Origin of the sequence: Pelotomaculum terephthalicicum JT (assembly GCF_022410535.1) — a bacterium.
Lineage (GTDB): Bacteria > Bacillota > Desulfotomaculia > Desulfotomaculales > Pelotomaculaceae > Pelotomaculum_D > Pelotomaculum_D terephthalicicum.
Genome location: NZ_JAKNBL010000003.1, coordinates 1 through 115343, shown reverse-complemented (window position 1 = coordinate 115343; position 115343 = coordinate 1). Strand labels below are relative to the sequence as shown.

Below are 115343 nucleotides of genomic sequence, written 5' to 3'. Positions count from 1 at the left end.
TTATTTCCTTAATGGACATGGGCGTCTGGCCCCATGAGATGGCGCCTGTAGCCGGCTGGCTCGCATTTTCCGGCGGTACCTTCGGCGTGTACACCAGCGCCGCGGTTATCCTGAATACGTCTTTCGGCCGGTCCGTCCTGCCGATGGGCGCGCCATTCATTAAACCGCAGCCTGCTTCAGGCCCTGCTTTAGGTTCTAAATCCGCCTAGACCACGTCGTATACAATATATTAAAATCATTAACCGGTAGAGGTGAGTACGCATGTAAAAGAAAATAAAGAGTGCTTATAGTGTTGGTGAGTATTTTTTAAATTATTATTGCAATATTAATTCTCTTTCAAAGGTAGAGTAAAAGTTGAAACCGGTTTAAGTGAGTTAAAAATAACTTAATATTATTATTGAACAAACCCCTCAGATATTGATTTCTTGGGTGTGTTAGCTCAGTTTAATTCATTAATGAATCAAACTGACATATTTCCAAGAATATTGAGGGGTTTTTACTTTTCTTTGCAGCTATATATTTGTATTTGCCTGGAGGCATGTATTTTGCATTGTTATATTATAAAAAATTAAAAACAATTATAGAAAGGAGGACTAGTTAAAAAAGTCACTAGCACTGTAAATAGCATGGTATTGATGGTCGAAATTGTTCCGAAATTGTTCATTAGCAGGGGGTTGATACTATTTGTTGCGGCTTGTCGAGAAATATTAATAAAAAATATTAATAAAGGAGGAAAACAGTTGAATATTGTTGATTTTATAACAAGAAACGCTGAATTTTACCCCCACCGCAGAGCCATTATTTGCGGGGACGACGGGCGCGAATTTACCTGGTCGGAGTATAGCCAACTGATTAACCGGCTTGGCAACGGCTTAATTAATCTGGGAGTTCAGAAGGGCGACAGAGTAGGCATCTATCTGCCAAACGGTCCCGAATGGCTGATCGCCTTTTTCGGTGCGATGAAGATCGGGGCTGTAGCCTTGCCTTTTAATATTCTGTATAAAACCGGTGAGATATCCTATATCTTGAGTAATTCCCGGGCCAAGGTGGTTATCGGCGCTTCGCCGGAAGTCAAACAAAACATTCTTAACATCCTGAACGAAATCCCGTTGGTGGAGAGGATCATTACCTTGGGGGAACCGTTGGAAGGGACAATTGATTTTCAATCCTTCATTTCGGAGAATTCAGATGTTCTGGCTACCGTGGACTGCGCAGAAGATGATACCGCCACGATGCTGTACACTTCCGGCACCACCGGGCGGCCCAAGGGAGTCATGCTCACCCACAAGAACTTCGTGACCAAGGCCGCGGTAAACGGCGTAGCCGAACAAATCAGTGAGCAGGATATATTTATGACGGCGACTCCATACTGCCACATTTTTATTACCGTGACCCTGTTGGGGCCGCTGTATGTCGGGGCCAGCGTGCTCAGCATGTCGCGCTTCAACCCGGATAAGGCGCTCGAGTTGCTCTCCCGCTACAGAGTTACTCACTTTGCCGGTGTGCCGACCATGTATATTTTCATGATGAATTCCTACTCGCCGGAAAAGCACGACTTAAGCGCGTGGCGTTTTAAACAAACAGCGGGCTACTCGATGCCTCCGGAACTGTTTAATAAAATTGAAGGTGCTTTTGGACCGGGCCTATGTGAATATTACGGGTCTACGGAAACCGGTGCGACGGTGACTTACAACAGGTTCGGGCATAGCAAAATCGGCTCAATCGGGCCGGCGGCGCCTGGGTATTCCATGAAGGTTGTGGATGAAAACTTCAACGAGTTGCCGGCAAATGAAGTTGGTGAACTCCTAGTAAAGGGAAACGGAATTTTCAAGGGCTACTGGGAAATGCCTGAAGCCACCAATGAGGCTTTTAAAGACGGCTATTTTTGCACCGGCGATCTCGGCTACAAAGATGAGGACGGCTATTTCTATATTGTCGACCGCAAGAAAGACTTGATTTTATGCGGCGGCTACAATGTGTATCCCCGCGAGGTGGAAGATATTCTTTACCAGAATCCCAAAATTTTAGAATGCGCTATTCTCGGCAAGGAGGACCCGGACAGGGGTGAAGTGCCGGTGGCGTATATCGTTTTGAGACAAGGGGAGCAATTGACTGAAGAAGAGGTAATAGACTTCTGCAAACAGCGGATGGCTTCCTATAAAGTGCCGCGGTTTGTTAATTTTATCGATGAAATCCCTAAGAGTTCCACCGGTAAAATTCTAAAACGCATGTTAAAGGCTGACTAAACCATATGTTCTCAGCTTCTGATGATCAGAAGTTAAATAATATATTTAGGAAGGGATGATCGGCATGGAGGTTAAAAAGGTAGGTGTATTGGGAGCGGGCGCCATGGGCGGAGGCATTGCCTTGGTGGCCGCACAGGCCGGGTATGATGTCGTATTAAGTGATATTGATTTAGCTTTTGTCGATAAGGCGCTTGGGTGGATGGGCAACTTCTTGAGCAAAAGTGTGGAGAAAGGCAAAATAACCGCTGAACAGAAAGACGCGGTGCTGGGCAGGATTGCCCGGACGACCGGTGTCGATGAATTTGGCGATGTTGACATGGTTATTGAGGCTATAATCGAAGACCTGCAGGTTAAAAAAGATAGTTTTTCCCAGCTTGACCAGGTCTGCAAGCCGGAAGCCTTGTTAACGACCAACACCTCATCAATGTCCATAACGCAAATCGCGTCTTCCACCAAGCGGCCGGAGCAGGTTGCGGGTCTGCATTTCTTTAACCCCGCGCCGATAATGAAATTAGTCGAAATAATCAGGGGTTATTCCACCAGTGATGATACTGTCAAGATTCTTACTGACGTAACGGTTAAATTCGGTAAAAAACCGATTGTGGTGAAAAAAGATTCACCGGGTTTTGTGGTTAACCGGGTCATGATGGCTCAATTCATTGAAGCAATCAAGCTGGTTGAAGAAGGAGTGGCGACACCGGAAGATATCGATATCGCGGTCAAGGCGGGTTTGAACTATCCCATGGGTCCTTTTGAATTACAGGATTTTACCGGGGTTGATATCGGTTATCACGTCGCCAATTACTTCACCGATGAGTTTAAAGACAGGCGCTGGAATCCTCCCCTGCCTCTCAAGGAACTGATTCGCGCCGGCCGGCTGGGCCGCAAGACAGGCGCGGGATGGTACAACTATTAAATCAAAAGATAAATAAGGAGCTAATGGTTATGTATGAGACTATCGCTCTGCAAATTGAGGAAGGAACAGCCACCATATCTTTAAACAGGCCGCCGGTCAACGCTTTGAGCACCCGGCTCTTTCAGGAACTCGCGCAAGCCGCGGCTGAGCTTGACGCGGACCCTGCCGTCCGGGTGGTAGTTATCACCGGGTCCGGAGACAAAGCGTTCGCGGCCGGCGTCGACATAAGTGAAATGAAGGACCTGACTCCGGTTGGCGCTTATCAATTCTGCAAGACGGCCAGAAAAGCTTTCGGCTCGATTGAAAATATGAGCAAGCCGACCATAGCCGCTGTGAACGGACTGGCGCTTGGCGGCGGCTGCGAGCTGGCCCTGACCTGCGATTTCCGGCTGGCGGCGGAGACAGCCAAATTTGCCCTGCCGGAGATTAATCTGGGGATTATTCCCGGCGGCGGCGCCACGCAGCGGTTGCCCCGCCTGCTTGGAGTCGCCCGGGCGAAGGAACTGCTCTTCCTGGGAGAAATGATCGACGCCAATCAGGCCGGTCAATACGGCTTGGTCAGCAAAGTGGTCCCGGCGGCCGAACTGGCGCGGGAGGCGAAAACCCTGGCCGGGAAGCTGGCGGTGAAGTCTGCGCACGCGCTGGGTGTAATAAAGAATTCCGTAAATTCAGGGCTGAATATGAGCTTGTCCGAAGCACTGGATTTTGAGACGAAAAATTTCATCCTGGCATTTGCCAGCGATGACCGCCGGGAAGGAATCGGTGCCTTCATGGAAAAGCGCAAGCCTGTTTTTACGGGCAAGTAGTGATAACAATAAATAATACAAGGTCAAGACTGGAGGAGACTGTATGAGAAACGTTTGTGTAGTGGCCGGCGGACAGTCAGTGTGGGGAATGCGCCAGGCCAGCGAGCGGGATATGTTCCAGGAGGCCGGTAAAGCCGCTTTTGCGGAAAATCCGGCAATTACCAATAAGGATGTTGACGGGTTGATTGTTGGTTCGGCCTATACTGAGCGCTGTTCCTTCCAAACCCACCTGGCTCCGGTAGTGGCTGAGAGTCTTGGGATCAAACCTGTTAATATTTGTTGCCGGGTGGAACTGCTGTGCGCCACCGGCAGCAGCGGCATTATTCTTGCCGATGCGATGATCAGGAGCGGGAAGGCCGACGTGGTGATGGTCATCGGCGGTGAAAAGCTGTTCACCCCCCAGCGGTGGGAAGTCAACTACAGCGAACTTGCTTCCGTGGACCATGACTGGGACGGCACGCAGGGGCTGGGCCTGCCGCCGCCGGTATTTTCCGCGGTAGCTCAAGAGCATATGAAGCTGTACGGCACCACTGAAGAGCAACTGGCCATGGTATCGGTGAAGAACCGCCGCAACGGCCTGAATAATAAGAAGGGTCAATACCAGGAGGCGATCACCCTGGAGCAGGCTATGAACGCCAGGGCCATCGTACGTCCCATGAAGCTTTTCGATTGCTGTCCGGTCACCGACGGGGCCGCGGCAATTATCCTGGCGGCGGAAGAAAAAGCCAAATATTTAACCGACAAGCCGCTTGTATACATCAGAGGCACCGGGCAGGCCACCCTGCACAACATGTCCGCCAATATGGCCAACTGGTCGACCTGGGAGTCCTTGAAAATCGCGGCCAAACAAGCTTATGCCAAAGCCGGCGTCACGGCCAAAGACGTTAATGTCGCGCAAACCCACGACTGCTTTACCATCTCGGAAATTATCGAAACTGAAGACCTCGGTTTTTGTGAAAAAGGCGAGGGCGGTCCCTTCGTCCAGGCAGGCCAATCCGACTTCGGCGGGCAAGTGCCGATCAACACGGACGGCGGCTTGCTGTCCTGCGGGCACCCCTTTGGCGCGACGGGCATTCGCCAGGGGATTGAAATCATGCACCAGCTGAGAGGCGACGCGGTGCGCCAGGTGGAAGGAGCCCGGATTGGCCTTACGCATAACCTGAGCGGTTTCATCGCCGCGCACACGGTATTAATTTACGGGAGGGATCTGGCGTAATGAGTATAGTTGAAGGAAAATATTCTGTGACAATGGACATGTGGCCGCTGCAAAGCAAGGAAATGACCCGGATTTACCCGTTTTACGACAATCTCAAAGAAGGGCGGTTCACTACCACCAGCTGCCGTGATTGCGGCACCCGGGCATTCCCGCCCAGGGTGGTCTGCCCCGAATGCTTGTCTGAAAACCTGGAGTGGGTCGATCTGCCGCTCAAAGGCCGGGTTCTGATAGTGACGGAAGAAGAGGTGGGAGTGCCGGTAGGGTTTGAAACCCCTTTGATTCACGCCATGATTAAACTGGACGATCAACTGACGGTTTTCGCGCGGGTGATGAACTGCAAAATGGGTGAACTGAAGGAGGGCGACGAAGTAAAACTGGTTGTCTACCCGGTAGATCCGCTGCCGGTTGACGGTAAGAAAGGTGCGATTAACCTTCAGGAAAGAGTTTTTTATGCTTTTGAAAAAGCCTGAAAAATTTTTATCAGTTTTTTGCGGGTGAAAACAATAACAGGCTGAAGGGGTGAGGACTTGAACTTTGAACTTGATAAGGAACTGTTGTTTTTAAAAGAAATGGTGCGGGATCTGGTGCAGGAAAAAGTGGCTCCCCGGGCTGCGGAAATTGACGAGCAGGATGAGTTTCCCTGGGATATCAAGGAAGCCCTGGCGGAACACGAGATACTGGCCATGCCTTTCCCGGAGGAGTATGGCGGGACAGGCGGCAAAGTGCTTCCCATGGCTATCGCGATAGAGGAAATAGCCAAAGTCAGTGCCAGCGTGGCCATGATCCCGAGTGGCCAGTGCCTTGGTTCGGTAGCTATTATCCTTGCCGGGACGGAAGAACAAAAACAACGGTTCCTGCCCGGCTTGGCCAGCGGAGAAAAGATGTGCGCCTACGGTCTTACCGAGCCAAATGCCGGTTCCGACGTGGGAGGCATGCAGAGTACCGCTGTGCTGGATGGAGATGAATATATAATCAACGGCACCAAACGTTTCATTACTTTTGGCAATATTGCCGATATTCTTACGGTTTTTGCCAAAGTAGTAGATAAGAACACCGGAGAAAAAAAATTGTCTTGTTTCGCGGTGGAAAAGGGAGAAGGCCTGGTTGTCCGCAATTTAGAGCATAAATTGGGTGTCAAAGGCACGCCGACGGCGGAGTTATTCTTTGACAACATGCGGGTTCCCAAGGAAAATCTGCTGGGTGCCGAGGGGGACGGGTTTAAAATTGCCATGCAGGTGCTTGATAAAACAAGGTCGGAAGTAGCGGCCCAGGCCATTGGCATAGCTCAGGGCGCCCTTGACTACGCGGTGCAGTACGCGCGTGACCGCGTGCAGTTCGGCAGCCCCATCGGCAAGTTCCAGGCCATCCAGATGAAGCTTGCCGATATGGAGATGAAAACACAAGCAGCGCGCTACCTGACTTATGTGGCGGCAGACAAGTACGACCGCAAGGCCCATGACCGGGGTAAATATTCAGCCATGGCCAAGGCTTTCGCCTCCGACGCGGCGATGTACGTTACCACGGAAGCCATCCAGATACTGGGCGGCTACGGTTACAGCAAGGAGTACCCGGTGGAGAGGATGTTCCGGGATGCCAAGATTCAGCAGATTTACGAAGGAACAAACGAGATCCAGCGCATAGTGATCGCCCGGAGCCTGTTGGGCCGCGGTTTTTAATAGCGGGGAGGGATAAAAGGTGCAAATCATGGTCTGTTTGAAACAAATACTCGATCCGGAACTGCCGCCGCGGGATTTCCGGCTGGAGAAAGGAGAAATGACCCCCGCCGCTGAAGGCGTGCCCCTGGTGATGAGTTCGTTTGACCAGAACGCGCTGGAAGTAGGGCTGCAATTGCGGGAAAAAATGGCCGGGGCGACTGTGACCGCGGTAACAGTTGGTCCGGAGGGCGCCGAGGATGTCCTGCGCAAGGCCCTGGCCGTGAAAGCGGACCGGGCTGTCCGGGTGCCGCTGGAGCAAGACAGTAAGCTCTCCGGCGGTATTGTAGCCGGCCTGCTTGCGGGCGCGGCCAGGGAGCTGGGCGCGGACCTGGTGCTCTGCGGACGGCAGGCCGGCGACTGGGACGGCGGCCAGGTAGGGTTGATCCTGGCGGAAGAACTGGGCTGGCCGGGCGCCAATCTGGTGACAGGCATTGAGCCCGGGTCCGGCGGGCTGGTTCTAAAGTGTGAACTCGACGAAGGATATGAAGTGCTTGAAGGAAACGCGCCTCTTGTGGCGGTTGTTACCAACCACGAGACAAACGTTCTTCGCATAGCCAAGGTAAAGGACACCATGGCGGCCATGCGTAAAAAAGTTGAGCAGATTAACGTGGCACCGCAAGGCGGCCGCTTAGAGTTGGCGAGTCTGGAGATTCCGGTCAAAGAGGTTAACTGTGAGATCATACCAGGCGAAGACGGCGTGGAAAAAGCAGACAATTTATTCAAGCGGCTGTTGGAGCTAAAAGTTTTGTAGGACTTTTGCACGTACATGACTAGCGGTAAGATTGGGGGAAGAAAAATGTCCTTAGTGCTGACCTGTTTATTCGATCAAGGAAGCCTGTCCCGGGACAGCCTGGAGGCTCTCGGCGCCGGTAAAAGCATCGCTGCAGAACTGGGAGCGGTGCTGGCAGCCGCGGTAATCGGCGCGGAAACCGGCGCGATAGGCGCGGCAGCCGGGGAATACGGGGCAAGCAAAATATATGCGGTGCAAGACGCCGCTCTGGCACAGTATTACTGCGAAGGATACCTGGCCGCGCTGGAAGCGGTGTGCCGGGAGTGCGAACCGGCAGTGGTCCTGTTCGTAACCAACGCGCCAGGACGCGAAATGGCGCCCAGGCTGGCCAAGCGGTTGGGCAGGACGGCTCTTGTCGACTGTCTGAGCTTTAACGCGGATAAAGAAACCGGCTCCATTGTCTTTACCAAGCCGGTGTTCGGCGGCAAGGCGATGGCGCAGGTGGCGATGAGTGACGCCCCGGCTGTGGTCGCCCTGCGCCGGCGCAGTTTTGAACCCGCCCGGCCGGAGCAAGCGGCAGCGGAAACAATCCAGGTCAAGCCGCCCGCCATTCCTCCCAACCCTTTTAAATTAATTGAGCGGGTGGAGGAGCAAACGGCAGGCGTCCGCCTGGAGGATGCCAGGGTGGTGGTATCCGGGGGGCAGGGGCTCGGCGGGCCGGAAAACTTCGCCCTGCTGGAAGAACTGGCCGGCCTGCTCGGAGGCGCTGTCGGCGCCAGCCGGGTAGCGGTAGACAGCGGCTGGGTCAGCAGTTCCAAACAAGTGGGGCAAACCGGCAAGATCGTCGCGCCGGACATTTACCTGGCGGTGGGTATCTCAGGGGCCTGCCAGCACCTGGCCGGGTGCTCCGGCTCCAAGGTCATCGTGGCTGTTAATACCGATCCCGAGGCGCCGATTTTTGGGGCGGCCAGGCTTGGGGTGGTCGGCGACTACAAAGAAGTTCTGCCGCCGCTGATCGAAAAAGTAAAAGAAATGGCTTAGGTTGACGGAATATGCATAACGGCCTCTTGCACGGGGCCGTTTGCATAATATTGGAGAGAGGGAGGAGTCGATATGGGACTGCCCGGCATAATTGTTTTTATTATTATTTTAGCTGGAGCTATCGGGCTTTTCGCCATGGCTATACGGCAACGCTATCTAATCCTGCGTTTGGGCCAGCCCGAAAACCGGTTCGACCAAATTGGTGAGCGGGTGAAATCATTATTTGTTTACGTGCTCGGCCAGAAAAAAGTATTGGATGAAGCATATCCCGGGCTGCTGCACGTGCTCATCTTCTGGGGTTTCTTAGTTCTCGCCCTGGGTGAACTGCAGTTTTTCGGAGAAGGATTGTATCCTGGATTCGTTTTGCCTTTATTGGGTCATTACCCGGCTTTTTACCTGATTCAGGATTTATTCGCGGTTTTAGTGCTGGCCGGTGTTCTTATGGCGGCCTGGCGCCGCTATGTGGTCAAACCGGACCGGCTTGAGCGCAACCTTGACGCGGCCATTATTTTATCGCTGATCACCGGGGTGGTCCTGACCCTTTTTATCGCAAACGGGTTAAGGGCGGCCGCTCACCCGGCGGCTTCGGCAGCGGCGCCGGTAACGGCGGTTGTCTCGTACTTCCTGGGCAAACAAGGCTGGAGCCTGGCTACTTTAAACTTACTGTATTATATTTTTTGGTGGGCGCATGTTTTAATCATTCTTGCTTTTTTGGTCTTTATTCCTTACTCCAAACACATGCATTTAATCGCCTGTCCCTTCAATACATTTTTCCGCTCCCTCAATCCCATGGGAAAAATGCTTCAGCCGCTTGATTTCGAGGATGAGCAGGCGACTCTGGGGGTAAGAAAAATTACAGATTTCAGCTGGAAGCACCTGTTGGACCTGCTGACCTGCACCCAGTGCGGCCGCTGCCAGGACAACTGCCCCGCTTATCTGAGCAATGCACCCCTTTCATCAAAGCGGTTTATTAATAATATGAAAGAACACTTGCTGGAGTGCGGGAAAGAAAGCAGCCCCGGCATAGCTCACGCTTACGCGGAACAGAACGAGTCAGGCGGGGAGACCGGGCGCCTGGTGGAAAGCAGCCTGATCGGCAGTGCTGTGGCGGAAGAAGAATTGTGGTCGTGTAAAACCTGCGGCGCGTGCCAGTATATTTGCCCGGTGATGATCGAACACGTGCCTAAAAATATCAACCTGCGCCGCTATCTGGCGATGGAAGAGGCTTCCTATCCCAGCGGCGTGGACAACGCCATCCGCTGTCTGGAGGACAGGGGCCACCCTTATAAAGGCACAATGGCCTCGCGCTCAAGCTGGTTTCGCGGTTCTTGGGCCGAAGACCTGGTCAAGGAAAACAACAAAGAGATCCTTTTCTGGGTTGGCTGTACGGCGGCCCTCGACGACCGCAGCATGAAGATAGCCCAGGCGTTTGCCGCACTGCTCAAACGCTCCGGGGTGCGGTTCGGGATATTAGGAGAAAAAGAAAATTGCTGCGGGGATCCGGCCCGGCGCCTGGGGAACGAATTTCTGTATGACGGCCTGGTCCGGGATAATATAAACCTATTTAAAAAGCATAAGGTTAAAACCATCGTAACAACATGCCCGCACTGCTACAATGCCTTTAAAAACGAGTACCCGCAGACAGATAGTGCATTCAGCAAGAATTATGAAATATATCATCACACTGAATATCTGGCTAAATTGTTAGAAGAAAAGAAGCTCGTCATAGCAAGCGCTTTCACGGAGACGGTAACTTATCATGATCCCTGCTACCTGGGCCGGTACAACGATATTTTTGATATTCCGCGGAAAATTCTGCAAAATATTAGCGGTTTAAAACTAATTGAGATGCAGAGGAACAGGGGCAGAAGTTTTTGCTGCGGCGGCGGTGGCGGCGGCGCCTGGATGGAAGAGGAAGGCACCAGGGTAAACCATATGAGGGCGGAGCAGGTTTTTGCAGCCGGCGCGGAGGTGTTATGCACGGCCTGTCCTTTCTGCATGACCATGATGAATGACGGGATCAAGGTGAAGCAGGCGGGTCAGGACAAGGCGGTTAGGATTTATGATCTGGCGGAAATATTGGAAACCGTGACTCAAAAAATTTCATAGTAAAGAAAAAGCGGTGAAAATCTACGGAAGAACTTATAAAGCATTTTCGCTTGTGAATATAGCAAAAAAATTTGGGATAAGCGTGAATAGCTTTACAGGGAGTAATAAACAGATAACTCTCTAAAAGTTAACATCCTCCCTTAATTTAGAGGGCGATTGTAAAATCACCCTCTTTTTTTCATCAAGCTTGGAAATTATGCTGAGCAAAACGCCGAGTTTGACCGAACCCGGGGCGATTAGACTCGTAGAATTATTTTGAATGATTTGAAGGAAATAAATATTCAAACTAGAATAAATAATTGGACTTTAAAATAGCGCGCGTATACTTTGATAAATGTTCCAAGGTACTCTTATCAAAGGGAGGACGGCATTTTATGAATATTTCAGATTTGATAACAATAAACGCCAACCGGTATCCTAACCGTAATGCCGTGATTTGTGGGGATGACGGGCGCGAATTGACCTGGCGGGAATTTAACCGGATGGTCAGCCGGTTAGGTAACAGCTTAAAAAAAATGGGAGTTGAAAAAGGGGATCGGGTGGGTATTTACCTGCCCAATTGTCCCGAATGGCTGATAACCTTTTTTGGAGTAATGAGAATTGGGGCAATAGCGCTGCCGTTCAATATCCTTTATAAGAGCGGCGAAATCTCCTATATTTTGAACGATGCCCGGGTTAAACTGGTTGTCGGGGCCGCGCGGGAGGTTAAGCAAAATATATTAAACATTCTTGAGACCATTCCTTCAGTGGAAAAGATCGTGACCCTGGGGGAAACAGTGGCAGGAGCAGTCGACTTTTATGCTAATATTTCGGAAAATTCCGACATATTAACGGGCGAGGATTGCCATGATGATGACGTGGCAGCCATGCTTTACACCTCTGGAACCACCGGACAGCCCAAGGGAGTTATGCTTTCCCATAAAAACTTCATGACTAAAGCGGCTTTAAACAGCGCCGCGCTGCTGTTGAATGAGCAAGATGTATTTATGACAGCCGCGCCTTACTGTCATATCTTTATTACGGTTACCTTGCTGGGGCCGTTTTACACCGGAGCCGCTGTGCTAAGCATGTCACGCTTTAATCCGGACAAGGCTCTTGAGCTACTCTCCCGCTACCGGGTCACCCACTTTGCCGGTGTTCCGACCATGTATATTTTTATGCTGAATTCCTATTCCCCGAAAAAATATGATCTTACCGCATGGCGTTATAAACAAACGGCGGGATACTCCATGCCGCCGGAGCTTTTTAATAAAATTGAGCAAACATTCGGCCCTGGGTTATGTGAGTTCTATGGTTCTACGGAAACCTGCGCCACGGTGACTTATAACAGACTCGGGCACAGTAAAATCGGCTCAATCGGGCCGGCCGCGCCGGGATATTCGCTAAAAATCGCAGACGAACAAGGCAACGAACTGCCGGTGGGCGAAGTGGGGGAAATCCTGGTAAAGGGGCCGGGAGTCTTCAGAGGTTACTGGGAGAGGCCCGGCGCCACAAAGGATGCTTTCAAGGACGGTTATTTCTGTACCGGCGACCTTGGCTGCCGCGACGAAGAAGGCTATTACTATATTGTCGACCGCAAGAAGGATCTGATCTTGAATGGAGGTTATAATGTTTACCCCAGGGAAGTGGAAAAGATCCTTTACCAGAATGACAAAATTCTGGAATGCGCTGTAATAGGCGAAAAAGACCCGGACAGGGGCGAAGTGCCCGTGGCCTTCGTTGTATTGAAGAAAGACGGGCAGCTAAGTGAAGCGGATCTAATTGACTTTTGCAAGAAAAATATGGCTTCCTATAAGGTGCCGAGATATATCAAGTTTATCGATGAAATGCCGAAAAACTCTACCGGCAAAATTATGAAGCGGTTGTTGAAAGAGGCCTGAGAACTTCTGACTTTGTCTTGTCAGACTCTCTCCAACAACCCCTTTTCCCTGTCTTCCGCGGTCTTTTCCTTGACCTTGTAATGGATTTTCTTCCCTGTCGCCGTGTACGGCAGCTCTTCCACAAACCGGTAGTACCTGGGCTTCTTAAATTGCGCCAGCATAAGATGGTTGCGGCAGTACTGGTCCAGTTCCTTGGCAGTGAGTGAAGGGTCATTCTTGACAACATAAGCCGCGACTGCTTCACCGCGCGTCCTGTCGGGCACACCGACGACAACAGATTCCTTCACCTTGGGGTGTCCGTTGAGTACTTCTTCCACCTGCACCGGGTGAATGTTTTCTCCCGCGCAGATGATCATGTCGTCTTTTCTTCCCACCACAGTGATGTAATTGTCCTCGTTCCAGGTTCCCAGGTCGCCGATGTATATCCATCCCTTGTAAAAAACCCTTTCTTCCTCGGCCGGACTGTTAAAGTAGCTGTAAGAGCACTTAGCGTGCGACTTGATGATTATTTCACCGACTTCTTTACCGTCTTTCGCCGCGTAGTCGTCCGGTTCAGCCCTCCGGTCCGGATAGACCTTGACCACCGCTGCCTCGTCGTCGGTGCAGGAGCGTCCTGCGGAACCCGCCATCTGCGGCAGGTCAAACGGCCGCAGGAAGGTATTCCAGAAGGCTTCCGTGGTTCCATAGCCGTTGTAGATATTCGGAGTAAGTACTTTTTGGAATTTAATGCAGGCTTCCCTTTCCAGGGGGGCGCCCATGGTGACAATTCCTTTAATTGTATGCAAGTTCTTTGCCTCTTTGGCCTGTAGGTCATGCAGCAATTTCAACATCGGCGGGGCGCCGATTAGGAAGGTAATGCCGTAGTTTTCCACATGTCCCAGGCATGCTCTGGGGTTGAATTGTCTCAGCACCACCACTTCACCTCCCACGTAAAGCGTGGGGCAGGGGCCGCCGGAATGCAGACCGCCGCGGTGAAACCAGGGGCTCATATTCATGGTCTTGTCCGCCGGGTTAAGCGGGAAGTGCATGATCACGTCGTGAGCCGTGAATATTTCGTTAAGGTTGTTTAAGGGCACACCCTTGGGCATGCCCGTGGTGCCTGAAGTGTACAGACGGGTGGTTTCATCGTATATGCTGGTGGGTTGTTTAATGCCGGGGTCGCCTTCCGGCCGGTTTTTGACGTATTCACCGTATGTAAGGGAACCGGCAAAAGGTTTTTCGTTGCCGCGGAATTCCACCATCACCACCCGGCGCGGTTTGTGTTCGGCCATGTGCAGGGCTTTCTCAGCCATGTCCCTGATTTCTTCGTCGAAAACATAAACGGCTGGCTTGCTTTCATCAAGAATATAAGCGGTTTCGCCCGGGGAAAGACGGAAATTGATCGGGCAGTTGACGGCGCCTATTTTCTGCGGCGCCAGGTAGCAAAAAATAAATTCAGCTGAATTTAAAAGTTGGTAGACAATCACTTCACCCTTTTTCAGTCCGTCGTCAAGAAAAGCATGGGCCAGCCTGTTGCATTCCCTGTCGAGCTGCGAGTAAGTCCAGCTTTTTTTTCTGATCGGACAGGTGAGAGCATTCTTCTGGGGAAAGCGGTCCACATTTCGCAGAAAACCGTTGAGATAGGTGAAGTTGTTTTCGAAAAGATCCTTGAAAGTATTGGTGTGATAAGTGATACTGGACATAGATCCCCTCTCCATTGCGCTTTTATTTAATATTATATTTTGGTAAAATATTAAAGTAAATGAAAAATAGGATTATTTTTATTAAAGAATTGAAATTTAGTTCATGAGGGGATTCTCATTTTTTAGAAAGTTGTCTTGTTGCTTGGGAAAAATTACGGGAGGGACCCTTTTTGCGTGATAGAATAGTTATTACCGGCATGGGGGCGGTAACTCCCCTGGGGATAGGAACGGAAGCCTACTGGAAGGGATTGATCAAGGGCGAGTGCGGCATAGAAAGAATCACTCTTTTAGACCATGCGCCGGTACAGTGTCAGATCGGGGCGGAGGTTAAGAACTTTGTCCCAAACGCGTTTATGCCTGCTAAGCTTGTCCGGGAGAGTGACCGTTTTATCCAGTTTGCCCTGGCGGCTGTTCAAATGGCGGTTGAAGACAGCGGGATCGATCTTGACGGAGAGGATCCTTTTCGGGTCGGGGTGGTGTTCGGGACGGCAATAGGCGGGATTATCACCGTTACCGGAGAACAGACCAGGCTTCTAAACGGTTCACGCATTGGCCCGCACTTTGTGCCTAAGTTTCTAACCAACATGGCTTCCGGTCAGGTGGCGATACGCTACGGGATTAAAGGTCCCAATCTTACTGTAACCACTGCCTGCGCCTCGGGAGCGGACGCGGTGGGGGCTGCCATGCACATGCTGAAAAGGGGTGAAGCCGATGTGGTGATTGCCGGCGGGGCTGAGTCGTTGTTCTGTTTGCTGATGCTTGCCGGGCTTTGCTCGGCAAGGGCGCTGTCCTGCCGCAATGATGAGCCTGGGAAGGCTTCCCGCCCATTTGACAGGCAACGTGACGGCTTTGTCATGGGTGAAGGGGCGGGGGCCCTGATCGTTGAGACCCTTGAGCATGCGGCGCGGCGGGAAGCACATGTGCTGGCCGAGTTGGCAGGCTATGGCCGTTGCGGGGATGGCTACCATGCTGTCGTTCCGGCGCCCGATGCCGCCGGAGAGATCCACTGCATGCGCAAGGCCCTGGAAGACGCCGGTATTTCGGCTGATGAGGTGGACTATATTAACGCGCACGGCACGTCAACGGTCTTGGGTGACCAGGTGGAGACAAAGGCCATTAAAGAGGTTTTCGGTCCCAGGGCCTACAAGATACCGGTCAGCTCCACCAAAGGAGCCACCGGACACTTGATGGGCGCCGGCGGAATAACCGAACTCATCGCAAGTGTGAAAGCCGTCCGGGAAGATTTGCTCCCGCCGACAATCAATTATGTATATCCCGACCCGGCCTGCGACCTGGATTACGTGCCCAATGCCGCCCGGCGGGCGACAGTGCGGGTGGCGATGTCCAATTCATTCGGCTTCGGAGGACAGAACGCCAGCCTGCTGGTAAAGAAATATGAATAGCAGGGTCGGATGATCCTGGTATTCTTGGATGCGGAGGTAATCGATTGGTGTATTTGAGCTGGGTGTTGGCCTTTATCACCGGCGCGGCCGTTGGCAGCTTCCTTAACGTTTGCATCTGCCGGATGCCGGTGGGAAAGTCGGTTATCCGACCACCCTCGCACTGTCCGGATTGCCGGTATCGTTTGAGGATTTTCGATCTCATTCCTATTTTAAGTTACCTCTTTTTAAAAGGAAAATGCCGCTACTGTGGCCGCCGGATAGCCTGGCAGGATCCGGTGGTGGAATTAGTCACCGGTCTCCTTTTTGTCCTGGCTTTGGCTAAGTACGGGATTACCTTTGGTGTTCTGCGGCCGGTTGTGTTGTTTGCCGTAATTGTGCCGGCGACTGTTTTTGACTTGCGGTACAAAATCATACCTGACGAGTTGAATCTGGCAGGCCTTGTTCTTGGCGTTCCCCTGATGTTTGAATCAAAGGAAGCGCTATTTTCCTGCGTTATTGGATTTTTAGCGGGCGGCGCACTGCTTTTTGTCATCGCGTTGGTCTCGCGCGGCGGCATGGGCGGCGGCGACATCAAGCTTGCTGCCGTGTTGGGCCTGCTGCTCGGCTGGAAACAATTGCTGATTGCGCTGTTTTTGGCCTTTGCGGCGGGGAGCGTTGCCGGTATGACTATGCTTATGCTAAAACTGGCCCGGCTGAAGGAGCCCATTCCTTTTGGGCCTTATCTGGCTTTAGGGTCAGCGTTTGCGATTTTAGCCGGGGATAAGGTAATAAAATGGTATTTGGGGTTCTGCCGATGGTGACCACTGATGAAATACTTGCGCTTGCTTTTAGAATAGGTGCTTCAGACGTCCATATCACGGTCAACAGCCCTCCGGCTTTTCGTCTGCACGGAAAGCTGCTGCCTTTTGACGCGCCGGAGTGGCATGGCGGACTTGGCGCGGATTTTTCAGCAATCCGCAAGCTGACACCGGAAGATACTGACTTGTTAGTCCGGCAGATCATGACTGAAGGTCAGTATCATAAATTCCAGGAAACCGGGGAGTATGACTTTTCTTACGCCATAACGGGCGTTTGCAGGTTCCGGGTTAACGCGTTCAAGCAACAGGGTAGCGCCGGTTTGGCCGTGCGCCTGATCAATTCCGAGGTTCTATCTTTTCAGGAACTTGGCCTGCCGGAAGTGCTGGCTTCCTTATGCCGCAAGCCGAGGGGGCTGGTGCTGGTAACGGGTCCTACCGGCAGCGGCAAATCCACCACCTTGGCCTCCATGATTAATCAAATCAACGAGGAAAGCAGGCGCCACATCATCACCCTTGAAGATCCGATCGAGTTTGTGCACCGGCATAAGAAAAGCCTGATCAACCAGCGCGAGGTGGGCAGAGACACCAGATCATTCGCCAGCGCCCTGCGGGCGGCCATGCGCGAGGACCCGGACGTCATCCTGGTAGGTGAAATGCGCGACCCTGAGACGATCGGGATTGCCATGACGGCGGCCGAAACCGGCCACTTGGTTTTGGGCACACTGCATACTGCCAGCGCGGCCCAGACTATCGACAGAATTATTGATGTTTTCCCGCCCCACCGGCAGCAGCAAATCAAGGTGCAATTGGGCAATACCATCCAGGGTGTTGTCGCCCAGACGCTTATTCCCAGGATTGACAAGCCCGGCCGGGTTGCGGCGATTGAGATTATGGTCGCCACGCCGGCCATTCGCAATCTCATCCGTGAAGGCAAGACCTATCAAATCGTCAGCCAAATGCAGACAGGCGCCAAGTATGGAATGCAGTCTTTGGACATGGCCTTGCGCAGTATATTCATGAAAAAGATGATCAGCAGAGAGGAAGCTTTAAACCACGCCGCCGACCCGGAAACATTATCAAAGATATTATAGTAATCTACTTAGCGTAAAGCTAAACGAATTCACTAAGAACGAGTGAGTTGTATTTATGGCTAAAATAGAAATTAAAGAAAACATAGATATGTTCAGGTGTCCTATATGCGGAAAGAGAATGGAGACTGATGCTTTAAAAAGTATAGTTTGTTTAAATAAGCATTGTTTTGATTTATCTAAAAAGGGTTATGTTAACTTTTTGCTAAGTCCGGTCAAGACTGATTATGACAAAAAGATGTTTGCGTCAAGAAGAATTATATTTGACAGTGGTTTTTTCGACCCAATGATGGAACAGGTAAGTGAACTCATTATTGAGAAAGCTCATAATAAATATGTTGATAAGATTAAAATACTGGATGCCGGGTGCGGGGAAGGTTCTCATTTAGCGCAGCTGATCAGTAATTTGTGTGGTGGAACAGGTGCTAATATTCAGGGAGTCGGTATCGATATTTCCAAAGAGGGGATACAAATCGCTGCGAGGAAGTATCCTGAGAGTATTTGGTGTGTCGCTAATTTGGCCAAAACTCCTTTTACTGACAAACAATTCAATATGATTCTGAACATTTTATCTCCTTCCAATTACGCGGAGTTTAACAGGATTATTAAAGAAGACGGAATACTCGTCAAGATTGTGCCGGGGGATAATTATCTGAAAGAACTAAGAAGCGCTTTTTATAAACAAACTGATAAAGAGACATATTCGAACGAGAGGGTGGTCAAACTCTTTAGTGATAAATTTGAGATACTGGCTGTGCGGCAAATACTATATACTATGACGGTTAAAGAGAATATAGAGCACCTTGTTAAAATGACTCCTTTATCGTGGGGGGCGGCAGATGAAAAGATTCAAAAGGTTCTTGACTATGGATTAAACAACATAACCGTGGATTTAAGCGTTATTCTTGGTAAGAAGAAAAGCTGAAGGCCGAACAAACTACATAATAGTTTTATGAAGCTTTTTTGTAAAGAACAATTGTACTATAATGATATGATAGATACTGCAAACAGGACAGAGGAGATAATTATGAAGTCGCTGGTTCTGGCCGAAAAACCCAGCGTGGCTAAAGAAATTGCCAGGGTGTTGAAATGCACCGGTAAGAATAAAGGATATCTGGAGGGACCGCGGCATGTGGTGACTTGGGCGCTGGGCCACCTGGTTACCCTTGCCGAACCGGAGGATTATGACAGCAAGTATAAGCAATGGAACCTGGACGACCTGCCGATGTTCCCCGCCAGGATGAAATTAAAAGTAATCAGGCAAACTTCCCACCAGTATCAGGTAGTCAGGAATTTAATGAAGCGAGGAGACATCGGTGAGCTGGTGATTGCCACCGACGCCGGGCGGGAAGGCGAACTGGTGGCGCGGTGGATCATGGTTCTGGCCAACTGGAAGAAGCCGTTCAGGCGCTTGTGGATTTCTTCCCAGACAGACGATGCCATCAAGGAAGGTTTCGCCAATTTAAAAGCCGGGGCGGCTTACAATAATTTATTTGACGCGGCTGTTTGCCGGGCGCAGGCCGACTGGCTGATCGGGTTGAACGTGACCCGGGCTTTGACGTGCAAGTTCAATGCCCAGTTGACCGCCGGCCGGGTGCAGACTCCCACCCTGGCCATGATTGTGAACCGTGAAAACGAAATAAAACAATTCGTTCCGGTGGACTACTGGACTGTACGGGCGGACTTCGGCGACTATTTTGGCGACTGGCGGGACTCTTCCGGGAAAAACAGGATTTTCAACCAGGCAAGGGCGGAAGAAATTGTCAATAAAATTAAAGGCCAGGCGGGCGTGATCAAAGAAGTCCGCACAGAGAGCAAAAGTGAGCCGCCCCCCCTGGCTTACGACCTGACGGAACTGCAAAGGGACGCCAATAAACGGTATGGGTTTTCAGCGCAAAAAACCCTCTCCGTGCTGCAGGATTTATATGAGCGGCACAAGCTGGTCACCTATCCGCGGACAGATTCCCGCTATATCACCACGGATATAGTGCCAACCTTGCCGGCCCGGCTAAAAAGCATCGCCGCCGGCCCTTATGCCGCGCTGGTCAAGCCGCTGCTGCAAAAAGCGTTGCAGCCGACGAAACGCTTTGTTGACAACAGTAAAGTCGGCGACCACCATGCCATTATTCCCACCGGCCAGTCATTGCAGCTTGCGGCCCTGTCGGCGGAGGAAAAAAACCTTTACGATCTAATTGCCAGGCGGTTCATCGCTGTTTTATACCCGCCTTACCGCTACGGCCAGACCACGCTGACCACGGCGGTAAACGGCGAGCATTTTTACTCCAGCGGCAGGGTGGTCAAGGAGCCGGGCTGGCGGGCCGTGACCGCCAAGGCGGCGGAGAAGGATGAGTCAAGTGACGATGCTCTGCCGGAGCAGACGCTGGCCTTGCATAAAAAAGGTGAGCAAAAGCAGGTTAAAACCTGTAAAATAAATAAATCAAAGACAAAACCGCCCGCCCGTTATACTGAAGCTACCCTGCTCACGGCCATGGAAAACCCCGGCAAGTTTATCGAGGATGAGGAATTGCGTGAATCCATGAAAGGAAGCGGGTTGGGAACGCCGGCCACGCGGGCTGAGATTATCGAAAAGCTGCTTTACAATAATTACATTGAGCGGCAGGGTAAAGAATTGGTTCCCACTTCCAAAGGATTGCAGTTAATCAACCTGGTTTCCCCGGCTTTAAAAACACCGGAATTAACAGCCCAGTGGGAGCAGAGACTGGCTAATATCGCCAGGGGCAAGGACAGCAAAGAAGACTTTATGGCCGGCATCAGGCAAAATGCCCTGGAGTTGGTAAAAAGCGTCATTGAGGATACTTCTGTTTATAAAGCCGATAATGTTTCCAAAAACAAATGTCCTCTCTGCGGCAAGTATATGCTGCTGGTGAACGGCAAAAGAGGAAAGATGCTGGTTTGTCCGGACAGGGCTTGCGGACACAGACAACCGGAAAAACAAGACGACTTTGGCGTATTTAAAAGTTCTAAAAGCGCCAGCCGGGTCAATCAAAAATTAATTGCCCGGTACAGCGATCAGGGTTCTATCACGCAAAATATCGGAGAAATGTTGAAGGCGGCTTTAAAGGAAAAAAGTAATAACAATGATTAATCCTATACATAATAATGAGGAAAATACAAAAAATATACCCTCAAAGCGTTTTGCCCCAAGGGTTGCAGAATTTTTATCATTTGTTAAGGTGTAAAACTAACGAGTGTAAAACTAACGAGTGCTTAAACGTGATTTGCGGCAGTTTTGTTTGGGAAATAATGCTTGACAACAATTAGTGGAATGTATATCATTGAAAAAAGTATTAATGTATAATCGGCAGGAATGACGAACTTTTTCACCTTATTCATGACCCTTGTTCATGACAGCAATATGCGGCAAGAAAAGACAATATTAATTTGAGCAGCTATGGAGTAGTGAAATCTCCTGGGGAACTCTTTAGAGGATAAAAAACACGGGGCCAATTTGCCGAAAGACGTGTTTTTGTTTTTATGTTATGTGAAATATTATACAAGCAGCAGGCAATTGGTAATCAGGAGCTACTATTCCTTATGATGATGATAAGCTTCTACAAACATTCAAATTTGAATTGTCGCAGTGGTTTTTCTCGAATAAGGAATTTTTTAAATAACCACAAAACCATAAAAAGATCATGGAGTTTAAAAGGAGGGGGAACAAATGGAATCAGCAGTTACTAAGTGCCGATGTGATTTGCAGGCTGAACTGGAAGAAGTGATTGCCCGGCACGAAGGGAAAAAGGACGATTTAATCGAGGTGTTGTACTGGGTTCAGGAGAATTACGGCTATGTGCCAAAGGATGTGCAGCTAATAATTGCTGACAGAATGAAAGTACCTTTGAGCACTATTTATGGAGTTGTTACGTTTTACCATCTATTTTCATTGAAGCCAAAAGGCGAATATGAGATTTCCCTCTGTAAGGGTACCGCCTGTTATGTGCGGGGATCGTCGCAAGTATTGGAGCGGTTTGAAAAAGAATTGGGAATCAAGCCGCATGATACTACCGACGACAATATGTTTTCCCTTGAGGTGGTCAGGTGCCTGGGAGCCTGCGGGCTGGCGCCGGTTATGACAATTAATAAAGAGCCGCGGGTCAGGGTGAAGCCTGATCTTGTCCCGGGAATTATTGATGAGTGTAGAAATAAGTAAGTACCCATCACGCCCGGCGGCCAATAACGATTAATTTAGCTTTTCCTGAAAGCGTAAACGTAAACCATAGGAAAGAGGAGTGAAGCTAAGCAATAAAATGCGTGAACTTTCTCATCATCTTTTAGATCTCATTGAAAATTCACTGGCTGCGGGTGCGTCCACCATCAAGATTACCGTGATTGAAGATACTTCCGGAGACATTTTGGGTTTTGAGGTTGGCGATAACGGCGGAGGATTGAATGAAGAAGAAATTGAACAAATTTATGATCCGTTTGTAACAAGCCGCCGCTTGAGGAGGGTTGGCCTCGGCATACCTTTACTTCAACAGGCAGCGCGTGCTTGTGAAGGCGACCTGATTATCCGATCGGAGAAAGGAAAAGGGACAACCGTAAAGACAACCTTTCGGCGTTCGCATATTGACCGGATGCCCTTGGGGGATGTAGCTTCCACATTAGTGGCTGCAGTGGCCGCCAAACCGGATGTGAATTTACTGTACAATCACCTGGTAGACGGACGTGAATTTATTTTTGATACCAGCTGGTTGATTAGTAAATTTAGAGAATTGCCCCTGAATGATGTTAAGGTTTTAAGCTGGATGAAGGGATTTTGCCGGGAAGGTATTAAAAAATTATACCGGGGTGATTGATGATGAAACAAATCAAGTCAGTTGACGAACTGATGAAGCTCAAAGAAGCCGCGCTGGAGAAGATCAAGGAGCGGCAGGCAAGCGGTAAAACAACAATAGTGGTCGGGATGGGGACCTGCGGAATAACCGCCGGGGCGCGGGAAGTAATGATGGCAATTATAGATGAAATAGATAAAAGAAATATTTCAGATGTAATAGTCACCCAGGCAGGCTGCGCCGGGATGTGCCAGCATGAGCCCATAGTGGAAGTAAACAAGCCGGGCATACCCCAGATTGTATACGGTCATCTAGACGAAGAAAAAGCCCGGCGGCTCGTGCTTGAACATGTTATTAACGGCCACGTGATTGAGGAATGGGCGCTGGTGCAGCGAGATTAATTGAAATAGTGAGAGGAGGGTATGATTATGCATTATTACCGGGCACACGTGTTGGTTTGTGCGGGGTCAGGCTGTGTTTTGTCAGGATGCCAAACCGTTAAAGAAGCACTTTTAGAAGGGATTAAAAAGCAACAGCTTGAAAATGAAATTCAAGTTATTGAAACCGGATGCATGGGTCTTTGCGACCTGGGACCGCGCTTAATAATCTATCCCGAAGGAGTAGTATACTGCCGGGTTACCGCTGAAGACGCCGAAGAAATCGTGAGCGAGCACTTATTGAAAGGGCGAATAGTAGAGCGGCTTGTCTACCGGGATCCGGAAACCAAGAAACCGATTCCTTTAATGAAGGATTTCCCTTTCTTATCCAAGCAAACCAAAATAGCCTTGCGCAACGCCGGCTTTATTAATCCAGAAGATATTGAAGAATATATTGCCAGTGAAGGATATTCCGCGCTGGCCAAGGCATTATCCACCATGTCCCCCGAAGAAGTAATCGCCGAACTAAAAAAATCCGGCCTGCGCGGTCGTGGCGGCGCGGGGTTCCCGACCGGCTTAAAGTGGGAGTTCACCGCCAAAGCCAACGCGGCACAAAAATATGTGGTATGTAACGGAGACGAAGGAGACCCGGGCGCCTTTATGGACAGGTCAGTCCTGGAAGGAGACCCGCACAGTATTATCGAGGCTATGACCATTGCCGGCTATGCGGTAGGTGCCAGCAAAGGCTACGTCTATGTTAGAGCAGAATACCCCCTGGCTGTGGAAAGGCTGAGACAAGCCATCAGCCAGGCCCACGAGTACGGTTTGTTGGGAGAAAGTATTTTAGGAACAGGATTTGCTTTTGACCTTAACGTCAGGGTCGGCGCCGGCGCCTTTGTTTGCGGAGAAGAGACAGCCTTGCTGGCCTCTATTGAAGGACGCCGCGGCGAACCCCGACCGAGACCTCCCTTCCCGGCCAACGAAGGACTGTGGGGCAAGCCCACATTGCTTAATAACGTGGAAACCTACGCCAGCATCCCGCCAATTATCCTTAAAGGCGGAGACTGGTACGCTTCCAGGGGAACAGAGAAAAGCAAAGGCACCAAAGTATTCGCCCTTACCGGGAAAGTTAACAATACCGGCCTGATCGAAGTTCCGATGGGCATACCTTTAGGAGAAATCGTTTACGACATCGGTGGCGGCATCATAGGCGGCAAGAAGTTTAAAGCGGCCCAAACAGGCGGTCCTTCAGGCGGCTGCATCCCGGCAGACCACCTTAACGTCGGTGTGGATTATGAGTCGCTGGCGGAACTGGGCGCGATTGTAGGGTCCGGCGGGCTGATTGTCATGGACGAAGATACCTGTATGGTTGACCTGGCCAAGTTCTTCACCGAGTTCTGCCAGGAAGAGTCTTGCGGCAAATGCGCCCCCTGCCGCATCGGCACCAAACGGATGTTAGAAATACTGGAACGGATCACCCACGGAGAAGGACAAGAGGGAGATATAGAAGCACTCGAAGAATTATGCTACTACATTAAAGATACGGCACTGTGCGGTTTGGGACAAACCGCGCCCAATCCCGTGCTGAGCACGATACGCTATTTCAGGCATGAATACGAGGCGCATATCAAAGATAAATATTGCGCCGCCTCAGTCTGTGCGTCCCTATTCAATTCACCCTGTCAAAACACCTGTCCGGCCGGAGTGGATGTGCCGATCTATCTCGATCATATCCGGAACGGACATTTCTACGAAGCCTATATGGAAGTGAGGCGGGAAAACCCCTTCCCGGCAGTTTGCGGCCGCGTGTGCCACCACCCGTGTGAAGGCAAGTGCAACCGCGCGAAGCTGGATGAGCCCCTGGCTGTAAGGGCATTGAAGCGTTATGCGGCCGACTGGGTGTATGAACAGAATAAGGGATTCCCGGTTGAGCCTCCCGGAGTGGCGACCGGCAAGCAAGTGGCGATAATCGGCGGCGGGCCGGCCGGCCTGACAGCGGCCTACTACCTGGCTAAAGCCGGCCACAAAGTGACCGTATTCGAATCGCTGCCGTTTGCCGGCGGCATGCTCAAAGTAGGAATCCCCGATTACCGCCTGCCGGCCGACGTCCTGGCGGCTGAAATAAAAGCCATAGAAGGAATGGGTGTGACGATTAAGACCAACACCCGTTTTGGCAAAGACGTTACCTTCGCCGATTTAGAGAAGCAAGGCTTCAGCGCGGTGTTTATCGCCGTCGGTGCCCACGCGGATCAGAAACTGGGCATTCCGGGCGAAGAACTCAAAGGAGTTATCTCAGGCATCAACTACCTGCGAGACGTTAAACTCGGACAGGCCGCCGACGTAAAAGGCAAGACCGTGCTGGTGGTAGGCGGCGGCAACGTGGCCATAGACAGCGCCCGCTCGGCCGTAAGGAACGGAGCGAAAGAAGTGCACGTTGTTTACCGGCACCGCAAAGAAGACATGCCCGCGTTTGCAGACGAGATCATCGAAGCGGAGCACGAAAGCGTGAATTTTACCCTCATGACCGCCCCCGTGAGCGTGCAGGGAGCAGGTGGCATGGTAACCGGGCTGGAATGCCAGGAATCAGTGCCCGGCGACTTCGATAAAAGCGGCCGCAGGCGGCCGGTGCCGGTTGAAGGCTCCAACTTTGTCATTCCGGCAGACGTGGTAATTGCGGCGATTGGACAGAATGTCCAGCTTGACGGCATCACCGACGCCGGCGTGCAGACGGCCCGCGGGCTGGTTGCGGTGGATCCCGCCAGCATGGCCACGAATATACCATATATATTCGCCGGCGGAGACTGCGCTTCCGGGCCGGACACGGCCATCGGGGCGATTGCCCAAGGCAAGAAAGCGGCAGCGGCTATTGATAAATACCTCGGGGGTACCGGCGCAGTTGTCGAACCGCGTGCTCTCACCCGGAAAATTTCCGGCGAGATTATTGAAGAGAAGATGGCGAGGGAAGTAGCAACATGCCTGCCGGTGGCCGAACGCCGGTCCTTTGCCGAAGTGGAAAATGGTTTCACCAGAGAGCAGGCCATAGCCGAGGCTACCCGTTGCCTGCGCTGCGATGTGAAGTAGAAGGAGGGGTGAGATAAATGCCAATGGTTACTTTGACAATTGACGGAAAAGAAGTGCAGGTGGAACAGGGCACAACTGTTCTCGAAGCGGCCAAGAAAGTTAATATAAATATTCCTACCTTGTGCTATTTAAAGGACATTAACGTTATCGGGGCCTGCCGCGTCTGTGTGGTTGAAGTCAAGGGCGCCCGCACGCTGCAGGCAGCGTGTGTAACCCCGGCGGCAGAAAACATGGTTGTGCTGACCAATACCCCGGCGGTGCGCGCTTCACGCCGGATGACCCTGGAACTGATCCTGTCCAACCACCCGTTTGAATGCCCGACCTGTGTGCGCAACCAGAATTGCGAGTTGCAGACCCTGGCGGAAGCGTTCGGAATCCGGGAAGTTCGTTATACTGGCGCGAATCCCGAACATAGAGAAGACAATTCCAGCGTGTCACTGGTGCGCGACCCCGATAAATGCATCCTGTGCCGGCGTTGCGTCTCGGTATGTGAAAAGGTGCAGACGGTAAGCGCGATCGCCCCGCAGGGGCGCGGTTTTGATACCGTTATCGCACCCGGGGTGGACATGGGTTTAGCTGGATCTAATTGTGTTAACTGCGGCCAGTGCGTGCTGGTTTGCCCGACAGGAGCTTTATACGAGCGGGATCAAACAGAGGAAGTCTGGGCCGCCCTGGCCGATCCCCAAAAGCATGTCGTGGTCCAGACCGCCCCGGCGGTGCGTGTCGCTATCGGTGAAATATTCGGCATGGAGCCGGGCAGCGTAGCGACCGGACAAATGGTTGCCGCGATCAGGAAGCTCGGCTTTGATAAAGTTTTCGACACCGACTTTACCGCCGACCTGACCATTATGGAAGAAGGCAGCGAGTTGCTCGAAAGAGTCAAGACCGGTGGCACCTTGCCGCTGATCACTTCGTGCAGTCCTGGCTGGGTCAAGTTCATTGAGCACTTCTACCCGACGCTGCTGCCGCATGTGTCCACATGCAAGTCGCCGCAGCAGATGTTCGGCGCCCTGGCCAAAACCTTCTACGCCGAAAAAGCAGGCGTGGACCCGGCCGATATCTTTTCGGTGTCGATCATGCCCTGCACCGCCAAGAAATTCGAGGCGCAGCGCCCCGAAATGAATGCGAGCGGCTATCAGGACGTGGATGTTGTGCTGACCACAAGAGAACTCGGCCGCATGTTTAAGCAGGCCGGCATAAATTTCAACGAACTGCCCGAAGAAAATTACGATGACCCGCTGGGCATCTCCACCGGCGCGGCGGTAATTTTCGGCGCGACCGGCGGCGTGATGGAAGCCGCCCTGCGCACCGTCTATGAAATAGTCACCGGGAATACCCTGGCGTCGGTAGATTTTATAGACGTGCGCGGTATGGAAGGAGTCAAGGAAGCTACCGTCAAAGTCGGCGATCTCGACGTAAAAGTAGCCGTCGCGCACGGGCTTGGCAACGCCAGGAAGCTTTTGGACGCCCTGCAGGCCGGCGAAGCAAACTATCATTTCATCGAGATCATGTGCTGCCCGGGCGGCTGCATCGGCGGCGGCGGCCAGCCCATCCCGACCAACTATGAAATCAGGCAAAAGCGGATTGACGGCATATATACCGCCGACGAAGCAATGGTCTTGCGTAAATCCCACGAGAACCCCGCGATCCAGCAGCTGTACAAGGAATATTTAGAGAAGCCGCTGGGGCATAAATCCCACGAATTGCTGCACACAAAATACACTCCGCGCGGGGAGTATAATCAGTTATAAAGCATTTCAATTGATGTCCAGCAAGAGCCTCCCACCGGGGGCTCTTCGCTTGCTCAAAAACTGTTATTGTTTTCTTGTTTTAACGAAGATGTGCGGTTATAATTTTAAATGAGGCAAAGATCTGCTGTTTCTCGGTGGCAAGCCGTTTGGGTTCTGGTCGGGGCGCCAATAAGCTTAAATATATAAAAAACTTTTTTATAGGGTATTGTGTTGCTTTAAAGATAAAATATATTAAAATAAGTATTGTAAGGACTTGTCCAGAAAAAGAATTGTTTAAATCTTTTTATTTATCTCTTTATTTCCAAGTATCAAGTCCAGGGCAATATATATCAAATTCATGTTAAATTTCCAGCGAGTTTATAAGGGTGAGGGTTATTCTGTAGGTTTGTAGCTGGAAATTCACAAATATAAACCTAAAAAAAACACAAATAGAAACCTAAAAAAAATTAGATGGGGGGAAGAAGATGAAGAGTTTTCATGGAGGAGTGCATCCTGATGACAGCAAAAAGTATACCGCTGCCAAGCCGATTGAAACGGCGCCTCTTCCGGCAAAGGTGATTATACCTTTGAGGCAGCACATTGGAGCACCGGTTTCACCGATTGTAAAAAAAGGTGACACGGTAAAAAAAGGCCAATTGATCGCACAATCCGACGCTTTTGTATCCGGTAACGTACATGCTTCCATTTCTGGCAAGGTTGTGGAGATCGCGGATTATCCGCATTCAGTGTTCGGAAGCTGTATGTCCATAGTCATAGAAAATGATGGTCTGGATGAATGGGTTGAAGGAATTCCGGTGCAAAGGCAATGGGAAAAACTCGATGCAAAAGAGCTGTCGGGGATTATCCGGGAGGCCGGAATAGTGGGAATGGGCGGAGCTACTTTCCCCACTCATGTAAAATTGGCGCCGCCGCCGGATAAGAAAATCGACACTTTTATCTTAAACGCGGCTGAATGTGAACCGTTTCTGACGGCTGATTACAGGGCAATGCTCGAGTACACGGAGAGAATAGTAACCGGTGTAAAAATTACCATGAAGGTGCTTGGCGTGAGCACCGGCTATGTTGGCGTTGAAGACAATAAGCCTGACGCGGTAAAAGCTTTGCAGAACGCTTTTAACGGCACCCAGGTTAAAGTTATGGCTCTTCCCACAAAATATCCGCAGGGTGCCGAAAAGATGCTCATCAAAGTGTTGACCGGACGCGAGGTTCCTTCAGGCGGGCTGCCGATGGATGTCGGCACTGTGGTGCAGAATGTCGGCACCGTGGTCGCGATCAGTGACGCGGCGACTAAAGGGATACCTTTGATTGAAAGAGTGGTTACCGTCAGTGGGAGCGCTGTTAAAGAACCCAAGAACCTGCTGATGAGAGTAGGTAGTACATTCGCCGACGCGCTGAGTTGCTGCGGAGGCCTCAGCGGCGAACTAGTTAAAATAATTAATGGCGGGCCCATGATGGGCTTTGCTCAATCTACCATGGATGTTCCGGTGATTAAAGGAACTTCCGGCATCTTGTTCCTGAGTAAAAAGGATGTCAATTACGATAAGGAATCCGCATGTATCCACTGCGGCCGCTGTGTGGAAGCATGCCCGATGGGATTGAATCCAAGCATGCTTAGTGTTCTGGGTGAGCGCCAGTTGTACGTGGAAGCAAAAGAAGAGTATGATTTGCTGGACTGCATGGAATGCGGCAGTTGTGTTTATGTATGCCCGGCCAAACGTAAAATAGTTCAGTACATCAGGTATGCCAAAGCGCAAAATGCAATCCAGGCACAAAAAGAACAAGCAAAGGTGGCTGTATAGAATGGCAGTTAACGAAGAAAGTTTAAAAATGAACCTTCTCACTGTTTCGCCGTCGCCACACATAACCTCAAGTGAATCCATCCCAAAAATAATGTGGTCGGTGAACGCGGCATTGGTGCCGGCAGTAATTTTCGCCGCCTGGTACTTCGGTATGCCCGCCATAATCACCATGCTGGTGGGAGTCGTATCGGCGGTCGCAACTGAATATTTAGTACAAATAATTAGAAAAAAAGAAGTGACAATAAAGGACGGCAGCGCAGTTTTAACCGGACTTTTACTAGCTATGTGTCTTCCTCCCAATCTTCCATGGTATATGACCGCATTCGGGTCGTTTTTGGCTATTGCCGTTGCCAAACAATCCTTGGGCGGCCTTGGGTACAACATATTCAACCCGGCGCACATCGGCCGCGCCGCGTTAATGGTGTCATGGCCTGTGGCCATGACCACATGGACAAAAATGACCACACCAGTTGATGTGGTTTCCAGCGCCACCCCGCTGAATATTTTAAAACAGCAGGGATACGCCAAATTAATTGAAACGTTCGGCGATGCCCCCAATATGTACAAAGCGATGTTTTTAGGCATGCGCAACGGCAGTATCGGTGAAACTTCCGCAGTTTTGCTTATACTTGGAGGCCTTTTCCTGATCTATAAAGGTTATATAAAATGGGAAGTCCCTGTGGTGATGATCGGTACGGTAGGAATCTTAACCTGGGTATTCGGGCCGTCCGGATTATTTACGGGAGACGCGGTATTCCACATGTTGGCCGGTGGACTGATTATAGGTGCCTTCTTTATGGCAACCGACATGGTTACCATTCCCATCACCCGCAAGGGACAAATTATTTTTGCCTTAGGCGCCGGTCTGCTAACCGTCCTTATTCGTTTAAAAGGCGGATATCCCGAAGGCGTATGTTATTCCATTCTTTTAATGAACTGCGTTACGCCTTTGATTGACCGCTTTGTTACGCCGAAAAAATTTGGAGCAAGGAGGTAATTAAATGTCCGGGCACAGTGATGAAAATAGCAACAGCATCTTTAAAATCGCGTTTAACCTGGCCATGACCTGTTTAGTTTCAGGGTTAATAATTGCCGGTGTTTACTATACAACAGCCGACGCGGCGGCACAAAAGGCTGTAGATATGAAAAACGCCGCGATGCAAGCCCTGGTCCAGGACGCGGATAAATTTAATCCGGTAGAAGGCCATGAGGGCTGGTATAAAGCGGAAAAAGGCGGAAAAACCATAGCGTATGTAGTGCCGTCAGAAAGCAAAGGTTTTGGAGGACCTATACAGTTTCTCGTGGCTGTAACAAGCGAGGGGAAAGTGCTTAATTATGACATCATCAAACACAACGAAACTCCTGGCCTTGGAGACAAGGGGGGGAAGGATCCTTTTAAGAGCCAGCTTATCGGAAAGAAGATTGAAAATCTGCAGGTTGTGAAAGATCCTTCCGACAAAGAGAACGTGCAGGCTATGACTGGCGCTACAATCTCTTCGAGAGCCGTAACTAACGGTGTTAAAAAAGCGGTCGAAGAAGTTGTAGAGTTTACAGGGGGGAAATAATTATGAAAGAATTATGGAGTATATTTAATAAAGGATTAATATTGGAGAACCCAATTTTTGTCCTGGCGCTAAGCCTTTGCCCCGCGCTGGCAGTTACCAGTTCTGTAATTGTTTCTCTAACCATGGGCTTGACCGTCATGTTTGTGATTACTGCCAACAATACAGTCGTTTCCATAGTCAGAAATCTTGTTAACCCCAAAGTGCGTGTTCCCGTATATATTGTCTCTATCGCCACTATAGTTACTGTGGCTCAGTTGGTATTGCAGGCATATTTGCCGGATCTTTATAAAGCCTTGGGTATTTATTTGGCGCTTGTTGTGGTTTTTGCCATAATTCTGGCGAGGGCGGAGGTTTTTGCCTCCAAGAACGGTGTTATCCGTTCGTTTTTTGACGGTCTGGGAATGGGGACCGGTTTCCTCATTGCCATGTTGATAATCGGAGCTATCCGTGAAATCATTGGAAGCGGCACATTCTTAGGCATTCAGGTCATGCCCGCTTCATACAACGCTCCGCTAATGCTAGTCCTGCCCGCAGGCGCTTTTATCCTAATTGGTTATCTGGTTGCGGGATGTAAAATGTTGGTCCAGCATATTGAAAAATCCAAGGCTTAGGGAGGGGGAGCATTGTGGAATATTTAACACTTTTTATTAGTGCAGTAATTGTGAACAACTTTGTTTTGACAAGATTTTTAGGCCTGTGCATATTCTTTGGCGTTTCCAAAAACGTAAACGCGTCTGTAGGCATGGGCATGGCGGTTACGGCGGTTATGACTCTTAGTTCGATAATGGCCTGGCTGGTTTACACTTATGTTTTAGTGCCGTTTAAATTAACATTTCTGACAACTGTTGTTTTTGTTCTGCTAATCGCCTCCTTTGTGCAGTTATTAGAGATGATTATTAAGAAGCATGCGCCGGCTCTATACAATATGTGGGGGGTTTACCTTCTGTTAATCGCTACTAACTGTGTGGTGCTTAGTGTGCCCCTTTTAAATGTTGAGTCCAGTTTCTCATTGGCTAAAAGTATTGTTCACGCTATTGGATCCGGAGCAGGTTTCGGCGTAGCCCTTGTCCTGATGGCAAGTTTGAGGGAAAAGCTGAGACTGGCCGATGTGCCGAAGCCGCTGGAAGGTTTAGGGGTGGCTTTTATTCTGGCGGGTATGCTGGCGCTGTCCTTCCTTGGTTTTTCAGGCATGATATCTCTATAACATCTGGAAAGGAGATGTGAGTTAATGCAAATTGCTCTAATGGTTTTGGTAGTCATGCTGCTTACGGGAGTGGTTTTTGGTTTGATTCTCGCATTTGCGAATAAAAAGTTTGCAATTGAAGTAAACCCATTGATACACTTGGTTGAGGATGCACTGCCAAAGGGCCAGTGCGGCGCCTGCGGTTATGCCGGATGTATGGCCTATGCGGAAGCTGTGGTATTGAATGCAGATGTGCCTCCGAACCTGTGTGTTCCCGGTAAAGCTCCTGTGGCAAAAATTGTGGGTGAGTTGACCGGCAAAGCTGCTGCGGAAATAGAACCCAGAATCGCTCATGTCAGGTGCTCCGGTTCCCCCGGAATAGCTGTCATAAAGTACCAGTATGGAGGAATTGAAGATTGCGCGGCGGCGAATTTGCTGCAAGGCGGTCAGAAAAACTGCCAATACGGCTGTCTCGGGTTTGGGACATGCGTAAAGAACTGTCCTTTCGGTGCGATGACAATGCTGCCCAGCGGCCTTCCCTATGTTGATCCGGAAAAGTGCACTGGTTGCGGCAAGTGTGAATCTGTCTGCCCCAAGGGTGTTATTCAAATGCTGTTAATCGGCGCGAAAGTCAGTGTTAATTGCAACTCAAAAGATAAAGGGGCCGTCGCCAAGAAAAACTGCTCGGCTGCCTGCCTGGGCTGCGGCCTGTGTAAGAAGAACTGTGAGCATGACGCAATCAAAATACAGAACAGCCTTGCAGTAGTTGACCACAAGATATGTATTGAAAAGTGCGATAATCCGACATGCATTGCTAAATGTCCCACAAAAGCGATTGAAGCTGTTGTAAAGGGTTCTGCTGCGGAAAAAGTTGCGGTATAATTAAGATATCAACTTAATTATACGAGATTATCCAAATGTTTTTTGGACAACTATATTATTGTTGGTGTAGTTTGCGCTACTTAGAGCATACAAACTTTAAAAGTGCGGACTACACCATCTTGTATTGTGCGGCATATTAAAAAGCTGCTCCGGACAAAATAACACAGCTTATGCAGTTTTTGCTTCGGCCAAGAGAAAGGCTTCCACGTGACGGCAGAAACCGGGGTTTTGGGGAAAGAAGCTCAATTTTTGTGAGGTGTAAAAATAATTGAAGCGTTGGAGTCTGGTTATAAGCTTACTATTTATTCTTTTCGCTTGTTCTGGCTGTAAGCTGAATTCTGCGCAATTGCAGGAGTTTAGTGATGAAAAATTCGTTATGGATACTTTGGTCCAGGTAACTGTATACAGTGATGATAAGCAGAGCGGAAAGGAAGCTTTGGATAAAGCGTTTGCCGAATTTAAAAGGATTAATGATTTAACTGACAGGTTTCCCAAAGAAGGGAAAAATACTTCTGCGTCCAGCGATGTGATCAGGATCAACGAAAATGCCGGGATCAAGCCCGTTCAGGTTGGCAGCGATACCCTCAACATTGTTCAGCGCTCACTTTATTATGCACAGTTGTCCGGCGGTTCATTTGATATTACAGTTGGACCAATTATGGACCTGTGGGGTTTTGGAAAAGACGAACAGCACGTTCCCTCCGACGAGCAGATTAAGAAGGCGCTGAGCTTGGTAGACTACAGGAAAGTCATAGTTGATGCAGATAATGGAACGGTATATTTGCAAAAACCAGGCATGAGTTTGGATTTTGGCGGTGTCGCCAAGGGCTATGCCACGGAAGAAGCTGCCAAGATTCTCAGGGAATTAGGCATAAAACATGCTATAATCAATGCCGGGGGAAATGTATATGCTTTGGGCGCCAGGCCGGACGGCTCACCGTGGCGTGTTGGTGTCCGGGATCCGCGCGACGGGGAAAAACTTATCGCCGTATTGTCGGTAAAAGACACATCGGTAGTAACATCAGGTGATTACGAGAGGTATTTCGAACAGGGAGGTGTCCGTTACTCCCACCTTATCGATCCATCCACCGGGAAACAGGCCAGAGATTTAATACAAACCACAGTAGTGGCAGAATCATCCACCGACGCCGATATTTTGAATAAACCGTTATTTGTGCTGGGTCAGCAGCGCGGGATGAGTTTTGCCAAAGGTATTCAAGGCGTTGGGGCCATCTTTGTCAACGCGGATAAGCAAGTGACATTCACCGATAATTTAGCGAATCAATTGGAATTCACCGGCGGTGGCGATTATCAGATTATCAATCAGAAATAAAATTGGAAATTGCGCTGGTTCATTAAAATATAGCAGTGAAAAATGATGCTTGGTGAGGTTCATGAAAAACCTTAATTATTACATTATGGCAGGACTCCTGGCGCTGGTGCTGATTAGTTTTGGAGTGTCGCATCTGGTGCGGCGCCAGATGACGGAGGGGGAACTGAGACTGGAGATATACGCAGACGGCCAGTTATACCAGACAATAAATTTGTCTGAGGCGATCACTGAGGAAATTAAAATAGTTAACGCGGACGGGCATTATAACGTGGTTGAAATTGAAAACGGAAGAGCCAGGATTAAAGAGGCCGACTGTCCCAATCAAATATGTGTTAGAGCGGGATGGATCAGCCAGCCCGGCCAGATAGCCGTATGTGTGCCGAATAAGTTTAATATTGCCGTTAAAGGAAAATCTAATAAGGTGGACGCCATTTCCTACTGAGTGTCAAATGAAGTGAGGGTTTAATATATATAATACAAGGCGTATTACGTATATTTCTGTTTTTATCGCCATGGCCACCGTTTTAAACATTATCGAAAGAGCAATTGTTATTCCCGGCGCAACTCCCGGCATTAAACTGGGCTTGGCCAATATCATGACTTTATTGTCTATAATGATGTTGGGAAGCAAGGACGCTATAATAATTGTCGCTGTCAGATGTTTCCTGGGGGCTTTGGTGGGAGGCAATCCGGTAAGTTTTTTGTTCAGCATCACCGGGGGCATGCTAAGTATTTTGGTTATGGTGCTCATGTGGAAATACTTAAATAAACACGTCAGTATTGTCATCATAAGTATGGTTGGCGCCGTGTTTCATAATATAGGCCAATTGTTTGTAGCCGGTTTGGTGGTTCATAATTTTTCTGTTTACGTTATTTTACCTGTACTCATGATATCTGCTATAATAACTGGTTACTTTGTTGGTATCGTGACAAAGCAGTTATACAAGTCCTTGGGTAATAGGATGATTTGAGCGTTGGTAATACTGAGGAGTCAGGAGTCAATCGTTTACCGCCCATATATTCTCCTGAATGCTGATTACTGCCCCTGAGAACCTGAAAATAAGCCATAAAATATTGCCTTAAATTTATTCTGACTACTGACTCCTGGATTCTGAATACTTAGAGACGGGATGGCGAGGCAAGTGAAAAAGGAAGCGGAAGGTATTATTATCACTATGGATGGCAAAATAGCGAAGGTGCGGGCGAGCAGGCACAGTGATTGTGACAGTTGCGGGGCATGTCCCGGGGACAAGGCCACGGTCATGGATGCCTACAACCGCGTTGATGCCAAGGTGGGGCAGAGGGTTATTATTCAGATATCTGAAGCGCATATGTTAAAAGCGGCCTTTGTTGTTTACATGCTGCCTCTGTTGACAACTTTTATGGGTTTCTTAATAGGTATGTGGATCTCGCATAAGTATGGATTCCCGGTGTTGTTGTGGGAGGTTGGCGCAAGTATCGCTGCTTTCGTTCTGACACTTTTATATATAAAATACTTTGACAGGTCTATGACGAAAATAAAAGTGATGCCGGTTATTACGGATGTTTTATCTGAAAAGTGACCTTTCCTGGGCTTTAAAATTTCCATTTTGCTTGATAATTTTCGAAATGACTTGAGAACGGCTTTTTACGCCCATTTTACGGTAGATATTGCGGAGGTGAGCTTTTACCGTGTTCACGGCCAGGCGGGTTTTTTCTGATATTTCTTTATTTGACAACCCCTGACTTAAATGCTTGAGGATTTCATGTTCCCTCAGAGTAAAATTCCTTTTGTCATCTTTTGTTAGTGGGTGTGGCAGGTTAAAAGAATTTTGGGCTATCCGGGCGTAGTCCTTAATTAGTTGATTGATTAATACCGGGTCGATTACCGTTTTGCCGCGATAAACCTGGTTAATGCTTTCCGCAAGCTTTTCTTGTGAAGCTTGCTTTAACATATATCCGGTCGCCCCGGCTTGCAGGGAAAGCCTGACCGACTCCGCGTTTTCGAATATGGTAAGCATAATTATTTTTATTCCGGGTACAAGGGAGGTAATTTCACGAGTGGCTTCAATGCCATTCATTTTTTGCATTTTTATGTCCATGAGAATAACATCGGGAATATGGCGTGTAACGAATTCCAACGCTTCTTCAGCGTTCGAGCAGCAGCCGATAATATCGATATCCTGTCTTGGCCCCAGCATCGCGACCAGACCTTCACGGATCATTTGGTGATCATCAACAATCAGTAGTTTGATATTGGACACTGTAACACCCCCCTTGGTTGGAAAGCGGCATCGCAACCTGAATTGTCCTGTTGTATCCCAGCCGTGCTGGGATGCTATTGAAAAGTTCCCGTTGTGGAATCTCCAATGCGGCTCTTTTGTGCTCATTCCCCTGGGCGCAAATCAACTTTCCCCAAAGCTGCTTTAAAAGCTTTTCTTTTTCGGCCAAGGTGTTCATAAGCCTGGTATTCTTGAAATTGCTTTAGCGATTGCGGAAAAAATCGCCCCCTCTTTTTCATCAAATTGCTTATCAATGCCTATTTATCTTCAGAAAATCAGTATTGTCAAGGTCCAGCATTTCTTCCCGAGTTGGAGTTCTAATAAGACTTACGGCCAATTTCTTTGTGCCGTTTGTCCAGTTTACAGCGCTCTTCGTGCTCTCCAGATATGCAAATCTGGCTGGATTAGCCAGCCTGGCCCTGAACAACCCCTGAATAGTGTCTGCCAGGCAACCAGACCCTTTAACCGATACTATAAGCTCCGGGGAGTTAAGCTTGCCAAACTCATCTTCAGCTACCATTGCCATGCGCAGGGCAAGCTGCAAATCCCGGCATTCCTCCTGGTGGTGATTATAGGCTTGCTTGAAAAGTATCCGGTAGCGTATTTTTTTATCTTGCGGCATTATGTATGGAGCGCGGGGAGAAAAAATAATATCGTGCTCAAAATAGGGCTTGATGTCTACGACAGGTGAGCCATCAACGGCATCCAGGCCGCGTACATGCAAAATATTTTTCTCTACTTTTATCAACTCTACTAAAGAGAGCCCGATAGGATTCGGGCGTCCCGCCGCCCTCAGTCCGAACACACCGTACTCCGGGGCATTGGCATTCACTCTGCCCGGAACGGTCCTCAAGAGATCGCGCCGCGCTTTGTGGAACCAGGATAAAATCCACAGGTGCGAGTGCGCTTCGATTCTCAATAATCCTTGCACATATGCGGGTAAAATCTCAATAGTGGCAGTATGGCTTTGCATAGGGATTGTCTCCGGATTATTATATGAAGAATGAACAATACCCACAGGAGTAATTTGTAATGCATCCATATTATTAGCCCCCTCCCTTTTTCTATTTATGCTTTTTTCACGCGGCAGAAACTGGCAGTAAAAATTTATAAGTATTGAAAAACCCTTCCGTGTGGTGGAAAGGGTTGAATAATAAGCGGTAAAAAAACGTCTTCTTGAGAAGACGTTTTTTTTGCTAACAGACGTAACTGTCGCTGCTTATTGTCTCCTTTCCGTCAGGGAGGCATGGCCGTTTCCCGCCATACCTAGCGGCCGCTTGCCATGAGAGATATCCTTTAGGCAAAAAGGCTCGGAGTACTTTCAATTCCTAGTATTTCTTTGAAACAATTATAATCGCAGAATTAATTGCATGTCAACCAGCATTTCAGTACTGCCGAGTTTCCGTAAATTGGTGGTCCCCCCTTCTAATTGCACGAACTGGATATCCCTGCGTTCCGCAAGGCGTTTGAAGCCGCCGGCATTCCTACCTGTTCCTCGAGTTCGACGTTACTGTTCCCCTGGGGCCCTTCCGCATCCGGGTAGACGCGTTCCTGGAAATGCTGAGGCAGGAAGATCTGTTCTAGATCTTAATTAATCGCAGACGGTTATTATTTAAGAAATTTTTGTTAAATGGAGGTATGAGCATGTCAAAAGGTCAATTGTACCCGAGTGAGCCCCTGAAGACCTGGGGTCTTGCCAAACAAGCAAGGGAAGATTCGTCAATAATCAGTTTAATCATATCCATTGCCTATTTCCCCACCTTGTAAGTTTATCCGCCTACCAGGAGTGTTTAATGGCCCCTTTGCCGCATGCCGCGACACAGGGCATCGCGTCCCGCTTGCCGTCGGTCGGCAGGCACGGGGTGCAGGTATACTTGATTTTTTTCCGGTGTTCCTTTACCATTTCAATTACTTCATCCTCGTAATCGTCTTCTATGTACAGCGAAAACCGACTCCGGGCAAGCCGTCACGCAAGGCTTGTCAGCGCATTCCGCGCACATATCTGTATTGATGCTTACGGGATGTCTTGGCAGATTATCGTTATGGTGCAGGTGTCAATTAAATGGACGGGTGTCGATTATATGGACACCCGTCCATTATATGAACGTATGTTGGATTGGATGCCGCGCTTAATATGGCTGGTGGTTTTTTTTTAATTACCCTATTCGTTATTTCAGTAAGCATGTTTCCCCGGCAGTTATTACTCTATTTTATATGTGATTTATGGTAAATGGCCGATTTTAGCCGAATTTAACGGTTGAAATTTTTAGTGGCTTATCTGTGAATGTATTTATATCGCTGCGGGTTTCAATGTTGGCACATTAATTGCATATCTTAGATATTATACAATATTTTTGTATCGCGTTGGCTTTGGCGGTGAACTCCCACTTTAAGCCGGTCGGGAATCACCGCCTCTGCAGCCCCGCAGGACTGATTTTTTAGTTATTTAAAAATCCCCAGACTGATTCCCAGAACCCATAGCGACTATGCAGGCTATTCCATTATCAATATCCAACGATACTATCTATTGCAATATTTTGTAATTAGCTTTCTGCTCTGAATATATTGCATAAATTTATTTGTTATGTGAATTAATATTTATTTATTTTTTTGGCTTATTTCCACCTTATTATATGGAAAGAATCTAGGGGTTATGTATTTAAATTGCTTGACAAATTAATGAATGTTCATTTATTATTATAATAATTTAAAATCAAAGGAGTGGAGGTAGCATTGAAAGCAGTATTGTGGCAAACAAATATGACCTGATAATCAACGAGGGCTGTTAAAGATTTGATAAGAATAAAAATCGAATAGCCGAGAGCGAGGAGTGAAACAAATGGAAGCAGCAGTCACCAAGTGCCGGTGTGATCTAGATGCTGAGCTGGGAAGAGTGATTGCCCGGCATGAAGGGAAAAAGGACGATTTAATCGAGATATTGTACTGGGTGCAAAAGAATTACGGTTATGTGCCAAAAGATGTGCAGCTAATCATTGCCGACAAAATGGATGTACCCTTGAGCGCTATTAATGGAGTTATTACGTTTTACCATTTTTTTTCATCAAAGCCAAAAGGCAAGTATGAGATATCCCTCTGTAATGGCACCGCCTGTCATTTGCGGGGAGCGCCCCAAGTATTGGCGCGGTTTGAAAAAGAACTGGGGATTAAGCCGCATGATACCACCGGCGACAATATGTTTTCCCTTGGTTTAATCAGGTGTTTAGGAGCTTGTGCCGTGGCTCCGAATATTACAATCAATTCAGAGCCGCGTGCCCGGATGGAGCCGGATCTTGTCCCGGAAATCATTAATGAGCTCAAAGAAAAAGAGTAAAGATGAAAGACGGTGATTGATGATGAAACGGGTTAAGTCAGTTGATGAACTGATAAAGTTCAAAGAAGCCGCGCTGGTTAAAATCAAAGAGCGGCAGATAGGCGACAAAACAACAATTGTGGTAAATATGGGAACATGTGGTATAGCTGCCGGGGCGCGGGATGTGATGATGGCAATTATTGATGAAATAGAAAAAAGAAATATTTCCGATGTAATTATTACTCAGGCAGGCTGCGCAGGGATGTGCGAGCATGAGCCCATGCTTGAAGTAATCAAGCCATGTTCGCCCCAGGTTATTTACACTCGTTTAAACAAAGAAAAAGCCCGGCGGATCGTCATTGATCATGTTATTAACGGCAGAGTTGTTGAGGAATACGCACTGATGCAGCAAGCTTAATTGAAATTAGTGAGAGGAGGATTCCAATATGCATTATTACCGGGCACATGTTTTGGTTTGTGCGGGGTCAGTATGTGTTACCTCAGGCTGCCGCGCCGTTAAAGAAGCTATATTAGAAGGCATCACAAGACACCAGCTCGAAGAAGAAATAAAAGTTGTCGAAACCGGCTGCATGGGGTTTTGTGAACTAGGTCCGCTTGTCGTGGTATATCCCGAAGGAGTGATGTATTGCCGGGTTAAGGTTGAAGACGCGGCAGTGATCGTGAACGAGCACCTGCTTAAAGGGCGGATCGTAAAGCATTTGCTTTACCAGGATCCCAATACCAGGAAAACTGTTACATTAATGAAGGATCTCCCTTTCTTGTCCAAACAGACCAAGGTTGCCATGCGTAATGCCGGACTTATTAATCCCGAAGATATTGAGGAATATATTGCCGGTGAAGGTTATCTGGCGTTGGCCAAGGTTTTGTCAAGCATGTCACCGGAGGAAGTAATCATTGAGATGAAAAAATCCGGCTTGCGTGGCCGGGGAGGCGCTGGTTTCTTAACCGGCTTAAAGTGGGAATTTACCGCTAAAGCCCGGGGAACGCAAAAATATGTGGTATGCAACGGAGACGAAGGAGTCCCGGGAGTTTTTATGGACCGGTCAATCTTAGAAGGTGACCCGCACTCCGTTATTGAGGCGATGGCCATCGCCGGCTATGCGGTCGGAGCTGATCAGGGCTATATCTACGTCCGGGCCGAGTACCCTCTGGCGGTGGAAAAACTGCGGCATGCCATTAATCAGGCATGTGAGTTCGGGTTATTGGGAGAGAATATTTTAGGTACAGGTTTTAATTTTGAGGTAAATATCCGGGTCGGCGCCGGCGCCTTTGTTTGCGGGGAAGAAACCGCCCTGCTGGCTTCCATCGAGGGCCGCCGCGGCGAACCCAGGCCGCGGCCTCCCTTCCCGGCCAATGAAGGGCTGTGGGGTAAACCGACATTAATAAACAACGTAGAAACATTATCCAGCGTTCCCCCTATTATCTTAAAAGGCGGCGCATGGTATGCTTCTATGGGCACAGAAAAGAGCAAAGGCACAAAAGTATTCGCCCTGACCGGGAAAGTGAACAACACCGGCCTGATCGAAGTGCCGATGGGAATACCTTTGAAAGAGATCATTTTTGATATCGGTGGCGGAATACTTAACAACAAAAAATTAAAAGCAGTGCTGGCAGGTGGCCCCGTAGGCGGCTTTATTCCCGCTGAGCACCTTAATGTCAGTATGGATTACGAATCGCTGGCCGCATTAGGGACCCTTATTGGCTCCGGCAGCCTGACTGTAATAGATGAAGACACTTGTGTGGTTGACCTCGTCAAGTTCTTTGTCGAATTTTGCCATGAGGAATCTTGCGGCAAGTGTACCCCTTGCCGCATCGGGACCAAGAGGATGTTGGAAATACTCGAGCGGATTACCCGCGGCGAGGGAAAAGACGGAGATATTGAAGCACTTGAAGTGCTGTGCGACTATATTAAGAACACCGCGCTGTGCGGATTGGGACAATCTGCCCCCAATCCCGTGCTGAGTATGCTGCGCTACTTTAGGCCAGAACTCGAAGCACATGTCAGGGATAAGCACTGTCCGGCTTCAGTATGCGCGTTTCTTTTTGATTCACCCTGTCAAAACACAGCAGAAGGAGGGGTGAGATAAATGCCAATGGTTACTTTGACAATTGACGGAAAAGAAGTGCAGGTGGAACAGGGCACAACTGTTCTCGAAGCGGCCAAGAAAGTAAATATAAATATACCGACCCTATGCTATTTAAAAGATATCAATGTCGTCGGGGCCTGCCGGATCTGTGTGGTTGAAGTCAAGGGCGCCCGCACGCTGCAGGCAGCTTGTGTGACCCCGGCGGCAGAAAACATGGTTGTGCTGACCAATACCCCGGCGGTGCGCGCTTCACGCCGGATGACGCTGGAACTGATTCTTTCCAACCACCCGTTTGAGTGTCCGACCTGTGTGCGCAACAAGAATTGCGAGTTGCAGTCCCTGGCGGAAGCGTTCGGAATCCGGGAAGTCCGTTATTCGGGGGCTAATCCCGTGCACGTAATGGATGACTCCAGCGTATCTATAATTCGCGACCCCGATAAATGCATCCTGTGCCGCCGTTGCGCCTCGGTATGTGAAAAGGTGCAGACGGTAAGCGCAATCGGCCCGCAGGGGCGCGGTTTTGACACCGTTATCGCGCCGGGCGTGGACATGGTTTTAGCCGAATCCAATTGCGTAAACTGCGGCCAGTGCGTGCTGGTTTGCCCGACCGGCGCTATATACGAACGGGATCAGACTGAAGAAGTCTGGGCCGCCCTGGCCGATCCCCAAAAGCATGTCGTGGTCCAGACCGCCCCGTCGGTGCGTGTGGCTATCGGTGAAATGTTCGGTATGGAGCCCGGCAGCGTGGCGACCGGACAAATGGTTGCCGCGATCAGGAAACTCGGTTTCGATAAAGTTTTCGACACCGACTTTGCCGCCGACCTGACCATTATGGAAGAGGGCAGCGAGTTGCTTGAAAGGATTAATAACGGTGGCATCCTGCCGCAAATTACTTCCTGTAGCCCCGGCTGGGTCAAGTTCATTGAGCACTTCTACCCGACGCTGCTGCCGCATGTGTCCACATGCAAGTCGCCGCAGCAGATGTTCGGCGCCCTGGCCAAAACCTTCTATGCCGAAAAAGCAGGAGTGGACCCGGCCGATATCTTTTCGGTGTCGATCATGCCCTGCACCGCCAAGAAGTTCGAGGCGCAGCGCCCCGAAATGAATGCGAGCGGCTACCAGGACGTGGATGTTGCGCTGACTACCAGAGAGCTTGGCCGTATGCTCAAGCAGGCGGGCATAGATTTCAACGAGCTGCCCGAAGAAAATTACGATGACCCGCTGGGCGTTTCGACAGGCGCGGCGGTAATCTTCGGCGCGACCGGCGGCGTGATGGAAGCCGCCCTGCGCACCGTCTATGAAATAGTCACCGGCAATACCCTGGCGTCGGTAGATTTTGTAGACGTGCGCGGTATGGAAGGAGTCAAGGAAGCTACCGTCAAAGTCGGCGATCTCGACGTAAAAGTAGCCGTCGCGCACGGGCTTGGCAACGCCAGGAAGCTTTTGGACGCCCTGCAGGCCGGCGAAGCGAACTATCATTTCATCGAGATCATGTGCTGCCCGGGCGGCTGCATCGGCGGCGGCGGCCAGCCCATCCCGACCAACTATGAAATCAGGCAAAAGCGGATTGACGGCATATATACCGCCGACGAAGCAATGGTCTTGCGTAAATCCCACGAGAACCCCGCGATCCAGCAGCTGTACAAGGAATATTTAGAGAAGCCGCTGGGGCATAAATCCCACCAATTGCTGCACACTAAATACACTTCGCGCGGGCAGTCTAATCAGTTATAAAGCATTTCAATTGATGTCCAACATGAAGAGCCTCCCACCCGGGAGCTCTTCGCTTTGGCCTTCTCTATCCGCCAAAATCCGACAAAAGTCCTATTTACATGAGTATAAAAGTCATATATAACTTAACTTAACTGATAAGAGCAAATATGGCGAAAGCTATATACGCAAAACTACGGGTCTAAGGTGTTGGATTTGCACTAAGATCGCCGGGTTGCCGGGAAAGTTAATAATAATTATGACGAACACCCCGGCCGGGGTGTTATTTTTGCGTTAGCCGGGTAGAGGTTATTGTTGAGGAGAAGATATCTTGCTATTTGGCATGTGTCTTGCACATTATAGCTTAATAAATCAAAAGCGGGAGGTAGTCTATTGGGTAAGCGGATTCTGATTGTGGATGATGCGGCATTTATGAGGATGATGATAAAGAATATAGTGTCTAAAAACGGCTATGAAGTTGTGGCCGAGGCCGGCAACGGCCAGGAAGCGGTGGAATTATACAAGCAGCATAAGCCGGATCTGGTAACTATGGATATCACCATGCCTGATATGAACGGGATTGAAGGTGTCAAGGCTATTTGCAGTGTTGACCCTGGCGCTAATATTATTATGTGCAGCGCCATGAGTCAGCAGCATTTGGTGCTGGAGGCCGTTCAGGCGGGGGCAAAAAATTATATTGTTAAGCCATTTAAGCCGGAACAACTACTGCAAACTATCGAAGAAGTCTTGGCCAGGTCCGGTTCGTAACGTGTTTAGGAGGCTGATTTTTTGCGATGGAAGTATGTGGAAGCGAAAACCGGGGACAGGGTGTTGCCGGGACGGGTGCTGATCGCGCCGGGTGACCGCCATATGCGGGTGCGCCGCTCCGGCGGCGTTTATCTGGCCGGGTGAGAACGTCTGCGGACACTGCCCCTCGGTGGAGGTGTTCTTCCAATCGGTGGCGAAATACGTCGGCGCGAACGCCGTCGGGGTCATGCTGACCGGCATGGGCAGCGACGGCGCCGACGGCATGGCGGCTATGCGCCGGGCCGGCGCCAGGACTATCGCGCAGGATGTAAGCCACTTCAGTTGTTTTCGGCATGCCCAAGGTGGCTTACGAGCGGGGCGGGGTGGAATTTTTACTGCCTTTAGACAAGATATCGAACATAATCTCCTCTTTACTGGCTGGGTGAACCCGATGAAATGGTTGGCGACCTTAAGCTTATACCTCTAAATTATATACTTCCGCAGCAGCGGTTTTTGAAACTAACCCATCGATAACATCCTGCCGCACCGCGTCGGGATTTCTCCTTGAAGGCTGCCCGAAGCCGCCGCCGCCCGCTGTTTCCAGGATGATGGTTGTCCCGCCGGGCACTTCCCTGGTGATCTTGCCCGGCATTTCCTCGCGTTCTCCGCCCGGTATTTCGATGAAGCAACGGGAAGGCTTGCCGGGCAGCCCATTTTGCAAACCCCAGGGTTTAATGGTATTTCTCTCGGTGCTTAAGGACACGGTGGCCTTTTCCAGAACGGTGATCTCGCGCGCCAGGCCGGTCCCGCCCCTGAACTCGCCCGGCCCTCCCGTGTCGGGGACTAAAGCGTATCTGTTCACCCGCAGGGGGTAATTCATTTCGATCACTTCAACTGGTGTGTTCATGGTATTGGTCATATTGACATGCACCCCGTCCATTCCATCCTGGTTAATTTTAGCCCCCTGGCCGCCGCCGTATGTTTCCACGTATGAATAGTAACGCCCCCCGGCATACCTGCCGCCAATGGTAAAGTTGCTCATGCTGCCCGTGCCGGCGGCGGTTACCCTGTGGGGAACCGCCTGCGCCAGGGCGCCCAGCACCACGTCGGTGATCCTTTGGGCGGTGTTGATGTTCGCGTGCGCGACAGGCGCCGGGAAACAGGGGGCGACCAGCGTGCCGGCCGGGGTGATCACCTCCACTACCCTGGCTACGCCCTCACTGGCGGGCAGTTCGGGGTCGGCCACGGCTTTGACGGCGAAAAAAACACAGGCCAGGGCAACGCCCCTGGTGGCGTTGACGGGGCCTTTCACCTGCGGGCTGGTGCCGGTGAAGTCAACCTGAATGCCGCCGCCGTCGATGCGCACAGAGGCGGTGATTTTGATCAGGTCGCTGCTGATACCGTCCCCCTCCAGGTAGTCAGCGAATTGATAAGTGCCGTCGGGAATATCTTTTAACGCCGCCCGGAGTCTCCGCTCCGTGTAATTAATAATTTCTTCCATGTATTCTTTCAGGGTTTCCGATCCGGTTTTTTGTTCCAGTTCCAGCAGCCTTTTGCATCCGACCTGGTTGGCGGAAAGCTGGGCCTGTATGTCGGCGTAAAACTCATCGGCGGTCCTGACGTTGTGAGCCAGCACTTTTAATATGTCGGCGTTGATTTGCCCCCTGCTGCTTATTTTCACGGGGGGTATTCTGATGCCTTCCTGGAAAATCTCCGTGGCTGAAGTGGACATGCTGCCGGGCACCGATCCCCCCATGTCCACATGGTGAGCCAGGTTGGCGACGATGGCCAGCAGGCGGTTCCCGGCAAAAACGGGGGAGATGACGCACACGTCCGGCAGGTGTGAGCCGCTGACGTAGGGATCATTGATCATTACTGCGTCGCCCGGGGCCAGATTTTCCGGCGGAAAAATTTCCAGCACTTTTTTTACTACAGTGGGCATCAGGCCCAGGTGTAAAGGGATGTGTTCGGCTTGGGCGACCAGATCCCCGGCCGGGGTGTATATTGCCGTGGAACAATCCCGGCGGTCTTTGATATTGGGAGAGAGAGCCGTGCGGGTGAGGGTGACTCCCATTTCTTCCGCCACTGACTGCAGGGCGTTTCGAAGCACTTCCAGGGCAACAGGGTTAGTCTTCATATTGCCGCACCTTCGTTTCAATGAGAATGTTGCCCCAGCGGTCACAGTAAACCCGGTCGCCGGGCCAGAGCAAAGTGGTGGTGTCGGCCTGGGTAATCACGGCCGGGCCCGCGGCACGCCAGCCGGGGCCAATCTGCTGCCTGGCGTATACCGGCACCTGGTGGTATGCTCCGGAGAGGTAAACCTGTCTTGTCCCCAAAGCGGTTGCTTCTTGGGCTCCGGTATGCAGCTGGGGTGATATCTTCGGCAGGGCGCCGGCGGTGGTGAGTCGCAAAGTAACGATTTCCACCGGCGCCTTTTCCCTGCAGTAGCCGTAGTTTTGCTGGTGCAGGCGGTGAAAACGCCTGATAATGATTTGGATATCCGCTTCTATCAATGAGTTGCCCGGGATGGAGAGAGTTAATTCATATGATTGTCCCTGGTAGCGAATGTCCAGAAACCTGCTGAAGCTCATTTCCGGTTCCGCGAATCCTTCCCGGGCCAGATCCTCTCGTCCCTGTTCGTTCAGCCGGGCAAATTCGCCGTTGATCTCCGCGCAGACGGCAGGCGTTAGATTGACAATATGGGTTAAAGAATAGTCGTGCCGCACATCGGCCGACAGCATTCCCCACGCGGAGGCGACGCCGGGGTGGGGGGGTACCATGATGCGGGGAATACCCAGATCCCGCGCCAGTTCCACAGCCTGCAGAGGGCACGCGCCGCCGAACGGCGCCAGAACGAAATCCCGCGGGTCGTATCCTTTTTGCACCGACACCAGCCGCATGGCCCGGACCATGTTGGCGTTAACCACCCTGATGATCCCTTCTGAAGCTTCTTCAAGCGTCAGTCCGAGAGGACCGCCGATTTTTTCTCCGACAGCCCGGGCGGCTAGTTCCGGTTTTAACGTTTTTACACCGGTCAGATCGGCCGGGTCCAGCCTTCCTAAAAGCAAATTGGCGTCTGTTACCGTGGGCTCTTCGCCGCCCAGACCGTAGCAGGCGGGTCCGGGAACCGAGCCGGCGCTTTGCGGACCTACCCGCAAAGCGCCACCGGAATCAACCCAGGCGATGCTGCCCCCGCCGGCTCCGATGGTATGAATGTCCAGCATGGGCAGCCGCAGCGGGTAACCGCCGACAGAGCCTTCCGTGGTGAAACGCGATTTGCCGTTGTGAATCAGGCATATATCCATACTGGTGCCGCCCATGTCGGCGGTGATCAGATTTTTGTTGGCGGTCAGGCCGGCCAGGTAAACGCCTGCCAGCACACCGCCCGCCGGGCCGCTCAGCGCGATGCGGGCGCTTTGCTCCCGCGCCTGGGGAGCGGTGAGCACACCTCCGTTTGACTGCATAATAAATAACTCGCTTTTGACACCGGTGGTGGTTAAATCTTTTTCCAGCAGGCGGATATACTTGTCCGTCAAAGGCTTGACCAGCGCGTTGATCACTGTAGTGCTGGTTCTTTCGTATTCTCTGAATTCAGGCAATATTTCAGAGGATATGGTGACGGACAGGTGCGGCAAATGTTGTTTTAAGGCGTTCTTAAGCGTGATTTCATGGACCGGGTTGATATATGAATGCAGCAGGCAAATCGCCACCGACTCCACACCGGACTCTTCAACTTGCACGATTACGGACTGGATTTCTTTTTCCGCAAGAGCGGCCTGCACAGTGCCGTCGGCCAATACCCGCTCGTTTACTTCCAGCACCAGATGGCGGGGCAGCAGGGGCGGCGGCTTGATAGCCCAGAAGTTGTATAAATGGGGGCGGTTTTGCCTTCCGATATAAATGATATCTCTAAAACCCCTGGTGGTAATGAGGGCCAGACGCGCCCCTTTTCGCTCCAGGATGGCGTTGGTGGCTACTGTTGTGCCGTGCAGGATAAAGTCAATCTGGCCGGGGTCAATCCCTGCTTTTTGCACGATGTTTTTTATCCCCGCCAGCACGGCCCGGGAGGGATCTGCGGGAGTTGACGGTTCTTTGGCGATATGGAACTCGCCGTTTTCCCCCATCAGGCAAAAATCCGTAAAAGTGCCTCCGGTGTCGATGGCCAGCTTGTATCTAGTCATATGGGACCTCCTGGCAATTAAGGTGCGGTTTATATTTATGAAATATTATAAAACATATTGGCACAAATAGGCAAAATATAATTAATTTCGCTGAGAAATAATATGTAGAAAAATAACAGTCGCGGGAAGGATAATATGCTGCTCGGAATTATACGTACAATAATTCTATTTACTGTGGTGGTTATTGGCTTGAGGTTGATGGGAAAGAGGCAGATCGGCCAGCTCCAGCCATATGAACTTGTGATTGTGATTATGCTTTCAGCCTTGGCGGCAATTCCGATGGAAAATACCGGAGTACCGCTGACCAGCGGCCTGTTCCCGATTTTTACTTTGTTGGTGGCCCAGGTTGCCCTGTCTTATGTCGCTTTAAAAAGCGAGCGTGCCAGGGGGATAATCTGCGGCACTCCCAGTGTGCTGATAGAAAACGGAAAGATTGTTGAGAAAGAACTATACCGGCTTCGTTACAACATCAATGATTTGCTGGAGCAGCTCAGAGCCAAAGACACGCCTAATGTCGCCGATGTGGAGTTTGCCATTTTGGAAACAAGCGGCAAATTAAGTGTTATTCCAAAATCACAGAAAAGGCCCGTCGTACCGGCGGATATGAATTTGCCGACGAACTATGAAGGCATGCCGGTTACATTAGTAATTGACGGCTACGTGTTTCAAAAAAATCTGGCTAAAATAAACCTTGATAAAAACTGGTTGGAAGCAGAGTTGAAAAAATTCGGCGTGAACAACCTTAAGGAAGTTCTTTTCGCCAGTCTCGACACCGAGGGAAAGCTCTTTTATCAGGTAAAGTCAAAAGTGAGCCAATAATTTTTAACAGGAGTTTTAATTATGAGACTGTTGTCGGCTTTATTAATCATCTTCACAGCTGTAATCGCCTTGGGATTCTGGACGAATCACCGGCTGCAGGCGTCCGCCGACGAATTGATGCGGAATATTGAACAAATAGAACAAAGGCTTGAAAGCAATCAATGGGATGAGGCTTACGCGCGAACTGATGAATTGGAAGAAACCTGGGAAAACAAAGCAAAATGGTGGCCTACTGTGCTGGACCACCAGGAAATTGACAATATTGAATTCTCCATGGCGAGGATCAAGGAGTATATAGCGAGGAGAGATACCGCGCTTTCCTGGGGGCAGTTGGCGGAGTTGAAGTTAATGATTAACCACATTCCGGAGAAGGAAGCCATAAGACTGAAAAATATATTATGATTATACTGCGTTTTCTTTTGCTTGCTCGGACTGTGTTGTAAAAAAAGCGTCCAACTTATCTGGTGATTAAACGTGAACGTCAAGACCACCGCTTGGCAGGTAATTGTTTTTGTCTTTTGACAATTCAACAACGATATCCCCATGCAATATTTGATCTATGTTGTACCTGATGATGATTTCGCCGCTAATATTGTTTTCCGCCAGCGTATCTATTTTCATAAAAGGACATAATCTCACATATTTGGATTTGTCGGTAGATATATCTTCCTCAAGGGTATGTATTATTCTGTTGTCGTTAATAAAACTAAATTTCACTGATATATTTTTAAATACATCTTCCAAGTCCATCACCAAATAAATATAATCATCGTTATATGTAAATTTGCGCACAGTGTTCAGAGGTGTATGCCTGCCATGGATGATTTTTGAGCATGTTGTATACCTATAAATTCGCACCGACAAATACCATCTACTCCGCTTGTGGCGGGCTAGCTGAAGTCGGGCTTAACTTATCATTCGACAATGATTTTTGCGCAATTGCCGCGTCTCCATATGCTCTCCACAGCAACCCGCCTTCAATTCCGTTAATTTTATCCCCGTTACTTTTCTCCAGCATTGTATCTAATGGACTATATGGATCAGTTCCATCCGCATCAGGAGTAATTAACATTTGTGCTTCTGTTTCGGTGTACATTTTCATTGTTGAAAATATATTTCTCAATCTTTGCAATTCCACTTCGGGGTTAGCGGTTTCTTCCTGCTTCGTTGTTTCTTTGGATTCGCCGGCACCCTCTTGCTTTAATGCTTCTCCGGTTTCAGTAATATCTTCTAGTTGTGATGTTTCTCCGGTTTTACCGGTTTCCTCCGGCTGTGGTCTTAGATTAGATACACGACCTAGAGGGGTAGGCACTATTACTATCTTTAGCCATTCACCATGAAATTTTTCTTGGTCGGCCGTAGCCGCGACACTGTACCATACTAACCCAACACCGGGTCCGTAGGGTGCTCTTGATTCTTGAGCAGCCACTGATGTAGTAAATCCATGCCATTCCTTATCTCCACTATCCACTTTTGGTAGCCCGACGGTCTTACTGCTTGCACCAAGGCGCCAGTTGCCCCATCCCTCTTCTGATGCTTCATTCACTTTTGATAACGCGCCAAACGGCCCAAATTCTGAAGATGAGCTAACTCCAAGTTTTTGTAATTCACTGGCGCTGCCGTCCTCATAAGTCCATACCACTCCGACAATATCTATCCCGTTTGTTCCATATGAAGACAATTCCGGGTTATCCCATACGCCAAGTCCGACGTTATCTTTAGTCCGAATAGCGTTGGTCAAAGTTTCCAAAAGCGAGGCATCTTTTATATAATTTTTTAAAAAATCAGTAGCGTTTTTTATCATGGCGTCTCTTGCCAGTTCCTGACTCGCGTAACTTTCAACTTTCAACTCGGATCAACTCCCTGGAAATTAAAATTTTATGTGAATAGTCCCATTTATATGGTTGCTGGTCGAATTTAGTAACTATTTTGTTTATGCCCTCGAATGGAATTATTCTACACAGAAGTAATAATTCCTTTAAACTGACAAAATAATTCTGGATTATTTTTCATTGTTGATGACATTTATTTAACAATATAACCGTTTTATAGTGAGATTGAGCGCTACTTTTGGTACCGGCCAGGGGCTTGCAGAGAAATTTGCAAGCCCCTTTTTGACCAACCTACGATAATATTTACCAACCTGCCGCGAATTAAGAACTAATTCTGGAATCGTTCAGTCTAATCGTTTTTGTAAGGCTTTGACCATTCACGTTGACCGTTACGCTAATATCCACCGTGTGAGTTGCGTGCGGGTATGTGGTAAATTTTAATAAAGTGTCCGGAAAAGCCGACGTACTGGTATTGTATAAAGGAGTATCTACATTACCATTACTAGTAAATACAGCACTTGAACCATAGGTATAGTTAGACTTGTAAACATACCCGCCGCTGGGTGCGATCGATACATACCAGGGAGTATATTGACTACTAACAACGCTTAGACCAAGTTGATAAATAACATTGCCGTCGGAAGTGCCAAGACTTTTCATATATGGATAAATATTTATGCCGGAGACATCATTTATTACTTGATAGGAAGGGCTAAAGTATCCTGACATAGGGGTCATATCTCCATTATCATTCGGTGGGCTGCTATTGAAAGCAAACGCTTTTTCCGTTGCCGCGCCACTAAAAAGGCAAAGCAAAAGGGCCAGTCCGATAACATAACAATAAATCGACTTTTTCATTCTTTTACTTACCCCTTTCATTAATTATTAATCATTTGTTAGCTAGGTACACATCCTTGAGTCTTGATTTTCGGAGGCACACGGATCTTTTCTTGTTTTTTTGCAACCACTCAAATTCACCTCCCTTCCAGGTTCGATTAATTTCGAGAAAACTTAAAGCCTTCTCTAATCGGAATTTCTTTTGTAATAACAGCAACGGAAGAACCCTGACTTTTCAGTGCTGTCCTAAATATGGAGACTGTCATAATATTTCCTTGTTTGCCAAAATATTCTTGGATTTCTATTAATTATTATAGCACTCAAGCCATGAGAACAATATCGAACTATGTTAATCAATAAAAATTTTTTTAATCTGTATCAATTTTTGTCGTTATATAAAAATAACTAAAACCGCTTCTCATGATAGCAGGGTGTTATTGAGGCACCAATGTTTAGAAAGATAATCGCCAATCAAGATTGCTTGCATCTAGGCTATAAAGTCCATGTATACCAAAAATACTGCTTTAGAAGCAGTGAAATTAGTATCAATAGTTTTGGAAATGTAACTGCGGTAGTTATGTGGCTGGAATATTGGAAAAGTTTAAAAAGATGCAGCAAAGCCGCAAGATTTATACTTTATATGCAAATTTTTAAAGATAATTGGGAAATATGGCTAAATAAATAATTTATTTAATGTTTATATATTGATAATGGTCAATATTAGGAAAGGTGGTTATATTTTTTACCCCAGTGCTTTCTTTACACCAAAACTAATATTTGATATACTATTTATATAGGGTATAAGAATGATTCGTAATAACATGAGATTTAGTTTCATTGTTGCAATGCAATGAATCAATTTAGGGTTGTACATATCAGTTCCTTGTGCTGTTGCCATCATTATTCTAATTTAATAATCGGTTAGTTGTTTTCCTCCTTATCTATTTGTATATTCAGAAGAAATTTTCCCGAGGGGGTATTGTTTTATGAAAAATGACAACTTGGAAAAGATCGAAGGAAAAATAATTGATGGATTGTGTGCCATAGCTGAAAAAAATAACTTTATTGAACCTGAGTTATTCAGTAAATATAACGTAAAAAGAGGGCTGCGTGATTTAAACGGGAAGGGCGTGCTTGTGGGTCTGACAGAGATCGGCGAGGTTCACGCCTATATAATTGATGAAAATGAAACTATTCCTGTCGCGGGCAGATTAATATACAGGGGTATAGATATTAATAATATCGTAAAAGGTTTCCTTGAAGACGGCCGCTATGGTTTTGAAGAAACTTGTTTTTTGCTGCTCTTTGGAGATCTCCCCAATAAGGAAACATTGATGGATTTTGAGCGGCTTCTCTCCGAGTATAGAAAGCTGCCCGAGGATTTTGTCCGCGATATGATTTTGAAAGCGCCGAGCAGGGACATGATGAATGTGCTGGCAAGGGGCGTGCTGGCTCTATATAGTTTTGACGACAACGCGGATGACACTTCCATTAAAAATGTCTTAAGACAATGCGTCAGGCTAATCGCTTGTTTCCCGTCACTCGCGGTTTATGGCTATCAGGCATACTCTCATTACCACGGAAACAACAGCCTGTATATACACAGTCCGCGGCCGGATTTCAGCACCGCGGAAAATATCCTGCACATGTTAAGACCGGACAGCAGTTTCACAAAGCTTGAAGCGGCGCTGCTTGATCTTGCTTTAGTTCTTCATGCCGAGCACGGCGGGGGCAACAATTCATCCTTTGTGACGCATGTAGTGACATCGTCCGGGTCAGACACGTACTCTGTAATAGCCGCGGCGCTCGGGTCGCTGAAAGGGCCGAGACATGGGGGAGCCAACATCAAGGTTATTCAGATGTTTGAGGATATGAAGCAAACAGTGAGGGATTTGCATGATGACGAAGAGATTGAAAGCTATCTTGCCAAATTAATCAATAAAGAAGCTTTTGACCGTTCAGGGCTGATTTACGGTATCGGACATGCCGTTTACTCAATATCTGATCCACGGACCGTCATTTTTAAGGAACATATCGCCCGGCTTGCGATGGAGAAGGGCCTGGAAGATGAATATAACCTCTACTTAAAGGTTGAGCAGCTGGCGCCTGAAGTTATCGCAAAGTACCGTAAAATGTATAAAGGTGTAAGCGCGAATGTTGATTTTTATTCGGGATTTGTTTACCGAATGCTGGACATCCCCCCGGAGATGTTCACACCGATCTTCGCTATTTCCAGAATAGCCGGTTGGAGCGCGCACCGTATCGAAGAAATCGTCAACGACGGCAAGATCATCAGGCCGGCATACAAGAGCGTTTCCCAAAAACGCAACTATACGGCCATGGCTGAAAGATAAAGTAATAAAATAAGAGCAGAAGTTCTGCTTGCTATAAAATTCTAGTGAATGTTTTTAATAACGGGAGACTCCTGCTCCTCTGCTCTGTCTGCCGGCCAGTCAGGTATAGTTTGGTGAATTTCCCGGGCAAGTTGTTGTTCTTCGTGAGAAAAGCCGGCATAATCCAGATCTAAAAACCAGGCTAAATCCTTGTCCACGCAGACCATGTCCTCCCGGGAGAATTGAGCCAGATCGGTTTTGCCCAGAGCGTAAGCCGCCAGCTTCATTTCTTCCACGCAGGACTTCAAAAATTTTGCCAGATGTTCCGCGGCTTTATCGACGCGTAAATCTTCTTTGAACTTTCCCAGGTACAGAGGCACCTGCGGGGCAGGTTCAAAGGGCAGGGCTTTGTTCATCTGAGTCTGCAGCATGGCAATCAGCGCTATCGAACCGATGTATACGGCGTTTGCGCCAAGCGCCATGGCTTTTAAGAAGTGCCCGGGATTGACCAGCCCGCCGGCGGCGATCACGCTGGTATAATCTTTCGCGCCTAATTTATCGAGATGTTTTACCGTTCTGGACAAGGCGTGTAAAGTGGGCAAGCCCACGTCATCCTGCAGGATTGTCGGTCCGCCGTGGGTCCCTGCCTCTGAACCGTCTATAACGATATAATCCACTCCGGCTTCCACCGCAATGTCCAGCTCTTTTTCCAGGTGATGGGTTGCCGCGAATTTAAGACCCACGGGCACACCGTAATCATGGCGCAGGTTGTCCACCAGTTTGATAAAGTCCTGCACGTTGTTTACATCTTTTAGGCGTGAATGGATTACCGCGTCTTCTCCGGGCTCTAGATTTTGGGCCTTGCGGAGGTCTTTGCCGATTTGAGTGGATTCTGTGCTCATCGGCGCGGCGGCCTGCGCCCCTTGCCCAAGCTGAATCTCAATAGCGTCAAGTTGGGACAGCTGTTCCGGTGTATTCATCCAGCCACCGCGATTGTACTGGCCAATGAAATAACGGGCTTCTTTTCTTTCTTCCTCGACCAATGGGGCCTCACCGGAATTTGTGGCTGTTCCCGCCATTGACGACCCCCGGGCCAGTGCCACTTTTGCTTTTAAGCAGAGCGCGCCGCCGTAGGACATGCCGCTGACGAGAATTGGAATTTCCAGACGCAGCGGTTTTTTAGCTTTGGGACCGATAGTCACACTCGTATGAATTCCCACACCGTCTTGAGTCGGCATTTTGAAAAGGTGGACGGGATTAAACAGAAGTTTTTCCCAGGGAGAGAGAACCACCGGGCTTCCCAAAGGGCGCTCAATGGGCTTCCCGGACTCTGCTCTCATGCTCGCCTCAACAATGTTTCTGAAACCTATTTTATTTGCGATCGGAAACATGGAATAAATATTTTCCGTATACGGGTCCTGAAGCATCCGGCTCATCATGCTGTCGGAGACGGCGTTGGTAATTTTACGTGTCAGCCATGCAAACAAAAAAGATCACCTGCCCTTTGGGTATTTTGCGTAATGGCTTCGTTTTTCCGGCAGACGTTTTTAGCGCGTCGGACTTATTATCGTCTGACGGGGTATCATTAAGAGGTCTGCTACGCTCTCAGCTCCGGTTGTTTCACCAGTTTTTGCTCCCAGTTAATAATAGCGTTTTCAATAGCCTGCTGACCGGCTACCGGGGTCTTATACCAGCCCCGCTGGTGCATGCTGTGAAATATTTTCGTATGCAGGTTTTCTTCCTCCTGGTGAAAATCATGCAGCGCTTCTCTTAAGTGACTGTTTGCGGACTCACGCTCAGCCGTCATGTAAGTGTCAATAAGCTGCTTCTGCATGAACAAAGCGTCTGTGATCATGTCCCTGTCGTCAAGAGTCACCAGCAAATCATCTCCTTTTCTTGTGCGCGGCATCATATTAGTGAGCCCCCTGTCGCTGTTTTACCGTTTAAGCTGCGTAGCTGCCCAAGAAGCCCATCCAGGTGTCCCTGGTGAACTCTGCTGCTTTCTTGAAAAATTTTCTTTAAATCCGCGTCTTGGCAGTTGTCCGCGAAAAATTCACTCTTTTTCACCGCCAGTTCTTCCGCTCTCAATAATTCCTCAAGCTGTAGCAATTCCATCTGGGTTAGCTGCTCCATTTTTTCCCCTCCTGACTTTTTTTTATTTTTCCCCGGTTTCTTTTCTATATCCTGAATTTTTCATTAATACTGAGAAAAAATATATATAATGAAACGAAAGGGCTGTCAGGATGCATATTAATGGCAATGTTGCTGATTTGATCTTAGCCCAACTGGCTGAATGGGGTGTGGAAAGAATCTATGGCGTGCTTGGAGATGCGATATTCCCCTTGCTGGACGCAGTGACCCGCCAGGATAGAATTAAATTTATCGCCGTTACCCGGGAGGTTCATGCCGCCTTCATGGCTGCTTATGAAGCCAGATTAACCGGCAGGCTGGCCGTATGCGCCGCCGGCGCGGGGCCGGGTGCAGTGAGCCTTTTAAACGGCCTGGCGGATGCCTTCATGGATGGAAGTCCTGTTTTAGCCATTACCGGTCAAGTGGAATTAAAAAAAATCGGCGCCGGGGCAAAACAATATTTTGATCAGCAGGCTTTGTTTAATATCTTTGCAGCACAAACCAACATCGCCGTTAAACCGGGGTCAGTGTTAAGTATGCTTGTCGCAGCCACGCGAACCGCTAAATTAAATAATTCAGCCGCGCATATATCAGTTCCCAAAGATGTGTTTGCCGGAGCTGCATCTATTGAAACCGTGCCCGTTAGTTTCGTGGAAATAAATACAACACCGTTTGTTTCAGGCAGCCTGGATAACCTCTTAAAGGTTGTCCAGGGGGCTCAAAGGCCGCTTATTATCGCGGGACGAACGGCAAAAACAGTTAAAGATTACGTAGTGAAACTGGTTGATCAGCTAGGCGCGGGATTAATAGTCGCCAGGGAGGCCAACGGCAAAATTGCCGGCAGGCATGAGCTGAATTTAGGAGGAATAGGAAAAGCCTACCTTCCCCCGGTTCTTCACGAGGCAGACTGTATCATCATTATTGGAGCCGCTTCTTATGAGCGGGAATTCATTCCTCAAGACACAAAAGTTATCCAAATAAATGATCGTTTCGAAAATATTTATCAAAATACCGTTGAGAGTATTAGCGGGGATACCGGTTTGATTTTGGAGAATTTGCTTCAAAGACTGGAGGGGCATAGCTTTAACCGGGATTGGCTGGAGGAAATTAAGGGGTTGGTACAAAGCAGAAGGCAGGAGTTGGCAGCAGAATCAGTGAACAACACCAGGCCAATCAGCCCCTTAAAACTGATGACGGTTCTTAATGATATAATGCCTGGCGAGGCAATTATTGCCCTTGACATAGGTGAATTTACTCATTGGTTCAATTTGGGCTTTCAGGGGGGACAACAAGAGATTTTGCTTTCCGGCCGGTGGCGCAGTATCGGCTGCGGCCTGCCCGCCGCCATCGGGGCAAAATTCGCCCGCCCGGAAGAGCCGGTGATAGCAATAGCCGGGGACGGCGGTTTTATTACTTCCATGAGTGAGCTTCTAACTTGTGTGCGCTACAGTTTGGATATTTGCGTTATAATTGTTAAAAATCATGTTTACAGCATAGAGAAGAATAAAATGCTCGCCGAAGGGTTAATTCCTTTTGGACACGAATTAACAGTGCCTGATTTTGTTCAATACGCAAAGTCATGCGGTGCTGCAGGCTATCGTATTGAAGACCCGGCGGATATCCAAAACACAATGAGAACCGCATTAAATTTGGGAAAACCAGCCCTGGTGGAAGTAATTTGCGCGGAAAATTAAAATCTTTACACAAATTTATAACTAATTAATCCGTTATAAAGATTAAAGTTTTATATAAGCAAACGGGGGATAAAATAATTAGATGAGTTCTATTAAGCGCAAGCCTGATAACAATACCAGCGGTCTCAAATTCACGTTTCGTTCCTTCCGCTATCGAAATTACCGCCTTTTCTTCGGCGGGCAGGGAATCTCGCTGGTGGGCACCTGGATTCAGAATATCGCCATGAGCTGGCTGGTATACGACCTGACCAATTCCGCATTTTTACTCGGCATTGTAGGGTTTGCCGGACAAATCCCGACCTTCTTTCTGACGCCGTTCGCCGGCGTGCTGGCGGACCGGCTGAACCGCCGGCGGATTCTGTTGGTGACACAAACACTTTCCATGACCCAGGCTTTTATTTTAGCTATTCTGGTCCTGACAGGTAATGTGACCGTATGGCACATTATTCCTTTAAGCTTTTTTCTTGGCCTGATCAATTCTTTTGATATGCCGACCAGACAGTCATTTGTCGTGGATATCGTCGACAAGAAAGAGGATCTGGGAAACGCTATCGCCCTGAATTCCTCAATGTTCAACGGCGCCCGGCTGGTTGGCCCGTCCATAGCGGGAATATTGATAGCCACTGTGGGGGAGGGAATTTGTTTTTTGCTAAACGGGCTCAGCTACATAGCCGTGATAATCGCTTTATTAGCGATGAGCATCGAACAAAAAGAAAAAGTCGGCGGCAGAGAGCTTTTATTGAATGAACTGAAGGAGGGATTCGCTTATGCCTTTGGCTATAAACCGATCAGGTACATTATTTTTATCATTGGCCTGGTCAGTTTGGTTGGTATGCCATACACTGTGTTAATGCCCGTTTTTGCAAAAGAAATACTGAACGGAGGTGCGCACACCCTCGGTTTTTTGATGGGGGCGTCCGGAACAGGTGCTTTGATCGGGGCTGTTTACCTGGCTTCGCGAAAAGAGTTGCATGGTTTGGGCAGGAATATGACGATCGCTGTTGGTGTTTTTGGAGTCGGCTTAGTCCTTTTTTCCCTTTCCAAATCTTTTTGGCCGTCCATGTTTTTAATGCTGATTACCGGTTTCGGCATGATCACGCAAATGGCTTCCTGCAACACTATGCTGCAAATTATTGTGGACGACGAAAAACGCGGCCGGGTAATGAGTTTTTATACAATGGCTTTCATGGGCATGGCCCCCGTCGGCAGCTTGCTGGCCGGTAGTCTGGCCCATATTATCGGAACTCCTGAGACAGTGCTGGCAAGCGGAATATTCTGTATCATCGGGTCAATTGCCTTTGCCGGCAAGCTGCCGCTTTACAAGGGGTTAACCGGAACCGTCAATAAGGGAAAAGTTTGAGCAGCCTGCTTATTGCTGGCTGCAGACGAACAAAAAGCATTGATTCTCAGACCCGGTAGTGATAAAATAAATTGGAAAATAGATTTGCCTGAGGGTACGGGGTTTTCCGTACCTAAGGGTTACAAATTCAGCTCTGCGAAAAAGGGAAGTTCCTGCTCTCAAGGAGAAAGTACATTTGCTTTAAGTAAGCAGCCCTTTTTTCGCATGGTCGCGGGAAAAGGGCTTTATATTTTTGAGGGGATTGCAGGGCAGCACATGAGCCGGCGTTTATATGTCTTAAGGCAGTCAAAGGCGAATCTGTTCTTAGAGAACACAGGAGGATGGTGATGGTTTTGGAAGAGCGCATCGGGGTTATCGGAATAGTGGTGGAGGACCGCGAGAATGCCGCCCGGAAGATCAACAGCATTTTAAGCGAGCACGCCGAAATAATTGTCGGGCGAATGGGAGTGCCTTACCGGGAGCGGAATCTTTCCGTGATTTCCCTGATTATTGACGGCACGACTGACGAAATTGGCGCCATGACCGGAAAACTGGGCGGTATTATGGGGGTTCAGGTGAAATCGGCATTGGTTAAGAAAAAACCAGCGGAAAAATAAATGGAGGTTGCCATGCCATACCGTATCGAAAAAGACCTGCTGGGGGAAATGAAAGTGCCGCGGGACGCTTACTACGGTATCCATGCCGTAAGGTCGGCGGGCAACTTTCCGGTTTCCGGCATGAAAGCGCACCCGGTTTTGATCCGGGCAATGGCTCAGGTTAAGCAGGCTGCGGCCCAGGCCAATATCGGCGCCGGGCTTTTGGACCGGGAAATTGGAGAGGCCGTGGCAGCCGCCGCGGCCGAAGTGGCCGCCGGCGGTCTGATTGACCAGTTTATCGTAGACCCGTTTCAGGGCGGCGCCGGCACTTCTGTCAACATGAATGTAAACGAGGTAATCGCCAACCGGGCCATAGAAATAATCGGAGGCAGCAAGGGAGATTACCATCTGGTGCACCCGCTGAAGCACGTGAACCTTTCTCAGTCCACCAACGATGTTTTTTCCACCGCCCTGCGGGTAGCGGCAATCGGCATGGTGCTGGAGTTGAGCGATTCTCTCGCCGGCCTGCAAACAGCCCTCCAGGAGAAGGAGGCGGAGTTTGCCGGCATCCTCAAGCTGGGACGCACGGAAATGCAGGACGCGGTGCCTGTGACGCTGGGCCAGGAATTCGGCGCTTACGCCGAGGCAGTCGCCAGGGATCGCTGGCGGCTGTATAAAGTGGAGGAGCGGCTGCGCCAGGTCAACCTGGGGGGAACGGCGGTGGGTACCGGCCTGAACGCTGATTTGAACTATATATTTAAGGTCGTTGAGGAATTGAGGATGCTCACGGGATACGGGCTGGCCAGGTCGGAGAATACCGTTGACCTGACCCAGAACGCCGATGTTTTTGTTGAGGTCTCCGGCCTCCTGAAAGCGTGCGCGGTCAATCTGGCTAAAATCGCCGGGGACCTCAGACTGCTTTCTTCCGGCCCGCTGGGCGGTCTGGCCGAGATCAACCTGCCGGAAATGCAGGCGGGTTCCTCCATTATGCCGGGCAAGGTCAATCCGGTAATGACGGAAATGGTGACCCAGATCTCCTGCCAGGTAATGGGAAACGACCAGGTGATTGCTTATGCCGCGTCCGCCGGCCAACTGGAATTAAACGCTTTTCTGCCTCTCATCGCGCATAACCTGTTGCAGTCCCTGGAAATATTGAACAATGCGGTGAACATTTTTAATGCGAAGTGCATCAAGGGAATTAAGGCTGACGAGGCCAGGTGCCGGCGCTGGCTGGAGGAAAGCCACGCCTTTATCACCGCCCTGACGCCGCACCTGGGATATGATTCGGCCGCGCTTATGGTGCGGGAAGCCACGCTAAAGAAGAAACGGCTGAGAGAAGTAGTCCTTGATTCCGGCCTGTTAACCGAAAAAGACCTGGAAGAAATCCTTGCCCCTGGTGAATTGACCAGGCCGGGTGTGGCCGGATCCAGGCGTTTGAAAAAGGAGGGTTGAACTGCATGACTGCGGGAGGACTGAATGAGACGCCGCGCGGCGAGAGGCTGCACATCGCCATTTTCGGCAGGCGCAACGCAGGTAAATCAAGTCTGATCAACGCCCTGACCAACCAGACGATCGCCATTGTGTCAGATGTGCCCGGCACCACTACCGATCCGGTCTATAAGTCAATGGAAATTTTGCCTGTCGGGCCGGTGGTGCTTATTGACACGGCCGGCATAGACGATTTGGGGGAACTTGGTGAGTTAAGGGTAAAAAAGACGATAGATGTGCTTGATAAAGCGGATTTAATGCTGCTGGTTGTTGATCCGGAACAGGACGCGGGCGGTTATGAGTCAAGTCTTGTCGGCAAAGCCAGGGAACAGGGCGTGCCTGTAATCGGGGTATTGAACAAGGTCGACCTTAATCCTGAGCTAACGCCGGAGGAATTAAGCGAAAAGCTGGGTATCCGGATGGTGACGGTTAGTTCGGTGACCCGGCAGGGCATTGAAGATTTGAAAAAAGAAATAATCAAGTCGGCGCCCAAGGAATGGGCTTCCCCGACGATTATCGGCGATTTGATCAACCCTGGCGACACCGTGGTTTTAGTGGTGCCGATTGACCTGGCGGCTCCCAAGGGCAGGCTGATTCTCCCCCAGGTGCAGACCATCCGGGACATCCTCGACAACGATGCCTGCGCCGTTGTAGTGAAAGAGCGGGAATTAAAGCAGGCGCTCCAGGACCTGAACCGTAAGCCCAAGCTGGTGGTCACCGATTCGCAGGCCTTTTTGAAGGCGGACGCCGACACCCCCGGGGACATCATGCTGACCTCTTTTTCCATTCTTTTTGCCCGCCATAAAGGCAACCTGGAGGCCCTGGTGGCGGGAGTGCGGGCGGTGGAACGGTTGAAGCCGGGAGACCGGGTCCTGATCGCGGAAGCCTGCACGCACCACCGTGTGGCCGACGATATCGGCACGGTGAAGATTCCCCGCTGGCTGCGCCAGCGGGTGGGCGGCGAACTTCATTTTGACTGGGCCAGCGGGATCGAAATGCCGGAGGATTTAAACCAGTATCAACTAATTGTCCACTGCGGCGCGTGTATGATAAACCGCAGGCAGATGCTGCATAGAATGGCGGAAGCTGCCGGGGCCGGGGTGCCCATGGTAAATTACGGTGTTTTAATCGCCTACCTGCACGGCATTTTAAAACGGGCGCTTACTCCTTTCCCTGCCGCCGGCCGGCTGTTGGAAGGGTAGCAACGGGGCCGTACATGAGCCCGTGCTGACTTTCCGCAAGTCGCCGCGTGCGAATTTGTTCTACCGTGCGGGGGTTATCAATGTGTCACTGGAGTGGAGCGGATGAGAACGGAATTTTGTGAAGCGCTGAAAAAAGCCGGTGATTTAAAGGAGCTGTCAAAGGAAGAGCTGGTTGTTTTGATTGATGCTGATGAGGAAGAAAGCGCCGCTCTTTTTAGCCTTGCCGATCAGGTTCGCAAACAGTTCATGGGTGATGAGGTGCACATCCGGGGTATTATTGAATTCTCCAACTACTGTGCGAATAATTGTCTTTATTGCGGCTTGCGGCGGAACAACCGGCAACTGGCCAGGTACAGGATGACCATGAATGAGATTCTGGATAACGCCCGCCAGGCCGCCGGGTTGGGCTGCCGGACCATTGTGCTCCAGTCCGGCGAAGACAGCTATTATACGGCGGATATCCTTGCTGAAACGGTGTATTTATTGAAAAAGGAGATGGACGTGGCGGTTACGCTCTCCATCGGCGACCGGCCGCGGGAAGACTACGAAAAAATGCGCGAGGCGGGCGCCGACCGCTACCTGCTCAAGCACGAAACTTGCGACGCGGAACTGTTTGCCGGCCTGCGGCCGGGCACCAGCCTGGCGGAGCGGGTGGAGAGGCTAAAGTGGCTTGGCGAGCTGGGATTTCAGGTCGGCTCCGGGAACATGGTCGGACTGCCCGGGCAGACTGTGGAAACTTTAGCCGGAGACATCCTTTTGATGCGCGAAACCGGGGTGGAAATGGCCGGTATCGGGCCGTTTGTCCCAAACAGTCAAACTCCCCTGGGAGAATGCCCTGGCGGGAAACTGGCGCTGACCTTAAAAACACTGGCCGCCGCCCGGCTCGCGCTGCCCCGTGTACACATGCCCGCCACCACGGCCGCCGGTACAATTGACCCGAGCGGCAGGGATAAGGCGCTGCGGTGCGGGGCGAACGTGATTATGCCGAATATGACGCCGGCCGCCTACAAGGCAGACTACCAGATATACCCGGGCAAGCCCGGGTTGTCCGACACCCCGGAGGAAAGCTACGCCAAGGCGGTGAAAATAGTGGAAAAAGCCGGCCGCCGCGTCGGCAGGGGTTATGGCCACTCGGACAACGCGTACCTAGCGGGTAACTTTAAATTGCCTGCAAAAAATTAAGGAGTGATTAATTTGGCGATTGCAAATGCTGATTTTATTGATGACGCGCTTATTGTCGGATTGTTGAGTGAAGCTAAAACCGTTTCCCGGGAGGCGGCGGAGCGGATTATCAAAAAGGCGGAAGCCGCTAAAGGTCTGTCGCCTGAGGAAGTGGCCGTGTTGCTGCAGGTGGAGGACCCTGGCTTACTGGCGCAGATATATCATACCGCGAGCAAAATAAAAGAAAAGATTTACGGGCGGCGCCTGGTCTTTTTCGCGCCTCTTTATATCAGCAATTACTGTGTCAACAACTGTGTTTACTGCGGTTATCACCGGGACAACAAATTCCGGCGCCACAAGCTTTCCCGGCAGGAAATTATTCAAGAAGTTCGGGTGTTGGAGGACATGGGCCATAAGCGCCTGGCGGTGGAATGCGGTGAGGACCCGGTGAATTGCCCGATAGATTATGTGCTGGAATCTATCGAAACTATTTATTCAGTTAAAGAAAAAAGAGGCAGCATCAGGCGGGTTAATGTGAATATTGCCGCCACCACCGTTGAAAACTATAAACTTCTCAAAAAAGCTAAAATCGGCACTTATATACTTTTTCAGGAAACTTACCACAGGCCCACCTACACCGTGGCGCACCCTTCCGGCCCCAAGTCCGATTACGACTGGCACACCTGCGCGATGGACCGGGCCATGGAAGGCGGCATCGATGATGTCGGGTTGGGAGTATTATTCGGCCTGTACGATTGTAAGTATGAAGTAATGGCTATCCTGCTGCATGCTTTGCACCTGGAGGAGGTCTTCGGCGTCGGCCCGCATACAATTTCAGTGCCCCGCCTGAGGCCGGCGGCGGGTGTGGACCTGAACGCATTCCCATACCTGGTGTCGGACGCCGACTTTAAAAAAGTGGTCGCCATCATCCGGCTGGCGGTGCCGTATACGGGAATGCTCATTTCCACCAGGGAACGCCCGGAATTTCGGGATGAGCTTCTCTCAGTGGGCATATCCCAGCTCAGCGCCGGTTCCAGCACCGGGGTCGGCGGGTATTACAAGGATAAAGTAGGTGGTGAAGGGGACGAAGCTCCCCAATTCAAGCTGGAAGACTTGCGCAGCCTGGATGAAGTTGTCCGTAGTGTTTGCCGTTCCGGTTATATTCCAAGCTTCTGTACGGCTTGCTACCGGAGCGGGCGGACCGGTGACCGCTTTATGCCCCTGGCGAAAAGCGGAGAAATTCAAAACGTCTGTCAGCCCAACGCCATTTTGACCTTTAAAGAATTCTTGCTGGACTACGCTTCGCCTGAAACCAGACAGGTTGGCGAGGATACCATAGCCAGACAGCTTGGGCTTGTCGGCAGGCAAGCGGTAGCGCGGGAGGTGGGACGCAGATTGGAGCAAATCAGTGACGGGGCCAGGGACCTGTACTTTTAAGAAAAAAAAGTAGTCAGTAGTCAGTATGAAATGATATTCCCTTTGAAGATGTCGGCCAAAACTGTTTATCGTCCCCAAATATTCTGGCTACTGACTGCTGACTACTGACTACTGAACAGCAGTCAAAAAAAACAGGCTTTGCCGTTAGGCTAGGCCTGAGGTAGCCGCTTAATTTTTACCTGGTCTTATGATTCCATTTGTTTAGCCAGGAAGCCGGCGGCGGTTTCAGCAAGTTTAGTTTCCAGATTGCCCATTTGTATGTTCGGCTCCTTGGTAGCGAGAATAACTGCGCCGACTGCGTCACCTGATGCTATTATGGGCGCAATAATCGCCGAATTGTAATTGATATCTTCATCGGAAGTTAAGTAACAAGGTTCATTGAATACAGCCATTTTTCTTTCTGCCATTACGTTTTCCACTGCATTGCCAATCTGTTTGTTCATAAGCTGCTTTTTCGGGGCGCCCGCTACTGCGATGATCGAGTCTTTGTCTGCGATGCAAGAGATATGGCCCAGAGTTTCATTAAGGGAATCAGCATATTCTGTGGCAAACTCACCTAATTCACCAATGGGCGAGTACTTCTTTAAGATTACCTCACCTTCCCTGTCGGTGAAAATCTCGAGGGGATCTCCTTCTCTAATCCGCATCGTCCGCCTGATTTCCTTTGGAATTACTACCCTGCCCAGATCATCGATTCGGCGTACGATTCCAGTTGCCTTCATCTTCTTTCACCCCCTTTTTTAGATTTATTATACGCAGGAGGAAGATTAATTAATCAAGGTAGGAAAAAAAATCTTTATTCAAAATATCAATCCGTGCGGCTGGAATGATGAGTTTAGTAAGATAAATAGTTTAAATAACCATGGGTGCATATAGTATGCAAATTATGGCAGGAAATGCTTTGTAAGAAATTTTTTCCTCATGCGAGAGGATATTTTTTTATATTGTAGAAGTTTATAACATTATGTCGAATTAATGGCTAAGAGGCTAAATAGACAAGGAATTCAATCCTAATGGTGGTGTTTCTCGCGAGGAGGTGTCTAATAGTTCCAACGGGGTGATTTATAAAGATAAAGATATAAAAAAGGGGAGGAATTGAGTAAGTATGACCATTCGTCTTAAACTGGTTCTATTGGTTTCATTCGTATTGGTGCTGCTGGTAACAATTATTGGCGTGTATTCTGTTGAATCAATGAACAAACGCCTGATTGAGTCCGCCCAGTTAAAATTAAAGTCTGATCTGAATATGGGCAGCGCCTTACTCGATCAGCGGTATCCCGGACCTTGGTCGATCAGGGATGGGCAGATCTATAAAGGCGAGACGAAAATGAATGAGAATTACGAAATTGTTGATCTGATCGGCAGCTATACCAGTGATACCGTGACCATCTTTCAGGGTGATCAAAGAGTGGCCACAAATGTAAAAACGCCTGAGGGAGAGCGGGCGATCGGCACCCGCGTTGCCGAAGAAGTAGCCCAGGCAGTGCTGAAGGATGGTAATACTTATATAGGCAAAGCACAGGTGGTAGGAACATGGAACCAAACCGCCTATGAGCCGCTCAAAGACGAGCAGGGAAAAATAATCGGCATTTTTTACGTTGGTGTGCCAAACAGTCTTTACGACCAAACGGTCGAAAAGTTTGCCTTCAGCATTCTTTTTGCGGGGATAGCCGGACTATTATTCAGTATGGCGATTTGTTATTTCACGCTGCAACACATTTTTGCCAAGCCTCTTGCCCGGTTTATTGAGTTTACCGAAAAAATCTCTGAAGGTGACCTTACCAAAGAGATCGATTACAAATCTAATGATGAACTTGGCAAGATGGCGCAATCGTTTGGCTATATGGTCAACAGTCTAAAAGAACTAATCAGGCACACTGTCACGGGCAGCGGAGTAATAGCCAATTCAACGGAGCAGTTGGTTGCCCAAGCGGAGGAGACATCCGCCGGCGCCAGCGAAACGGCGGCTTCAATCAGCCAAATGGTAACAACGGTGGAACAGGTGTCGGACAACACCCGTTCGGTAACTGAAGCGTCCGAAAAAGCGAACAATTACGCGAAAAGCGGCAAAGATAAAATAGATTTTGCTATTTCCCAGATGAGTACGATTAGCGAATTCACGGCGCTTACCGCCGATACAATCAAGGATTTAGCCAAGAACACTGAAAAAATCACCCAGATTGCCGAGCTAATCACCCAAATTTCCGGCCAGACAAACCTTCTGGCTTTAAACGCGGCCATCGAGGCGGCGCGCGCGGGGGAGCACGGCCAGGGTTTTTCGGTTGTGGCCGAAGAGGTGAGAAAGCTGGCCGAACAGTCTTCGGAAGCCGCCCACGAAATTAACGAAATCACCCGTATGATCCGGAATAAAGCGGAAAACGCCGTTCAGATGATGGCTGACAGCGAGCATAAGGTGCGTGAAGGAGCATTGACCGTACAGGAAGCCGGCACAGAGTTCACCCGCATTTATGATATCGTCTACGAATTGCATGCCCGTTTTCAGGAGATTTCGGAAGCTGCCGTGCAGATGTCCACGGGGATCGGTCAAGTTGTGGGCACGACCGAAAGGCAAACGACGGCAATGGACGAAGTGTCGAATACCGCTCAGGATCTGGCTGGGCTGGTGCATAAATTGGAAGAGGTTACCAGGCAGTTTAAGGTTTAAACAAGGGTCAGGAGCAAGTTTATTGGTTTTAATTGAAAGCCGGACTTGATAAAATAAAGTAAGTCCGGCTTTGGCAATCCAGGTCATTCAGGGGTGGTGGAATTGATACAAAAACAAGGCCGGTGTAAAGTATATGAGTTTACTCCGGGAAAACGCCGCAGGTTAAAAACAGTTAATAAATACGTGTCTCCGGAGAAGGAAATGCTGATGAAGCAGCGAATGCAGGCTAAAAGGGATAAAAGAAATTTTTTTATAGGGATTGGAGTGCTGATAATGATTGTTGCGGCGCTGACTTATCTTAGTCTCAGGTGAGCAGGCGAATGGGGGGCTATGCTTTGGGGAGTGGTAGCTTAACTTTTGTTCATGCCGCCGACCTGCATCTGGACAGCCAGTTTAAAGGCCTGGAACGCACTGTGGCCGGCGGCGGAGAGATACCGGAAAATGTTTTGCGCCGGTTGCGAAACAGTTCCTTTGAAGCTTTTAATAACATTGTGGATTTGTGTATTAATAAAAAGATTGATTTTTTGCTTTTGGCGGGAGATATTTACGACGTTGCCGATAAAAGCCTGCGTGCTCAACTCAGGTTCAGGGACGGTCTGGTCCGGCTGGCTGACGCCGGCATACCGGCCTTTGTCGTCCACGGCAACCATGACCATTGTGCCGGGTGGCGGGCGGAAATTAAGCTGCCTGAGACTGTTCATGTTTTTTCCGACAGGGAGGTGGAATCAAGACCGGTACTCCGGGGCGGGCGGGAGATTGCCGGCGTATCCGGCATCAGTTATCCCGGGCGGGCCGTGGTTGAGAATTATGCCGGCCGCTTTGCGCGCGGCGCCGGGGTACCCTTTGCCGTCGCTCTCCTGCACTGCAATGTCGGCGGTATTAAAGGGCACGAAAATTACGCGCCATGCGGGTTGGACGACCTTATGCAAAAAGGTTTCGACTACTGGGCGCTGGGCCACGTCCACAACCGGGCGGTGCTCAACCCGGCCGGTCCTTGCGTGGCTTACCCCGGCTGTCCGCAGGGCAGGCACCCGCGGGAAACCGGGGAAAAGGGCTGCTTGCTGGTTCATGTGACGGAAAATAATAATATATCGGTTGAATTTTTTCCTACGGCACCGGTCAGATGGGAGTCAGTAGCGGTGTCTATCGAAGGAATTGCCGATGACCTTACTTTGTTGGAAACTATAGAGGACAGGCTGCTCCGTTTCAGAACCGCTGCGGGCGGAAAACCAATCGTAGCGCGCGTATTGTTAAACGGGCGGGGATTTTTGCACAGAAATCTGGTCCGGGTTTCATATGCTGAAAACTTGGTTCAGGAGTTGAGAAACCGGTTGCCCGCGGAAGAAGAAGACTTTTTGTGGCTTGATTCGGTGCGGGTCGCCACCAGCGCGGAAGTGGACAAAAATGAACTGTCCGGCACTGATACGTTACTGGGCGATTTCCTGAGCCTGATTAAGGAAGCGCGGGTTGACCGGGATTTGAAAACGGAGTTGCGCAAGACTTTGTCTGCTTTAATTGAACATCCCCGGGCCGGACGATACCTGACTGAGCCGGATGACGATGAATTGGGGGAATTGCTTGAATCAGCCGGAGATTTGGCGGTGGATTTGCTTTGGGACGGTGAAGAATAGTGCGCCTGGCTGAAGTGATGGTGGACGGGTTTGGCATCCTGCGGGATTTGCACTTGCGGCGGGAAGAATTGGATAAGAACATCACGATAATATACGGGATGAATGAAGCCGGCAAGTCGACCTTGATGGAATTTATCCGGGCGATGCTTTTTGGATTCAAGGTTAAGGGCGGGCGCGTTTGGGAGCCGTTACGGGGCGGCAGCCTGGGCGGTTTTCTAGTTTTCGCGGACGAAAACGGGGAGTATTACAGGGTCGAGCGGAGGATGCGCGGCAGACGAGGGAAGGTTGCCGTGACACTGCCGGGCGGTGCGGCGGGGGATGAGGCGTTCCTGGCGGACAGGGTCCTCCGGGGTATTACCCCGCTGGTGTTTCGCAACGTGTTTGGCTTTGATGTGGAAGAGATGCGCCGTTTGGAAGAGCTGGGGGCCGGAGAGGTGAGCGCTCATGTGTACGGCGCCGGCACCGGATTGCGGGCGGGCCGGCTCACGGCCGGGACAAGCCGCTTGCGGGAGGAATTGAACGACTTGTTCAAGCCTGCCGGGACAAAGCCAGCCATCAATAAATTGATCAAGGAATTAGAAAATGCCGAAGCGGCTGTCCGCCTGCTGCAGAAGGAACCGGAACAGTACGGGCGGCTGAGGCGGGAGGCAATGTCTCTAAGGGCGGACAGGGAAAAATTAGAGTCGGCAAAAAGGGACGCGGAACTGCGCAAGCGGCGTTTGGAAGCGGCAGTCAGGGCGAGGGAAAGCTGGTTGCGCTTGAAAGAAGCCCGGCAGCAGCTTGGCGAACTGCTGCACGTGCCCTCCTTCCCGGAGTCCGGTGTGGAAAGGCTGCAGGCTCTCGAGGACAAAGCACGGGACCTTGTTCTTGCCCGGGCTGACACACACCAGCTGGCAGACGATTTGCAAAGGCGTGTGGACAATACGGTTGTTAATGAGCAATTGCTTGAACGTTCCGCGGAAATTAAGGCGCTGGGAAATGAGCGCGGTCTTCAGCTGGAAAGGCTGCGGCTGCTGCCGGAACAGGCTGCCGAGGTTAAACACGCCGGGGAAGAATACAATAAGCAAATAAGCAAGCTGGGCAACGGATATGATCAGACGAAGCTGGCATCGATAGATACTTCCCTGCCCGCCAGGGAAACAGTTGAAGGTTATAAACTAAAGTTTAGCGCAGGGGAAAACCGGCGGGAAACCGCCGGGAGGGAGGTCGTCCGCTTAAAAATCAGCGCCGGGGAGAAAGAATGGATATTCAGAAACGCTGCGGCTGAACTGGCCGCGCATAAAATCCCGCTTCCGCCCGTGGACCGGCCGCCGGCCGACCGTGAGCAGGCGCTGGATGTTCTTGAAAACGGAATGCGGCGGCTCTTACAAATCAGAGCCGGCCTTGAGTCGTCGCGCTTCCGTCTCGTGGAACTGGAGCAGCAGAAAAGGAATACGGAAAGTGAGCTTGCTATTCTATCGCCCCGGCTTTTGCCTCCCTGGCTGCATTTTGTCTTGCCGGCGGTTCTCGCGGTGTTTATTGCCGCCGCCTTTTACGGCGGGATGATTTCAGGTTTCCTGACCCTGGCCGCGGGTGTCGCGCTTTGGGCGACGGTAATGCTGGCCGGGCGCCGCGCGGCGGCAATAATGGAAGCGCGCCGCGCCAGGCTGGAGGAAATCCTTTTGAATATCAAGCAGTGCGTTGCCGGTGCGGCTGAGGAAATAGAACAGCTTGCACGCAGGGAAAGCGAACTGGCTGAGGAGTTGAAAGCAGCGGCCGTAACCGCGGTGGGCAGGCCGGTGGCAGTGGAAGAAGAAATCATCGCCGCCCGGCGGGCGCTGGAGGAAGAAAAATTAGCCCTGGCGCGGGCGGAGGACCTCAGGCGCGTTGCGGCACAGGCAAAGAACACTTTAGACGCAGAATTGCAGAGGCTGTCCGGCGTTAACAAGGAACTTGAACAAGCGGACAGGGCTCTGGCCAGTCTTGGCGCAGAGTGGCTTGACTGGCTGAAAGAGCGCGGCTTGCCGCGAAGCCTTACTCCCTCCGGCGCTTTGGCGTATTTTGACGCTTGTGAAGAAGCCGTAAAAAGTCACAATGCCTGGCAAAAATCTCTCGCCAGGGAAAGAGAAACACGGCAGCAGAGCGAAGCATTTTTAGCAAGGCTGAACAACTTGCTTGCCAATACCGGATACGATGCAGTTACGATGGAAACAGCCTGTGGCTGGACGATCAGGCTGGAGGAATTGTTGTCGGAGACCGTCAAACAGGCTGATGAAAGGGGGCGGCTGCAGGCGGAGCTGGTTAAACGGCGCGAACAGAAAATGCGTCAGGAGAACGCTTTGAACATTTTGTATGAAGAGATTGAAGCTTTGCTGGCTGCGGGCGGCGCCGTTGAGCCGGAAGATTTCCGCCGCAGGGCGTATTACTATAGTGAAGGTAAACGACTGGCGGGAGAAATTCAAACTTTTGAGCGGGATTTAAAGATTATAGCCGGTTTGTATGGAGAAAGGGCTCAGCTTGAACGAGAATTAGAGCAAACTGAAGGAACGGATAATGAGCGGGAACTTGAGCAGATAGCGTTTTTGATTGGGGAATTGGAAGATAGAGTAAGAGAAACCGGAGAGCAAATCGGCAGGTTGGACAATCAGATCAATTTGCTGGAGAACGGAGAAGAGCTTGCCGTCCGGCTGCAGGAAAAAGAAATGTTAATTGCGGCCTTGCAGGGCAAAGCCCGGGAGTGGCAGGCGCGCGCCCTCTGCCTGCACTTGTTGAAAATGGCTAAAGAACGCCATGAGCGTGAGCGGCAGCCGGCAGTTTTACAGAGGGCTTCCGGGTATATCGGGCCGATGACCGGCGGGGCGTATGCCATGGTAATCGCTCCTGTCGGCCGGGCTGACATCCTGGAGGTGGAAACGCCGGACGGCGGCAGGGTGGCGGTGGCCGGACTCAGCCGGGGTGCGGCGTCGCAGCTTTATCTCTCTATACGTCTCGCTCTGGCCCGCCAATACGGCAGTGTGGGCTTGCCGGTTATCCTGGATGATATCCTGGTGGACTTTGACCGGGAAAGGCTCAGGGGCGCGGTGAAGGTGCTGGGGGAATTTAGCCGTGAGCGGCAAGTCTTATTATTTACCTGCCACGAGCATATCCTTGAAACGTTTAACGAAGGTCTGGACGGTTTTGGTCTAATCCGGCTGCGTGACGGCGTGAAAAGTGGTATTTTACCACACTTGTGTTCGAGAACATGAGCTGCGTTTATACGCCGAGGTCTGAAAGCGAAATATCAAAAGCGGGCTGGAAATTAGTCTGACACTCGGGAAGTTTGTTTTGCACAGTGTCAAATTGGTTGTTAAAGGTATATAATTGAGATATTATTAGTATATTACTATTTTTATCAGTATTAATTATATAAATGAAAGAGGATGGTTGCCATTACCATTAGAAAGATAACAAAAGGGCCTGCGACGGTTCTTTTGCCAATTCCGGTCGTGCTTGTAACATCTGTTGGGGAAAACGGCAAGCCGAATATCATCACTATCGCCTGGACAGGTGTGATGAATTCTGAACCGCCGGCGGTGTACGTAAGCGTCCGTCCCCAAGGCAGGCATTCTTACGGGCTGATTAAAGAGTCCGGCGAATACGTGATCAACCTTCCCGCCGCCGCTCAGGCCAAGCTGGTGGATTATTGCGGGAAGGTATCCGGCAGCAAGGTGGATAAATTCAAGGAAACAGGTTTAACGCCGGTACCTGCCGCCCACGTAAAAGCGCCTCTGATCGCGGAATGCCCGGTTAACCTGGAATGCAAAGTCAGACAGGTGGTAGCTCTGGGCAGTCACGACGTGTTTATCGCTGATGTGCTGGCTGTGCACTACAATGAGGACGTGTTGGATGAAAAAGGACGTCCGGATCTGGATAAAATCGGCCCGTATAGTTATTGTCTGAATGAATACCGGTTGATGTCCGGTAAGCTCGGCTCCTTCGGGTATTCTAATAAAACGTGAGCTCCTATTAGGCATAGCAATGATATAGGGAGCCGGGAGCCAGACTTCCAGGAAGCTTCGCTTTACCTTTCAGACGGTTGAAAATGGTAACGGTTTAATGCTGACTGCTTAATTCTGAATACCTGAATATTAACAGGAGGTAACAGGTGGAAACCCATATCGGCAAAACTCTTTTGAAAATCATTAAAGGGGATATTACCGTCCAGGATACCGAGGCAATAGTAAACGCGGCAAATTCCGGCCTGCTGGGTGGCGGGGGAGTGGATGGCGCCATCCACCGTGCCGGGGGTCCGGCAATTCTTGAGGAATGTAAAAAAATACGCGCCTTGCAGGGAGGCTGCCCCACAGGCCGGGCAGTGCTCACTGGCGGCGGGAATCTCAAGGCCCGTTACGTGATCCATACCGTCGGCCCGGTCTGGTTCGGTGGAAATAGTAACGAAGATGGGCTTCTCCGGGACGCCTATCTGAACAGCTTGACCCTGGCTAAAGAACACGGAATCCGCTCTGTTTCCTTCCCCTCGATCAGCACGGGGGCATATCGCTTTCCAATTCGCCGGGCGGCGGGAATTGCCCTGCGCACAATGCGTGATTTTATAAATGAGGAAGATTATTATGATGAGATACGTTTTATACTTTATACTGAACAGTTATTGAAGGAGTTTGAGTTGTCTTGGGAAAAAATAGAAAAAACTATCTGACTGGAGTCTGAACAATTAAAGTGGCCCTTTTTTATAATAACTGTTAATATTGTATACCGTATCATACTGTAAGGAATATTTTCCCTTAAAGGTTTGCATTAAAAAAAGATATTTGTTCATCCATTGTAATTAGGTAAGCCGGAGAATTAAGGGGGGAAAAATGGATATTTTACATAAAACACCTTTGTTTGATGTTCACCGCCGCAGCGGCGGTAAGATGGTCGAGTTCGCCGGGTGGGCGTTGCCGGTGCAGTATAACAGCATTTTGGCGGAGCACGAAGCGGTGCGTTCCCGCGCCGGCCTTTTTGATGTGTCCCACATGGGCAAAGTTACGGTCAGGGGAAAAGGAGCTTTTGATTTTCTCCAAAGAATAGCTACCGGAGACATCGGGGTACTGGTGGACGGCCAGGCCATTTATAGCTTGATGTGCTATCCGGACGGCGGTGTGGTGGATGACATTCTGGTGTACCGGTTTGGTCCCGGGGATTTCTTTCTTGTGCTTAACGCCGCTAATACTGACAAGGATTATAACTGGCTGGTGCAAAATAATATTGAAGGAGTAAAAATATCGAATGTTTCAGAGGACTTTGCTCAAATAGCCCTGCAGGGTCCCAGGTCTGAAAAGATTTTGCAGGCTTTGACTGAGACTGATCTTAATAATTTAAGATTTTTCCGCATGTTGTGTGATGTGGAAATCGCCGGAGCAAAGTGTATGGTTTCCCGAACCGGCTATACCGGTGAAGACGGTTTTGAAATATACACGGGTCCCGACAGCGCGCCGGCTTTATGGGACGCCATACTGGAAGCGGGCAAGCCCTGCGGTGTTGTTCCGGCCGGTTTGGGCGCCAGGGATTCCCTGCGCCTGGAAGCCTGCCTGCCTCTCTACGGGCATGAGTTGTCTGCGGATATTACGCCTATTGAAGCAGGGTTAGGCAGGTTTGTCAGATTTGATAAACCAGATTTCATCGGGCGTGCCGCTCTCGCCGCCTGCTCGTCCAAGGGGGCGGCCAGGAAGCTGGCCGGTTTTGAAATGGAAGAGCGGGGCGTGCCCAGGGCAAACTATCCGGTGGAATCCGCAGGCAGGGAGGTTGGTTTTGTGACCTCTGGCGGTTACTCGCCGACCTTGAAAAAAAATGTTGGATTAGCTCTTCTTGAAGCGGACCGCGCCGGACAAGGCGATAAAATCGACGTGGTGATCAGGGGCAAAAAGCTAAGGGCGGTAATCGTCCCGATCCCATTTTATAAAAAACATTACAAGAAAAAATAAGGGGGATAAAAGCATGAACATCCCGGCTGATCTGAAATACTCCAGTGAGCATGAATGGGTCAGGGCGGAAGGAGACGAGGCGTCAATCGGCATTACCGACCACGCTCAGCAAGCTCTGGGGGATATCGTTTTTGTTGAATTGCCCGAGGTCGGGGACGAAGTCGGCGCGGGCGAGGCATTCGCGGTGGTTGAGTCAGTCAAGGCCGCTTCTGATGTCTATGCCCCGGTAAGCGGCAAAATAATAAAAGTTAACGAGCGCCTTTTCGCGTCGCCGGAACTGGTTAACAGCGACCCTTACGGGAGTTGGTTCGTGGTAGTGCTGATGTCTGATCCCGGTGAGCTGGCCACCCTGCTTTCCGCGGAGGATTATAACAAGTTTTGCGAGGAGGAATGATCGGTGTACCCGTATCTTCCCATTACCAGCGAAGACCGCCGGCGAATGCTGCAAGCTGTTGGCGTTGAAGCGATAGAGGAATTGTTTGTCGACATACCGTCGGTGATGCGCTGCAAAGGCCGCTTAAACTTGCCCGGCCCTCTTTCGGAAATGGAAATGGCGCGTCATATGAAAGCCCTGGCGGGCAAGAATAAAAACCTTGATGATAATCCCTGTTTTCTCGGGGCGGGAGCGTACGACCATTATGTTCCCAGCATAATCAACCACATCCTTCTGCGCCAGGAATTTTATACCGCTTACACCCCGTATCAGCCTGAAGTGAGCCAGGGAACCTTGCAGGCTTTTTTTGAGTACCAGACCATGATTTGCGAACTGACCGGGATGGAGGTATCCAACGCTTCCGTGTATGACGGCGCCAGCGCCCTGGCCGAGGCGGTGGCCATGGCCTGCCAGGCCACCCGGCGCGGGGAAGTATTGCTTTCCCGGGCGGTTCATCCTGAAGCCCGGCAAGTGGTCAAAACCTATTCCCACTTTAGCAGCGTCAACGTTAAAGAGTTGGGTTATCAAAACGGCCTTACCGGTGCAGGGGAGGCTGAAGAACTGATTAATAACCAAACAAGCGCAATTGTAGTGCAAAACCCGAACTTTTTCGGGGCCCTGGAAGAACTGGCCAAGTTCGCCGAACTGGCACACCGGCATAAGGCTCTGTTAATTGTCAGCGCCGACCCGATCGCGCTTGGCTTGCTGAAGCCGCCCGGTGAGAGCGGGGCGGACATCGTGGTGGGGGAAGGCCAGCCGCTGGGCAATCCTTTGAGCTTCGGGGGGCCGTATTTCGGCTTTATGGCCACTACCGAAAAGCTGATGCGCCGGCTGCCCGGCCGAATCGTCGGCCAAACTGCCGACAGCGAGGGCAACCGGGGATTTATCCTGACTTTGCAGGCCAGGGAGCAGCACATCAGGCGGGAAAAGGCCACCTCCAATATTTGTTCCAACCAAGCCCTGTGCGCTCTGGCCGCCGCTGTATATCTGACCGTACTGGGTAAAAAAGGACTCCGGCAAGTCGCCGAGCTATGTTTGCAAAAAGCGCATTATACTTACCGCAGTTTGCTGGAGACCGGCAAGTTTGCTTCAACCTTCACCGCCCCGTTTTTTAAAGAGTTCGCCGTAACCGGTCAAGAGGACGCTGCTGTCGTGAATGCCCGCCTGATGGAAAACAAGATCATCGGGGGTTATCCTTTAGCCAGGGATTATCCTGAGTTAAAAAACGCGCTATTGATTGCCGTGACTGAAAACAGGACCAGGGACGAGATAGACCGGCTGGTTAAATATAGTGTGGCAACTTAATGAAATAAAACATGGAGGTACAGTGCTTGGATTTACCTTGCAGGTGGCGCTACACTGTGCTCAGGAGTCAGGATAAAAGAATGGTTTATTGCCCCGAAATATTCTGAATTCTGGTTCCTGAATTCTGAATACTTGGATAAAGTAACGATGTATACTAAAATTTAATAGTAAAGCTGTCAGAGAAACTTATTATTAATGGAGTGAGGATTGTGATGGAACTAATCTTTGAACAGAGCGTTCCGGGCCGGACCGGTATCTCCCTGCCTGCCATAGATGTTCCCGAAGAGGCCATAGAAAGCTTGATTCCCGCGGAGTACCTGCGCCGGGAGTCACCCGGCCTGCCGGAGGTCAGCGAAGGGGAGGCGGCGCGTCATTTTACCCGGCTGTCCCGGCGCAACTTCGGGGTTGACACTGGTTTTTACCCGCTTGGTTCCTGTACGATGAAATATAATCCGAAGGTCAATGAGGATATAGCGCGGCTGAACGGTTTCACGCGGGTTCACCCTTATCAGAGCGAGGATACTGTTCAGGGCTGCCTGGAATTGCTTTACCATATGGACCGTTGCCTCTCCGAACTCACCGGGATGGCCCGGGTGTCCCTGCAGCCCGCGGCCGGCGCCCATGGTGAGCTGACCGGCCTGATGATGATGAAAGCTTACCACGAAAACCGCGGCGAGGGTCACCGGAAAAAGATCATCGTTCCTGATTCCTCCCACGGCACCAATCCCGCCTCGGCTCAGATGGCCGGTCTGAAGCTCGTTGAAATTAAATCCGGCAAGAATGGCCGCCTGGATTTGGATGAACTGAAAAAAGCGGTTGATGGCCAGGTCGCCGGGATCATGCTGACCAACCCCAATACCCTTGGCCTTTTTGAATCCGACATCGCTGAAATAGCTGAAATCGTCCACAGCGCGGGCGGTCTGCTATATAACGACGGAGCCAACGCCAACGCCATACTGGGCATCTCGACCCCGGGCGACATGGGCTTTGACGTTGTTCACCTCAACCTGCATAAGAGCTTTGCCGCGCCCCACGGCGGGGGCGGCCCCGGCTCCGGTCCGGTGGGGGTAAAGGAGCATCTGGCGCCATTTCTGCCCAAACCTTTAGTGGAAATAAAGGGGGACGGCAGTTATTATCTGGAATACAACCGCCCTCTGTCGATCGGGAAGGTCAGGTCTTTTTACGGGAATTTTGGAGTGGTGGTTAAAGCCTATGCCTATATCCTGACCATGGGGCCGGAAGGCTTGCGGCAGGCGGCGGAGGATGCCGTGCTGAACGCCAACTTTTTGATGAAGAGGCTCAAGGATTATTATGATCTCCCCTATGATCAGGTTTGCAAGCATGAGTTTGTGTTATCGGGCGGCCGGCAAAAGGAAAAGGGAGTGAATACCGAGGACATTGCCAAAAGACTGCTGGATTACGGTTACCACCCGCCCACTGTCTACTTCCCTTTAATCGTTAAAGAGGCGTTAATGATTGAGCCGACGGAAACAGAAAATCTGGAAACCCTGGAGAGGTTTATTGAAGCCATGATCCAGATTGCCGGGGAAGTTGATGAGGAGCCGGAAAAAGTCAGGCTGGCCCCGCATACTACTGTGGTCGGGCGGCTGGACGCGGTGAAAGCAGCCCGCAAGCCTGTTTTAAGATGGAAACCATAAATGGTGATGTTATGAAATGGAGATTTATTGAAACCGGGTTTAACGATGCCGCAACCAACATGGCCATTGACGAAGCTATCTTGACCTGCCACGGTCGGGGGAAGGTGCCCCCGACCCTTCGTTTCTACCGGTGGCGGCCGCCCGCCATTTCCCTGGGCTATTTCCAGCGTCTGGAGAAGGAAGTGAATGCCGGTTTGTGCCGGGAACTGGGCATTCAGGTGGTTCGAAGACTGACCGGCGGGAGAGCGGTCCTGCATGACCGGGAGTTGACGTACAGCGTGGTGGTTTCCGAAAGCCACCCGTTAATGCCGGCTACTGTAACGGAGTCTTACAAGGTTATCTCCGGGGGATTGCTGGCCGGTTTGAAGCGCCTGGGCATATGCGCGGCAATAGCTCCCCGCAACCGTTCCAGGAGCGGGGAATTGTCCCCGGCGGCTTGCTTTAATACCCTTTCCAGTTACGAACTGACGGTAAACGGCAAAAAAATTGCCGGCAGCGCCCAGGTGAGACGGCAGGGGGTAATCCTCCAGCATGGTTCCTTGCCATGGGAACTGGATGCGGATAAGCTTTTTCTCGTTTTAAAGTTCTCCGGGCGGCAGGCGGCTGACAGAATGAAACAAGCTTTTCTGGCTAAAGCCACCTGCATGCGGGCGGTGACGGAGAGAGAAATCCCTTGGGCAGAAATCAGCGCCGCCTTGCGCGAGGGCTTTAAGAGCGCACTGGGGGTCGAGTTGGAGACAGGGCGGCTAACCGCTGAGGAGACGAGACTCGCTTTAGAACTGGTGACATTAAAGTACAAATCGCAGGAGTGGAATAATAAATACTAGCCGGAACTGTTTTAATTCAAATCATCTATTAAAACACCTACTAACGGTTGATTTAATATAATTATATATATGTATATGCCAGTAAAGGTGTGGTCACATTGCCATTTTTAGAAGAGATCCGGCATGATCTATTATTGACTGTCGTAGTGGCTTTAGTCATCCTTTTCGCCACCGGGCTCGCGGGACCGTCAAGAATACCCGGAGCGCCGATTATTATTCCATAGTTCCCTGAAGGGTGTTAAAGGGGTTCTCCCATGTTTTCATCCAGCGAGTTAAACGCGTTGTTGGAGCAGGTCAGGGCTCAGTTGGGTCAGAATGCTGTTTTCCCCATCCAAAACGCATCGTCAAATAAAACTAAAAGCTGCGGAAATAATAATGGCAAGGATGCAAATATCTTAAATATACCTAATATTACGCCACAAAAAGTTTTAGTAATCGCCGGCCTGCTGCGAGGGGTGCGGGAAGTTCGTTCGGTTTTGGTGGATAGGAATCAAGCGATTGAAATCCTCCTGGACGGCTCGCTGAGGCGCAAGACTAAATTGGATAAGATGTTGGATGAAATCGGTAAAATGCCTTTTGATGACGTGCTCAGGGCAGTGCTGGGAAGAATTTAGTCAACGGTCATAATGAACTATTGTTGTACCCAAAGCCGCGATTCTTTGATGCATAAGGAAAGCGGCTTTGTAGTCTCCCTGATTAAGGAGGGTTTCATCATAAACCGGACGGAAGGAATATCCCAGGCTGATATTATTTACTTCATTCTGATCGACCGGTTCCACGGCAGCGATGCTTTTAACGACAGCTCAGCAGGCCCGGCGGCCGGCCCGGAGCAATACCACGGAGGGAATTTCGCCGGCATCGTAAAAAAGATCCCCTACTTGAAGCATCTCGGTGTTACAGCCTTGTGGATCACTCCGGTCTATCTGGGTATCGGCGGCATCCCCGGCGCGGCGGGGATGGCTGAAGGCTACCATGGCTACTGGGCGCTTGACTTTGAACGGATAGACACTCATCTTATTCCCGAAGCGGCGGATAACGGCAGGGATAAGTTAAAAATCCTGGTTGAGCAATTGCATGACAGCGGCATTAAAATTATCCTTGATGTGATTGTCAGCCATACCGGATACCATAATGAAAAGTACCGTGGTTACCCTCACCGCCTGCCCGCGCGCTGGTTTAAAAATCAGCAGGCCGGCATGCCGTTCGGTCTGCCGGCTTTTGACCACGGACAGGCTGAGGTCAGGGATTACTTTGTAAATAACATTATCGATTGGATCGAAGACACGGGAATAGACGCCATCCGGTTGGATTCAGCCGGACATATTGACCAGGCTTTCTGGTACTATTTCAAGGCGTATGTGCGGGGGAAATACCGGAATATTTTTTTCCTGGGCGAGGTGCTGGATTTTGACGCGGATTCCGTGGCGCAGTATCAAAGAGAATATGATTTTGACTCTCTTTTTGATTTTCCTTTATGTGGCAATATTATTGATATAATGATCCGGAATGAGGATAATAAGCCTCCGGAACACCGCAAGGGTATGGGTGCCATAGCCGGGCCGCGCGTCGCCGCCGCTCCTGAAACGGCCGGGGTGCTGGATACCGACTGGAAATATAATAATGCCAACCGCCTGGTCACTCTTGTGGATAACCATGATTTGGAGAAAAGAGTAATGAGCTGGGCGGTGCATTATGCGAACGGAGACAGGCGCGAGGCGGCGAAGCTGGTTGTTTATGTGTTATCATTTTTGTTGACAACCAGAGGCATACCTCAGATATATTACGGAACGGAAATTGGCCTGGAGGGTGACCGGCAGGCGGGCGGGGACGCTTGCCTGCGCCTGGATATGCCGTGGGAAAAAATCGATCCGTCCACATTGGAACCATTCCCCGGCTATTATGTGGAAAGTTTCATTTACCGCAACCTGCGAAAATTAATTAAGATTCGCCGGGAAAACGAAGCCCTCCAATACGGCTATCTCTTCACTCTTTACTCCAGTTTTGATATCTATGTTTATATGAGGGAATTTCGCGGCAATACCATCATAGTGGGTTTGAACAACAGCAATGCCGGTAAGTCTGTTAATGTGAACATTGCCGCAAACCCGAATGTGCCGGGCCGGATCAAGAAAAATTTGGCTGACCGCCGGATCATGGTGAATCTCATGGATGAATCCGGACCGGTTGAATACTCCCCTTCCGGCAGGTTGGAAATGAGCGTCAAAGGAAAGCAGGCGCTGATCCTTAAATTGGTTTAAAGCCTGTCGCCTAGACATGGCCTGCATACTATTTTCAATAGCACAGCTTGTTTTTATAAAGATAGGGAGAAAGGAATTCTTGCGCCAACCTTTTCATAATGTGATAATATTTAAATGCAAGGGGATGTCAAACAAGAATCAAAACTTGAAACGAGGCGGTAAGTTTGGAGCATCAGTTTGTCTGGAACAAAGTTAAATACTCCAATAAAATTGGTCTTAACCTGTCCGGAATTCTTTATGCTAATCAGTTTGCCGGGACAGTGGTGGTTGTTTGCCACGGCTTTACCGGCAGCAAGGAAGGCGGCGGACGGGCGGTCGCCATGGCGGAAAAATTGGGGCTGCGCGGCTATGCCACTCTGCTTTTTGACTTTAGCGGCTGCGGGGACAGTGAGGGTGATTTTGCCGATGTCACACTTACCCGGCATATTGGGGACGCAAAGTGTTCAGTGGACTATTGCCGGGAGCTGGGCTTCAGCAGGGTGATCACGGTAGGCCGGAGCTTCGGCGGTACGGCGGTTATTTGTCTGGGCAGGGCCGGCGGCGCTGTGGCGGGTGTTTGCACCTGGTCGGCGCCGGGCACGTTAAGAGAAATATTTACTCGTTTGCGTGTCCAGGCGATTGGCGAGGATATCGATATGATCAGATTGTCGGAGGAAGATAATGCGTTACGGATTAAAAAGAGTTTTATCACCGATTTGGACCGTTATGATGTATTCAGCCGGGCCGCTCTGATTGCACCCAGTCCGCTGCTGGTTATCCACGGGGGCGATGATCAGGTAGTCCCGGTAGAGAACGCCCGGTCAATTTATAACGCTGCCGGCGAACCGAAAAGAATGCAGATTATCCCGGAAGCCGACCACCAATTTACCGGGCGCCACCTGAAAGTATGGGAAGTGTTTTTTGAGTGGCTGGAAAAGAATTTTCCGGTTGTTCTTTGACATTATTTAGCCGCTTTGTTGCATTATAAATGATCAAGCATAATCAAATAATATTAAAGGTTGTTGTTCCGTAAAAAAAGGAGGTTGGGCTAATGAGCAGAAGGCGTGGAGGAGTAATGTCCGAAAGGCTTAAGTATGAATTAGCCGACGAGTTGGGTGTAGGCGGCGTGGTGCGCAGGGATGGCGGCTACTTCGGTAATGTTTCTTCGAAAAACTGCGGTAATCTGGTCAGACTTGCGATCGAACGGGCCGAACAAACCATGGCAGGGAACAACGGCCGGAAGTAAAAAAGGATGCCCCATACGGGCATCCTTTTTCATAAATACCCCTTAAATCCACGGTAAAACATGTAGTTTTATCGTTGGTTTGCTGTTTCTTTTTTTAATTTTGGTTAACTTAACGTTGATTTTGTGTTAAGTTATGATAATATACCAGAGGAAGAAACATTTTCTTTCCGGGGGGAGTCTGGTTATGTTTCAAAAAAAGAAAAACGATGTTTTTTTTGATAACTTGGTGATGATAGCGAAAAATCTTCAGCTTGCGATGCAGGTTTTCCGGGAAGAGATAACCAAGCTGAGTGATGCGGAAGAGTTTGCCCTGCAGCTCAAAACAGTTGAGGACATGGGCGACCATTATACACACGAGATTATTTTGGCATTAAACAGGACCTTCATCACTCCCTTTGAACGGGAAGATATCCTGGGGCTTACCTTGAAGCTGGATGATGTGCTGGATTGCCTGGAAGCGTGCGCTTCCCGCCTGGAGCTTTATAATATCATTGAAGCGGACGACTATATGATGCTTTTTGCGAAAAATATTGAAATGTGTATCCAGGAAATTGTTTACGCGATAAACCACCTGGTGGAAAAAAGGCTCACCGATATGGCCAATCATACCCGTAAGATCAACGAACTGGAAAATGTGGCGGACGACCTGCTCCGGGACGGCTTGAAAACACTTTTTTCCACTTGTACGGACGCGATTGAATTAATCAAACGGAAAGATATTTACGGCATGATGGAAGCTGTATCAGATTCCTGCGAGGACGTGGCTAATATTCTTGAAGGTATTATGATGCGAAGTTCTTAAAGGGGGGATTAATGTTGGACTCAACAGCAATCCTCATTGGTCTGGTCGTGGTCCTGGCGCTTTCTTTTGACTTTATTAACGGTTTTCATGACACGGCCAATTCGATTGCCACGTCAATTTCCACCAAAGCGCTTCCTCCCAGGATTGCTATTTTGCTGTCCGCCGCCATGAACTTGCTGGGGGCGATGCTTTTTACCGGGGTGGCCAAAACCATCGGCGGCAAGATAGCCGATCCGCTGCAGCTGGACCACGGCATGTATATTGTCGCCGCTGCTTTGCTCTCGGCCATTGCCTGGAATTTAATCACCTGGTATTACGGCATACCGAGCAGTTCTTCACATGCTCTAATCGGCTCTCTAACTGGAGCCGTTATCGTCGCCGGCGGGTATCAAGCGGTAAATTATAAAGGATTTTTCACTATTATTGAGGCGTTAATTATCTCGCCCCTGATTGCTTTTTCGGTTGGTTTTATAGTAATGAACTTAATCAAGATTATTTTTAAAAACGCCTATCCGGTCAAGTTGAACCGCCGTTTCCGCTTCCTGCAGGTGTTTACTGCCGCCTGGCAGGCATTCAGCCACGGCACCAACGATGCGCAAAAATCAATGGGTATTATCACTTTCGCTTTGGTGGCCGGAGGTCTGCAGGAGAACCTTGATGTGCCGTTTTGGGTAAAAAGTTCGTGTGCTTTAGCAATGGCGCTCGGAACTTCGGTTGGCGGCTGGAAAATTATTAAAACCGTCGGCACTCAGATTTTCAAGTTGGAACCTTCAAGCGGTTTTGCGTCTGACTTTAGTTCGGCATTGATAATCATTATCGCTACATTTTTGAAGCTGCCGGTTAGTACCACACACGTAATATCATCTGCGATTATGGGGGTGGGTTCAGCTAAGCGTGTTTCCGCGGTAAAGTGGGATACGGCTGAAAAAATCGTGCTTACATGGATGATCACGCTGCCGATTACGATGGTTTTTGCCGGTTTAACATATTGGATAATTTCTATAATATTTATTTATTAATACTAAATTATTAAATTAGCGTTAAAAATGAATGTTTCGGCTATATGAGGAAAATAAACAATAAGTTACAAAGCAATTTTGGAGTCAATATAAATGCCGTATTGGCAAGTTGAGGCACATTTAGGCGGAATAAAAGCGATCTATTAAGGTTATTTTAAGAATACACGATATTATTTAAAATATTTAATGATATCGCGATAATTATGGAGGTGGGGCGACACTAAAATTGGAGGGGTGATGCTTGAAGGGGAAAAAACGGGGTTTATTTGACGGTATTTTCTTGTTTTTGTCCGGAACACTAATTTTTTATAGTTTTTTATTTTCATCCGGATGCTATGTTGCAGTTAATGAATCACTGAGATTAAATTTCCCCGTTCCCATTTATTATCATAATACCACAGCGTGGTTACATCAAAGGATATACGATGATCAAGAAGCGTCTGTTAACGCTGTTTCCCAGGTTCAAGTTGTGCCGGGCGGCCAGTCGATTGGGGTTTTGCTCCATTCCCGGGGTGTGATGGTGGTAGGTCACTCAGCAATTCAGGACCAGTCCGGCAATAAGGTCAACCCTGCTGTCAGCGCCGGAATCAGCATTGGAGATGTGATCTTAAAGATAAACGGCGAGGATTTGAAAGGTGAAGAACAAGTGCGGGATCTGGTAGCCCGCGCCGGAGCCTCCGGACAAGCTTTGGACCTGGAGGTAAAACGCGGAGAAGATATTTTTTATGCAAAAATAAGTCCGGTTTACTGTTCGGAAACCTCACGTTACCGGATCGGTCTTCTGATTAAAGACAGTGCGGCAGGCTTGGGAACACTTACGTTTTATGAACCGGTAAGCGGGATTTATGGCGCGTTGGGCCATGTTATTAACGATCTGGAATCAATGGAACCGTTCAATTTATCAGAGGGAAAAATAGTTGGGGCAAGTGTTCAGTCAATTCACCGGGGAAAACGCGGCCAGCCGGGGGAAAAGATTGGGGTATTCCAGGACGACCTGCAAATTAACGGCACCATTTCAAAAAACACAAAACTTGGTATATTTGGCAACCTGCAAAAACCTCTTGAAAGTTATGGCAGTAACATGCTTATGACCGCAACACCGGCGAATCAAATTCACGAGGGACCAGCGGAAATCCTTACTGTATTGAAGGACGAAAAGGTCGAAAGGTTTTCCGTTGAGATCTTGAAAATTAACCTAAAAGCCGTGCAGGATGGTAAGGGAATAATAATAAAAGTCACGGATTCACGCCTTCTTGAAGAAACCGGGGGAATTATTCAAGGAATGAGTGGAAGTCCGATTATTCAAGACGACAGGCTTATTGGCGCGGTAACCCACGTTTTTGTAAATGATCCGACGAGAGGTTATGGGGTTCCGATGGAGTGGATGCTGCGGGAAGCGGGAATATTGCCAATAGAAAAAAATAACAAAATGGCAAGTTAATATATAGAATCTTGTTGATTTTTCGTACCAAGTTCTGCCATATTTTTAAAACCATATGAAGGAATTTTTTTTTTGCCGTCGAACTCTTTTGATAATAAAACAAATTACAAAATATAGAAATTGGGAGGCGGGCAAATTTAATGACGGGAAAATCAATAAGATTAATGATCGCAGATGATAATAGAGATTTCTGCGAATTGTTAAAAGAATTTATCAACCAGCAGGAAGACTTGAATCTTATAGGTATAGCCTATAATGGCTTGGAAGCGCTGCAAATGATTAAGGAAAACAACCCGGACATCATAGTACTGGATATCATCATGCCGCACCTTGACGGTATCGGGGTACTGGAAAAACTTGTATCGGACAGCACCGTCAATAAACCAAAAGTAATTATGTTGACTGCTTTTGGTCAGGAAAGTGTGACCCAAAAAGCTGTTGAGCTAGGAGCGGACTATTATATTTTAAAGCCTTTTGATTTTAATGTTTTGGCGACGAGGATTCGTCAATTGGCTGAAGGAATTAACATGACCCAATATATAACGCCGGTAAAACCGAAAAATCTTGATGTGGCTGTTACCAATATAATTCATGAAATGGGCGTGCCGGCGCATATAAAAGGTTATCATTATCTGAGAGATGCTATTTTAATGGTTATTAGTGAGGTAAACTTACTTGGCGCCGTCACAAAAGAGCTTTATCCAATGATTGCCATGAAGTATCAAACAACACCCAGCAGAGTTGAGCGGGCAATCAGGCATGCCATAGAGTTAGCCTGGGACCGGGGGAATGTGGAGATGATGACCAAGTTTTTTGGATACACGATTAACCTTGAGCGCGGCAAACCTACGAATTCGGAATTTATTGCCATGGTAGCCGACAAATTGCGGATTGAGACGAAGGTAAGTTAAATTGTTGATTTAGATTTATGTATATCGCATGGTATTTTATGTAAATACCTCTTGTTTATTGGTTTCCAGTAAATAAATTAAGAGGTGTATTCCCTTTTTACGACATGCCGCCTCGGGTTAACGCCCTGAAGCGGAATTTTTTTCATTATTATTGTGTATAGTCAGTATGTCAAAAAGAGAAACTTTATTGTATGATACTGGTAAGTTTTTATAATAATATTTTATCGCCGGTCTTGAAGGGGGTATCTAAATAGTGATCAGGGTTGCGGGGCTAAAAATGCTGGTTGACGAAGACAAATCAAAATTAAGGCAAGCCCTGTTGAAGAAACTCGGGATTAGCGGTCAAGAACTGCTTGACTATAAAATATGCAGGCGGTCTGTGGATGCCAGAAAAGCCGGCAAGATTTATTTTGTTTATACCATTGACGTAAAACTGGCTAATGAAGACCTTGTCCTGAAAAAGCTGAGAAATAACCGCGATATATCTGTCGCTCCCCGCCTGGCGTACGAATATGTGAAAACCGGCCAAAACAAATTAGCATACCGGCCCGTAATTGCCGGTACCGGCCCCGCCGGGCTGTTTGCCGGTTTGATTCTGGGCAGGATGGGCTACCGGCCGCTCTTGCTGGAGCGGGGCGGCGATGTTGACAGCAGGGTGACGGCGGTAAAAAGGTTTTGGGAAACCGGGGAACTGGACCCGGAATGCAACGTGCAGTTCGGGGAAGGCGGCGCGGGAACTTTTTCCGACGGGAAACTGACAACGCTAATCAGGGATTCAAGATGCCGCAAAGTGCTGGAAATACTGGTAGATGCCGGCGCGCCGGAAGAAATTGTTTACTCTGCCAAACCGCATATCGGCACTGACAAGCTGAGGGCGGTGGTGAAAAACCTGCGCGAACAAATTGTGGAACTGGGCGGTGAAGTCAGGTTCAGCGCTAAAGTAACTGATCTGGCAGTTGAAAAAGGTAAAATATCGGGGATTGTGATTAACGGAAACGAGGCGCTGGACGCTGATGTGCTGGTATTGGCCCTTGGCCATAGCGCCAGGGACACTTTTGAAATGCTGCTTGCCAGGGGGGTGGAACTAACCCCCAAGGCTTTTTCCATCGGGGTCCGCATTGAACACCCGCAGGAACTGATAAACAAGGCGCAGTATAAAGAATTCGCGGGGCACAAAAATCTTGCAGCGGCGGATTACAAGCTGGCTTACCACGCCGCAAACGGCAGGTCGGCGTACACTTTTTGCATGTGCCCGGGCGGTGTGGTGGTGGCGGCCGCTTCGGAAGAGGATTGTGTGGTAACCAATGGAATGAGTGAATACGCCCGTAATGCTGAAAATGCCAATAGCGCTTTCCTGGTCGGGGTAAATCCCGGTGATTTCCCCGGTGACCACCCGCTGGCCGGCGTGGAGTTCCAGCGAAAATGGGAAAGGGAAGCTTTCATACTTGGCGGCGGAGATTACCGCGCTCCGGCGCAACTAGTGGGCGATTTCCTGGCGGACAAGCCGTCAATTGGGCTGGGAACAGTAAAACCTTCTTACAAAAAAGGTGTGCGGCTATCCGAGTTAAAAGGCTGCCTGCCTGATTACGTGGTCGAAACGCTGCGCGAGGCGATCCCGGCGCTGGATAAGAAAATGCGCGGCTTCGCCCGGCCGGACGCCGTGCTGACCGGTGTTGAAACCAGGAGTTCATCACCGGTCAGGATAATTAGGGACGAAAACTTCGAGACACGGATCAAAGGCCTGTACCCGGCGGGAGAAGGCGCGGGGTATGCGGGGGGTATTGTGTCCACCGCGGTGGACGGGATCAAAGTGGCGGAGGCTATTGCCCAAAAATATGCCCCCTTTTCTTAACTTGTTTGAGGTTGCTTAGCAAATACAAGCTTATAATGTGTAAATAATTGCGCTGCATTTAGCCCCTTGGTCTTCATTCCGTTCCCTCGGCAAACTTATTTTTAAAATTTCCGCAGTGGTAGGTCTGGGTTCTTTCTGTCATGTAAAAACAAAGTTATTATAAATGCAATACCACACAACACGGCACCTATAATGAAACAGTCGGAAATAGCCATAACCATCGATTGCTGGGCTACATACTTGTATAGCACGGACAGACTAAGAATCTGTCCTCCTTGTGCCCCAAGACCGGCATTTAACCCTATCCCCTGCAAGGCCGAAACCATATTCAAACCGTCCGGCTTATCCAAAACTACATTCTGAGCCAAATTAGCATAGTGAAAGGTATTACGCGTTTGCATTAAATTCGTTATGATAGCAATGCCAAAAGTGCTTGCCACACTCCGAATGACATTCCCCAGGGAAGAGGCGGTACCGGTTGATTCTTTCGGGATGCCTACCATCCCCACATTAATGGCTGGCGCCAGCGCCAGCCCAAGTCCTATTCCGCGGATCGTTAACCAAAACATCATCGTGTTAAAAGATGTAGAAGCATTAAAGTCCTTCATAGCGTAAGATGCACCGGTCATTATCACCACGCCGATAAGGATCAGGTACCGGGCCCCATATTTATCAAAAAGCCTGCCGCCGATGGGCATAAATATTGCTGTAACCAGAGCTGACGGCAGCAAGACCAGGCCGGTTTGCATTGCGGTCTGCCCGAGTACGCTTTGCATCAAAAGAGGAAAAAGATAAACTGTCACTATCAAAGCCACTTGAATGAAAGAAGAAATAATCGTGGACAAAGTGAAAAGCTTATTTTTAAATAATCGCATGTCGAGCACGGGTTCCGGACACCGCAGTTCGTGAACTACCATTACCAGCAGGTTAACAATTCCAATAAACAGCATTACAACAATCACGGGATCTCCCCAACCCATTTGATTGCCCTTGCTTAAGGCAAATATTAGACAAAACAAGCCAACGCAGATGGTGGCAATACCTGCCGTATCTAATGTCGATGTTGAGTTTTTCTCCGTTTCCGGCAGCAATGCGATTCCCATAAATATGGCTAACAAACCCACGGGTACATTAATATAAAAAAGCGTGCGCCAGCTGGCCGCCTCAATAAGATATCCCCCCAAAGACGGCCCGATAGCCATAGTCGCCATGCCGGCAATCCCCCATACTCCCAGCACCATGCCGATTCTGGATATAGGGTTAATTCTAAAACAAATCGCCATGCCTAAAGGCATGATGATCCCCGCTCCCATCCCCTGCAGCACCCGGCTGACAATCATCATATTAAAATTAAACGATGTGCCGCATAAGAATGAACCCAAAGTAAACAGGGCTAGAGCAACAACAAAGGTTTTTTTATATCCAAATTTGTCCCCTAAATACCCAGCCAGGGCTATTACGATTCCCTGGGTCAACATGTAAGCCGTGAGTACCCATTGAATGTCGTTGGCATTCGTACCAAAGACAGCCATAAGCTTTGATATCGCAACGTTAACGATATTTCCGGTAAGACCTTGTAAAAAGGTTCCCATTATGATGACTGAGGTTGCAGACCAGTTAATCCTATCCTGTAATTCACCGGTATTCAAATCAAATCCCCACTTATTGAGTTTTAATGGTCACTACGGCGGACATACCCGGCTTTAACTTATTATCTTGCTGAACAACACTTATTTTCACAGGCAGGCGCTGGGCTACTTTCGTATAGTTACCCGCTGTGTTCTCTGTTGGTAAGATGGAAAAACTCGACTGAGTAGCTCCACCGATCTCTTCAACCTGACCATCGAAAACTATATTGGGGTATGCGTCGACGACAATGTTGACCTTCTCTCCAATATGTATCCGGGCTACCTTTTTTTCTTCAATGTTGGCTAAAACCCAGATCCGCTCGGGATTTACGATAGTAAACAAGGAGGTTCCCGAGCTGACGTTTTGTCCATTTAATGCAGATACTTTTACCACGCTTCCGCTGATGGGAGATTTAACGGTTGTTCGCTCCAATGTCAGCAGGGCATTATCATAAGTCGCTTTGGCCTGCTTTTCCTGGGCTGCATAGGAGGCGCTACCGGTTCCATTCAAGGTATCCAACTGGGCTTGAGCAGCTGAGACGGAATCTTGGGCGGCATTTACATTAGCATTCGCAGCTTCCCAGGTTTTCACCGCTGTTTCATACTTAGTTGCACAGCTTTCCAAGGTTTCCTTGGAAACCGCTCCTTGCTGGTATAAAGCCGTGTTATTATCCAATATGCGCTTGCAATCTTCCATGGCCAATTTACTGATACCGGCTTGAGCAATGGCGGCAGATAAGGCGCTTTCTGCCTTGGCAACGGACATCTGAGCAGACTTAATATCGTTCGGCAGCTTAGTAACGGCTATTTTGCTAAGTTCCCATGCTGCTTCCGCCTGGGAAGCGCTAATAAGATATTGGGAAGCATCCAGCTTGGCCAACAGCTGCCCTGCTTCCACTTTATCTCCTTCTTGTACATAGACATCGGTAAGCTTACCAGAAACCTCGGCACTGATACTAACCAAATCTGCAGACACTTTCGCATTATCAGTGGTGACCGTAGTTTTTAGCTGAATGTACCAGCGAATGCCGAAAATAGCTACCGCGATTACGGCCAAGGTCAAGATACCAATACGGACTCCCTTGGATATCGGTTTTTTCTTCGGTTCCTCTATTGGAATATTAGCTGGTGTTATTGGATTCGTCATTCGTCACTGCTCCCCTTGGTAATCCCTTTAATTATGGTTGAGATAAACATTTCGATTTCCGGGCTCTGTAAATCAGCGGATATACGAGTAGAAAAATAATTTGCATATCCTCCACTTGCCGAGAGAATCATATTGGTCAAAACATCCGGGTCGGACATAATAAATGTTCCTTCTGTCTGGCCCCGTTGAATGATCCCTGCAATGAGCTTTTTCTTCTGAGCATATAAAGCAAGTAAACGGCTATCTGCAGGATAATCTCTAAAGGGAAAAGTTGCTCTGACCTTCGGACGCCATGGGTATCGGCGAATAAATTCAATTTCAAGCTTTATATAGTTCCTCAGCGCTTGAACAGGAGCAGTCTGCGACAAACATTTCTCTTCGATTAAACGGCATTGTGTCTTCAGGACCTTGGAAAAAACCTCCATTATTAGCTCTTCCTTGTTTTTGAAATACTGATAAATGGATGCTTTGGCAAAATCAGATCTTATGGCTATGTCATCCATAGTAATTGACTCAAATGTCTTCTCGTTAAGAAGCTGATCGGTAGCTTTAATGATACTTTCCCGCCGAGATTCCCGTTCCCGCTCATGCCTGGCTCTCATCTCACCACCTCCAATACTCTTGGTTGCCATAAATAACATAATTTATAATTATGAACGCTATTCATATCTCTGTCAATGAAATTTTTCCCACCAAGTCAATACAGCTTTTGCTCACCAACGCTTTGGAGAATTCATTTGACTGAACCGGGTGAAATTTGATCATTTAGAAATGTTACTATAAAATTGTGGTAGAAGCTTACAGGTTACCAAAGAGCGAATTTGTTCGACTGATTGAGGTTATTCCAGCCGGAGGTTTTTGAGCATGTCTGTAGTATCATTGACGAGAGTCGCAGTGATCGGCGGCGGGGCTGCGGGCATCATGGCCGCTATTGCGGCCAGGCATGCGGGGGCCGGTGTAACGATTCTGGAAAAGAACCAGCGGGTTGGCAAAAAAATTCTGGCTACCGGAAACGGCAGGTGCAACCTGACTAATGTCGGCCTCGAAATTACAAATTATCACGGAAAAGACCCGGAATTCGCCAGGGAGGCGCTGAGCCGGTTCAATGTGCGGAAAACCATAGATTTTTTTGAATACCTTGGCATAACCCATAAAGTAGAGGATGGCGGCAAGGTTTTTCCCTGTTCCGAGCAGGCTTCCAGCGTGCTTGACGTAATGCGTTACGAACTGGATGAAACCGGCGTGAAGGTAATTTGCGAGGCTGATGTTAAAGAGATCAGGAAAAACGGGCGGGAGTTTGTTGTTAACCTGGCGGACGGGCGAGCAATCCATGCTGACCGGGTTATTATCGCGACCGGCGGGAAAGCGGCCCCGCAGCTTGGTTCCAACGGGAGCGGCTATGTCCTGGCCGAAAATTTCGGGCACAAGATTATTAAGCCATTCCCTGCGCTGGTGCAATTAAAATTAGCGGCTAAATTTTTAAAACAGGTCAAGGGGATAAAATTCGCAGGATATGCGGAGATTATTGTCAATAACCTGCCGGTTGCCGGCGCGCGCGGGGAAATACTGTTTGCCGAGTACGGCGTTTCCGGCCCGCCAATCCTCAGTCTGAGCCGCAAAGCGGGCGAATATATGCAAAAAAATCAAAAAGTGCACCTGAAGTTAAGTTTAATCGACTATCTTTCCGGGCGGAAACTGGAAGAGTACCTGTCCAGGCGTTTGCAAACGAGGCCGGAAAAACCCCTGGCTTTCAGCTTCGTCGGATTTATTAACAAAAGGCTGGCCCCCGTTGTTTTGCGCGAGGCCGGGATTGCCGATGCAAACAAGCCGGCGGGCCGGATTACCGCCGGGGAACTCGGCAATATAGTCAGGATTCTTAAGGACTGGCGTTTTGAAATAACCGGCACCACTTCCTGGCTGAACGCCCAGGTTTCCGCGGGAGGCGTGGATGTCGCGGAGGTAAACGCGCAAACCCTGGAGTCAAAGATTGTTTCAGGACTATACTTTGCGGGAGAAGTGCTGGATATTGACGGCGACTGCGGCGGTTTCAACCTCCAGTGGGCCTGGTCGTCCGGTTATGTGGCGGGTGAAAGTGCGGCGGCCAGGTTATGAAGAAACGGTAGGGAACAAGGCATGCCGGTTGATCATAAAGAATCGTTGCTTAATTTGGCCAGAAACGCGGACGAAAGGCTTTTTGCCGCGCGATGTCTTGACTATGTCCGCGCGGTGGTGAAAGCGAAAAAGGCTGTTGTGCTTACGGGGTTTCTTGATCCCGGTCAAGCGGGCCTGCTGGAGGATATCTGCCAAGGGTTCGGAGGCGCGCGAGCCCTGCTCTGGGGCGGGTACCGGGAGGCGGAACGACGCCGGGCGCTGGTAGTGGCTGAAGATAATCAATGGTATGAAGAAGACTACAAAGTGGGAATTTTACAGATAGTGCCTTTGCGGACGGACAGTCTGCCCGGTCACCGCGATTACCTGGGGTCCTTGACGGGTTTGGGAATCAACAGGGATAAAATAGGTGATATTGTCCGGCAGGAAAAAGGCGCGGCTATTTTTGCCGCCAAAGAAATATTAGCTTTTCTAACCCAAAATTTGCATAAAGTCGGCCGGTACCCGGTAACAGTACAGCTATTGGATGAAGCCGGGTTTATATTCAGCGCGCCGGAACTGGTCGAGAAAGTGGTTACTGCCGCCTCGCCTTGACGCGCTGGTCGGCAAGGCTTTTAACCTGTCGAGAGCCGATGCAACAATACTGGTGCAGCAGGGGAAGGTTTTTCAAAACTGGCGCCAGCAGGTCAACCCGGCAAAACCGGTTGCCGCGGGCGATGTGATCTCTTGCAGGGGGCGCGGGAGGTTCCGGGTGCTTAGATGTGCCGGTATGACCAAAAAAGCGCGCGAAAAATTTATTTTGGGATTCGCTCCCGAATACAAATAATTATGTGGAAGGAGGTTTATATTTTGAAGAAGATGGGCAGTTTGCCAACCAGAAAGGAAATTCCGGAGCAGTACAAGTGGCGGCTGGAAGATATATACGCGACTGATGAACTGTGGGAGCGGGATTTTCAGCAGATTCAGAAGATGGCCGGTGAGGTTGAATCTTATAGAGGGAAGCTCGGACAGTCGGCAATAACCCTGCTGGCAGTATTACAGGCGGAGGAGCGCCTGCAGGAGCTCATGGAAAAAGTTTATGTTTATGCCCGCATGCGCCGGGATGAGGAAAACAGCAATCCTGTCTATCAAGCGTTGACGGACCGGGCCGACAGTCTGAACACCAGCGTGGAAGCAACGCTTTCCTTTATCGTGCCTGAGATACTGGCTATCCCCGCAGACGTCCTAAAGCGCTTCCGGCAGGAAGAAAGTGCCCTGGCGCGCTATCATTTTGCCCTGGATGAAATTCTCCGGTTCGCGCCGCATGTCCTGTCCGCGGCAGAGGAACAGATCATTGCCCAGGCGGGAGATGTGATCCAGGCGCCCGCCAATATTTTTAAAATGATTAACAACGCCGATCTCACTTTCCCTTCCATCCATGACGAAGAAGGGAAAGAAGTGGAGGTCACCCACGGACGTTATCTTCAGCTAATGGAAAGCGGAGACCGCCGGGTCCGGCAGGAAGCCTTTGCAGCCCTTTACTGTTCTTACCGGAAATTAAAAAACACCCTGGCTGCCACGATCAGCAACAGTGTGAAAAAAGACGTGTTTTATACCAGGGTGCGGAAATATCCTACCACCATGGAAGCAGCCCTCTTTTCCGACAACATCCCGCCGGCCGTATACGATAACCTTATTGCCACGGTGCGGCACAACCTGGGTTCCATGTACCGTTACGTGGCTTTACGGAAAAAGCTGCTCGGGCTGGCCGAGTTGCATATGTATGACCTGTATGCTCCGATGGTAAAGGATGTGTCATGGGAAATCCCATACGGGGAAGCTGTGGCGCTGGTCCGGAAAGGACTGGCCCCGTTGGGCGATTCTTACGGGGAAACCATGGCCCGCGGGCTGACTGCGGGGTGGGTGGATGTTTATGAGAGCAAAGCTAAAACCAGCGGCGCTTATTCCTGGGGACCTTATGGGGTGCACCCTTATGTGTTGCTGAACTACCAGGATAATCTTAACAGTGTTTTCACGCTGGCGCACGAGCTGGGGCACGCCATGCATTCCTATTATTCATACCGGGAACAGCCGTACGTCTATGCTCACTACAAGATTTTTACGGCGGAAGTGGCCTCTACGGTTAATGAGTCTCTGCTGATGGCTCACCTGCTTAATATTGAAACCGACCGGAATAAAAAGTTGTACTTGCTGAACCATTATTTGGAGGAATTCCGGGGCACGGTTTTCAGACAGACCATGTTCGCTGAATTTGAAAAAATTATCCACGAAAAAGTTGAAGCCGGAGAAGCCCTGACCCCCGCTCTTCTAAGTGAAATATACCGCCAGTTGAATGTCGACTACTACGGACCCGGTATTGTTGTCGACGAGGACATAGACCTGGAATGGGCCCGCATTCCTCATTTTTATTCGGCTTTTTACGTGTACAAATACGCCACGGGCTTCTCCGCCGCTACTTCGATAGCGCAGCAAATCATTGAAAAAGGAGAGCCGGCGGTTTCCCGTTATTTGAATTTCCTGAAAATGGGCGGTTCTGGTCACCCGCTTGATTTATTAAAAACCGCCGGGGTGGATATGACCACGCCTCAACCGGTGCAGGACGGGCTCGATTTATTCACCAAACTTGTGGAACAGATGGAAACAATGACATCTTAGAATTTATTTAATTATTTATGGAAGGCATTTTTATATGGCTGGTATAACCCAATCTGAATTAATAAAAATTCAACGGTTGGTCGGCCCGGTTGAACAGGGACAGCTTATTCATGTGGATTGTTTCGCCGGTGAGAAGGTAGGTGTGTTTATGCCGGTGACCGGGCCTTGCTATTACGCAATTTCGCCCCGGCATAAACATCCTTCTTATATGTTCACCCTTGCTATTAATGACCGGACTGCTCTAAAGATTGGTGAAGATATTATTCAGTCTCCGCCCAGCATCCAGGCTTTTATTTGATGAGTTTTTATCGCGACAGATTATCTGTCGCTTTTTTGTTATCGGTAATTGGCCGTCTCAAGCCCTGCTGAACAATTGAAGTTTACCAATAGTAGAAAATTATACTAAAAACGTTAATTATTTTTAATATTTACATTGCTAAAGTTATATTATAATTTATTAAATTTAGTTGAAATGGTAAATAATAGGCAGAAAATCCACTAATTTAAGGGAGATAAGTTGGGCTTGAAAGGACTTTTGACATCTTTGGGCAGGCTGGATCGAGTGATTGAGAAAGCAATAGTCCTGGCAGAGGCAGCCTATGGAACCCAGGCGGCTGCCGACCCCTTTCGCGGACTCCATATCAGCCCGGATGAAGCAAGGCGCTTGCTTGACCGTGAGCCCGGCGCGCCGCTGCTTTGGTCCGGGGATGAATGTGTCAAGGATTCTCAACACCAATCATATCTAGAAGGTTCCCGCATTGCATGGCTGAAAGACGCCTTTGGGCTTTCCCACTTTGACATGGATATTATCATTATCGCCCTTGCCCCCGAGCTCGACACGCGGTACGAGCGTCTTTATGCCTACCTTCAAGATCATGTGGCACGCCGGAGAGCCAGCGTCGGTTTAGCGCTCAACCTGCTGTGTTCAACGGTCGAGGAGAAAATTGAGAAACGCGCTCACTTTGCACCGGATTCTCCTCTGGTCGGTAAAAATCTGATTCACCTGATAGCGGAACCCAATAATCCCCAGCCATCTCTCCTGTCACATTACCTCATGCTTGATGAACAAGTCACAAATCTGATTTTCTTCCAGGAAGGATTGGATTCACGGTTATCTCCTTTTTGCGAATTTACATATCCGTCTATCGGGATGGGGAGTGTGCCATTGGAAGTCGAATCGAGACGCGCTTTGCTTTCTCTTACGGCCCATGCCCGCCGGAAGCGGCAGCAATTACACCTCTATTTCCAGGGGCCCCGTGGTGCAGGCAAAAGGATGGCCGCGGCAGCGCTGGCCTTTGAGACAAGCATGCCCATATTGGTCGCCGACCTCTCCACAGTGTACAGGGAGCCCGGCTTCGCGAATTTGCTTAAGATACTGCTTCGCGAGGCTTGGTTTAAGGATGCCATACTCTGCCTGGATGAAATGGACGCATTATTCAGCGATGAAAACGCGGCACCCTGCAGGCTGTTGCTTAAGGCGCTGGCAGAAGACAGCGGCATTACCGTGTTGGTGGGAACAAAACCGTGGGTATGGCACGGATTCGGGCCGGGAGGGGTGGTAACAGTGCCTTTCACCACCTCTGATTACGGTTGCCGGCGCAGTTGCTGGAACGAAAGTCTCAGGGCGGAAAATATTTCGCTGGATGAGAGTGAACTTGATGCCCTCGCCAGCCGCTTCAAGTTGACGCGGCATCAGATCGCGTCCGCGGTAAAATCCGCCAAGAAGTGTGCCTGTTGGAACGCCGCCACGGCGACAGGCGATGGCAGGGACGGTATCGACGACAAGCCGGCCATGAAGGATATTTTCACCGCGGCGCGTGCCCAGTCCGGATACGAGCTGGCGGCGCTGACTCGAAAGGTTGACGTCAGGTGCACCTGGAACGATATCGTGCTGCCGCAGGAAGCCATGACCCAATTGCGCGAGATTTGCCGGCGGGTCATATACCGCCACCGTGTGCTGGGAGAGTGGGACTTCGACTCGAAACTATCGCTGGGTAAAGGAGTAAACGCCCTGTTTTCAGGACCGTCCGGCACCGGCAAAACCATGGCCGCCGAGATCATCGCCAAAGAGCTTGGACTCGACCTTTACAAGATCGACTTGTCCGGCGTGGTAAGCAAATATATCGGAGAGACGGAAAAAAATCTTGACCGGATCTTCACCGCTGCGGAAAGCGCCAACGCAATACTCTTTTTTGACGAGGCCGACGCGCTGTTCGGCAAACGCTCCGAAGTGCGGGACGCCCATGACCGCTACGCGAATATCGAAATATCGTATCTGCTGCAAAAGATGGAGCAATACGAGGGCGTAACCATACTGGCCACCAACCTGCGCCAGAACCTGGACGACGCCTTTATGCGGCGGATGGCTTTTATTATTCACTTCCCGTTTCCTGACGAAGAAAGCCGCTGGCGCATCTGGGCCGGCATCTGGCCCAAAGCAGTGCCACTGGCGGCAGATGTTGAACTGGAGTTTCTGGCGCGGCAATTCAAGTTGAGCGGCGGGAATATCAAGAATATCGCCCTCGCGGCATCCTTTCTGGCTGCCGCCGACGGCGGCGAGGTAGCCATGGAATGCCTTATCCAGGCAACGAAGCACGAGTACCAGAAAATGGGCAAGACTTTATCCGAGACCGAACTCTATGGCGAGATGAAAACACCGCAAATTCGCGGTAACGGGAGTTAGTTGCAATGGCGGGACCTGTTTCCAGGAAATCCGAAAAAGATAAAAGCGCCGGTAAGGTCCAGGGATACGTGCCGGAGAGGGACAACCGTGCCGGATCATTCGATCCGTACGCAGATATTATGGACCTGCAGCATATGGCTGGCAATCAGGCAGTTAGCCGGTTATTGCAGTCCGGTACGAATATTGCGCCGCCTATTTTACATGAAGTTTTGCTTTCGTCCGGATGGCCGCTTGACCCAATCACCCTGGCTGATATGGAAGAGCGCTTCGGGCATGATTTCAGCCAGGTGCGGGTGCACACGGATGCCCGGGCGGCTAGGTCGGCGCGTTCGGCTAGTGCCCGGGCTTACACCATCGGGAAGGATTTAGTCTTCGGCGCCGGGCAGTACGCGCCGGCCACAACCGCCGGAAAGCGGCTTCTAGCCCATGAGTTGACACATGTGGTGCAGCAATCAGGTTCTGGAGTATGGAGTGGACCGGCGCCTGGCAGAGACTCTGAAGCAGAACAGGAGGCTTGCCGGGCAGCTGATGCTACCGGCCCGGTCCAGGTCCAGATGCGCAGCCCAATAGGGCTTGCGCGTGACGTTTCGGAGCTGCCGCTTGAGAAGAGCCCAGACGGAAGAGCATTGGAATCGCTTTCGGATGAAGAACTGGTTTCCAGTTTTAAAAATATTGGCTTTTGGCTGAGGCGTCACTCGGTGGTCGAACTGGCTTATGCCGCCCAACAGGACAATTTCAAGCGACTGGGTATTGAAATTCTTCGCAGGATCGTGCAAAGGGACCTGCGAAACAATCTAGGCAAGCCGCCTGAAATTGATATAAATGCTGCAATGGAAGAGATTGAAAGGCAAAAAAAGACCTTGGTTATGGGTGAGTTTCACGGCCATTTTTACCAAATGACGGAATTCGAGGCAGCCACTTTCAAGGCAAACATTATTAAATCTGAACAAATGGAATTGTTACGGACAATAGCCTCAAGTCCGGCGGCTTCGATTGCCTCTGTTTTTTACAGTGATCCGAGAGTGATTAATCTATTTGCTAACCTTGAGGGGATTCTGTTCGCGGCTGGAGGAGGAAAGAATCAGGGCCGTTCCACTAACCGGGATTTAATGAACCTGAAAGATCTCCCAACTACCATTCCTGTACTTGAACTGCCGCCGAAAGCTGTAGAGCGTCCAGTCATCCGCGAGGTACCGGTACGTTCAACTGAAACAGAGGCGGGGGGCGGCAAGCTTGACGGCAGGACCCCGGTCCCCGGCCGCAGTGAAGTGTCTCCGATTACAGTGGTAGTTGAGGATACGCCGGTATCCCGGCCGGTCGGATCAAGTTCTAAAATGCCGGACACACCGAATTCTTCCGGAGTTGCCCCAAAAGCTACGGCCGGCAGTGGCTATCACCCCCGGCCCGGCGAACGAACTGAGACCAAACAAGAATGGAAGAAAAGAAAGGGGGCGGAACGATGGGCTAAGAGTGTGGAGAAAGCGTTTGAAGGTGACATCGTTGAAAAAGCCTCTGTGCCCAGGGTCACCGGAGGCAAATCCGAACCCCGGATTGAGGGCAAGCGGGTGCCGGGCAAGCCCAAACCAAAACTGGATATTGATAAGGTGCCTGTACTTCCGGGAGAAAATCAGCGACAAGCTGCAGCCCGGATCCGGGCGGTGATCGGGAAAAAAATATCCGACCATCCCCGTCTGGAAAAGCTATGGAATGACGCAAAGGCAGAGATCCTCAAGAAAGAGACCCTCACCGAGAACAATTACGAGGAGCTATATAATCGTACGCGCGAAGCGTTCTACCGGCGTATACGTAAAGATCCTGCGGCCAAGAAAATTTTTAGTGATGCCGGGTTTAGCCTGCCCGAGGGTAAACAAACTGCTCCGGTGCTTTCGGGGGTTGGCTCGGGAATACCGGTTGAAGAAACACGCATCAGTCTCGATCACGTGCAAGAAAAAGCCCAGGGCGACAACTGGAAAAAAGCGCTGGATGCCGATAATCTGCGATTTGAGTTTGCGCGCCCCAATACGGAACGAGAGGTTAAACAAATGCGCCACCCGGAATTACGTTGAACTGAGATGCCGCCAACCAGGGGAAAAGAGGGCAATACTTTATGATCCATCACTTTAGCCTGCTTCTGCGTAAGCTGTTCGAGAAAAACCAAAACCTCGGGCTGCAGGCCGGCCAGATTGGCTTCGAGCCGCCTGACGAAAACTGGCGCAAGTATGTGGGCGGTTTGCAACAACGAGCGGTCAATATTTACTTGGCAGATTTGCGGGAAAACCACGGCATGCGTTTGAATGAGGGGTTGCGCCAGGTCCGAAACGGGGTTGTCAGCCAAATGCCGGCGCCGCGGTGGCTGGATTGTCATTATCTAATTACGGCCTGGGATCCTGTCGCTCCGGACATAGCCCACGGGGTGGAACCGGCGCTGACGGAGCACGCCATTTTGTCGGCGGTGTCGGCCCTGTTGATGGACCTGGAGACGGAGTCGCTGACGCCGCGCCAGATTTACGCTCCGGACCCGTTGCCCGTTGACTTTCCCCAGGTATTGGCTGACGCCGCGCTGCCGGTTATCGTCCTGCCGGGAGAAGGCTTCCCCAAATTGGCCGAATTCTGGGGCACCATGGGCGCCGGGTATCGCTGGAAGCCGGCTGTTTACCTGATAGCGACGCTGCCGGTAATAAGGCCGGAGGGTCCCGTCGGTCCACCGGTCACGACCCTGATCACGAACTATGGGCAAAAGATTGGCGAAAAGATCGAAACTCATATTCAGACAGTCCCATAGAGGTTCGCGCCGGTTCCCGGGGGACCGGTGTCATCAAGCATGACGCGAGTATTATGACGTGAGTACCTAACTAGTCAATGTCACATTCGGCCGGGGGGAGATATTAGGCCGGGAAAAGGAGGAGATTTAATGAGCTACAACGTAGGGTTGAACATCGTTGAAACAGATGGCCGGGCAACGCCCAGCATTCAACCGGCCCAGACGTCGGTCGCCGCTTTCATGATCCTCTCCGAACGCGGGGTGCCTGGAGAAGTGTATCAAGTGGTCAATTGGAGCCAGTTCAAGGAACATTTCGGCTCATACAAAGCGGGAGCCAACGGCGCCTATGGGCAGTGCTTTCCCACAACCCCACATTAAGCCGCAGCTTTCGTTGCCCCATTCGAGTGCGGCGCGGCAGACAGACGACTTGTCTGTACCGGCAACAGACAGGCGAACCGAGCCAGGCGCGGGAGTGAAGGACGGGCCGCCGCTGGTTTCCGTCCGCTCGTATGGCTCAATGCCGCTGTGCCTTGCGAAGATGGCCCCGTTAGGGGGACCTCCAGGTTTTTTCATGGGTCTTGCACCCGGGTTTTTTCCGGTGGCTTATAACCGGATCATGGCATGCGTAGCGCCTGGACACAGGGCAAAATATGCAGATCTCTTGTCCCGAAGCTTGCCGGAAGCGGTCGACACTCCGGCAATGCCGCCGTTGCTGCCATTACCTGAACATAAGCTGCATGGCGGCCGTGAGACAGTTGCTCCTGGTCTCATGCACTTGCCTGGGCTAAGCCTGGTGCTGGAAACAATCAGGCATACGATGAAGCGCGAGGTGGCCGCGGCCATAAGGCAGCGGGAAGAGGAGCATCAATCACTCGCGTCTAACCGAACCAGTGGATTTGATACAACGACGGCAGAGAATCTTGTGAGCGACAATCTTGTGCGGCTGTTCATGCAGAAAATGCGCAAGCTGGCCGAGGAGGAACGCTTCAGACTGGGCCTGCTGCGCTGAAGAGAGGAGCATGGGGATGGTCGAAAAACAGGTGCTGCGTGGTTTTCTCGCCAATGTAGAGGTTGTCCCGCCATTGATTGTCACATTTCAGTTCAACCCGGAATCCATAAGCGACAACAAGGCTGTAAACTACGCCGAGCGCAATACATGCCTGTGTGAAGATACGCCGGGCAAGGTATACACCGGCGGCGGCGAGCGGACGATCTCATTCGATATAAAATTGCATGGTCTTGAGCAAGGAACAAATATGCTCAACCCGACGCCCGTGGACAACGGCATAGCGACGGAGTTGGCCAAGCTGCGCTCCTTCATGTACCCCAAGGCCGACGCCTGGGCAACGATAGGCAGCGGCGAGGAAGGCAAGCGGATCAGCTCGCCGCCTACCTGTGTTTTCGGTTTCGGAACAAAAATCCTGGAATGTGTCGTAACCGGCATGAGCATCACCGAAACGCAGTTTAACAGTGCCCTTGCCCCGGTAAGGGCGGAGGCGAAGATCACGCTTTCGGTCATCGAGGAAAAGGACAATAAGCTTTATACCCTGGACAAGGCGCACCGAAACGCTCTGTCCGCTCTTGGAATCCAAAATATAAAACCGTTTTAGAAGAGGTAACTATGCCTGTCTCCATTTATTCAAGGTACTACGGACTGGATACGGTCAAAAAAAATGGATGGGTGAGTTTGGCTCAGCGTCCCGCCGCCCCCTCCGAGGCTTACCCGGACAGTATTATTCATACGGTAGTGGGGAATGAAACTTTGGACCAACTGGCGGCGCATTACTATGGGCGCGAGGATCTGTGGTGGCGCATTGCCGATGCCAATCCACTCAGGTTTCCCCTGGACTGGCAAGCCGGCGATACCCTCGTTATCCCGCCCATCCGGGTAGCCACGCGCACGCCGCGGAGGTGAAGGTGAAAAACGACCTGTATTATCGAATATCCATCAAGGCCGGCAGCGCGTCCTACGATTTGTCCAATGACCTGTCTTCCCTGACGGTTGAAGAAGGGAGTGCCGGGCCGGACAAGCTCACGATAGAGATGACCGATCCTTTTAAAGTATACAGCCATGCCCTGCAGGAAGGGATGCAGGTCGAGACGGACCTGGGAACGGTCAACGATCATTCGGTCATCTTCCGCGGCCGGATTTCCAAGGTTGAAGGGAGCTTCCCCCGGCATGGCGTGCCGAAGCTCAGGCTCCTGGCCTTTGATAGGAGCATGAACATGGGAATGCGGAAAAGAAACCGTGTCTGGACCGATACTACGCTGGAAAAAATCGTGAAGGATATCGCGGGAGCATATTTCGACACCGGCAATATTAGAGTCGATTTAAAGGGGAACTCGAATTTCTCGGGCAACGGCATCCGCCAGCAGGATGAAACAGACCTGGCATTCCTACTCAGGCTTGCGGCAGCATATGGCTGTGAGATGTTTGTGGTGAGCGGTGAACAAAAGGATGAGCTCTATTTTAAGGCGTCGTACAAGATCATGAAATCAGATCCAGAAGTGACACTTTATCACGGAAGAGCCGGTGTCGCCAACTGCCTGCTCACTTTTGAGGCGACCGTCGATGCGGCCAAGATCCAGCTTCCGCGCGTTTTTGCCGGCACCGATTTTGACACCGGGCAGTGTATTCAGCAGGTGACGGCGCCGGTTGAGGATGTGGGAGCCACCGCAGACCTTTTCACGGACGAGAACCTGACTCAGTTCTACAGCCGCTACCCGGCCAGGGCTTTGTCGATAAAGAACCTGCTGTCGGCCGCGAGTATCGTTCAGCAGCGGCTGCGGGACGAACTTGGGAGCGTGGAGCGTGAGATTACGCCGGGCTTCACCACGCAGGATGAATTGAACAAGCGGGCCGATAATCAGTTCAGCACCAGCATCCGCGGCATGCGCGCAAGTGGGAGCGCTTCCGGCAACCACCGCATCCATGCCCAGTCCACCATCAAAATTGCCAATGTGGGCGGCCGTTTTTCCGGGACATGGTATTTGTCTCAGGTGCGGCATGTGTTGAATAAGGAAGGCTATCAGACCGAGTTTCAATGCCAACGGTAAGAGGAGATTATGTTCGAAACAGAAGAAAGCAGAATAGAAAACAGTACAAAGAAATATTTCGGCAAGTATCCGGGAGTGGTGTTGAGTAACGATCCTCCCCAGAACGGCCCCCACCGGGGCGAGCTCCTGGTCGAGGTGCACGGCATCCTGGAAGAGACGCCGGACGGCAAGAGCCAGCGCCCCATCCAGGTTATGGCTAAACCGTGCTTTCCGCCGAGCTTTTTCTTCATCCCCGAAGAGAAAGACAATGTATGGGTGGAATTTGGCGCCGGCGACATCAATAACCCCATCTGGACCGGGGTCTGGTATCCGCAGGGAAAGACACCCAACACCGCGGACGCCCAGGCGCCGGCAAAGTTTCAAAAGATCATCCGTACTGCTTCCGGGCAAGTAATTCAACTGGATGACAGCGATAAAAATGAGAAATTGGTTATCCGCGATGAAAAAAACAACAGCACGGTAACCCTGGATGCAAATGGAATTACGGTCGAGTGTGCAGACAAGACTGTCAGCATCACCTGCAAAAATATGGAAATCCACGGCGATGTGAATATCGACGGCAAGGTGCATATTACAGGCAATACGGACGTTGATAATGTTCTAACAGTGGGCACGGGCCCGAAGACGACCATAAAGTCCAACGAGATTACCGGAGGTTGAAGATGGGTGACCTTAAACTGTCCGGGCTGCTAAACCTGGCGGGTAATTTAAAGCTGACCGGGCGCGATGGCGGCAAGGTGAAGGTGAATGAAATCGAGGTTGTTGTTGAGACGCAAAAAGGCCAGGCGGGAGCGTCGCATGGCCAGGCCCCTGCTCCGGTGCCTATTCCGCCTCCACCCGGCTCACCTACGGACCCGGGGCTGGATGTCTGGGTATTCAAGTCCTTCAACCCGACAGTTAAAGCCAACGGGAAAAATATTGTCACACAAGGCATATGCGCTCAGGGCAATCCCGGAACTGCGACTTGGCCCGGTATGGTACAGACAAGCATTATGAATTCTACTGTTACTATTAACCGGATTTTTATCAATTTGCTCGGCGACATGTGTATCATTCTTCCCACCGGCGCGCCTGTCCCGATAAAAGTGAGCGGGCAGTAAAAGAACCATTATATGGAGGAGATATGCCGGCAATTTCTTTAAATATACTTGAACCCGCCAGTGACACAGGTTACTTCGGTTCTCCGGCGGTTACCTTGCGAGGGGCTGTGATTGAGACTCCCAAGGAATTGGAGAACGTGATCCTGTATTACCGGTGGTATTCCAGCATTAATATTGAAGCGAGATTAGACCACTACGCAATCAACGAAACAGCCTTAACGGACCCCGGGACCCCGTTTTCAGCGTTACTCGGAGTAGGTTCCCATATAATAACGTTTGCTGTTAGCGACCGCCCGGGTCAAACAGCGGCGGAAATGGAAGCAATGCGGCATGGAGGTGTCACCGGCGGCTTCGCAGGGGATGCCAGATGTGTGATTCATGTTTTCAAAGCCAAGATAATAGCGCCGGTTGAGAACTCAATCCTTCATAAGAATAATGAGACCTTGATAGCGGAGGCTCCACTTATCTGGGGTAGGGTCAAACCGGGCACAGACCCGGTTCAGTTTGAAATGAATGCGGAATACGACAAAGTCGACCGCTTAAAATATCGCTGGGAGTTCGTTCCAATAGGTTTATCTGATGGGCGGCAGACCGTCAATTTCATCCCAGCCAAGAATGAGTATATTTTCGAAGAATATGTTTTAGACCAGAACTCGAAGTTGATGGTCATACGTTATACCGGGCCTTTGCCTGACAACCTGAATGGCGATTACCAGATGATCCTGCACGTTGAGGATCGGGAGAATAAACTTGGAGGGCATCAGGCCACGATCACCAATTGTTCGGTTATCTAACGGGGGCATGATAAATGAGCGAAGATATTTGCGGCTTTTCTTTTCCTTTCCGCATCGACTCGTCGGGCCGGGTGGCCCAGACCAGCGGGCCGGAAAAACTGAAGGAAAATATCAAGCACATCCTGTTGACCGGCATTGGCGAGCGGGTGATGCGCCGCGACTACGGCGGCGGCCTGCGCCAGCTTGTCCATGACCCCAACAACGACGCGCTACGGGCGATAGTGCAGCACCAGATTGCCAAATCAATTGGACAGTGGGAGCCGAGGGTGCAGGTACAGGGTGTGACGGTCACGCAGAAGGATGGAATGTTCTCCATAGAAATCCTTTATGTGATCGGCCATACACAACAGCTGCAGAGTCTATCGGTGCCCATCGGGCTGGGAGGTATCTGAGCATGAATAAACTTAACGGGCAGAACGGAAACGACACAACTAACCGTCCTAATATTAATTATACGGACAAGGATTTTGATTCACTGCGCGAAGCGCTGCTGGCACTGGCCGCGCAAAAGCTGCCGGGCTGGACGGATCACTCGGCCAACGATCCGGGCGTCGTGCTGCTGGATCTGTTTGCCTACATGGGCGATTTAATCCTCTACTACCAGGACCGGATTGCCAACGAGAGCTTTCTGGATACCGCCGTGGAAAGGCGCAGCGTGATCAACCTGCTGCGTCTGATCGGGTGCGAGCTGCGCCCTCCGCAAGCAGCCTCTGTTGATTTGACTCTGCTTTTCAAACCAGATATTAAACCGGACACCGGAACGGTTACTATTGATACCAAAGCTGAGTTCAAGACTATAACCGGTGCCGCCGGAGGTGAGTCGGTCAGTTTCCGGTATGTGCGGCAACCCTTGACCATAGACCTCGCATCGCTCCCCCAAAAGCAGCATACCGACGGCAAAACGTACCGCTTTTACGACAGTTTGCCGGTGATTCAGACGGATGCCGTCATAGAAATGGGAGAAAGAGAAATCGTGGGTTCCTCTGACTATAGTGCCGGTCAACGTTTCAGACTTGCGAGAACGCCCCTTATGGTCGATTCATTGGAAGTTTATGTGGACGGGGAAAAGTGGGAGGCCGGGAAACGCTCTTTTACAGCGACTCCGCCGGCAAGCATTACGTTGTGCGCCGCGACGAGTCGGATGTGGCTTGGATAGAGTTCGGCGACGGCAAATTTGGCAGTATTCCGCGTAAAGGGACAAACAATATTACTGCCACCTACCGGGTCGGCGGCGGGGTCAAGGGGAACGTTCCGAAAAATTCCATTTTCAAGGTAAGTAATATAGGAGACCCTGGTTCCCACCTCCAGTTGGTCTTCAACCCCGATGCCGCGTCCGGCGGGCTTGAGCATGAGGATTGCGCCCAGGCAGTTCTGCGGGGGCCTCAACTGTTTCGCGCCCGCAGCCGGGCGGTGACCGCGGAGGACTATGAGGCGTATGCCAGGGATTTTGGAGTGGCCAAGGTGAGGGCGCGGGCAGCCAACTGGAATACTGTGGAGTTGTATGTCGCTCCGGCTGGGGGAGGCAGGCCGAGCGATACCCTCAAAGAAGATTTGCGGCTCTACTTTGAAGACAAAAGAATGCTTACCACCATTCTTGAAATTGAAGAACCGGTATACGTGGGAGTATTGATTGAAGGAGATTTGTTTGTAAAGTCCCAATATTTGAGAGAGTTCGTCCGGGAAAGGGTCGAAGATGCCGTGAAAAGCTTGCTTGCGTTTGAAAATGTGGATTTTGCCCAGGTTTATACGTCAGCAAGGTTTACGAAGTTATTGAAGCGATTGATGGTGTCGAAGGCGTTACCATCTCCAGATTCGAACGGGTCTCACCTCCCCCGGAGGGATTGGATCCAAAGCCTGTCTGGGGTGTGCTGCGCTTTGATTGGAACGAGATACCACTTGTGTCCCAAATTTATTTCACAAGTGTAACGGGAGGCCGGAGTGGACGTTGAACTTCAAGCCAGGGCAAACCTGGGCGGACAGCGGATAGATCTGGACTGGAACTGGCGGACATCCGGGCAGGAGTCCACACGGTTCAGGCTGCTGCGGCGCGAGCGGAGATATCCTGCCAGTCCAAACGACGGCGTATGTGTGCTTGACATGGGTGTTCCCGTTGATACCGATCCGCATCGAGTCCCACGAACGTATCAGCTTGACGCGGGCATGGCGCCCGGGAGCAGCGGGATTCTTGCCGAGGTGGAAGACCCCGGCAGCGGCGACCTTGCATACTCTTTCTCGGTAGCGGACAGGGGGCTCGCCGAAGAGATTTATTACTACACCCTTTTTGTTGGTGAGGAGCCGTCTGTCAAACCGGTTGCCCGCGCATCCGCGACGGCAAGCGGGTGCTATGGCTTGGCCGAGCAGCTTTACCGGCTCCTGCCCGGGGTGCACCGCGCGTTTGATGAGCCGTTGCCTGCCGACAGGGAGCAGGGAGCACTGCGCAAGTTTCTCGCGGTTTTCGGCGCGGCGCTGGACTATTTGCGGAGCCGGGCCGAGGGCTTGTGTGGTTTGCACGAAGTGCTGCAGACACGTGCCGATCTGCTGCCTCACCTGGCCCAGTGGATCGGCTGGGATTTGGACCTGACCCAGGACGAGATCGCGCAGCGCATGGAGATCCTGTTCGCTCCGGAGTTGTACCGGACAGTCGGCACCCTCCCCAATATCCAGGCGCTGGTAAATCGCGTGACCGGGTGGGATTGCCGCATCAAGGAATTCGTTCACAATGTCTGCCTAAGCAATGCGCCTGAAACAATTCATCTGTGGGATATCTGGGAAGTCTCGCGCAACAGTGCGGGCACAGCATGGTTAACGCCCGTGCGGCGCACTGCGGCCGAAAATTATGACGGACGCCCCTGCTGTGTAAGGGACGCCGGCAGCAATACTTGGCTGTTCTGGCATTCCAGGCGAAGCGGCGGGCGCGGCATTTGGTGTCAAAGCCTTGATGTCCCCGGCGCCGCTCCGTGCCGGATAGAACTATGCGCGCCGGACGATGCCGGCAGCCTCCTGCTAAACGCCGGAGCACCGTCGGTTATCTTAGCCGGCAAGGATCTGTGGCTGTTTTGTGAATCCGGCCAAGCGGGGAAACGCGAGGTCTGGTGTGCGGCGAACCTGTCACCCGGTTCCCTTGGTAAGGAATTATCCGACAAGGCTTCTACATATCCCGCTCAGAACCTGTCATTGCATCCCGCGGATGATGCTAATCCGGCCGCGGTGACATTAGGTGACCAGGTCTGGGTATTCTGGCAGTCGAACCGTCGCGGTCCGACCGACATCTGGGCCAGGGTCCATAAAAACGGCCAATGGGGACCGCCCAAGAGAATTACTACTGCCGGCTTTCGCCATCGGGTTCCCGCCGCCGTTGTCGACAAGAATAATACTCTCTGGCTCTTTTACTGTGAAGATTACCATAGCGAAGAAGGAGTTTCCTGCCGCTTGCGTTGCCGGACTTTCGACGGCCGTGCATGGACTGAAAAGGAAGATGCCGGCACAAACGGGCCATGCGATGAATCACCTGCCGCGGTTGTCCGGGGGGACAGCATATGGCTGTTCTGGCATACCCGGGACGCTAAAGGCCACTGGCAAATCAGGAGCAAAACTTTTAATGGGACGAAATGGGCAAAAAGCGTCCAGGTCGCTGACCATCCCGCGGCGGACAAGGAGCCGGCGGCCCTGGTGGACTCGAACGGGAGGGTCCGTGTTTTCTGGCGTTCCCAGCGCCGGGGTTATTTTCGTATTAGCGGACAAGCTCAAGGCAGCGAATATCCTCTTCAGTCGTGTACCGTTGACACGCGCAACGCAGACATGCTGGAACATGTCCACTTACAGAAGGAAGCATTCAAAAATCGGGTGCACTACACTTATGACATACGGGTGCACGATGCCGGCCGGACGGGCATCAATAACGGCGCATGGTGCGCGCGGGATACGGTGGGCGTGTATCTGACCCCGGATATACTGGACGCGGAGCTGATTGCCCAGGGCCAGGAGCTGGTCAGGGGCTTGATCCAGAGATTTCTCCCGCTGCAGACGCGAATCCTGTTTGTCATAGAACCACCGGTTGTTCTCGAGAAAGTTTATACTTATGATTTCCCCGGCGATGAGCCGCAGGCATTCATCGGAGAGCAATATGTCGATATATTGGAGCGCGTTGAGCAATATGACGGGCCGGGTGAAGATTATGCAGATACCTTGCCGGACTGGATCTGGATGTGTGTCTGGAGTGAGTCCAGTCGTGAGCACAGAACAGTGGATTTTAAAGTTGACCCGATTATCACACGATACCGGACCTGGCGAGCGGGCTTAAAAAGTGGAGGTTAAGACATGGAAAACATTGGAGGAACACTGCGCGGTATGTATCGCGACACCCTGTTCAACGTGGAAAACAAGTTGGTTTTTGACAGCGGATGGATATCCAATACCATTGTCGACAATGGCCGCATCCTGCTGGCTGCCTTTATGAAAGGGGAGCAGAATATAGGTGGGATCAACTGGATGATGGTGGGTAAGGGATTTTAGAGGTATGGGGCAGCAGCCCGGAGCAGCCAACAACTTCATTAACTAATCTTGAGAACCCGTATCAAAATAAAGTTAAGATTAACCCGGTAAAAGATATCTCCTATCTGGATGACGAAAACAATAAAACCAACCTGCCCACACGGAAGCTGGAGGTGCGGGCTGTCCTGGGGCAGGATTTTCCGGAAAAAGACAAGACAAGTGATTTGCGCGAATTTGGGCTTTTTAGCAAGGATCTGCGCATGATCAATTGTGTGCGGCATCCGTTGATACAGAAGGCTGCCTCGGAAACATTGATCAGGGTGGTGCGGCTGTTTTTCTAGCTACGCGGATAAGGCTCTGTGTTTACTAAATGGGTGGAAACTTAAATGCACAGTAGGCGAGGAGGAAGAATATGGGCAATTTCTCGAGAGATACGTTTAAACTGACCAACACTATATACCAACAGATCACCGGAGAAGCGGTCAAGAACCCAATGCATTATGTTGGCGTCAGGCTTCAGCAGGGCGTGCCGCTGGTTGATGCCGATTGGAATGAACTGGAGGACATCAGGAAGTATGAACAGCGGGCTTTCCTCAAGTGGCTTGTCGGTGACGGCGTGCCACAAGGGAATGATGGGTTTTGCATCAAAGATCCTAAAGCTAATGACTTTACAATCAATAATGGGGTTTGTTTCGTAAATGGTTGGGCAGTAATCAATATTGTTAAAACACAATATACAAAGCAAGATCTATATAATAATGATAAACTGGCTGATAAACGGGGCGTTGATCCACTGCCTGCTTTAAATATGGGACCTGGCCAATATACAGTATATCTTGATGTGTGGGAAAGGGAGGTTGGCAATAAGAAAGACGACAGGATTGTCAATGACGCTATCGGCATAGAAACATGTGTACGCATTAAGCGGGAATGGGTTGTGCGAGTGGAGCAAGGGGATCAAACTCCTTCCGCGAAACCAGATCATGTACATTATAAGCTTGCTGTTTTAACAGTATCATCAGTAGGATCTGTTACCGTTACCGATCTTCGTCGTACCGGCTTGGTGATATTGTCAGAAGAAATCACCATTAAAAACGGCAAAGTCGGCATAGGTACAACAACGCCAGACAAGTTACCTTTATGCATTTTGTCATCTGATGATCTTTGGGGTTCGGGAATATCGCTTGATAACAGACTGGCGGCAGGCGGGAAAAGGTATTGTATTACCTCAAACCGCGGCAGGCTTTCAATATCAGATATGGATAACACCGTGGATCGATTGGTCATCGATGGTCACGGCAATATCGGCATTGGGACGACGACGCCAGAATGTAAGTTGGAAATAAATATAGAGTCCAAAGACCAACCCGCTCTGCGTCTGACTGGTGCCGGACCAGGCTGGGGTGCCGCTTTAGAGTTAAACGATACGTCAACGGCAGGGAAAAAGTATGATATTTTTAGTAGAGGCGGATATCTATTTATAGAGGATAACGTGGCGAATAGATTGGTCATAGATGATAACGGCAATATCGGCATTGGAGTGGTAAACCCACAAGCTAAATTCCATATTACCGGGGGAGACCTGAGATGGGGAAACAACAGCTGTTTAAGAGAAGATCAAGGTGGAAGCATCGAACTAGGGGGGGACCGTTCGACTCCTGGAAAAGGAACGCCGTATATTGATTTTCATCATTCAGGACTGACTCAAGATTTTAATACAAGAATAATTAATGACGCCGACGGAAGACTGTCAGTGATAGCTCCTGTGTTCTATATTTCCGGCAATGTCGGCATTGGGACGTATCCGCAGGGGGCTCTACATGTGAGTGTTACCAATGATACTCCATTCATGATAGAGGGGGCTACCTACGTAGGTGCTCTAGACCATTCCCCGAACCAATCCCTTATATTTCTGAATGCAGGTCCTAGTGGTGTCGTGTTTGGCTATAAAGATGGCAATGGAAAAAAATACAAAGCTGTTATACCAGTTACAGCTTTGTAGAGAAATAACATAAGACCACAACTTGGGTAACGTTTAAAAGAAACTCAAGTCTGAAACTTTAGTTGTGAACAAATTAGATGAACTGGTTTTATTAAAGAAAATATTTTGGGGGGGATTTCATGAGAGAACAATTAGAGCAGCGTCTCAAGGAACTCAAAGCCGAATTCGAATCAGGTCAGAAAATGCTTGCCGACTTGGAGTCACGTCAGACGAATATGAGGACTGTTCTCCAGCGTATCAGCGGAGCCATTCAGGTCCTGGAAGAAGAATTGGCAAAAGCAGGTTATTCAGTTGAAGAGTAGATTGTCAAGGGGGATTGTCAAGGGATGTCAAGGGACGATGTCAAGGGGACGATGTCAAGGGACGATGTCAAGGGACGGTTCTTTTGACATTAGTCCGGACATTAGTCCGTTTTTTATTATAATTCTCCATAGAGGTGGTTTGATGCCAAGAAAGGCTAGAATCCTGAGCGAATCTGAAGTATACCATGTAATGCTAAGGGGCAATGAAAGGAAAGATATCTTTCTTGAGGAGGAAAATAAGCAAAGAATTATTGATACGCTTTTAGAAAAAAGGAAGAAGAGCGGCTTTAGTTTATATGCTTATTGTGTAATGAATAACCATGCTCATTTCATAATAAGGACAAAGGATGAACCAATATCAATAGTTTTTAAAAGGATTGGGACAAGCTATGCATACTATTACAATAATAAACATAATAGAGTAGGGCATGTTTTTCAAGATAGATTTAAAAGTGAGAATATCGCAGATGATAAATATCTGATTACTGCAGTCAGATATATACACAATAACCCTGTAAAGGCAAGAATATGTCAGTCAGCAATGAATTATAAATGGAGCAGCATAGATTTATATTTAAACTACGAAAAGGGACTTTTATTATTACCCGAAATAAGTGATGTATTAAGTATTTTTAGTGATGATATTTCTATAGCTAAAACGAAGTTTATTGAATTTATGCATATTACGCTGAGAAAAAACACCTAAACCGCCGAAGTTGAACACTTAGACCGTTTTAATTGAACAGTCTCTCCGCAGAAACTGTACATTGATAGCCAAATAACCACATGGTATACTCATAATGCTTTTACTCATAAGCAGGATAGGGCAACACTGAGGAGTGACCCGAGCGGCTTATGAGGTTTGCGGGGAGAGTGATGCCGGTAGGTGTCGCTCTTTTTATTTAAAAGCAACATTACACCACTCTCCTTGGAAAACTAAGCGATAAACCTCGGGAGTTTGAGGGCAGAGCCCTCAATAGCCGTAAGGCTGTTTTGCATTAGCTGCCTGCAATACCCTTTCGTTCCCGCATGGAGGTTTTACCCTCAATAAAAATGTTATAAGAATC

Annotated in this window: 113 protein-coding genes, 1 pseudogene and 2 riboswitches (1 of these 116 running past the window's edge); of the genes and pseudogenes, 98 read left to right on the top strand and 16 right to left on the bottom strand. The window is 50.0% G+C overall.

The genetic code is table 11. From position 1 onward, the window contains the following. The 11 genes from L9W92_RS04105 to L9W92_RS04055 form a co-directional block, all read left to right on the top strand. Positions 1–209, top strand: the 3' end of a protein-coding gene (locus L9W92_RS04105) for an acetate uptake transporter family protein (RefSeq protein ID WP_240082475.1). The gene continues 427 nt to the left of window position 1, outside the view; only the last 209 of its 636 coding nucleotides appear in the window; the start codon falls outside the window, past its left edge; its stop codon occupies positions 207–209. Between the two features lie 531 nt (positions 210–740). Further along, positions 741–2246, top strand: coding sequence for a class I adenylate-forming enzyme family protein (locus L9W92_RS04100; protein ID WP_240082474.1), 1506 nt, complete (start codon positions 741–743; stop codon positions 2244–2246). A 64-nt stretch (positions 2247–2310) separates the two neighbouring features. Beyond that, complete coding sequence (locus L9W92_RS04095; RefSeq protein ID WP_240082473.1) at positions 2311–3162, top strand: 3-hydroxyacyl-CoA dehydrogenase family protein; 852 nt, start codon at positions 2311–2313, stop codon at positions 3160–3162. A 29-nt stretch (positions 3163–3191) separates the two neighbouring features. Further along, positions 3192–3968, top strand: coding sequence for an enoyl-CoA hydratase/isomerase family protein (locus L9W92_RS04090; RefSeq protein WP_240082472.1), 777 nt, complete (start codon positions 3192–3194; stop codon positions 3966–3968). Between the two features lie 43 nt (positions 3969–4011). Beyond that, positions 4012–5184, top strand: a complete 1173-nt coding sequence (locus tag L9W92_RS04085; protein WP_240082471.1) for a thiolase family protein — start codon at positions 4012–4014, stop codon at positions 5182–5184. After that, positions 5184–5654, top strand: coding sequence for a Zn-ribbon domain-containing OB-fold protein (locus L9W92_RS04080; protein ID WP_240082470.1), 471 nt, complete (start codon positions 5184–5186; stop codon positions 5652–5654). Before L9W92_RS04085 ends, L9W92_RS04080 begins: the two co-directional genes overlap by 1 nt. Before the next feature lie 57 nt (positions 5655–5711). Further along, positions 5712–6860 (top strand): acyl-CoA dehydrogenase family protein, encoded by a 1149-nt coding sequence (locus L9W92_RS04075; protein WP_240082469.1) that lies wholly within the window; start codon positions 5712–5714, stop codon positions 6858–6860. Positions 6861–6888: 28 nt separating this feature from the next. Beyond that, entirely contained in the window at positions 6889–7650 is a 762-nt protein-coding gene (locus L9W92_RS04070) for an electron transfer flavoprotein subunit beta/FixA family protein (RefSeq protein WP_240082527.1), read from the top strand. A gap of 45 nt (positions 7651–7695) precedes the next feature. Further along, on the top strand, positions 7696–8670 hold the full coding sequence (locus L9W92_RS04065) for an electron transfer flavoprotein subunit alpha/FixB family protein (RefSeq protein ID WP_240082468.1): 975 nt from the start codon (positions 7696–7698) through the stop codon (positions 8668–8670). 72 nt (positions 8671–8742) lie between these two features. Beyond that, positions 8743–10779 carry a heterodisulfide reductase-related iron-sulfur binding cluster gene (locus L9W92_RS04060; protein ID WP_240082467.1) on the top strand — a complete coding sequence of 679 codons (2037 nt, stop codon included), beginning with the start codon at positions 8743–8745 and terminating at the stop codon, positions 10777–10779. 374 nt (positions 10780–11153) lie between these two features. Beyond that, on the top strand, positions 11154–12659 hold the full coding sequence (locus L9W92_RS04055) for a class I adenylate-forming enzyme family protein (protein ID WP_240082466.1): 1506 nt from the start codon (positions 11154–11156) through the stop codon (positions 12657–12659). A gap of 20 nt (positions 12660–12679) precedes the next feature. Here L9W92_RS04055 and L9W92_RS04050 read toward each other — a convergent pair whose 3' ends face one another. After that, complete coding sequence (locus L9W92_RS04050; RefSeq protein WP_240082465.1) at positions 12680–14341, bottom strand: class I adenylate-forming enzyme family protein; 1662 nt, start codon at positions 14339–14341, stop codon at positions 12680–12682. 170 nt (positions 14342–14511) lie between these two features. On the opposite strand from L9W92_RS04050, the gene fabF reads away from it, so the two are divergent. The 21 genes and pseudogenes from fabF to L9W92_RS03950 all read left to right on the top strand — a co-directional run bounded on the left by fabF (position 14512) and on the right by L9W92_RS03950 (position 35955). Continuing rightward, positions 14512–15744, top strand: a complete 1233-nt coding sequence (gene fabF, locus L9W92_RS04045; protein ID WP_240082464.1) for a beta-ketoacyl-ACP synthase II — start codon at positions 14512–14514, stop codon at positions 15742–15744. 47 nt (positions 15745–15791) lie between these two features. Continuing rightward, positions 15792–16544: a prepilin peptidase gene (locus L9W92_RS04040; protein ID WP_240082526.1), complete on the top strand. Its 753-nt coding sequence runs from the start codon at positions 15792–15794 to the stop codon at positions 16542–16544. After that, positions 16538–17632, top strand: coding sequence for a type IV pilus twitching motility protein PilT (locus L9W92_RS04035; RefSeq protein WP_248285850.1), 1095 nt, complete (start codon positions 16538–16540; stop codon positions 17630–17632). The genes L9W92_RS04040 and L9W92_RS04035 overlap by 7 nt, the downstream gene beginning before the upstream one ends. 55 nt (positions 17633–17687) lie before the next feature. Next, complete coding sequence (locus L9W92_RS04030) at positions 17688–18554, top strand: putative RNA methyltransferase (RefSeq protein WP_240082463.1); 867 nt, start codon at positions 17688–17690, stop codon at positions 18552–18554. Between the two features lie 102 nt (positions 18555–18656). Next, positions 18657–20735, top strand: coding sequence for a DNA topoisomerase III (locus L9W92_RS04025; protein WP_240082462.1), 2079 nt, complete (start codon positions 18657–18659; stop codon positions 20733–20735). A 576-nt stretch (positions 20736–21311) separates the two neighbouring features. Then, positions 21312–21800, top strand: a complete 489-nt coding sequence (locus L9W92_RS04020) for an NADH-quinone oxidoreductase subunit NuoE family protein (protein WP_240082461.1) — start codon at positions 21312–21314, stop codon at positions 21798–21800. A 79-nt stretch (positions 21801–21879) separates the two neighbouring features. Beyond that, the gene (locus tag L9W92_RS04015; RefSeq protein WP_240082460.1) at positions 21880–22446 is read left to right on the top strand and encodes an ATP-binding protein; all 567 of its coding nucleotides are present in this window, start codon (positions 21880–21882) and stop codon (positions 22444–22446) included. Further along, complete coding sequence (locus L9W92_RS04010) at positions 22446–22823, top strand: (2Fe-2S) ferredoxin domain-containing protein (protein WP_240082459.1); 378 nt, start codon at positions 22446–22448, stop codon at positions 22821–22823. Before L9W92_RS04015 ends, L9W92_RS04010 begins: the two co-directional genes overlap by 1 nt. 27 nt (positions 22824–22850) lie before the next feature. Next, positions 22851–24701, top strand: a pseudogene (gene nuoF, locus L9W92_RS19275) (NADH-quinone oxidoreductase subunit NuoF); the annotation flags it as partial. Further along, positions 24699–25880, top strand: coding sequence for an FAD-dependent oxidoreductase (locus L9W92_RS19270; protein ID WP_376741781.1), 1182 nt, complete (start codon positions 24699–24701; stop codon positions 25878–25880). The pseudogene nuoF (L9W92_RS19275) and the gene L9W92_RS19270, both read left to right, overlap by 3 nt. 17 nt (positions 25881–25897) lie before the next feature. Continuing rightward, the gene (locus L9W92_RS04000; protein ID WP_240082457.1) at positions 25898–27631 is read left to right on the top strand and encodes an NADH-dependent [FeFe] hydrogenase, group A6; all 1734 of its coding nucleotides are present in this window, start codon (positions 25898–25900) and stop codon (positions 27629–27631) included. A gap of 464 nt (positions 27632–28095) precedes the next feature. Continuing rightward, complete coding sequence (gene rsxC / locus L9W92_RS03995; protein WP_240082456.1) at positions 28096–29430, top strand: electron transport complex subunit RsxC; 1335 nt, start codon at positions 28096–28098, stop codon at positions 29428–29430. A gap of 1 nt (position 29431) precedes the next feature. Next, positions 29432–30427, top strand: a complete 996-nt coding sequence (locus L9W92_RS03990) for an RnfABCDGE type electron transport complex subunit D (RefSeq protein ID WP_240082455.1) — start codon at positions 29432–29434, stop codon at positions 30425–30427. Positions 30428–30431: 4 nt separating this feature from the next. After that, positions 30432–30995 carry an RnfABCDGE type electron transport complex subunit G gene (locus L9W92_RS03985; protein WP_240082454.1) on the top strand — a complete coding sequence of 188 codons (564 nt, stop codon included), beginning with the start codon at positions 30432–30434 and terminating at the stop codon, positions 30993–30995. Positions 30996–30997: 2 nt separating this feature from the next. Beyond that, on the top strand, positions 30998–31606 hold the full coding sequence (gene rsxE, locus L9W92_RS03980) for an electron transport complex subunit RsxE (protein ID WP_240082453.1): 609 nt from the start codon (positions 30998–31000) through the stop codon (positions 31604–31606). An 11-nt stretch (positions 31607–31617) separates the two neighbouring features. Beyond that, entirely contained in the window at positions 31618–32199 is a 582-nt protein-coding gene (locus L9W92_RS03975) for an electron transport complex protein RnfA (protein WP_240082524.1), read from the top strand. A 24-nt stretch (positions 32200–32223) separates the two neighbouring features. Further along, a complete protein-coding gene (gene rnfB, locus L9W92_RS03970; RefSeq protein ID WP_240082452.1) occupies positions 32224–33060 on the top strand; it encodes an RnfABCDGE type electron transport complex subunit B in 837 nt (278 codons plus the stop codon). Between the two features lie 376 nt (positions 33061–33436). After that, positions 33437–34393, top strand: coding sequence for an FAD:protein FMN transferase (locus tag L9W92_RS03965; RefSeq protein WP_240082451.1), 957 nt, complete (start codon positions 33437–33439; stop codon positions 34391–34393). Between the two features lie 61 nt (positions 34394–34454). Then, on the top strand, positions 34455–34835 hold the full coding sequence (locus L9W92_RS03960; protein WP_240082450.1) for a NusG domain II-containing protein: 381 nt from the start codon (positions 34455–34457) through the stop codon (positions 34833–34835). Between the two features lie 25 nt (positions 34836–34860). After that, entirely contained in the window at positions 34861–35364 is a 504-nt protein-coding gene (locus L9W92_RS03955) for a Gx transporter family protein (RefSeq protein ID WP_376741780.1), read from the top strand. A 171-nt stretch (positions 35365–35535) separates the two neighbouring features. Further along, positions 35536–35955 (top strand): SoxR reducing system RseC family protein, encoded by a 420-nt coding sequence (locus tag L9W92_RS03950; protein ID WP_240082448.1) that lies wholly within the window; start codon positions 35536–35538, stop codon positions 35953–35955. On the opposite strand, the gene L9W92_RS03945 is transcribed toward L9W92_RS03950, so the two are convergent. Both L9W92_RS03945 and tsaA read right to left on the bottom strand, forming a co-directional pair. After that, on the bottom strand, positions 35941–36636 hold the full coding sequence (locus L9W92_RS03945; protein ID WP_240082447.1) for a response regulator: 696 nt from the start codon (positions 36634–36636) through the stop codon (positions 35941–35943). The genes L9W92_RS03950 and L9W92_RS03945 overlap by 15 nt on opposite strands. 268 nt (positions 36637–36904) lie before the next feature. Further along, complete coding sequence (tsaA, locus tag L9W92_RS03940; protein ID WP_240082446.1) at positions 36905–37696, bottom strand: tRNA (N6-threonylcarbamoyladenosine(37)-N6)-methyltransferase TrmO; 792 nt, start codon at positions 37694–37696, stop codon at positions 36905–36907. Between the two features lie 168 nt (positions 37697–37864). Further along, positions 37865–37980: riboswitch (molybdenum cofactor riboswitch) on the bottom strand. A gap of 318 nt (positions 37981–38298) precedes the next feature. On the opposite strand from tsaA, the gene L9W92_RS18800 reads away from it, so the two are divergent. Next, positions 38299–38421, top strand: coding sequence for a hypothetical protein (locus L9W92_RS18800; protein WP_282442289.1), 123 nt, complete (start codon positions 38299–38301; stop codon positions 38419–38421). A 10-nt stretch (positions 38422–38431) separates the two neighbouring features. Here the strand turns inward: L9W92_RS18800 and L9W92_RS18795 are convergent, their stop codons facing one another. Beyond that, positions 38432–38557, bottom strand: coding sequence for a hypothetical protein (locus L9W92_RS18795; RefSeq protein ID WP_282442288.1), 126 nt, complete (start codon positions 38555–38557; stop codon positions 38432–38434). A gap of 936 nt (positions 38558–39493) precedes the next feature. Here L9W92_RS18795 and L9W92_RS03935 point away from each other — a divergent pair. The 7 genes from L9W92_RS03935 (at position 39494) to L9W92_RS03910 (ending at position 45016) form a co-directional block, all read left to right on the top strand. Continuing rightward, the gene (locus L9W92_RS03935) at positions 39494–39985 is read left to right on the top strand and encodes an NADH-quinone oxidoreductase subunit NuoE family protein (protein WP_240082445.1); all 492 of its coding nucleotides are present in this window, start codon (positions 39494–39496) and stop codon (positions 39983–39985) included. Positions 39986–40004: 19 nt separating this feature from the next. After that, on the top strand, positions 40005–40382 hold the full coding sequence (locus L9W92_RS03930; protein ID WP_240082444.1) for a (2Fe-2S) ferredoxin domain-containing protein: 378 nt from the start codon (positions 40005–40007) through the stop codon (positions 40380–40382). 28 nt (positions 40383–40410) lie between these two features. Then, positions 40411–42072: an NADH-quinone oxidoreductase subunit NuoF gene (gene nuoF / locus L9W92_RS03925; protein ID WP_240082443.1), complete on the top strand. Its 1662-nt coding sequence runs from the start codon at positions 40411–40413 to the stop codon at positions 42070–42072. Then, positions 42073–43806 (top strand): NADH-dependent [FeFe] hydrogenase, group A6, encoded by a 1734-nt coding sequence (locus L9W92_RS03920; protein ID WP_240082442.1) that lies wholly within the window; start codon positions 42073–42075, stop codon positions 43804–43806. Between the two features lie 129 nt (positions 43807–43935). Then, positions 43936–44025: riboswitch (cyclic di-GMP riboswitch) on the top strand. Between the two features lie 150 nt (positions 44026–44175). After that, entirely contained in the window at positions 44176–44550 is a 375-nt protein-coding gene (locus L9W92_RS03915) for a response regulator (RefSeq protein ID WP_240082441.1), read from the top strand. 21 nt (positions 44551–44571) lie between these two features. After that, positions 44572–44694 carry a chemotaxis protein CheB gene (locus L9W92_RS18790; RefSeq protein WP_282442287.1) on the top strand — a complete coding sequence of 41 codons (123 nt, stop codon included), beginning with the start codon at positions 44572–44574 and terminating at the stop codon, positions 44692–44694. Next, positions 44642–45016, top strand: coding sequence for a chemotaxis protein CheB (locus L9W92_RS03910; RefSeq protein WP_240082440.1), 375 nt, complete (start codon positions 44642–44644; stop codon positions 45014–45016). The genes L9W92_RS18790 and L9W92_RS03910 overlap by 53 nt, the downstream gene beginning before the upstream one ends. Here the strand turns inward: L9W92_RS03910 and L9W92_RS03905 are convergent. Both L9W92_RS03905 and L9W92_RS03900 read right to left on the bottom strand, forming a co-directional pair. After that, positions 45005–46666 carry a hydantoinase B/oxoprolinase family protein gene (locus tag L9W92_RS03905; RefSeq protein WP_240082439.1) on the bottom strand — a complete coding sequence of 554 codons (1662 nt, stop codon included), beginning with the start codon at positions 46664–46666 and terminating at the stop codon, positions 45005–45007. The two genes, L9W92_RS03910 and L9W92_RS03905, sit on opposite strands and share 12 nt — an antisense overlap. Further along, complete coding sequence (locus L9W92_RS03900) at positions 46656–48710, bottom strand: hydantoinase/oxoprolinase family protein (protein WP_240082438.1); 2055 nt, start codon at positions 48708–48710, stop codon at positions 46656–46658. The genes L9W92_RS03905 and L9W92_RS03900 overlap by 11 nt, the downstream gene beginning before the upstream one ends. 135 nt (positions 48711–48845) lie before the next feature. On the opposite strand from L9W92_RS03900, the gene L9W92_RS03895 reads away from it, so the two are divergent. Then, positions 48846–49529 carry a DUF421 domain-containing protein gene (locus L9W92_RS03895; RefSeq protein WP_240082437.1) on the top strand — a complete coding sequence of 228 codons (684 nt, stop codon included), beginning with the start codon at positions 48846–48848 and terminating at the stop codon, positions 49527–49529. Between the two features lie 21 nt (positions 49530–49550). After that, complete coding sequence (locus L9W92_RS03890) at positions 49551–49931, top strand: DUF4363 family protein (protein ID WP_240082436.1); 381 nt, start codon at positions 49551–49553, stop codon at positions 49929–49931. A 66-nt stretch (positions 49932–49997) separates the two neighbouring features. Here the strand turns inward: L9W92_RS03890 and L9W92_RS03885 are convergent, their stop codons facing one another. The 3 genes from L9W92_RS03885 to L9W92_RS03875 form a co-directional block, all read right to left on the bottom strand. Continuing rightward, positions 49998–50321 carry a hypothetical protein gene (locus tag L9W92_RS03885; RefSeq protein WP_240082435.1) on the bottom strand — a complete coding sequence of 108 codons (324 nt, stop codon included), beginning with the start codon at positions 50319–50321 and terminating at the stop codon, positions 49998–50000. 79 nt (positions 50322–50400) lie between these two features. Continuing rightward, positions 50401–51378 carry a hypothetical protein gene (locus L9W92_RS03880; RefSeq protein ID WP_240082434.1) on the bottom strand — a complete coding sequence of 326 codons (978 nt, stop codon included), beginning with the start codon at positions 51376–51378 and terminating at the stop codon, positions 50401–50403. A gap of 304 nt (positions 51379–51682) precedes the next feature. Further along, on the bottom strand, positions 51683–52219 hold the full coding sequence (locus L9W92_RS03875; protein ID WP_240082433.1) for a hypothetical protein: 537 nt from the start codon (positions 52217–52219) through the stop codon (positions 51683–51685). A 427-nt stretch (positions 52220–52646) separates the two neighbouring features. On the opposite strand from L9W92_RS03875, the gene L9W92_RS03870 reads away from it, so the two are divergent. Further along, complete coding sequence (locus L9W92_RS03870; RefSeq protein WP_240082432.1) at positions 52647–52883, top strand: hypothetical protein; 237 nt, start codon at positions 52647–52649, stop codon at positions 52881–52883. A gap of 301 nt (positions 52884–53184) precedes the next feature. Then, the gene (locus L9W92_RS03865; protein ID WP_240082431.1) at positions 53185–54552 is read left to right on the top strand and encodes a citrate/2-methylcitrate synthase; all 1368 of its coding nucleotides are present in this window, start codon (positions 53185–53187) and stop codon (positions 54550–54552) included. A 41-nt stretch (positions 54553–54593) separates the two neighbouring features. On the opposite strand, the gene L9W92_RS03860 is transcribed toward L9W92_RS03865, so the two are convergent. The 3 genes from L9W92_RS03860 to L9W92_RS03850 form a co-directional block, all read right to left on the bottom strand. Then, positions 54594–56018 (bottom strand): FMN-binding glutamate synthase family protein, encoded by a 1425-nt coding sequence (locus tag L9W92_RS03860; protein ID WP_240082430.1) that lies wholly within the window; start codon positions 56016–56018, stop codon positions 54594–54596. A 110-nt stretch (positions 56019–56128) separates the two neighbouring features. Then, the gene (locus L9W92_RS03855) at positions 56129–56443 is read right to left on the bottom strand and encodes a spore coat protein (RefSeq protein WP_240082429.1); all 315 of its coding nucleotides are present in this window, start codon (positions 56441–56443) and stop codon (positions 56129–56131) included. Further along, positions 56440–56664 (bottom strand): ferritin family protein, encoded by a 225-nt coding sequence (locus L9W92_RS03850; RefSeq protein ID WP_240082428.1) that lies wholly within the window; start codon positions 56662–56664, stop codon positions 56440–56442. The genes L9W92_RS03855 and L9W92_RS03850 overlap by 4 nt, the downstream gene beginning before the upstream one ends. 110 nt (positions 56665–56774) lie before the next feature. Here L9W92_RS03850 and L9W92_RS03845 point away from each other — a divergent pair, with 110 nt between their 5' ends. The 8 genes from L9W92_RS03845 (at position 56775) to hydG (ending at position 65578) form a co-directional block, all read left to right on the top strand. Continuing rightward, a complete protein-coding gene (locus L9W92_RS03845; RefSeq protein ID WP_240082427.1) occupies positions 56775–58355 on the top strand; it encodes a thiamine pyrophosphate-binding protein in 1581 nt (526 codons plus the stop codon). A gap of 82 nt (positions 58356–58437) precedes the next feature. Next, positions 58438–59715 carry an MFS transporter gene (locus tag L9W92_RS03840; protein ID WP_240082426.1) on the top strand — a complete coding sequence of 426 codons (1278 nt, stop codon included), beginning with the start codon at positions 58438–58440 and terminating at the stop codon, positions 59713–59715. A gap of 12 nt (positions 59716–59727) precedes the next feature. Then, complete coding sequence (locus L9W92_RS03835) at positions 59728–60042, top strand: hypothetical protein (protein WP_240082425.1); 315 nt, start codon at positions 59728–59730, stop codon at positions 60040–60042. Continuing rightward, positions 60042–60311, top strand: coding sequence for a TM1266 family iron-only hydrogenase system putative regulator (locus L9W92_RS03830; protein WP_376741779.1), 270 nt, complete (start codon positions 60042–60044; stop codon positions 60309–60311). The genes L9W92_RS03835 and L9W92_RS03830 overlap by 1 nt, the downstream gene beginning before the upstream one ends. 12 nt (positions 60312–60323) lie before the next feature. Continuing rightward, on the top strand, positions 60324–61742 hold the full coding sequence (locus L9W92_RS03825) for an aspartate ammonia-lyase (protein WP_240082424.1): 1419 nt from the start codon (positions 60324–60326) through the stop codon (positions 61740–61742). A gap of 5 nt (positions 61743–61747) precedes the next feature. After that, on the top strand, positions 61748–62980 hold the full coding sequence (hydF, locus tag L9W92_RS03820) for a [FeFe] hydrogenase H-cluster maturation GTPase HydF (protein ID WP_240082423.1): 1233 nt from the start codon (positions 61748–61750) through the stop codon (positions 62978–62980). A gap of 102 nt (positions 62981–63082) precedes the next feature. Next, positions 63083–64162: a [FeFe] hydrogenase H-cluster radical SAM maturase HydE gene (gene hydE / locus L9W92_RS03815; protein ID WP_240082422.1), complete on the top strand. Its 1080-nt coding sequence runs from the start codon at positions 63083–63085 to the stop codon at positions 64160–64162. Positions 64163–64174: 12 nt separating this feature from the next. Beyond that, complete coding sequence (gene hydG / locus L9W92_RS03810) at positions 64175–65578, top strand: [FeFe] hydrogenase H-cluster radical SAM maturase HydG (RefSeq protein ID WP_240082421.1); 1404 nt, start codon at positions 64175–64177, stop codon at positions 65576–65578. Between the two features lie 185 nt (positions 65579–65763). Here hydG and spoVT read toward each other — a convergent pair whose 3' ends face one another. Continuing rightward, a complete protein-coding gene (gene spoVT / locus L9W92_RS03805) occupies positions 65764–66300 on the bottom strand; it encodes a stage V sporulation protein T (RefSeq protein WP_240082420.1) in 537 nt (178 codons plus the stop codon). Positions 66301–66683: 383 nt separating this feature from the next. Here spoVT and L9W92_RS03800 point away from each other — a divergent pair, with 383 nt between their 5' ends. The 21 genes from L9W92_RS03800 to L9W92_RS03705 all read left to right on the top strand — a co-directional run bounded on the left by L9W92_RS03800 (position 66684) and on the right by L9W92_RS03705 (position 89547). Then, a complete protein-coding gene (locus L9W92_RS03800) occupies positions 66684–68243 on the top strand; it encodes a methyl-accepting chemotaxis protein (RefSeq protein ID WP_240082419.1) in 1560 nt (519 codons plus the stop codon). 96 nt (positions 68244–68339) lie between these two features. Continuing rightward, a complete protein-coding gene (locus L9W92_RS03795) occupies positions 68340–68555 on the top strand; it encodes a hypothetical protein (protein WP_240082418.1) in 216 nt (71 codons plus the stop codon). Positions 68556–68578: 23 nt separating this feature from the next. Beyond that, on the top strand, positions 68579–69874 hold the full coding sequence (locus L9W92_RS03790) for a metallophosphoesterase family protein (RefSeq protein WP_240082417.1): 1296 nt from the start codon (positions 68579–68581) through the stop codon (positions 69872–69874). Then, positions 69874–73098 (top strand): AAA family ATPase, encoded by a 3225-nt coding sequence (locus tag L9W92_RS03785; protein WP_240082416.1) that lies wholly within the window; start codon positions 69874–69876, stop codon positions 73096–73098. The genes L9W92_RS03790 and L9W92_RS03785 overlap by 1 nt, the downstream gene beginning before the upstream one ends. Positions 73099–73272: 174 nt before the next feature. Then, the gene (locus tag L9W92_RS03780; RefSeq protein ID WP_248285839.1) at positions 73273–73851 is read left to right on the top strand and encodes a flavin reductase family protein; all 579 of its coding nucleotides are present in this window, start codon (positions 73273–73275) and stop codon (positions 73849–73851) included. Positions 73852–73997: 146 nt separating this feature from the next. Next, positions 73998–74549, top strand: a complete 552-nt coding sequence (locus tag L9W92_RS03775) for an O-acetyl-ADP-ribose deacetylase (protein ID WP_240082414.1) — start codon at positions 73998–74000, stop codon at positions 74547–74549. A 160-nt stretch (positions 74550–74709) separates the two neighbouring features. Next, on the top strand, positions 74710–75816 hold the full coding sequence (gene gcvT, locus L9W92_RS03770) for a glycine cleavage system aminomethyltransferase GcvT (protein ID WP_240082413.1): 1107 nt from the start codon (positions 74710–74712) through the stop codon (positions 75814–75816). A 13-nt stretch (positions 75817–75829) separates the two neighbouring features. Beyond that, on the top strand, positions 75830–76210 hold the full coding sequence (gene gcvH, locus L9W92_RS03765; protein ID WP_240082412.1) for a glycine cleavage system protein GcvH: 381 nt from the start codon (positions 75830–75832) through the stop codon (positions 76208–76210). 3 nt (positions 76211–76213) lie between these two features. Then, a complete protein-coding gene (gene gcvPA, locus L9W92_RS03760) occupies positions 76214–77554 on the top strand; it encodes an aminomethyl-transferring glycine dehydrogenase subunit GcvPA (protein WP_286724344.1) in 1341 nt (446 codons plus the stop codon). 200 nt (positions 77555–77754) lie between these two features. Next, entirely contained in the window at positions 77755–79212 is a 1458-nt protein-coding gene (gene gcvPB, locus L9W92_RS03755) for an aminomethyl-transferring glycine dehydrogenase subunit GcvPB (protein WP_312038060.1), read from the top strand. Further along, positions 79200–80039, top strand: coding sequence for an octanoyltransferase LipM (gene lipM / locus L9W92_RS03750; RefSeq protein ID WP_240082411.1), 840 nt, complete (start codon positions 79200–79202; stop codon positions 80037–80039). Before gcvPB ends, lipM begins: the two co-directional genes overlap by 13 nt. Positions 80040–80137: 98 nt before the next feature. Then, entirely contained in the window at positions 80138–80263 is a 126-nt protein-coding gene (locus L9W92_RS18785; RefSeq protein ID WP_282442286.1) for a hypothetical protein, read from the top strand. 30 nt (positions 80264–80293) lie between these two features. Next, positions 80294–80653, top strand: coding sequence for a hypothetical protein (locus L9W92_RS03745; RefSeq protein WP_240082410.1), 360 nt, complete (start codon positions 80294–80296; stop codon positions 80651–80653). A gap of 48 nt (positions 80654–80701) precedes the next feature. Beyond that, entirely contained in the window at positions 80702–82297 is a 1596-nt protein-coding gene (locus L9W92_RS03740; protein WP_240082409.1) for an alpha-amylase family glycosyl hydrolase, read from the top strand. A 164-nt stretch (positions 82298–82461) separates the two neighbouring features. After that, entirely contained in the window at positions 82462–83235 is a 774-nt protein-coding gene (locus L9W92_RS03735; RefSeq protein WP_240082408.1) for an alpha/beta hydrolase, read from the top strand. A 92-nt stretch (positions 83236–83327) separates the two neighbouring features. Next, entirely contained in the window at positions 83328–83522 is a 195-nt protein-coding gene (locus L9W92_RS03730; RefSeq protein WP_240082407.1) for a small, acid-soluble spore protein, alpha/beta type, read from the top strand. A 184-nt stretch (positions 83523–83706) separates the two neighbouring features. Then, positions 83707–84324: a DUF47 domain-containing protein gene (locus L9W92_RS03725; RefSeq protein WP_240082406.1), complete on the top strand. Its 618-nt coding sequence runs from the start codon at positions 83707–83709 to the stop codon at positions 84322–84324. Positions 84325–84335: 11 nt separating this feature from the next. Further along, positions 84336–85343 (top strand): inorganic phosphate transporter, encoded by a 1008-nt coding sequence (locus L9W92_RS03720; RefSeq protein WP_376741778.1) that lies wholly within the window; start codon positions 84336–84338, stop codon positions 85341–85343. 241 nt (positions 85344–85584) lie between these two features. Beyond that, positions 85585–86784, top strand: a complete 1200-nt coding sequence (spoIVB, locus tag L9W92_RS03715) for a SpoIVB peptidase (RefSeq protein ID WP_240082405.1) — start codon at positions 85585–85587, stop codon at positions 86782–86784. A gap of 140 nt (positions 86785–86924) precedes the next feature. Continuing rightward, positions 86925–87695: a sporulation transcription factor Spo0A gene (spo0A, locus tag L9W92_RS03710; RefSeq protein ID WP_240082404.1), complete on the top strand. Its 771-nt coding sequence runs from the start codon at positions 86925–86927 to the stop codon at positions 87693–87695. 253 nt (positions 87696–87948) lie between these two features. Beyond that, positions 87949–89547, top strand: coding sequence for an NAD(P)/FAD-dependent oxidoreductase (locus L9W92_RS03705; RefSeq protein WP_240082403.1), 1599 nt, complete (start codon positions 87949–87951; stop codon positions 89545–89547). Positions 89548–89648: 101 nt separating this feature from the next. Here the strand turns inward: L9W92_RS03705 and L9W92_RS03700 are convergent, their stop codons facing one another. Genes L9W92_RS03700 through L9W92_RS03690 form a run of 3 tightly spaced genes read right to left on the bottom strand, consistent with a single transcriptional unit; the run spans position 89649 to position 92924 of the window. Further along, complete coding sequence (locus tag L9W92_RS03700) at positions 89649–91196, bottom strand: DHA2 family efflux MFS transporter permease subunit (RefSeq protein ID WP_240082402.1); 1548 nt, start codon at positions 91194–91196, stop codon at positions 89649–89651. Between the two features lie 13 nt (positions 91197–91209). Further along, positions 91210–92322 (bottom strand): HlyD family secretion protein, encoded by a 1113-nt coding sequence (locus tag L9W92_RS03695; RefSeq protein ID WP_240082401.1) that lies wholly within the window; start codon positions 92320–92322, stop codon positions 91210–91212. Further along, positions 92319–92924 (bottom strand): TetR/AcrR family transcriptional regulator, encoded by a 606-nt coding sequence (locus L9W92_RS03690; protein WP_240082400.1) that lies wholly within the window; start codon positions 92922–92924, stop codon positions 92319–92321. The genes L9W92_RS03695 and L9W92_RS03690 overlap by 4 nt, the downstream gene beginning before the upstream one ends. 262 nt (positions 92925–93186) lie before the next feature. Here L9W92_RS03690 and L9W92_RS03685 point away from each other — a divergent pair, with 262 nt between their 5' ends. The 25 genes from L9W92_RS03685 (at position 93187) to L9W92_RS03565 (ending at position 114982) form a co-directional block, all read left to right on the top strand. Further along, positions 93187–94434 (top strand): BaiN/RdsA family NAD(P)/FAD-dependent oxidoreductase, encoded by a 1248-nt coding sequence (locus tag L9W92_RS03685; protein WP_240082399.1) that lies wholly within the window; start codon positions 93187–93189, stop codon positions 94432–94434. A gap of 21 nt (positions 94435–94455) precedes the next feature. After that, a complete protein-coding gene (locus L9W92_RS03680; protein ID WP_240082398.1) occupies positions 94456–95025 on the top strand; it encodes a YlmH/Sll1252 family protein in 570 nt (189 codons plus the stop codon). After that, positions 94958–95257, top strand: a complete 300-nt coding sequence (locus L9W92_RS03675) for a hypothetical protein (RefSeq protein ID WP_240082397.1) — start codon at positions 94958–94960, stop codon at positions 95255–95257. Before L9W92_RS03680 ends, L9W92_RS03675 begins: the two co-directional genes overlap by 68 nt. 32 nt (positions 95258–95289) lie before the next feature. Further along, entirely contained in the window at positions 95290–97086 is a 1797-nt protein-coding gene (pepF, locus tag L9W92_RS03670; protein WP_240082519.1) for an oligoendopeptidase F, read from the top strand. A 34-nt stretch (positions 97087–97120) separates the two neighbouring features. Then, positions 97121–97384 (top strand): hypothetical protein, encoded by a 264-nt coding sequence (locus L9W92_RS03665; RefSeq protein ID WP_240082396.1) that lies wholly within the window; start codon positions 97121–97123, stop codon positions 97382–97384. A gap of 225 nt (positions 97385–97609) precedes the next feature. Continuing rightward, a complete protein-coding gene (locus L9W92_RS03660) occupies positions 97610–99769 on the top strand; it encodes an AAA family ATPase (protein WP_240082395.1) in 2160 nt (719 codons plus the stop codon). Positions 99770–99774: 5 nt separating this feature from the next. Next, on the top strand, positions 99775–101835 hold the full coding sequence (locus L9W92_RS03655) for an eCIS core domain-containing protein (protein WP_240082394.1): 2061 nt from the start codon (positions 99775–99777) through the stop codon (positions 101833–101835). 41 nt (positions 101836–101876) lie between these two features. Further along, positions 101877–102551 (top strand): Pvc16 family protein, encoded by a 675-nt coding sequence (locus L9W92_RS03650; RefSeq protein WP_240082393.1) that lies wholly within the window; start codon positions 101877–101879, stop codon positions 102549–102551. A gap of 129 nt (positions 102552–102680) precedes the next feature. After that, positions 102681–102908 (top strand): hypothetical protein, encoded by a 228-nt coding sequence (locus tag L9W92_RS03645; RefSeq protein ID WP_240082392.1) that lies wholly within the window; start codon positions 102681–102683, stop codon positions 102906–102908. Further along, complete coding sequence (locus L9W92_RS03640) at positions 102877–103539, top strand: hypothetical protein (protein ID WP_240082391.1); 663 nt, start codon at positions 102877–102879, stop codon at positions 103537–103539. Before L9W92_RS03645 ends, L9W92_RS03640 begins: the two co-directional genes overlap by 32 nt. 16 nt (positions 103540–103555) lie before the next feature. Then, positions 103556–104140, top strand: a complete 585-nt coding sequence (locus tag L9W92_RS03635) for a CIS tube protein (protein WP_240082390.1) — start codon at positions 103556–103558, stop codon at positions 104138–104140. Positions 104141–104151: 11 nt separating this feature from the next. Continuing rightward, entirely contained in the window at positions 104152–104445 is a 294-nt protein-coding gene (locus tag L9W92_RS03630) for a LysM peptidoglycan-binding domain-containing protein (protein ID WP_240082389.1), read from the top strand. Between the two features lie 2 nt (positions 104446–104447). Beyond that, positions 104448–105587 carry a phage late control D family protein gene (locus L9W92_RS03625; protein ID WP_240082388.1) on the top strand — a complete coding sequence of 380 codons (1140 nt, stop codon included), beginning with the start codon at positions 104448–104450 and terminating at the stop codon, positions 105585–105587. A gap of 9 nt (positions 105588–105596) precedes the next feature. Then, a complete protein-coding gene (locus L9W92_RS03620) occupies positions 105597–106247 on the top strand; it encodes a phage baseplate assembly protein V (protein ID WP_240082387.1) in 651 nt (216 codons plus the stop codon). A 2-nt stretch (positions 106248–106249) separates the two neighbouring features. Next, on the top strand, positions 106250–106687 hold the full coding sequence (locus tag L9W92_RS03615) for a hypothetical protein (protein ID WP_240082386.1): 438 nt from the start codon (positions 106250–106252) through the stop codon (positions 106685–106687). Positions 106688–106710: 23 nt separating this feature from the next. After that, a complete protein-coding gene (locus tag L9W92_RS03610) occupies positions 106711–107481 on the top strand; it encodes a hypothetical protein (RefSeq protein ID WP_240082385.1) in 771 nt (256 codons plus the stop codon). 14 nt (positions 107482–107495) lie between these two features. Beyond that, a complete protein-coding gene (locus tag L9W92_RS03605; RefSeq protein ID WP_240082384.1) occupies positions 107496–107873 on the top strand; it encodes a GPW/gp25 family protein in 378 nt (125 codons plus the stop codon). Between the two features lie 2 nt (positions 107874–107875). Next, on the top strand, positions 107876–108637 hold the full coding sequence (locus L9W92_RS03600; protein WP_240082383.1) for a hypothetical protein: 762 nt from the start codon (positions 107876–107878) through the stop codon (positions 108635–108637). Beyond that, positions 108604–109407: a baseplate J/gp47 family protein gene (locus tag L9W92_RS03595; protein ID WP_240082382.1), complete on the top strand. Its 804-nt coding sequence runs from the start codon at positions 108604–108606 to the stop codon at positions 109405–109407. The genes L9W92_RS03600 and L9W92_RS03595 overlap by 34 nt, the downstream gene beginning before the upstream one ends. A 12-nt stretch (positions 109408–109419) precedes the next feature. Continuing rightward, positions 109420–111795, top strand: a complete 2376-nt coding sequence (locus tag L9W92_RS03590) for an exo-alpha-sialidase (RefSeq protein WP_240082381.1) — start codon at positions 109420–109422, stop codon at positions 111793–111795. A 3-nt stretch (positions 111796–111798) separates the two neighbouring features. Next, complete coding sequence (locus tag L9W92_RS03585) at positions 111799–111993, top strand: hypothetical protein (RefSeq protein WP_240082380.1); 195 nt, start codon at positions 111799–111801, stop codon at positions 111991–111993. A 152-nt stretch (positions 111994–112145) separates the two neighbouring features. Next, a complete protein-coding gene (locus L9W92_RS03580; protein WP_240082379.1) occupies positions 112146–112313 on the top strand; it encodes a hypothetical protein in 168 nt (55 codons plus the stop codon). A gap of 71 nt (positions 112314–112384) precedes the next feature. Beyond that, positions 112385–113974, top strand: coding sequence for a DUF6519 domain-containing protein (locus L9W92_RS03575; protein WP_240082378.1), 1590 nt, complete (start codon positions 112385–112387; stop codon positions 113972–113974). Between the two features lie 119 nt (positions 113975–114093). Next, on the top strand, positions 114094–114276 hold the full coding sequence (locus L9W92_RS03570; RefSeq protein ID WP_240082377.1) for a hypothetical protein: 183 nt from the start codon (positions 114094–114096) through the stop codon (positions 114274–114276). Positions 114277–114418: 142 nt separating this feature from the next. After that, positions 114419–114982, top strand: coding sequence for an REP-associated tyrosine transposase (locus tag L9W92_RS03565; RefSeq protein WP_240082376.1), 564 nt, complete (start codon positions 114419–114421; stop codon positions 114980–114982). Positions 114983–115343: the final 361 nt, after the last annotated feature.

Excerpts from the sequence above, each read along its gene's own strand:
- L9W92_RS03870 (WP_240082432.1), top strand. The coding sequence starts at position 52,647 with ATGTTTAGAAAGATAATCGCCAATCAAGATTGCTTGCATCTAGGCTAT.
- L9W92_RS03655 (WP_240082394.1), top strand. The coding sequence starts at position 99,775 with ATGGCGGGACCTGTTTCCAGGAAATCCGAAAAAGATAAAAGCGCCGGT.
- L9W92_RS03680 (WP_240082398.1), top strand. The coding sequence starts at position 94,456 with ATGCCGGTTGATCATAAAGAATCGTTGCTTAATTTGGCCAGAAACGCG.
- nuoF (WP_240082443.1), top strand. The coding sequence starts at position 40,411 with ATGCATTATTACCGGGCACATGTTTTGGTTTGTGCGGGGTCAGTATGT.
- L9W92_RS03615 (WP_240082386.1), top strand. The coding sequence starts at position 106,250 with ATGGGTGACCTTAAACTGTCCGGGCTGCTAAACCTGGCGGGTAATTTA.
- L9W92_RS03585 (WP_240082380.1), top strand. The coding sequence starts at position 111,799 with ATGGAAAACATTGGAGGAACACTGCGCGGTATGTATCGCGACACCCTG.
- L9W92_RS03695 (WP_240082401.1), bottom strand. The coding sequence starts at position 92,322 with ATGACGAATCCAATAACACCAGCTAATATTCCAATAGAGGAACCGAAG.
- L9W92_RS03690 (WP_240082400.1), bottom strand. The coding sequence starts at position 92,924 with ATGAGAGCCAGGCATGAGCGGGAACGGGAATCTCGGCGGGAAAGTATC.
- L9W92_RS03830 (WP_376741779.1), top strand. The coding sequence starts at position 60,042 with ATGGTTTTGGAAGAGCGCATCGGGGTTATCGGAATAGTGGTGGAGGAC.
- L9W92_RS03675 (WP_240082397.1), top strand. The coding sequence starts at position 94,958 with ATGAAGCCGGGTTTATATTCAGCGCGCCGGAACTGGTCGAGAAAGTGG.
- L9W92_RS04070 (WP_240082527.1), top strand. The coding sequence starts at position 6,889 with ATGGTCTGTTTGAAACAAATACTCGATCCGGAACTGCCGCCGCGGGAT.
- L9W92_RS03865 (WP_240082431.1), top strand. The coding sequence starts at position 53,185 with ATGAAAAATGACAACTTGGAAAAGATCGAAGGAAAAATAATTGATGGA.
- spo0A (WP_240082404.1), top strand. The coding sequence starts at position 86,925 with ATGACGGGAAAATCAATAAGATTAATGATCGCAGATGATAATAGAGAT.
- L9W92_RS03855 (WP_240082429.1), bottom strand. The coding sequence starts at position 56,443 with ATGATGCCGCGCACAAGAAAAGGAGATGATTTGCTGGTGACTCTTGAC.
- L9W92_RS04095 (WP_240082473.1), top strand. The coding sequence starts at position 2,311 with ATGGAGGTTAAAAAGGTAGGTGTATTGGGAGCGGGCGCCATGGGCGGA.
- L9W92_RS03845 (WP_240082427.1), top strand. The coding sequence starts at position 56,775 with ATGCATATTAATGGCAATGTTGCTGATTTGATCTTAGCCCAACTGGCT.
- L9W92_RS04050 (WP_240082465.1), bottom strand. The coding sequence starts at position 14,341 with ATGTCCAGTATCACTTATCACACCAATACTTTCAAGGATCTTTTCGAA.
- L9W92_RS03895 (WP_240082437.1), top strand. The coding sequence starts at position 48,846 with ATGCTGCTCGGAATTATACGTACAATAATTCTATTTACTGTGGTGGTT.
- L9W92_RS03720 (WP_376741778.1), top strand. The coding sequence starts at position 84,336 with ATGTTGGACTCAACAGCAATCCTCATTGGTCTGGTCGTGGTCCTGGCG.
- L9W92_RS03905 (WP_240082439.1), bottom strand. The coding sequence starts at position 46,666 with ATGAAGACTAACCCTGTTGCCCTGGAAGTGCTTCGAAACGCCCTGCAG.
- L9W92_RS03740 (WP_240082409.1), top strand. The coding sequence starts at position 80,702 with ATGCATAAGGAAAGCGGCTTTGTAGTCTCCCTGATTAAGGAGGGTTTC.
- L9W92_RS03935 (WP_240082445.1), top strand. The coding sequence starts at position 39,494 with ATGGAAGCAGCAGTCACCAAGTGCCGGTGTGATCTAGATGCTGAGCTG.
- L9W92_RS03960 (WP_240082450.1), top strand. The coding sequence starts at position 34,455 with ATGAAAAACCTTAATTATTACATTATGGCAGGACTCCTGGCGCTGGTG.
- gcvH (WP_240082412.1), top strand. The coding sequence starts at position 75,830 with ATGAACATCCCGGCTGATCTGAAATACTCCAGTGAGCATGAATGGGTC.
- L9W92_RS04000 (WP_240082457.1), top strand. The coding sequence starts at position 25,898 with ATGCCAATGGTTACTTTGACAATTGACGGAAAAGAAGTGCAGGTGGAA.
- L9W92_RS04010 (WP_240082459.1), top strand. The coding sequence starts at position 22,446 with ATGATGAAACAAATCAAGTCAGTTGACGAACTGATGAAGCTCAAAGAA.
- L9W92_RS03685 (WP_240082399.1), top strand. The coding sequence starts at position 93,187 with ATGTCTGTAGTATCATTGACGAGAGTCGCAGTGATCGGCGGCGGGGCT.
- L9W92_RS03800 (WP_240082419.1), top strand. The coding sequence starts at position 66,684 with ATGACCATTCGTCTTAAACTGGTTCTATTGGTTTCATTCGTATTGGTG.
- tsaA (WP_240082446.1), bottom strand. The coding sequence starts at position 37,696 with ATGGATGCATTACAAATTACTCCTGTGGGTATTGTTCATTCTTCATAT.
- L9W92_RS03575 (WP_240082378.1), top strand. The coding sequence starts at position 112,385 with ATGGGCAATTTCTCGAGAGATACGTTTAAACTGACCAACACTATATAC.
- rsxE (WP_240082453.1), top strand. The coding sequence starts at position 30,998 with ATGAAAGAATTATGGAGTATATTTAATAAAGGATTAATATTGGAGAAC.
- L9W92_RS03920 (WP_240082442.1), top strand. The coding sequence starts at position 42,073 with ATGCCAATGGTTACTTTGACAATTGACGGAAAAGAAGTGCAGGTGGAA.
- L9W92_RS03900 (WP_240082438.1), bottom strand. The coding sequence starts at position 48,710 with ATGACTAGATACAAGCTGGCCATCGACACCGGAGGCACTTTTACGGAT.
- L9W92_RS03840 (WP_240082426.1), top strand. The coding sequence starts at position 58,438 with ATGAGTTCTATTAAGCGCAAGCCTGATAACAATACCAGCGGTCTCAAA.
- lipM (WP_240082411.1), top strand. The coding sequence starts at position 79,200 with ATGGAAACCATAAATGGTGATGTTATGAAATGGAGATTTATTGAAACC.
- L9W92_RS03650 (WP_240082393.1), top strand. The coding sequence starts at position 101,877 with ATGATCCATCACTTTAGCCTGCTTCTGCGTAAGCTGTTCGAGAAAAAC.
- L9W92_RS03640 (WP_240082391.1), top strand. The coding sequence starts at position 102,877 with ATGGGCAGTGCTTTCCCACAACCCCACATTAAGCCGCAGCTTTCGTTG.
- rsxC (WP_240082456.1), top strand. The coding sequence starts at position 28,096 with ATGAAGAGTTTTCATGGAGGAGTGCATCCTGATGACAGCAAAAAGTAT.
- L9W92_RS03665 (WP_240082396.1), top strand. The coding sequence starts at position 97,121 with ATGGCTGGTATAACCCAATCTGAATTAATAAAAATTCAACGGTTGGTC.
- L9W92_RS03890 (WP_240082436.1), top strand. The coding sequence starts at position 49,551 with ATGAGACTGTTGTCGGCTTTATTAATCATCTTCACAGCTGTAATCGCC.
- L9W92_RS04085 (WP_240082471.1), top strand. The coding sequence starts at position 4,012 with ATGAGAAACGTTTGTGTAGTGGCCGGCGGACAGTCAGTGTGGGGAATG.
- L9W92_RS03825 (WP_240082424.1), top strand. The coding sequence starts at position 60,324 with ATGCCATACCGTATCGAAAAAGACCTGCTGGGGGAAATGAAAGTGCCG.
- L9W92_RS03730 (WP_240082407.1), top strand. The coding sequence starts at position 83,328 with ATGAGCAGAAGGCGTGGAGGAGTAATGTCCGAAAGGCTTAAGTATGAA.
- L9W92_RS03850 (WP_240082428.1), bottom strand. The coding sequence starts at position 56,664 with ATGGAGCAGCTAACCCAGATGGAATTGCTACAGCTTGAGGAATTATTG.
- L9W92_RS03565 (WP_240082376.1), top strand. The coding sequence starts at position 114,419 with ATGCCAAGAAAGGCTAGAATCCTGAGCGAATCTGAAGTATACCATGTA.
- L9W92_RS03600 (WP_240082383.1), top strand. The coding sequence starts at position 107,876 with ATGAATAAACTTAACGGGCAGAACGGAAACGACACAACTAACCGTCCT.
- L9W92_RS03620 (WP_240082387.1), top strand. The coding sequence starts at position 105,597 with ATGTTCGAAACAGAAGAAAGCAGAATAGAAAACAGTACAAAGAAATAT.
- L9W92_RS04055 (WP_240082466.1), top strand. The coding sequence starts at position 11,154 with ATGAATATTTCAGATTTGATAACAATAAACGCCAACCGGTATCCTAAC.
- L9W92_RS04090 (WP_240082472.1), top strand. The coding sequence starts at position 3,192 with ATGTATGAGACTATCGCTCTGCAAATTGAGGAAGGAACAGCCACCATA.
- L9W92_RS04025 (WP_240082462.1), top strand. The coding sequence starts at position 18,657 with ATGAAGTCGCTGGTTCTGGCCGAAAAACCCAGCGTGGCTAAAGAAATT.
- L9W92_RS04065 (WP_240082468.1), top strand. The coding sequence starts at position 7,696 with ATGTCCTTAGTGCTGACCTGTTTATTCGATCAAGGAAGCCTGTCCCGG.
- L9W92_RS04060 (WP_240082467.1), top strand. The coding sequence starts at position 8,743 with ATGGGACTGCCCGGCATAATTGTTTTTATTATTATTTTAGCTGGAGCT.
- L9W92_RS03990 (WP_240082455.1), top strand. The coding sequence starts at position 29,432 with ATGGCAGTTAACGAAGAAAGTTTAAAAATGAACCTTCTCACTGTTTCG.
- rnfB (WP_240082452.1), top strand. The coding sequence starts at position 32,224 with ATGCAAATTGCTCTAATGGTTTTGGTAGTCATGCTGCTTACGGGAGTG.
- L9W92_RS03965 (WP_240082451.1), top strand. The coding sequence starts at position 33,437 with ATGGATACTTTGGTCCAGGTAACTGTATACAGTGATGATAAGCAGAGC.
- L9W92_RS18795 (WP_282442288.1), bottom strand. The coding sequence starts at position 38,557 with ATGGTAAAGGAACACCGGAAAAAAATCAAGTATACCTGCACCCCGTGC.
- L9W92_RS03645 (WP_240082392.1), top strand. The coding sequence starts at position 102,681 with ATGAGCTACAACGTAGGGTTGAACATCGTTGAAACAGATGGCCGGGCA.
- L9W92_RS03570 (WP_240082377.1), top strand. The coding sequence starts at position 114,094 with ATGAGAGAACAATTAGAGCAGCGTCTCAAGGAACTCAAAGCCGAATTC.
- L9W92_RS18800 (WP_282442289.1), top strand. The coding sequence starts at position 38,299 with ATGTCAAAAGGTCAATTGTACCCGAGTGAGCCCCTGAAGACCTGGGGT.
- L9W92_RS03745 (WP_240082410.1), top strand. The coding sequence starts at position 80,294 with ATGTTTTCATCCAGCGAGTTAAACGCGTTGTTGGAGCAGGTCAGGGCT.
- L9W92_RS03635 (WP_240082390.1), top strand. The coding sequence starts at position 103,556 with ATGGTCGAAAAACAGGTGCTGCGTGGTTTTCTCGCCAATGTAGAGGTT.
- hydF (WP_240082423.1), top strand. The coding sequence starts at position 61,748 with ATGACTGCGGGAGGACTGAATGAGACGCCGCGCGGCGAGAGGCTGCAC.
- L9W92_RS04035 (WP_248285850.1), top strand. The coding sequence starts at position 16,538 with ATGGTGACCACTGATGAAATACTTGCGCTTGCTTTTAGAATAGGTGCT.
- L9W92_RS03875 (WP_240082433.1), bottom strand. The coding sequence starts at position 52,219 with ATGAAAAAGTCGATTTATTGTTATGTTATCGGACTGGCCCTTTTGCTT.
- pepF (WP_240082519.1), top strand. The coding sequence starts at position 95,290 with ATGGGCAGTTTGCCAACCAGAAAGGAAATTCCGGAGCAGTACAAGTGG.
- spoVT (WP_240082420.1), bottom strand. The coding sequence starts at position 66,300 with ATGAAGGCAACTGGAATCGTACGCCGAATCGATGATCTGGGCAGGGTA.
- L9W92_RS03605 (WP_240082384.1), top strand. The coding sequence starts at position 107,496 with ATGAGCGAAGATATTTGCGGCTTTTCTTTTCCTTTCCGCATCGACTCG.
- L9W92_RS03985 (WP_240082454.1), top strand. The coding sequence starts at position 30,432 with ATGTCCGGGCACAGTGATGAAAATAGCAACAGCATCTTTAAAATCGCG.
- L9W92_RS04030 (WP_240082463.1), top strand. The coding sequence starts at position 17,688 with ATGGCTAAAATAGAAATTAAAGAAAACATAGATATGTTCAGGTGTCCT.
- L9W92_RS04080 (WP_240082470.1), top strand. The coding sequence starts at position 5,184 with ATGAGTATAGTTGAAGGAAAATATTCTGTGACAATGGACATGTGGCCG.
- L9W92_RS04020 (WP_240082461.1), top strand. The coding sequence starts at position 21,312 with ATGGAATCAGCAGTTACTAAGTGCCGATGTGATTTGCAGGCTGAACTG.
- L9W92_RS03930 (WP_240082444.1), top strand. The coding sequence starts at position 40,005 with ATGATGAAACGGGTTAAGTCAGTTGATGAACTGATAAAGTTCAAAGAA.
- L9W92_RS03610 (WP_240082385.1), top strand. The coding sequence starts at position 106,711 with ATGCCGGCAATTTCTTTAAATATACTTGAACCCGCCAGTGACACAGGT.
- hydE (WP_240082422.1), top strand. The coding sequence starts at position 63,083 with ATGAGAACGGAATTTTGTGAAGCGCTGAAAAAAGCCGGTGATTTAAAG.
- L9W92_RS03630 (WP_240082389.1), top strand. The coding sequence starts at position 104,152 with ATGCCTGTCTCCATTTATTCAAGGTACTACGGACTGGATACGGTCAAA.
- gcvT (WP_240082413.1), top strand. The coding sequence starts at position 74,710 with ATGGATATTTTACATAAAACACCTTTGTTTGATGTTCACCGCCGCAGC.
- L9W92_RS03725 (WP_240082406.1), top strand. The coding sequence starts at position 83,707 with ATGTTTCAAAAAAAGAAAAACGATGTTTTTTTTGATAACTTGGTGATG.
- L9W92_RS03780 (WP_248285839.1), top strand. The coding sequence starts at position 73,273 with ATGGTTGCCATTACCATTAGAAAGATAACAAAAGGGCCTGCGACGGTT.